General features: G+C 48.3%; 120 protein-coding genes, 1 tRNA gene, 1 pseudogene and 1 other annotated feature. Of the genes and pseudogenes, 18 read left to right on the top strand and 104 right to left on the bottom strand.

All coding sequences use genetic code 11. The features are described 5' to 3' along the window. From uppS to GSO_RS01225, 7 genes are all read right to left on the bottom strand, one after another. Positions 1 to 487 (bottom strand): polyprenyl diphosphate synthase (gene uppS / locus GSO_RS01255; RefSeq protein WP_010488082.1); only part of this gene is annotated, 487 nt, incomplete at its 3' end. A gap of 456 nt (positions 488 to 943) precedes the next feature. Beyond that, positions 944 to 1501, bottom strand: a complete 558-nt coding sequence (frr, locus tag GSO_RS01250; protein WP_010488081.1) for a ribosome recycling factor — start codon at positions 1499 to 1501, stop codon at positions 944 to 946. Next, entirely contained in the window at positions 1501 to 2220 is a 720-nt protein-coding gene (gene pyrH / locus GSO_RS01245; RefSeq protein ID WP_010488080.1) for a UMP kinase, read from the bottom strand. The genes frr and pyrH overlap by 1 nt, the downstream gene beginning before the upstream one ends. A gap of 232 nt (positions 2221 to 2452) precedes the next feature. Continuing rightward, positions 2453 to 3334: a translation elongation factor Ts gene (gene tsf / locus GSO_RS01240; protein ID WP_010488079.1), complete on the bottom strand. Its 882-nt coding sequence runs from the start codon at positions 3332 to 3334 to the stop codon at positions 2453 to 2455. Between the two features lie 84 nt (positions 3335 to 3418). Beyond that, the gene (rpsB, locus tag GSO_RS01235) at positions 3419 to 4207 is read right to left on the bottom strand and encodes a 30S ribosomal protein S2 (RefSeq protein ID WP_010488078.1); all 789 of its coding nucleotides are present in this window, start codon (positions 4205 to 4207) and stop codon (positions 3419 to 3421) included. Positions 4208 to 4344: 137 nt separating this feature from the next. Then, positions 4345 to 4629, bottom strand: a complete 285-nt coding sequence (locus GSO_RS01230) for a GIY-YIG nuclease family protein (protein WP_010488075.1) — start codon at positions 4627 to 4629, stop codon at positions 4345 to 4347. Further along, positions 4619 to 5353 (bottom strand): tRNA1(Val) (adenine(37)-N6)-methyltransferase, encoded by a 735-nt coding sequence (locus tag GSO_RS01225; protein ID WP_029345491.1) that lies wholly within the window; start codon positions 5351 to 5353, stop codon positions 4619 to 4621. The genes GSO_RS01230 and GSO_RS01225 overlap by 11 nt, the downstream gene beginning before the upstream one ends. 82 nt (positions 5354 to 5435) lie before the next feature. Here GSO_RS01225 and GSO_RS01220 point away from each other — a divergent pair, with 82 nt between their 5' ends. From GSO_RS01220 to GSO_RS01210, 3 genes are all read left to right on the top strand, one after another. Beyond that, complete coding sequence (locus GSO_RS01220) at positions 5436 to 6086, top strand: lysophospholipid acyltransferase family protein (RefSeq protein ID WP_010488071.1); 651 nt, start codon at positions 5436 to 5438, stop codon at positions 6084 to 6086. A 139-nt stretch (positions 6087 to 6225) separates the two neighbouring features. After that, a complete protein-coding gene (locus tag GSO_RS01215; protein WP_010488069.1) occupies positions 6226 to 7620 on the top strand; it encodes an amino acid permease in 1395 nt (464 codons plus the stop codon). Between the two features lie 38 nt (positions 7621 to 7658). Beyond that, on the top strand, positions 7659 to 8441 hold the full coding sequence (locus tag GSO_RS01210) for a DUF1003 domain-containing protein (RefSeq protein WP_010488067.1): 783 nt from the start codon (positions 7659 to 7661) through the stop codon (positions 8439 to 8441). An 83-nt stretch (positions 8442 to 8524) separates the two neighbouring features. Here GSO_RS01210 and GSO_RS01205 read toward each other — a convergent pair whose 3' ends face one another. The 12 genes from GSO_RS01205 to GSO_RS01145 all read right to left on the bottom strand — a co-directional run bounded on the left by GSO_RS01205 (position 8525) and on the right by GSO_RS01145 (position 17659). Then, positions 8525 to 10333 carry an ABC transporter ATP-binding protein gene (locus GSO_RS01205; RefSeq protein ID WP_010488065.1) on the bottom strand — a complete coding sequence of 603 codons (1809 nt, stop codon included), beginning with the start codon at positions 10331 to 10333 and terminating at the stop codon, positions 8525 to 8527. Further along, the gene (locus GSO_RS01200; RefSeq protein ID WP_010488063.1) at positions 10323 to 12080 is read right to left on the bottom strand and encodes an ABC transporter ATP-binding protein; all 1758 of its coding nucleotides are present in this window, start codon (positions 12078 to 12080) and stop codon (positions 10323 to 10325) included. The genes GSO_RS01205 and GSO_RS01200 overlap by 11 nt, the downstream gene beginning before the upstream one ends. 190 nt (positions 12081 to 12270) lie before the next feature. Then, positions 12271 to 12492, bottom strand: coding sequence for a YneF family protein (locus GSO_RS01195; RefSeq protein WP_010488061.1), 222 nt, complete (start codon positions 12490 to 12492; stop codon positions 12271 to 12273). A 60-nt stretch (positions 12493 to 12552) separates the two neighbouring features. Further along, a complete protein-coding gene (locus GSO_RS01190) occupies positions 12553 to 12798 on the bottom strand; it encodes a DUF896 domain-containing protein (RefSeq protein WP_010488059.1) in 246 nt (81 codons plus the stop codon). A gap of 31 nt (positions 12799 to 12829) precedes the next feature. Further along, positions 12830 to 13006: a hypothetical protein gene (locus GSO_RS18040; RefSeq protein ID WP_010488057.1), complete on the bottom strand. Its 177-nt coding sequence runs from the start codon at positions 13004 to 13006 to the stop codon at positions 12830 to 12832. A 311-nt stretch (positions 13007 to 13317) separates the two neighbouring features. Next, a complete protein-coding gene (gene rplS / locus GSO_RS01175; RefSeq protein WP_010488055.1) occupies positions 13318 to 13665 on the bottom strand; it encodes a 50S ribosomal protein L19 in 348 nt (115 codons plus the stop codon). A gap of 199 nt (positions 13666 to 13864) precedes the next feature. Continuing rightward, on the bottom strand, positions 13865 to 14653 hold the full coding sequence (trmD, locus tag GSO_RS15380) for a tRNA (guanosine(37)-N1)-methyltransferase TrmD (RefSeq protein WP_010488050.1): 789 nt from the start codon (positions 14651 to 14653) through the stop codon (positions 13865 to 13867). Continuing rightward, the gene (gene rimM, locus GSO_RS01165; RefSeq protein ID WP_010488049.1) at positions 14643 to 15161 is read right to left on the bottom strand and encodes a ribosome maturation factor RimM; all 519 of its coding nucleotides are present in this window, start codon (positions 15159 to 15161) and stop codon (positions 14643 to 14645) included. Before rimM ends, trmD begins: the two co-directional genes overlap by 11 nt. Positions 15162 to 15230: 69 nt before the next feature. Continuing rightward, positions 15231 to 15485, bottom strand: coding sequence for a KH domain-containing protein (locus GSO_RS01160; RefSeq protein WP_010488048.1), 255 nt, complete (start codon positions 15483 to 15485; stop codon positions 15231 to 15233). A gap of 12 nt (positions 15486 to 15497) precedes the next feature. Next, complete coding sequence (gene rpsP, locus GSO_RS01155; protein ID WP_010488047.1) at positions 15498 to 15773, bottom strand: 30S ribosomal protein S16; 276 nt, start codon at positions 15771 to 15773, stop codon at positions 15498 to 15500. A 95-nt stretch (positions 15774 to 15868) separates the two neighbouring features. Further along, positions 15869 to 17305 carry a signal recognition particle protein gene (ffh, locus tag GSO_RS01150; RefSeq protein ID WP_010488046.1) on the bottom strand — a complete coding sequence of 479 codons (1437 nt, stop codon included), beginning with the start codon at positions 17303 to 17305 and terminating at the stop codon, positions 15869 to 15871. A 12-nt stretch (positions 17306 to 17317) separates the two neighbouring features. Next, positions 17318 to 17659: a putative DNA-binding protein gene (locus GSO_RS01145; protein ID WP_010488044.1), complete on the bottom strand. Its 342-nt coding sequence runs from the start codon at positions 17657 to 17659 to the stop codon at positions 17318 to 17320. A 241-nt stretch (positions 17660 to 17900) separates the two neighbouring features. On the opposite strand from GSO_RS01145, the gene GSO_RS01140 reads away from it, so the two are divergent. Together GSO_RS01140 and GSO_RS01135 are read left to right on the top strand one after the other, a co-directional pair. Further along, the gene (locus tag GSO_RS01140; protein WP_010488043.1) at positions 17901 to 18092 is read left to right on the top strand and encodes a hypothetical protein; all 192 of its coding nucleotides are present in this window, start codon (positions 17901 to 17903) and stop codon (positions 18090 to 18092) included. Between the two features lie 124 nt (positions 18093 to 18216). Then, positions 18217 to 18531, top strand: coding sequence for a hypothetical protein (locus tag GSO_RS01135; protein WP_010488042.1), 315 nt, complete (start codon positions 18217 to 18219; stop codon positions 18529 to 18531). 218 nt (positions 18532 to 18749) lie between these two features. Here the strand turns inward: GSO_RS01135 and ftsY are convergent, their stop codons facing one another. The 26 genes and pseudogenes from ftsY to GSO_RS01000 form a co-directional block, all read right to left on the bottom strand. Continuing rightward, on the bottom strand, positions 18750 to 19745 hold the full coding sequence (gene ftsY, locus GSO_RS01125; protein ID WP_010488041.1) for a signal recognition particle-docking protein FtsY: 996 nt from the start codon (positions 19743 to 19745) through the stop codon (positions 18750 to 18752). Further along, entirely contained in the window at positions 19745 to 23299 is a 3555-nt protein-coding gene (gene smc, locus GSO_RS01120; RefSeq protein ID WP_010488040.1) for a chromosome segregation protein SMC, read from the bottom strand. The genes ftsY and smc overlap by 1 nt, the downstream gene beginning before the upstream one ends. A gap of 19 nt (positions 23300 to 23318) precedes the next feature. Further along, entirely contained in the window at positions 23319 to 24014 is a 696-nt protein-coding gene (gene rnc, locus GSO_RS01115; RefSeq protein WP_010488038.1) for a ribonuclease III, read from the bottom strand. A 97-nt stretch (positions 24015 to 24111) separates the two neighbouring features. Continuing rightward, a complete protein-coding gene (locus tag GSO_RS01110; protein ID WP_010488036.1) occupies positions 24112 to 25905 on the bottom strand; it encodes an oligopeptide ABC transporter substrate-binding protein in 1794 nt (597 codons plus the stop codon). 190 nt (positions 25906 to 26095) lie between these two features. Further along, a complete protein-coding gene (locus GSO_RS01105) occupies positions 26096 to 27007 on the bottom strand; it encodes an ABC transporter permease (RefSeq protein ID WP_010488035.1) in 912 nt (303 codons plus the stop codon). Between the two features lie 16 nt (positions 27008 to 27023). Then, positions 27024 to 27986 carry an oligopeptide ABC transporter permease gene (opp4B, locus tag GSO_RS01100; protein ID WP_010488033.1) on the bottom strand — a complete coding sequence of 321 codons (963 nt, stop codon included), beginning with the start codon at positions 27984 to 27986 and terminating at the stop codon, positions 27024 to 27026. Further along, positions 27986 to 28939 carry an ABC transporter ATP-binding protein gene (locus GSO_RS01095; RefSeq protein WP_010488031.1) on the bottom strand — a complete coding sequence of 318 codons (954 nt, stop codon included), beginning with the start codon at positions 28937 to 28939 and terminating at the stop codon, positions 27986 to 27988. Before GSO_RS01095 ends, opp4B begins: the two co-directional genes overlap by 1 nt. A 2-nt stretch (positions 28940 to 28941) precedes the next feature. Next, complete coding sequence (locus GSO_RS01090) at positions 28942 to 29964, bottom strand: ABC transporter ATP-binding protein (protein WP_010488029.1); 1023 nt, start codon at positions 29962 to 29964, stop codon at positions 28942 to 28944. A 474-nt stretch (positions 29965 to 30438) separates the two neighbouring features. Next, positions 30439 to 30675, bottom strand: a complete 237-nt coding sequence (acpP, locus tag GSO_RS01085; protein ID WP_010488027.1) for an acyl carrier protein — start codon at positions 30673 to 30675, stop codon at positions 30439 to 30441. Positions 30676 to 30705: 30 nt separating this feature from the next. Continuing rightward, a complete protein-coding gene (plsX, locus tag GSO_RS01080) occupies positions 30706 to 31755 on the bottom strand; it encodes a phosphate acyltransferase PlsX (protein ID WP_010488025.1) in 1050 nt (349 codons plus the stop codon). A gap of 23 nt (positions 31756 to 31778) precedes the next feature. Then, positions 31779 to 33818: an ATP-dependent DNA helicase RecG gene (recG, locus tag GSO_RS01075; RefSeq protein ID WP_010488021.1), complete on the bottom strand. Its 2040-nt coding sequence runs from the start codon at positions 33816 to 33818 to the stop codon at positions 31779 to 31781. Between the two features lie 109 nt (positions 33819 to 33927). After that, positions 33928 to 35604: a DAK2 domain-containing protein gene (locus GSO_RS01070; RefSeq protein WP_010488020.1), complete on the bottom strand. Its 1677-nt coding sequence runs from the start codon at positions 35602 to 35604 to the stop codon at positions 33928 to 33930. Between the two features lie 59 nt (positions 35605 to 35663). Continuing rightward, the gene (locus tag GSO_RS01065) at positions 35664 to 36026 is read right to left on the bottom strand and encodes an Asp23/Gls24 family envelope stress response protein (protein ID WP_010488017.1); all 363 of its coding nucleotides are present in this window, start codon (positions 36024 to 36026) and stop codon (positions 35664 to 35666) included. Positions 36027 to 36248: 222 nt separating this feature from the next. Continuing rightward, on the bottom strand, positions 36249 to 36434 hold the full coding sequence (gene rpmB, locus GSO_RS01060) for a 50S ribosomal protein L28 (protein ID WP_010488015.1): 186 nt from the start codon (positions 36432 to 36434) through the stop codon (positions 36249 to 36251). 155 nt (positions 36435 to 36589) lie between these two features. Further along, positions 36590 to 37258, bottom strand: a complete 669-nt coding sequence (locus GSO_RS01055; protein ID WP_010488014.1) for a thiamine diphosphokinase — start codon at positions 37256 to 37258, stop codon at positions 36590 to 36592. Beyond that, entirely contained in the window at positions 37255 to 37905 is a 651-nt protein-coding gene (gene rpe / locus GSO_RS01050; protein ID WP_010488013.1) for a ribulose-phosphate 3-epimerase, read from the bottom strand. Before rpe ends, GSO_RS01055 begins: the two co-directional genes overlap by 4 nt. Positions 37906 to 37965: 60 nt before the next feature. Further along, on the bottom strand, positions 37966 to 38871 hold the full coding sequence (rsgA, locus tag GSO_RS01045; RefSeq protein ID WP_010488012.1) for a ribosome small subunit-dependent GTPase A: 906 nt from the start codon (positions 38869 to 38871) through the stop codon (positions 37966 to 37968). Beyond that, positions 38868 to 40859, bottom strand: coding sequence for a Stk1 family PASTA domain-containing Ser/Thr kinase (pknB, locus tag GSO_RS01040; protein WP_010488011.1), 1992 nt, complete (start codon positions 40857 to 40859; stop codon positions 38868 to 38870). The genes rsgA and pknB overlap by 4 nt, the downstream gene beginning before the upstream one ends. Next, positions 40856 to 41599, bottom strand: a complete 744-nt coding sequence (locus GSO_RS01035; protein ID WP_010488010.1) for a Stp1/IreP family PP2C-type Ser/Thr phosphatase — start codon at positions 41597 to 41599, stop codon at positions 40856 to 40858. The genes pknB and GSO_RS01035 overlap by 4 nt, the downstream gene beginning before the upstream one ends. Before the next feature lie 9 nt (positions 41600 to 41608). After that, on the bottom strand, positions 41609 to 42949 hold the full coding sequence (rsmB, locus tag GSO_RS01030; protein WP_010488008.1) for a 16S rRNA (cytosine(967)-C(5))-methyltransferase RsmB: 1341 nt from the start codon (positions 42947 to 42949) through the stop codon (positions 41609 to 41611). Next, the gene (fmt, locus tag GSO_RS01025; RefSeq protein WP_010488007.1) at positions 42936 to 43892 is read right to left on the bottom strand and encodes a methionyl-tRNA formyltransferase; all 957 of its coding nucleotides are present in this window, start codon (positions 43890 to 43892) and stop codon (positions 42936 to 42938) included. The genes rsmB and fmt overlap by 14 nt, the downstream gene beginning before the upstream one ends. A 58-nt stretch (positions 43893 to 43950) precedes the next feature. Next, positions 43951 to 46368 (bottom strand): primosomal protein N', encoded by a 2418-nt coding sequence (gene priA, locus GSO_RS01020; RefSeq protein ID WP_010488006.1) that lies wholly within the window; start codon positions 46366 to 46368, stop codon positions 43951 to 43953. A 4-nt stretch (positions 46369 to 46372) separates the two neighbouring features. Continuing rightward, positions 46373 to 47573 (bottom strand): annotated as a pseudogene (gene coaBC, locus GSO_RS15375) (bifunctional phosphopantothenoylcysteine decarboxylase/phosphopantothenate--cysteine ligase CoaBC). 325 nt (positions 47574 to 47898) lie between these two features. Further along, positions 47899 to 48147, bottom strand: a complete 249-nt coding sequence (gene rpoZ, locus GSO_RS01010; RefSeq protein WP_010488005.1) for a DNA-directed RNA polymerase subunit omega — start codon at positions 48145 to 48147, stop codon at positions 47899 to 47901. A gap of 58 nt (positions 48148 to 48205) precedes the next feature. Further along, on the bottom strand, positions 48206 to 48832 hold the full coding sequence (gene gmk, locus GSO_RS01005; RefSeq protein WP_010488004.1) for a guanylate kinase: 627 nt from the start codon (positions 48830 to 48832) through the stop codon (positions 48206 to 48208). A 66-nt stretch (positions 48833 to 48898) separates the two neighbouring features. Beyond that, a complete protein-coding gene (locus GSO_RS01000) occupies positions 48899 to 49606 on the bottom strand; it encodes a patatin-like phospholipase family protein (protein ID WP_044112414.1) in 708 nt (235 codons plus the stop codon). A 99-nt stretch (positions 49607 to 49705) separates the two neighbouring features. On the opposite strand from GSO_RS01000, the gene GSO_RS00995 reads away from it, so the two are divergent. Continuing rightward, positions 49706 to 50008, top strand: a complete 303-nt coding sequence (locus GSO_RS00995; protein WP_010488002.1) for a hypothetical protein — start codon at positions 49706 to 49708, stop codon at positions 50006 to 50008. A gap of 227 nt (positions 50009 to 50235) precedes the next feature. Here the strand turns inward: GSO_RS00995 and recN are convergent, their stop codons facing one another. The 16 genes from recN to GSO_RS18495 form a co-directional block, all read right to left on the bottom strand. After that, positions 50236 to 51933, bottom strand: coding sequence for a DNA repair protein RecN (recN, locus tag GSO_RS00990; RefSeq protein ID WP_010488000.1), 1698 nt, complete (start codon positions 51931 to 51933; stop codon positions 50236 to 50238). 4 nt (positions 51934 to 51937) lie between these two features. Then, positions 51938 to 52390, bottom strand: coding sequence for an arginine repressor (locus GSO_RS00985; protein ID WP_010487998.1), 453 nt, complete (start codon positions 52388 to 52390; stop codon positions 51938 to 51940). A 102-nt stretch (positions 52391 to 52492) separates the two neighbouring features. Next, positions 52493 to 53323, bottom strand: coding sequence for a TlyA family RNA methyltransferase (locus tag GSO_RS00980; RefSeq protein ID WP_010487996.1), 831 nt, complete (start codon positions 53321 to 53323; stop codon positions 52493 to 52495). Then, positions 53323 to 54171: a polyprenyl synthetase family protein gene (locus tag GSO_RS00975; RefSeq protein ID WP_010487994.1), complete on the bottom strand. Its 849-nt coding sequence runs from the start codon at positions 54169 to 54171 to the stop codon at positions 53323 to 53325. The genes GSO_RS00980 and GSO_RS00975 overlap by 1 nt, the downstream gene beginning before the upstream one ends. Beyond that, entirely contained in the window at positions 54168 to 54395 is a 228-nt protein-coding gene (locus GSO_RS00970; RefSeq protein WP_010487989.1) for an exodeoxyribonuclease VII small subunit, read from the bottom strand. Before GSO_RS00970 ends, GSO_RS00975 begins: the two co-directional genes overlap by 4 nt. Next, entirely contained in the window at positions 54388 to 55737 is a 1350-nt protein-coding gene (xseA, locus tag GSO_RS00965) for an exodeoxyribonuclease VII large subunit (protein ID WP_010487987.1), read from the bottom strand. Before xseA ends, GSO_RS00970 begins: the two co-directional genes overlap by 8 nt. Continuing rightward, positions 55730 to 56581, bottom strand: a complete 852-nt coding sequence (folD, locus tag GSO_RS00960) for a bifunctional methylenetetrahydrofolate dehydrogenase/methenyltetrahydrofolate cyclohydrolase FolD (RefSeq protein WP_010487982.1) — start codon at positions 56579 to 56581, stop codon at positions 55730 to 55732. Before folD ends, xseA begins: the two co-directional genes overlap by 8 nt. Before the next feature lie 122 nt (positions 56582 to 56703). Beyond that, positions 56704 to 57111, bottom strand: a complete 408-nt coding sequence (gene nusB, locus GSO_RS00955; protein ID WP_010487981.1) for a transcription antitermination factor NusB — start codon at positions 57109 to 57111, stop codon at positions 56704 to 56706. A 1-nt stretch (position 57112) separates the two neighbouring features. Continuing rightward, positions 57113 to 57568 (bottom strand): Asp23/Gls24 family envelope stress response protein, encoded by a 456-nt coding sequence (locus tag GSO_RS00950; protein ID WP_010487980.1) that lies wholly within the window; start codon positions 57566 to 57568, stop codon positions 57113 to 57115. Between the two features lie 20 nt (positions 57569 to 57588). Further along, entirely contained in the window at positions 57589 to 58152 is a 564-nt protein-coding gene (gene efp / locus GSO_RS00945; RefSeq protein WP_010487979.1) for an elongation factor P, read from the bottom strand. A gap of 87 nt (positions 58153 to 58239) precedes the next feature. Next, a complete protein-coding gene (locus tag GSO_RS00940; protein WP_010487978.1) occupies positions 58240 to 59307 on the bottom strand; it encodes a M24 family metallopeptidase in 1068 nt (355 codons plus the stop codon). Between the two features lie 75 nt (positions 59308 to 59382). Next, positions 59383 to 59673, bottom strand: coding sequence for a 50S ribosomal protein L27 (rpmA, locus tag GSO_RS00935; protein WP_003564659.1), 291 nt, complete (start codon positions 59671 to 59673; stop codon positions 59383 to 59385). An 18-nt stretch (positions 59674 to 59691) separates the two neighbouring features. Then, positions 59692 to 60042, bottom strand: a complete 351-nt coding sequence (locus GSO_RS00930; RefSeq protein ID WP_010487974.1) for a ribosomal-processing cysteine protease Prp — start codon at positions 60040 to 60042, stop codon at positions 59692 to 59694. Positions 60043 to 60053: 11 nt separating this feature from the next. After that, a complete protein-coding gene (gene rplU, locus GSO_RS00925; RefSeq protein ID WP_005684402.1) occupies positions 60054 to 60365 on the bottom strand; it encodes a 50S ribosomal protein L21 in 312 nt (103 codons plus the stop codon). Between the two features lie 30 nt (positions 60366 to 60395). Beyond that, positions 60396 to 60464, bottom strand: a sequence feature (ribosomal protein L21 leader region). A 179-nt stretch (positions 60465 to 60643) separates the two neighbouring features. Next, complete coding sequence (locus tag GSO_RS00920) at positions 60644 to 60838, bottom strand: hypothetical protein (RefSeq protein ID WP_029345490.1); 195 nt, start codon at positions 60836 to 60838, stop codon at positions 60644 to 60646. 256 nt (positions 60839 to 61094) lie between these two features. Beyond that, complete coding sequence (locus tag GSO_RS18495) at positions 61095 to 61217, bottom strand: hypothetical protein (RefSeq protein WP_010487969.1); 123 nt, start codon at positions 61215 to 61217, stop codon at positions 61095 to 61097. Positions 61218 to 61572: 355 nt separating this feature from the next. Here GSO_RS18495 and GSO_RS00910 point away from each other — a divergent pair. Continuing rightward, positions 61573 to 61646: transfer RNA gene (locus GSO_RS00910), tRNA-Arg, on the top strand. Positions 61647 to 61724: 78 nt separating this feature from the next. Here the strand turns inward: GSO_RS00910 and GSO_RS00905 are convergent. The 4 genes from GSO_RS00905 to GSO_RS00890 form a co-directional block, all read right to left on the bottom strand. Beyond that, the gene (locus GSO_RS00905; RefSeq protein WP_010487968.1) at positions 61725 to 63386 is read right to left on the bottom strand and encodes an ATP-binding cassette domain-containing protein; all 1662 of its coding nucleotides are present in this window, start codon (positions 63384 to 63386) and stop codon (positions 61725 to 61727) included. A gap of 70 nt (positions 63387 to 63456) precedes the next feature. Further along, positions 63457 to 65850 carry a Xaa-Pro dipeptidyl-peptidase gene (locus GSO_RS00900; RefSeq protein ID WP_010487967.1) on the bottom strand — a complete coding sequence of 798 codons (2394 nt, stop codon included), beginning with the start codon at positions 65848 to 65850 and terminating at the stop codon, positions 63457 to 63459. A gap of 241 nt (positions 65851 to 66091) precedes the next feature. Continuing rightward, positions 66092 to 67432 carry a type I glutamate--ammonia ligase gene (glnA, locus tag GSO_RS00895; protein ID WP_010487966.1) on the bottom strand — a complete coding sequence of 447 codons (1341 nt, stop codon included), beginning with the start codon at positions 67430 to 67432 and terminating at the stop codon, positions 66092 to 66094. A gap of 18 nt (positions 67433 to 67450) precedes the next feature. Beyond that, on the bottom strand, positions 67451 to 67813 hold the full coding sequence (locus GSO_RS00890; RefSeq protein ID WP_010487965.1) for a MerR family transcriptional regulator: 363 nt from the start codon (positions 67811 to 67813) through the stop codon (positions 67451 to 67453). A gap of 303 nt (positions 67814 to 68116) precedes the next feature. Here GSO_RS00890 and GSO_RS00885 point away from each other — a divergent pair, with 303 nt between their 5' ends. Then, entirely contained in the window at positions 68117 to 70207 is a 2091-nt protein-coding gene (locus tag GSO_RS00885; protein ID WP_010487964.1) for an Orn/Lys/Arg family decarboxylase, read from the top strand. 99 nt (positions 70208 to 70306) lie between these two features. On the opposite strand, the gene GSO_RS00880 is transcribed toward GSO_RS00885, so the two are convergent. Continuing rightward, positions 70307 to 71569 (bottom strand): methionine gamma-lyase family protein, encoded by a 1263-nt coding sequence (locus tag GSO_RS00880; RefSeq protein ID WP_010487963.1) that lies wholly within the window; start codon positions 71567 to 71569, stop codon positions 70307 to 70309. After that, on the bottom strand, positions 71553 to 72512 hold the full coding sequence (miaA, locus tag GSO_RS00875; RefSeq protein WP_010487961.1) for a tRNA (adenosine(37)-N6)-dimethylallyltransferase MiaA: 960 nt from the start codon (positions 72510 to 72512) through the stop codon (positions 71553 to 71555). The genes GSO_RS00880 and miaA overlap by 17 nt, the downstream gene beginning before the upstream one ends. 68 nt (positions 72513 to 72580) lie before the next feature. Between miaA and GSO_RS00870 the strand changes: the two genes are divergently transcribed. Next, complete coding sequence (locus tag GSO_RS00870) at positions 72581 to 72760, top strand: DUF3042 family protein (protein WP_010487958.1); 180 nt, start codon at positions 72581 to 72583, stop codon at positions 72758 to 72760. Between the two features lie 70 nt (positions 72761 to 72830). Here GSO_RS00870 and GSO_RS00865 read toward each other — a convergent pair whose 3' ends face one another. The 5 genes from GSO_RS00865 to GSO_RS00845 all read right to left on the bottom strand — a co-directional run bounded on the left by GSO_RS00865 (position 72831) and on the right by GSO_RS00845 (position 77466). Further along, the gene (locus tag GSO_RS00865) at positions 72831 to 73238 is read right to left on the bottom strand and encodes a rhodanese-like domain-containing protein (protein WP_010487956.1); all 408 of its coding nucleotides are present in this window, start codon (positions 73236 to 73238) and stop codon (positions 72831 to 72833) included. A 22-nt stretch (positions 73239 to 73260) separates the two neighbouring features. Beyond that, a complete protein-coding gene (locus tag GSO_RS00860) occupies positions 73261 to 74223 on the bottom strand; it encodes an ROK family glucokinase (protein ID WP_010487954.1) in 963 nt (320 codons plus the stop codon). Next, positions 74216 to 74470, bottom strand: coding sequence for a YqgQ family protein (locus tag GSO_RS00855; RefSeq protein ID WP_010487952.1), 255 nt, complete (start codon positions 74468 to 74470; stop codon positions 74216 to 74218). Before GSO_RS00855 ends, GSO_RS00860 begins: the two co-directional genes overlap by 8 nt. After that, complete coding sequence (locus GSO_RS00850; protein WP_010487950.1) at positions 74467 to 75156, bottom strand: rhomboid family intramembrane serine protease; 690 nt, start codon at positions 75154 to 75156, stop codon at positions 74467 to 74469. Before GSO_RS00850 ends, GSO_RS00855 begins: the two co-directional genes overlap by 4 nt. Positions 75157 to 75339: 183 nt before the next feature. Continuing rightward, positions 75340 to 77466, bottom strand: a complete 2127-nt coding sequence (locus GSO_RS00845; RefSeq protein WP_010487949.1) for a peptidoglycan D,D-transpeptidase FtsI family protein — start codon at positions 77464 to 77466, stop codon at positions 75340 to 75342. Between the two features lie 145 nt (positions 77467 to 77611). Here GSO_RS00845 and GSO_RS00840 point away from each other — a divergent pair, with 145 nt between their 5' ends. Further along, complete coding sequence (locus GSO_RS00840; RefSeq protein ID WP_010487947.1) at positions 77612 to 80188, top strand: YfhO family protein; 2577 nt, start codon at positions 77612 to 77614, stop codon at positions 80186 to 80188. Positions 80189 to 80288: 100 nt separating this feature from the next. Here GSO_RS00840 and GSO_RS00835 read toward each other — a convergent pair whose 3' ends face one another. From GSO_RS00835 to GSO_RS00780, 12 genes are all read right to left on the bottom strand, one after another. Continuing rightward, a complete protein-coding gene (locus tag GSO_RS00835) occupies positions 80289 to 80588 on the bottom strand; it encodes a HesB/YadR/YfhF family protein (protein ID WP_010487945.1) in 300 nt (99 codons plus the stop codon). Next, positions 80569 to 81234, bottom strand: coding sequence for a response regulator (locus GSO_RS00830; RefSeq protein ID WP_010487944.1), 666 nt, complete (start codon positions 81232 to 81234; stop codon positions 80569 to 80571). Before GSO_RS00830 ends, GSO_RS00835 begins: the two co-directional genes overlap by 20 nt. Beyond that, entirely contained in the window at positions 81227 to 82291 is a 1065-nt protein-coding gene (locus tag GSO_RS00825) for a sensor histidine kinase (protein ID WP_010487942.1), read from the bottom strand. The genes GSO_RS00830 and GSO_RS00825 overlap by 8 nt, the downstream gene beginning before the upstream one ends. Continuing rightward, complete coding sequence (liaF, locus tag GSO_RS00820; RefSeq protein ID WP_010487940.1) at positions 82288 to 82992, bottom strand: cell wall-active antibiotics response protein LiaF; 705 nt, start codon at positions 82990 to 82992, stop codon at positions 82288 to 82290. The genes GSO_RS00825 and liaF overlap by 4 nt, the downstream gene beginning before the upstream one ends. A 228-nt stretch (positions 82993 to 83220) precedes the next feature. Then, the gene (gene greA, locus GSO_RS00815) at positions 83221 to 83691 is read right to left on the bottom strand and encodes a transcription elongation factor GreA (RefSeq protein WP_010487938.1); all 471 of its coding nucleotides are present in this window, start codon (positions 83689 to 83691) and stop codon (positions 83221 to 83223) included. A 66-nt stretch (positions 83692 to 83757) separates the two neighbouring features. Continuing rightward, positions 83758 to 84396: a uridine kinase gene (udk, locus tag GSO_RS00810; protein WP_010487936.1), complete on the bottom strand. Its 639-nt coding sequence runs from the start codon at positions 84394 to 84396 to the stop codon at positions 83758 to 83760. Between the two features lie 231 nt (positions 84397 to 84627). Further along, on the bottom strand, positions 84628 to 85779 hold the full coding sequence (gene mltG / locus GSO_RS00805; RefSeq protein ID WP_010487934.1) for an endolytic transglycosylase MltG: 1152 nt from the start codon (positions 85777 to 85779) through the stop codon (positions 84628 to 84630). Between the two features lie 178 nt (positions 85780 to 85957). Beyond that, positions 85958 to 88369 (bottom strand): phenylalanine--tRNA ligase subunit beta, encoded by a 2412-nt coding sequence (pheT, locus tag GSO_RS00800; protein WP_010487932.1) that lies wholly within the window; start codon positions 88367 to 88369, stop codon positions 85958 to 85960. Between the two features lies 1 nt (position 88370). After that, the gene (gene pheS, locus GSO_RS00795) at positions 88371 to 89417 is read right to left on the bottom strand and encodes a phenylalanine--tRNA ligase subunit alpha (RefSeq protein ID WP_010487930.1); all 1047 of its coding nucleotides are present in this window, start codon (positions 89415 to 89417) and stop codon (positions 88371 to 88373) included. A 381-nt stretch (positions 89418 to 89798) separates the two neighbouring features. Continuing rightward, on the bottom strand, positions 89799 to 90185 hold the full coding sequence (locus tag GSO_RS00790) for a winged helix-turn-helix transcriptional regulator (protein ID WP_010487928.1): 387 nt from the start codon (positions 90183 to 90185) through the stop codon (positions 89799 to 89801). A 228-nt stretch (positions 90186 to 90413) separates the two neighbouring features. Continuing rightward, on the bottom strand, positions 90414 to 90917 hold the full coding sequence (locus GSO_RS00785) for an HD domain-containing protein (protein ID WP_005684434.1): 504 nt from the start codon (positions 90915 to 90917) through the stop codon (positions 90414 to 90416). 83 nt (positions 90918 to 91000) lie between these two features. Then, a complete protein-coding gene (locus tag GSO_RS00780) occupies positions 91001 to 91762 on the bottom strand; it encodes a TrmH family RNA methyltransferase (protein WP_010487925.1) in 762 nt (253 codons plus the stop codon). Between the two features lie 244 nt (positions 91763 to 92006). On the opposite strand from GSO_RS00780, the gene GSO_RS00775 reads away from it, so the two are divergent. Both GSO_RS00775 and yidC read left to right on the top strand, forming a co-directional pair. Beyond that, positions 92007 to 92288: an acylphosphatase gene (locus tag GSO_RS00775; protein ID WP_010487923.1), complete on the top strand. Its 282-nt coding sequence runs from the start codon at positions 92007 to 92009 to the stop codon at positions 92286 to 92288. A 58-nt stretch (positions 92289 to 92346) separates the two neighbouring features. Continuing rightward, the gene (gene yidC, locus GSO_RS00770; RefSeq protein WP_010487921.1) at positions 92347 to 93336 is read left to right on the top strand and encodes a membrane protein insertase YidC; all 990 of its coding nucleotides are present in this window, start codon (positions 92347 to 92349) and stop codon (positions 93334 to 93336) included. 608 nt (positions 93337 to 93944) lie between these two features. Here the strand turns inward: yidC and GSO_RS00765 are convergent. From GSO_RS00765 to GSO_RS00700, 14 genes are all read right to left on the bottom strand, one after another. Beyond that, positions 93945 to 95531 carry a HAMP domain-containing sensor histidine kinase gene (locus GSO_RS00765; protein WP_010487919.1) on the bottom strand — a complete coding sequence of 529 codons (1587 nt, stop codon included), beginning with the start codon at positions 95529 to 95531 and terminating at the stop codon, positions 93945 to 93947. Beyond that, positions 95531 to 96217, bottom strand: coding sequence for a response regulator transcription factor (locus tag GSO_RS00760; RefSeq protein WP_003565833.1), 687 nt, complete (start codon positions 96215 to 96217; stop codon positions 95531 to 95533). Before GSO_RS00760 ends, GSO_RS00765 begins: the two co-directional genes overlap by 1 nt. Positions 96218 to 96604: 387 nt before the next feature. Beyond that, the gene (gene gnd / locus GSO_RS00755; RefSeq protein WP_010487912.1) at positions 96605 to 98023 is read right to left on the bottom strand and encodes an NADP-dependent phosphogluconate dehydrogenase; all 1419 of its coding nucleotides are present in this window, start codon (positions 98021 to 98023) and stop codon (positions 96605 to 96607) included. Between the two features lie 220 nt (positions 98024 to 98243). After that, a complete protein-coding gene (locus GSO_RS00750) occupies positions 98244 to 98564 on the bottom strand; it encodes a type II toxin-antitoxin system RelE family toxin (protein ID WP_010487910.1) in 321 nt (106 codons plus the stop codon). Next, positions 98565 to 98873, bottom strand: coding sequence for a type II toxin-antitoxin system Phd/YefM family antitoxin (locus GSO_RS00745; RefSeq protein ID WP_010487908.1), 309 nt, complete (start codon positions 98871 to 98873; stop codon positions 98565 to 98567). It abuts the gene before it with no gap. A 237-nt stretch (positions 98874 to 99110) separates the two neighbouring features. Next, a complete protein-coding gene (locus GSO_RS00740; RefSeq protein WP_010487907.1) occupies positions 99111 to 99659 on the bottom strand; it encodes a YceD family protein in 549 nt (182 codons plus the stop codon). Between the two features lie 67 nt (positions 99660 to 99726). Continuing rightward, positions 99727 to 100863 (bottom strand): nucleotidyltransferase, encoded by a 1137-nt coding sequence (locus GSO_RS00735; protein ID WP_010487905.1) that lies wholly within the window; start codon positions 100861 to 100863, stop codon positions 99727 to 99729. Positions 100864 to 100912: 49 nt separating this feature from the next. Then, entirely contained in the window at positions 100913 to 101650 is a 738-nt protein-coding gene (locus GSO_RS00730) for a class I SAM-dependent DNA methyltransferase (protein ID WP_010487903.1), read from the bottom strand. Further along, complete coding sequence (rsfS, locus tag GSO_RS00725) at positions 101647 to 102006, bottom strand: ribosome silencing factor (RefSeq protein ID WP_010487900.1); 360 nt, start codon at positions 102004 to 102006, stop codon at positions 101647 to 101649. Before rsfS ends, GSO_RS00730 begins: the two co-directional genes overlap by 4 nt. Positions 102007 to 102009: 3 nt before the next feature. Further along, entirely contained in the window at positions 102010 to 102609 is a 600-nt protein-coding gene (gene yqeK / locus GSO_RS00720) for a bis(5'-nucleosyl)-tetraphosphatase (symmetrical) YqeK (RefSeq protein ID WP_010487899.1), read from the bottom strand. Then, positions 102602 to 103252: a nicotinate-nucleotide adenylyltransferase gene (locus GSO_RS00715; protein WP_010487897.1), complete on the bottom strand. Its 651-nt coding sequence runs from the start codon at positions 103250 to 103252 to the stop codon at positions 102602 to 102604. Before GSO_RS00715 ends, yqeK begins: the two co-directional genes overlap by 8 nt. Before the next feature lie 8 nt (positions 103253 to 103260). Then, complete coding sequence (locus GSO_RS00710) at positions 103261 to 103572, bottom strand: YhbY family RNA-binding protein (RefSeq protein WP_010487895.1); 312 nt, start codon at positions 103570 to 103572, stop codon at positions 103261 to 103263. Positions 103573 to 103656: 84 nt separating this feature from the next. Next, the gene (yqeH, locus tag GSO_RS00705) at positions 103657 to 104781 is read right to left on the bottom strand and encodes a ribosome biogenesis GTPase YqeH (protein ID WP_010487893.1); all 1125 of its coding nucleotides are present in this window, start codon (positions 104779 to 104781) and stop codon (positions 103657 to 103659) included. Continuing rightward, positions 104762 to 105298 carry a YqeG family HAD IIIA-type phosphatase gene (locus GSO_RS00700; RefSeq protein WP_010487891.1) on the bottom strand — a complete coding sequence of 179 codons (537 nt, stop codon included), beginning with the start codon at positions 105296 to 105298 and terminating at the stop codon, positions 104762 to 104764. The genes yqeH and GSO_RS00700 overlap by 20 nt, the downstream gene beginning before the upstream one ends. A gap of 242 nt (positions 105299 to 105540) precedes the next feature. On the opposite strand from GSO_RS00700, the gene GSO_RS00695 reads away from it, so the two are divergent. From GSO_RS00695 to GSO_RS00675, 5 genes are all read left to right on the top strand, one after another. Next, entirely contained in the window at positions 105541 to 106440 is a 900-nt protein-coding gene (locus tag GSO_RS00695) for a VOC family protein (protein WP_010487889.1), read from the top strand. Continuing rightward, entirely contained in the window at positions 106433 to 107401 is a 969-nt protein-coding gene (locus GSO_RS00690; protein ID WP_010487887.1) for a ring-cleaving dioxygenase, read from the top strand. Before GSO_RS00695 ends, GSO_RS00690 begins: the two co-directional genes overlap by 8 nt. 15 nt (positions 107402 to 107416) lie before the next feature. After that, complete coding sequence (locus GSO_RS00685; RefSeq protein ID WP_010487885.1) at positions 107417 to 108058, top strand: alpha/beta hydrolase; 642 nt, start codon at positions 107417 to 107419, stop codon at positions 108056 to 108058. 5 nt (positions 108059 to 108063) lie between these two features. Then, the gene (locus tag GSO_RS00680) at positions 108064 to 109032 is read left to right on the top strand and encodes an NADP-dependent oxidoreductase (protein ID WP_010487883.1); all 969 of its coding nucleotides are present in this window, start codon (positions 108064 to 108066) and stop codon (positions 109030 to 109032) included. 73 nt (positions 109033 to 109105) lie between these two features. Continuing rightward, a complete protein-coding gene (locus GSO_RS00675) occupies positions 109106 to 109669 on the top strand; it encodes an LOG family protein (protein ID WP_010487882.1) in 564 nt (187 codons plus the stop codon). Between the two features lie 133 nt (positions 109670 to 109802). Here GSO_RS00675 and rplT read toward each other — a convergent pair whose 3' ends face one another. The 5 genes from rplT to GSO_RS00650 form a co-directional block, all read right to left on the bottom strand. Further along, positions 109803 to 110159 carry a 50S ribosomal protein L20 gene (rplT, locus tag GSO_RS00670; RefSeq protein WP_010487880.1) on the bottom strand — a complete coding sequence of 119 codons (357 nt, stop codon included), beginning with the start codon at positions 110157 to 110159 and terminating at the stop codon, positions 109803 to 109805. A 34-nt stretch (positions 110160 to 110193) separates the two neighbouring features. Then, positions 110194 to 110394, bottom strand: coding sequence for a 50S ribosomal protein L35 (gene rpmI / locus GSO_RS00665; RefSeq protein ID WP_003565872.1), 201 nt, complete (start codon positions 110392 to 110394; stop codon positions 110194 to 110196). Positions 110395 to 110471: 77 nt separating this feature from the next. Beyond that, a complete protein-coding gene (infC, locus tag GSO_RS00660; protein ID WP_171024638.1) occupies positions 110472 to 110987 on the bottom strand; it encodes a translation initiation factor IF-3 in 516 nt (171 codons plus the stop codon). A 197-nt stretch (positions 110988 to 111184) separates the two neighbouring features. Then, positions 111185 to 111880: an enhanced serine sensitivity protein SseB C-terminal domain-containing protein gene (locus GSO_RS00655; protein WP_010487876.1), complete on the bottom strand. Its 696-nt coding sequence runs from the start codon at positions 111878 to 111880 to the stop codon at positions 111185 to 111187. Beyond that, positions 111870 to 112262, bottom strand: a complete 393-nt coding sequence (locus GSO_RS00650; RefSeq protein WP_010487875.1) for a hypothetical protein — start codon at positions 112260 to 112262, stop codon at positions 111870 to 111872. Before GSO_RS00650 ends, GSO_RS00655 begins: the two co-directional genes overlap by 11 nt. Positions 112263 to 112407: 145 nt before the next feature. On the opposite strand from GSO_RS00650, the gene GSO_RS00645 reads away from it, so the two are divergent. After that, positions 112408 to 112977: a histidine phosphatase family protein gene (locus tag GSO_RS00645; protein ID WP_010487874.1), complete on the top strand. Its 570-nt coding sequence runs from the start codon at positions 112408 to 112410 to the stop codon at positions 112975 to 112977. Positions 112978 to 113079: 102 nt separating this feature from the next. Here GSO_RS00645 and thrS read toward each other — a convergent pair whose 3' ends face one another. Next, positions 113080 to 115056, bottom strand: coding sequence for a threonine--tRNA ligase (gene thrS / locus GSO_RS00640; RefSeq protein WP_010487873.1), 1977 nt, complete (start codon positions 115054 to 115056; stop codon positions 113080 to 113082). Between the last annotated feature and the right edge of the window lie 253 nt (positions 115057 to 115309).

Genomic DNA, 115309 nt, shown 5'->3' with positions numbered 1-115309 from the left:
CCTGAACCTGTTTGGCTAATTTTTGGGCGGCATGCACCAATTCATCTCGACCGCCATAGTTTAAAGCAAAGTTGAGGATCATTCCGGTATTATTAGCCGTATCCGCCATTGCTTTTTCACTCGCTTGGCGTGTCGGTTCAGGCAAGTCGGTCAATTCACCCATAACTTCAACTTTAACATTTTCCTTAATTAAATCTGGCATGAAGTCATTAAAGAAATCGACTGGCAAACGCATTAAGTAATTGACCTCAGAACCAGGCCGCTTCCAATTTTCGGTCGAAAAAGCATACAAAGTCAAAACCTTAACGCCAAGGCGACTCGCCGCTTTGGTAATGGTTTTAACATTTTGCATGCCCTGCTTATGCCCGGCAACCCGCGGCAAAAACCGCCGCTTCGCCCACCGGCCATTACCGTCCATAATAATCGCAATATGCGCAGGAATACGTGAAAGATCAAGCTTTACTTTAGAACCTTTGGCTGTGGCCAAACTGGCGCCTCCTCACAACGTCCATGGTACCCTCAAGCACCAAATGTCTTAAACGATTGTAGCAGAAAAAAGACAAGAGCGCGAGCCGGCGCGGTTAGAAGCCGGAGTGTAAGTGGCCTCTAGCTCAAATGGCTGGGCTTTGGGCATTTGAGCTAGAGGTCCTTACATGTAGGCTTCTGCGCCGGGGAGCGCGTTTCCGTGCAGTATCGGCGAACAGTGCTTCACTCAATACCGGCAGTTGAAAGTGAAAAGCCTTGAACCATTGCAACCAAGGTCCTTACACGCAGACTTCTGCGCCAGTGAGCGCGTTTCCATGCAGCATCGGCCAATAGTCCACCACTCAACCCCGGTAGTCCAAAGCTTTGCGCCATTGCGATCAAGGTCCTTACAACACAAAAAAACAAAAACCTCAGATTCCCTCTGAGGTTTGCCCACAACCATTAAGCTTCAGTGATCTCAAACTTCGGTAATTTCTTTTTCCTTAGCTGCGGCAATATCATCAATGCGCTTGGTTGCTTCATCCGTGACTTTTTGCATGTCCTTTTCAAGCCGATGCAATTCATCTTCGGTGATATCCCCGTCTTTTTCCTGACGCTTCAGCTTGTCAAGTCCTTCACGACGGATATTACGCACTGCAATTTTGGCATTTTCGGAAAATTTACCGACTTCTTTAGCAATTTCCTTCCGGCGCTCGCCTGTGAGTTGCGGAATCACCAGACGAATCACGTCGCCATCGTTAGCCGGATTAATGCCCAGATCACTGGCATTAATGGCCGTCTCAATGTTTTTCAGCGCAGATTTGTCATAAGGACTGATTTGTAAAACTCGCGCTTCGGGAACAGTGATGGCTGCCATCTGGTTCAGCGGCGTCGGCGCACCATAATATTCCACCGTAATCTGATTAAGTAAACTGGCGTTGGCGCGACCCGCGCGAATATTGCCCAGTTCGCGTTGCAGTGATTCTTCGGTTTTGCCCATATTGGTTTTTGCTTGTTCGATAATTTGATTTGCCATTAGCTTCTCCCTTCGATTGTGGTGCCGATCTTTTGGCCTTCCACAACCCGTTTGATATTACCGGGCTCGTTTAAGTTAAAGACAACTAAGTCGATGTCATTATCCATTGACAACGTGCTGGCCGTTGAGTCCATGACCTTTAGATCCTTATTGATGATGTCCATGTGCGTGAGACTTTCGTACTTCACGGCATGGGTATCTTTATTAGGATCAGCGGAGTAAACCCCATCGACATTGTTCTTCGCCATTAAAATGACATCAGCACCAATTTCGGCAGCACGTAACGCTGCTGTTGTGTCTGTGCTGAAGTACGGGTTGCCGGTACCGCCAGCGAAGATCACCACACGGCCCTTTTCCAAGTGGCGAATAGCCTTGCGTCGAATGTAAGGCTCCGCGATCTGGCGCATCTCGATAGACGTTTGTACCCGAGTCGGGACACCTTGGCTTTCCAGATTATCCTGCAAAGCCAGTGCATTCATGACGGTGGCTAACATGCCCATGTAATCGGCTTGCGCGCGTTCCATGCCCATTTCGGCACCGGTTTCGCCGCGCCAGATATTACCGCCGCCACAAACAATGGCGATTTGCACACCCAGTTCATGCACCTGCTTGATTTGTTCAGCGATCGTTGCAATGACGGGTGGCTTAATCCCAAAACCAGCCTCTCCTGCCAGCGCTTCCCCGCTGATTTTTAAAACGATCCGATTATATTTGACCATGTATCTTATCCCTCCGTTGGTTGCTGGCACTATTTTACCATAGTCGCGGCATTTCTGCGGCAAGAAGCTGCAGACAACCGCCTTGTTTTACCAGCTATTCAACTGGATGGCCGAAAATTCATGACGCCCGCTGACAATCAATTTTTCCTTGCCCAAAACGTGACGCCTTCATTTTGCCATAGAAAAGGGGCCCTGCCTCGTCGACAGTCCCCTTTTGTTGGGTCATTGGTCATTAACCCTTGATTTGGTCCATGACCTCATCAGCAAAGTTTTCTTGTTTCTTTTCAATACCTTCGCCGACTTCATAACGAACGTAACCCTTGACGGTGCCACCCTTATCAGCAACGTACTTGGCAACGGTTTGGTCCGGATCCTTAACAAATTCCTGGTCAACCAATGAAATCTCGCTCAACCACTTGTTAACCCGGCCTTCAACGATACGAGGGACAATCTTTTCTGGCTTGCCTTCGTTCTTGGTCTCTTCAGTGAAAATATCTGTCTGATGCTTCAATTCATCAGCTGGCACCTTGCTGCGGTCCAGATATTCAGGATTGATCGCAGCAACATGCATTGCGACATCTTTGGCAGTGTCGTCATCGGCACCATCCAGAACCGTCAAAGCAGCAATTTGGCCACCGTTATGCAAGTAGGCACCAAAATGTTCATTGTCTGTCTTGGTAACGATCTGGAAACGCCGCAAACTGATCTTTTCGCCAATAACCGCGGTCAAGGCAATAGCACCTTCATCGATTGTCTGACCATCACTCATCTTAGTCGCCTTGGCAGCGTCAAGATCAGCCGGCTTGTTAGCAGCAATCGCCGCTGCTACCTTGTTGACATAGTCCTTAAACTGATCATTCGAAGCCACAAAATCGGTTTCCGAGTTCACTTCAACAATCGCAGCGGTGTTACCGTTAATGGCAATTTCTGCCAAACCTTCAGCTGCAATGTTGCCGCTCTTCTTAGCCGCTTTTGCCAACCCTTTTTCACGCAAGACATCAATTGCCTTATCCATATCGCCGTCAGCTGCGACCAATGCCTTCTTGGCATCCATCATCCCAACCTGGGTGCGGTCACGTAATTCTTTAACTTGTGCAGCAGTAATTTGAGCCATGGATCTGATCCTCCTTGATTGTAAAAAAGCTGCCTGCAGATCTTGCAGTATGCGAAACCCTCAGACAGCTTAATGTTTAATTAATTAGTTAGCGCTTTTGTTGTCGCCTTCAACGGCTTCCACGATATCTTCCATGGAGTCAGCCTTCTTATCGGCAGCTGGTTGCTGATCCTGGTCGTCGCCTTGGTCTTCACCCTGGTTGCCTTCAATGATCGCATCAGCCATCTTGGAAGTAATCAGACGAACGGCACGAATCGCGTCATCGTTAGAAGGAATGATGACATCAATATCGTCAGGATCGGTGTTTGTATCAACCATCGCAACGATCGGAATGTTCAGCTTTTGTGCTTCCTGAACCGCAATCTTTTCCTTGCGTGGGTCAACAATGAACAAGACATCCGGAATCCGCGGCATGTCTTCGATACCGCCAAGGAATTTTTCAAGCTTTTCTTGTTGCTTCTTCAGAAGTGAAACTTCTTTCTTAGGAAGGACATCAAAAGTGCCATCCGTAGCCATCTTCTTGATGTCTTTAAGCCGCTTGATCCGGGTTTGAATCGTGTTCCAGTTGGTCAGCGTACCACCGAGCCAACGGTGATTGACGTAGTATTGACCAGCGCGGGTTGCTTCTTCAGCAATGGCATCTTGTGCCTGCTTCTTTGTTCCAACGAACAAGAAGACACCGCCGTTTTGTGCTTCTTCCTTAACGAAATTATAAGCATCGTCAATCATCTTAACGGTCTTTTGCAGATCGATGATGTAGATGCCGTTTCTTTCCGTAAAGATATACGGCTTCATCTTAGGATTCCAACGACGGGTTTGATGCCCGAAATGTACACCAGCTTCAAGAAGCTGTTTCATGCTTAATACTGCCATGTGTTTGTTCCTCCATTATGGTTTTATTCCTCTTGACAACGTCAGCTCGCAGGTGGACTTCAAAGGAAGCACCCCACTCACGATCAGTCAGTCAATGTGGTTTGTGCATACCGCACTCGATAAAGTATACAGACTTTTCACGACTTTGACAAGCCCTGCCACTTGACATGATGCGTGGTTAAAAATTGCTCTTTTTTGTGGCGACTTTGATGTTTAAAATGCCATTCTGCCGACAGTGCTTCGTGCTTTTCGGGAAATGCTTCCTGGTACAACAACCGAACCGGTCGCCGTGATGCCGTATACTTCGCACCCTTACCGGCATTGTGCGTGGCTAATCGCGCTTCAACATCATCAGTAAAGCCGCCATAGAAGGTTCCATCGGCGCATAAGAGTACATAAAAGTAATAATACTTACTCACCATGCAACAACCTCCTGACGACTGGCGTATAGCTACCATCTGCCTCATGCACAATCAGTGGCGGCATGATTCGCAAGCCATCCGGTCGTCCGGCTTTGATGGCGGCAATCAAAGCCATGTTCGCCTCCCGATCCTCGCGCGGATGAATAAATTGCAACTGCTTAGGCGCCAAACCGGCCGCAGTCAAAGTTGCTAACAATTCTGCCAAGCGTTCAGGGCGGTGAACAAAGTAGGCTTTGCCTTGATACTTTAACAAATCAGCGCTGACTTTTGCCACGGTAGCAAAGTCAGTGGTCAATTCATGCCGCGCCAAAGCAAGGTGATCATTCGGGTTGGTGATACTTTGGTCATTCACTTTAAAATAGGGAGGATTGCATGTCACAACATCAACAGAATCCTTTGCGACCACCTGCGTTGTCTGTGCTAAATCACCCACGTGCACATCAACATTTTTTAAATGATTCAATTCGACACTGCGACGCGCCATATCTGCCAACCGCGGTTGCAACTCAACCATGGTCACCTGGCCATCTGTTTCGCGCGCCAAAAAAAGTCCGACCGCACCATTGCCAGCTGCTAAATCGACTACTCGGCTGTGCCGCTTGATTTGCGCAAAATCGGCCAGTAAAACCGCATCTAATGAAAACGAGAAAACTGCGGCACTTTGTATGATTTTAATGTTGCGACTGGCCAGCACGTCGACCCGTTCACCTGGCAATAATGCCATCTCCAACACCTTTTTCCTCCGAAAGCTGGTTTACAATGGTATAATTTACCACAAAAGTTTAACCATGAAGGAAGAATAAGCCATGTTTTATAGTTTTCTGCGTTATGTCGTAGCCGGTTTACTCTGGCTCATTAATGGACACGTAAAGGCTCAGGATAAGCAACAATTGCCTGACGGGCCATTTGTTCTGGTTGCGCCTCACCGCTCCTGGCTCGACCCGGTTTTCCTCGCACTTGCCGCTTGGCCGCACCATTTTTCATTTATGGCAAAAAGCGAATTATTTAAAAATCCCCTGTTGCGCTGGTTACTTGTTAAAGTTGGGGCTTTCCCGGTTGACCGCGCGCATCCCGGTCCCAGTGCCATCAAGGTTCCGGTTCGTGCTTTAAAGCAGGAAAATAAGGCGCTAATGATTTTTCCTACCGGCTCGCGTTACTCTGCGGATATGAAAGGTGGTGCGATTCTGATTGCCAAGTTGGCAAAAGCACCGATTGTACCGGCTGTCTATCAAGGCCCGGGAACTTTTTGGTCATTGTTTAAACGTAAACCTGCAATAATTCGTTTCGGATCACCGGTTGAGCCTCCAAAAGGCCGGCTGACTGACGAAGCGCTTGCAATGTTTAGCGATCAGTTGCAAGAAAAGTTTGCGGCGTTAGATCACGCGATCAATCCGGATTATAAGTACATTCCTGATAAGAAGAAATACCTGGAAGAAAAAGAACATGGTGACGTTTGAGGTTCGCTTGTCGAACCTTTTTCGTTGGATGGGCTTGTGTTAAATGGCTTCTCGTTTTGTACTCTTGATGCAGAAGACGGTGAACGTTCATACACCATAACGCGATAACGCGCTCTCATGCGCAGAAAGTGAGCTTTTCATGAATCTTTGGAAAAGAATGACCCGCAAGCCGGATTTGGCGGCTGCACTTAAAGCTGATGATTTACTGACACGGAGTTTGACGACACGGGATTTGATTGCATTGGGCATTGGTGCCGTTATCGGTACTGGGATTTTTATTTTGCCTGGTACCGTTGCCGCGACAACTAGCGGCCCGGCAATCACGATTGCGTTCATTTTGGCGGCGGTTGTGTGTTCATTGGCTGCCATGTGTTATGCGGAATTTGCCTCGGCCTTGCCGGTGGCGGGTTCGGCTTATGCGTATGGCAATATTGTTTTCGGTCAGGTTTTTGGTTGGATCATTGGTTGGGCTTTGATTCTTGAATACATGTTGGCGGTTGCCGCGGTTTCGACTAGTTTTTCTGCCTACTTTGCCAGTTTGCTGACCGGTTTTCATATCCATCTGCCCGCAGCGATTGCCGGACCGTTCTCACCTAGCCACGGTACTTATGTCAATCTGATCGCCGTTCTTGTCGTTTTGTTAATCGGCATTATGCTTTCGCGTGGCATGCAGTCTTCGATGGCGATCAATCGACTCATGGTTTTAGTTAAATTGCTTATCATTCTTATTTTTGTGATCGTCGGTTTCTTTTACGTTCAGCCGGCGAATTGGCATCCTTACCTGCCATTTGGTGCCAAAGGTGTTCTCGCCGGGGCCGCCATGGTTTTCTTTGCCTACCTTGGCTTTGACGCAGTGTCGGCCTCAGCTCCTGAAGTAAAGCAGCCTCAACGCACCTTGCCTCGGGGGATTATCGGTACCTTGATCATCGCCACGATCTTATATGTTTTAGTCGCCATTGTCTTGACAGGGATGGTGCCATTTACCAAACTGGACGTAGCTGATCCGGTTGCGTTTGCGCTCGGTGCGGTTCATTTACGCGGTCTCGGTGGTTTCATTTCGGTGGGTGCACTGGCAGGTATGTTCACCATGATGGTCACGATGATTTACAGCTCATCCCGATTGATTTATGCTATTGGCCGTGATGGCTTGCTTCCCCGTTGGTTCGGTCATATTAGCGGACATCTACCGGAAAATGCCCTCTGGACAGTGGTCGCGATTATCGCGATCATGGGCGGGCTGGTGCCGCTAAACCAGCTGGTCAACCTTGTTAACATCGGCACGCTGATTGCATTCGCGTTTGTGTCCATCGGCATCATCCCGTTACGGCGACATAAAGCCATCACTAACGACGGCTTTCACGTCCCTGGTTACCCAGTGACGCCAATCGTGTCGTTTCTCTTTTGCCTGTTGCTCATGACCCAATTAAGTGTTGAAACCTGGCTTATGAGTCTCGCGTGGTTTGCGTTTGGCTTGGTCATTTATTTCAGCTATGGCATCAGACACGGGCACGTTTCCGAAGCAAAAATCAGGTAACAATCAACATCATATTTACTTAAGAGAGGAAAATAATATTGGTCAATAAACAAACAGCAACCTGCCTTGTTGATGGTCAAGTGTATGCCATCAGTGATGGGCTTTTCTTAAGTGATCTGGAAACCAAACTTGTCAATATCATCAAAAATGATTATCCCAAGGCCACTAAGAACAGTTTTATCTGCAATTCGCATTTATTAAATTATCGGCTTGAACGGATGCGACGCCAACAACGCCAAGATGAACGGGCACATGAAAAGATCAACCGCAAAATGTCGCAAGCGTTGGTCAAAGACGATTTCCAACTGACCGATGTTTACGACAAAATGGAGTCGACGATCACAGTCGGCGAACGAATTGCGGATGCCGTTGCCAAGTATGCCGGCTCATGGCCGTTTATCATCATCTTCTCCGGTTTCATGATCGTGTGGATGATTCTCAACACCGTGGGCATCTTTGGTCACAAGTTTGATCCGTTCCCGTTCATTTTATTAAACCTCTTTTTGAGTATGGTAGCAGCGTTGCAAGCGCCATTAATCATGATGAGCCAGAACCGCGCGGCTGAGTATGATCGACTTGAAGCCAAGAATGACTATCATGTTAACCTTAAGTCGGAAGAAGAGATTCGCTTACTTCATTCCAAATTGGATCACATCATTGCCGATGATAACCCGAACTTATTTGAAAGTCAGCGCCTGACAGTTGAGGTTATGGGCGAAATGGTCAACCAGTTGACGGAAACCCGGCAACAGCTTGAACTACTTAAAGCCAGTCAGGATGAAACCGACAAGGCTGTGCACGCGGAAAAATCAAAAAAATAAAACATCCCCTGTTTGGCGTGGCATGTGATGCCCACTCACCAAGCAGCGGATGTTCTTTTTTACACCAAATTTTCGGATAACCATCATTTATCAGTGGATTCAGCTCCACTGTCACCGACTTGCAGATGATACATTTCATAATAGCGACCATGTTTAGCCAATAAGGATTCATGCGTCCCACGTTCGACAATTCGCCCGGCATTCAGCACCAAAATAAGGTTGGCATCCTGAATAGTCGAAAGGCGATGGGCAATGGCGATCGTTGTCCGTCCCTGCCGAATACGCCGCAAGCCCTCCTGAATCACTGACTCGGTCTCCGTGTCGATATTCGCAGTTGCCTCATCCAAAACGAGAATCTTGGGATTCGTCACAACCGTGCGGGCGAATGAAATGAGCTGCCGTTCGCCGCTAGAAAACTCGCTCCCGCCTTCAATAACCTTGGCATGATAACGATCCGGTAATTTGTTGATGAAGCGATCCGCCTGAACGAATTCTGCCGCTTGCTGAACCTGCTGATCCGTAATCTGATCATTGAACAAGCGAATATTGCTACTGATATCCCCATAAAACATGAAGGAATCCTGCAGTACCAAACCTAACTTCTTCCGCAATTCTTCCATCGGGTAATCACGAATGTCGACATCATCAATCAAAATCTGCCCTTTGCCAAACTCGTAAAAGCGCATCATGACATTGATAATCGAACTTTTACCCGATCCGGTATGCCCGACTAATGCCACCGTCTCACCGGGGTTGGCGACAAAACTGATATCATGCAGAATATCGTGCTTACCATCATAAGCAAAACTAACGTGACGGAATTCGATTTTCCCTTGCTGAATCACCGCATGGGCATTAGGGTGCTGTGCAGGCGCGTATTCTTTGCTGTCCAAAATCCGGAAAATTCGGCTGCCGGCAACCACCCCGTCTTGTAGAAACGAGAGATTATCCATCATGTTCACCATCGGATTGAAGAAATTGGCAGTATACGTGGTGAATGCGTATACCAAACCTGCTTCGACGTAACTATGCATGGAAATCAGCCCGAACGTCCACAAAACCGCAATCAATGCGAATGAATATAACAAGTTGATCACAGACGACAGCAGCAAGGAGTTCACTCGAATCATGGCCTTACGAGCATCCAGGTATTCCTGATTAGTTGCCTCAAACTCACGGCTGATCCGATTCTCCTGCCGAAATTGCTGAATAATGCTGATGCCTTCAATCGACTCATTTAGCTGGGTATTCAACTCGGAAAGCTTTTCGCGCATGTGCCGATAAACTTTGGAACTGTATGTGCTGTAATACCAGACGACCACTAGCAAAATAGGTAAGAACGCCGCCACCAACAAGGCAATTTTAGGATTAGCCGCAAACATGACAGCAAAGCTACTGATGACCGAGAACAAACCGACAATGACCGCCAAAATAACGTTCCAGAAATCAGAAAAGGTCATGGTATCATTCGTGACCCGCGAGACAATCGAGCCAGCCGGTGTCTGATCAAAATACCGCATGCCAAGTGTGTGCAGTTTGGCAAACAACTGCCGCCGTGCATCTTCAAGTCCGCGTTCAGCGCCCATGTTGAATAAAAAGGTCTGGAAGAACTGAAAGACGGCTTTGACCAAGGTGCCAAATGCATATAAAACCGCAAACAACAGCAAGATCTTGACGGTTGCACTTTGATTCGCCAAATACCGATCCATAAAAATCTGCAGAATCTTAGGCAGCAAGACGTTCATGCCTGCCAATAACGCCGCAGCAACAATCGCACCGATGAATTGGCGCTTATACGGTCGGGTAAACCCCATGAGCCGACGCATAATTTTAATCTGTTGCCGCACCGGGATACTTTTAGACCATGCACTTTCATAACCCTTACTTGCCACGTACGTCACCTTCTTCCGCAGCTTCCATTTCCTGCTTTGCCCACATTTCGGCATACCAACCATGCTTAGCCAATAATTGTGCATGGGTGCCACGCTCAATGACCTGACCGTTTTCGAGCACAATGATTTCGTCGGCGTGCATCACCGAACTCAAACGGTGAGCGGCAATGATCGTTGTTTTATGGGCGCGATCACGTTTCATGTTGGTCAGAATTTCTTCTTCGGTTTTCGCATCCACTGCTGACAAGGCATCATCCAGGATCAACAATTCAGGCGCATTGATCACTGCCCGGGCGATGGCCAAGCGTTGTTTCTGTCCGCCAGATAAGCTGACGCCTTTTTCGCCGACTAACGTTTCATAACCCGCCGTGAATTTTCTGATATCATCATGCACCGCACTTTCCCTGGCAGCATTTTCCACGTCCTGCTGGCCCTTTTCAAAGGCAGAGAAGCGAATGTTGTCCGTGACCGTGGTTGAAAACAGAAAATTATCCTGCGGGACATAGCCGATCGAATCAAGCAAGGCATCCAGCGAATAATCTTTGATGTTATGACCGCCGAATTCAATGAACCCATCGTAATTATCGAATTCACGCAACAGAAGTTTGAAAATCGTACTCTTGCCGGCGCCGACCTTCCCGACAATCCCGAGCGTGTTGCCTTCCAACAAAGTAAAATGGACCCGACTCAAGGCCACCTGCTGATCGTTGGGATAACTAAACTTGTTGATCTGATACCGGATATTACCATGCGCTGGCGTGGTAATCGCGTCTTTGGCTTCGAGAATTGTCGAGCGTTCCTGAAGCAGTTCGTTGACCCGATCATAGCTGGCATTCCCACGTTCAAGAATGTTAAACAGGCGGCCAATCGCAAACATAGGCCAGACTAACGCCGAAACATAGGTCACAAATGAAACTAACTGGCCAATTGAAATTTGCCCGTGCACCACTTGCCAGCCGCCGTAAATGATCGTAATGACATAAGTAAGCCCCATAATCAGACTAGTCGTCGGATCAAATAATGCATCAATAAAATTAACCCGGCGATTAATCTGCACGGTTCGATCGACAATCCGGTTAAAGTCGGCGGTATCCTCTGCTTCCTGGCCAAATGTCTTGATCACTTTGATGCCGCTAACACTTTCCTGCGTTTTATCATTCAACCGCGAAAATGCCGCCTGCGACTCGGAAAACGCCGCATGCAGTCTGGTGCCTAACTTACGCGCCATCACCGCAAGCAGAGGCATCGGCAAAATCGCCACAATCGTCAGGCGCCAATCAACGACCAAAATCATCGCGATAATGGTCGTGCCTCCGGTAATGAACGAATCAAATAAGGTCAAAATTCCGGCACCAGCCACGTTTTGCACCGCGTTTAAATCATTGGTAGCATGTGCCATCAAATCCCCAGTGCGATGTTTTTGATAAAAAGTCGCGTCCATTTTCATAAAATGCCAAAATAAACGGGTCCGCAACGTGCGCTCCAACTTGGCGGCACCGCCCCAGATTGCATTACGCCACCCATAACGGAAGAGATATTGCGCAATCCCGGAGAACAGCAGCAGCCCCAGCATAAGGGCAAGATAATTGCCTGTCAGCCGTGATTTACTCATCGCGTCAACCAGATCGCCGATGACCTTTGGCGGAATTAAATTAACCAACGCGACTAATAGTAAAAAAGTCACACCTAACAGGTAACGCCGCCACTCCTGTTTGAAATACCACCCTAATTTTCTAAAAATTCCCACAACCATGCTCCTTAAATTGCCAGCCTGATTCGCGCGTTCAGAAACAGGCTTTTTGCTTTATGAAATAAATGACTTATGTTTTCTCATAAGCGCCGTTAGTTATGAATATTCTCTCATGATAGCACAAACATCGTTAGGACGCGAAAACGCGATGACAGAAAAGATCTCTGTCACCGCGTTTTCTTAGCAATTACTTAGCATTACGTTGGGCTTGTTTCATTTGCGCCATCATTTGGTTCAGTTTCTTAGCAGATGGCTTTTGCCCCATTTGCATCATCATGGTGCGCAGCATGTCTTCGTTCACAGGCGGATTGTCTTGAAAATACTTTTTCATATATGCCCGTGCGCCGAAGAACCCGCCTGCTAAGCCGACCAGTAACGCAATGATCCCCACAAGTATTGTGATTAGCAATGTGCGGCCTCCTTCAAGTTTCATTTCTCATTGTACTAAAGCGCTTTGTTGTTGAAAAGACTAATCTTTTCGCCAACCATGTTCGCGCTGAATTTTTTGGACTTTCTTGCTGGTTATTTCATGTCCTTTTTTATCAAAAACCTGCGTGTGCTCGATTTGATCGCGTAAACCGGCACGAAAATCTTTTAAATAAGCTTCACGTAGCTGTTGACGTTCGATTTTTTCCTCAGGTGTCAACCCTACGCTGCGATCTTTCTTGGCTAATTCATTGATCCGATCCAGTCGTTCTTGTGGTTGTTGTGCCATCATGTTGCCCCCTAAGTTTTACTAGCATCACTTAATTTAGTTGAACCGCGTGGTAGTGATAATTTGCGGCTTCATGATCAGGATACGGCGCATTTTGTAACATCGCAACATATTCTGCGGCACGGCGCCGAGAAGAGAAGGCTTTGAGCAACTCGATAGGTGCCAAGCGGTCCGCGTAGTAGACAACATAAATCAACTGATCGTTCATGAGCCTTCACCTCGAGTCTGTCGTGGCGCGGTGGTGGCGTGAGCTAGAATCCCCGTTAACTCCCATAGCGCGTTCACTGGCGCAGAAGTCTGCGTGTAAGGACCTCTAGCCCAAAATGGCCAAAGCCCAGCCATTTTGGGAATCCCCGTCAACTTCCATAACGCGCTCGCCAGCCCAGAAACCTGCATGTAAGGACCTTGGTCGCAATGGCCAAAGCCCAGCCATCACGACCAAGGCCACTTACACTCCGGTTTCTAACCGGGCTGGCTCGCGCTCAAACAAAAAAAGACCGTTTCCGGCCTTTTCCAAGATTAACGACGCTTTTCGCGGATACGTGCTGCTTTGCCGCGGAGTGCGCGTAGGTAGTAGAGTTTTGCCCGACGAACTTGGCCGTGACGGGTGACTTCAATCTTTTCGACCCGTGGGGAGTGTAATGGGAATGTCCGTTCCACACCGACACCGTTTGAGATTTTACGAACAGTGTAGGTAGCGGAAATGCCAACACCGCGGCGTTTGATTACAACGCCTTCAAAGAGCTGAATACGTTCGCGTTCGCCTTCAACGATCTTGGCGTGGACGCGGACGTTATCACCTGCACGGAAGTCAGGAATATCGTCGCGTAACTGTTTCTTGGTAATTTCTTGAATCAATGGGTTCATTGGTCTTTCTCCTTTGCCGACATTCATAATCATCCCGAACAGCGGAATGCCGTTGATATGTGACGTATCACAATCAATAAGTTTAGCATGTCCGGTGATGCGTGTAAAGATAAAATTCTTTACAAGATTGGCAGCCACTATGCACCGACACAACAATACAGATTCCGCCAAAAACGTCCTATCATTTCGCGCTTTATGCTTAATCGGTATCCTCTTTGTTCTGTTCGAAAGCGTTCAATCGTCTTTCTGCTGCTTTTGTGGCCTCTTCTGTTTTAACCTCGCGTAACAGTTTTTTGGCAGCATCATCAAGTTCGACCCGCTCAAGCAAATCCGGCCGCCGCAGATAGGTTCGGCGCAGACTTTCCTTTAACCGCCAACGGGCAATCAGCTGATGGTTGCCATTTTGAAGCACTTCTGGCACCTGCATACCGCGATATTCAGGCGGGCGGGTGTATTGCGGGTACTCGAGGAGGCCATTTTCAAAGCTGTCAGTGTGGGCACTTTCGTCATTACCCAAAACGCCAGGCAAAAGCCGGACAATCGCATCAATCATGACCATTGCCGGCAGTTCGCCACCGGTTAGGACATAGTCGCCAAGGGAATATTCATCGGTGACCAGTGTCCGAATCCGCTCGTCATAGCCTTCGTAATGCCCACAAATGAAGACCAGGTGGCGTTCTTGCGAGAGTTCCCGCGCGGCTTGTTGGTCGAACTTTTTGCCTGCCGGATCCATCAAAATAACCCGTTTTGGCCCCGGATGGCGTTGATTGACCCCATCCATAGCCTCAAACAGCGGTTCCGGCTTGAGCAACATACCAGCACCGCCACCATAAGGCGTGTCATCAACGTGATGGTGTTTGTCATGGCTATAACTGCGATAATCAACCACATCAAAGTTAAGCAAGTGGCGTTCAAGCGCCTTCCCGATCATGCTTTCGCGCAATGGCTCAAACATATTTGGAAACAAGCTTAAAACATCAATCTGCATCGTCAATCAACCCTTCCGGCACGATGACGTGCGCTTCCTTGCGTTCCAGATCAATCGACTGTACCACAGACTTTAAAAACGGCAACAAAATCTCACTTTTACCGGCGCGGGGAATTACCCAGACATCATTAGGACCGGGGCTGAGAATCTCACTGACTTTGCCGAGTGTCTGACCATGCTCATCAATCACCGTCAAGCCGATAATATCTTTATAATAATAGCTACCGGCTTCAAGCGGCTGTAAGGCAGCATCCGTGACCTGCAGTTTTTTCCCTTTGAACGGTAAAACCTGGTTAATATCCGTATAGCCTTTAAACGTCAGCATTGTGAGGCCTTTATGTTCGCGAACCGATTGAATCGTCAGCGCCGTTTTGGGCGAAGTCGCAACATAGACCGTCTTCCCCACCTGAAACCGCTGTTCCGGAAAATCTGTCGTCACAAGTACGCGAACTTCACCGCGGATGCCATGGGTATTCACAATCGTGCCAATATCATAATACTCGGGCATACATTTCCTCCTTATGTCTCCACCAGTCATGTCAAAATAAAAAGACCGACGCGGTATGCGCCAGCCTTTTTATTTTGTATGCGGCGCATCCAAAATATTGAGCCGCACCCGCTTATAGTACGGGCTTTTAACACTGTATACAATGGTTCGGATTGCCTGGGCAACCCGGCCCTGTTTGCCGATCACGCGGCCGACATCTTCAGGCGCAACAGCCAGATCAAAGGCCATATACTCGCCTGTTTCATGCGCCGTCACCTTTACGGCTTCTGGCTTGGTAACCAGCGGGGTAACAATGGCTTTGATCAAACTACCGATATCCACCATTTAAGACCGCCTTTATTTCTTAGCAAAGCGCGCTTCATGATACTTCTGCATGATGCCCTTGCTGCCAAGCAAGTTACGTACAGTATCTGAAGGTTGTGCGCCTTTTTGAAGCCAATGCAAAATATCTTCTTCATTTAACTTTAAATCGACTGGATTAGTCAACGGGTTGTAATAGCCCACGGCTTCGATGAAACGACCGTCACGCGGCGAGCGTGAGTCTGCTACAACGATCCGGTAGAAAGGCTTACGCTTTGAACCCATCCGCTTTAAACGAATTTTAACTGCCACTAAGTCCACCTCCTGCTCATTTATCAACCTTGATAGCATAGCAAAAAAAATTTAAGCTGTAAAGCCTTTTTTCTTTACACGAAAAATTGTTCGGCTTATGAATGGAATCGCTTGGCCTTTTTAAGCCGCTTCTTCTTATTGCGCTTTTGCTTACGAACCATGGAGTTCATCGCCATTTTTCCTAGCTTGCCGGAAACACCGCCACCCATGAGCCCGTCAAGGCCTTTCATATTGCCTTTGCTCATCTGGTTCATCATTTGTTTACTTTGGTTGAACTGTTTAATCATGCGATTGACTTCAACAACCGGCCGTCCGGAACCACCGGCGATCCGCCGCCGCCGACTCGGATTCAACAAATCCGGATTTTCCCGTTCTTGCGGGGTCATCGAATAAACAATGGCCTTCATGTGGGCAATGTCCTTAGGGTCCATTTTGACATTTGCCAACGCCTTATTATTCGCCATCCCGGGAATCATCTTCATGATGTCCTCAAGCGGCCCCATTTTGCTAATTTGGTCCATCTGATCGAGAAAATCGTTAAAATCAAACGAATTCTCACGGATCTTTTCAGCGACTTCCTGAGCTTGCTTTTCATCATAGTTCTTTTGGGCTTTGTCAATCAGCGTCAGCATGTCACCCATGCCAAGAATCCGATTGGCCATCCGGTCCGGATAAAAGACATCCAAGGCGTCCATCTTTTCGCCTTGACCGATGAACTTGATCGGCTTGCCGGTGACCGCCCGAATCGAAAGCGCTGCCCCACCACGGGTATCGCCATCCAACTTCGTCAAAACAACGCCGGTAATATCCAGCTGTTCGTTGAAGCCTTTGGCAACATCAACTGCCGCTTGACCGGTCATGGCATCCACGACCAGTAAAATATCATTCGGATGCGCCAGTGCTTTGATATTCTTAAGCTCGTTCATGAGCTTTTCATCAATCTGCAAGCGGCCAGCCGTATCAATGAGGACGTAATCGTTCTTGTTTTCTTTGGCGGTGGCCAAGCCTTGCCGCACAATTTCAACCGGATCGGTATCGGTGCCCATCTCAAATACCGGCACATTCAGCTGCTTGCCGATGGTTTGCAGCTGATCAATCGCTGCCGGTCGATAAACGTCGGCCGCGATCAGCAAAGGCCGCGCCTTCTCGTTGTCCATCAAATACTTGGCCAGCTTACCGACCGTTGTAGTTTTCCCGGCCCCTTGCAACCCGGCCATCATAATGACAGTTGGAATATGCGGCGCCTTGTTCAGCGGCACCGCTGCCTCGCCCATGGTTTTGACTAACTCGTCATTGACAATCTTAATGATTTGTTGGGCGGGGGTCAGGCTTTCGAGTACTTCTGTGCCGACTGCTTTAGTGCGAACGTTTTTGATGAAGGTCTTAACCACATCAAAATTGACATCGGCTTCCAGCAGCGCCAGCCGAATCTCTCGCATGGCTTCGCGAACGTCGCTTTCACTGACCTTACCTTTACGCCGTAATCCGCTAAAGGCTTTTTGTAACCGTTCCGATAATCCTTCAAATGCCATAGTATCCCCCTGCTATTTCGCGGTTTGATCCGCGACTCGTTCTAATAATGTGCTCAAAGCCTTGTCGTCCGGGTAATGGGTGCGGACATACCCCACAAGTGCATCCACTGCCTCATTTTGCGCTTGGTAGTTGGCAAAAAGATGCAGCTTCTTTTCATATTCTTCCAAGCTAGCTTCGGTTCGCCGAATATTGTCGTAAACCGCCTGGCGCGACACGTTAAATTCAGTCGCAATTTCACCCAGCGAATAATCATCACCGTAATACAAAGCCAAATACGCATGTTGTTTATCCGTTAATAACGGGCCATAAAACTCAAACAATGAGTTCATGCGATAATTTTTTTCGATTTCCATCATGTCATTCCCTTAATCCCATGATTGCCGGTACATCAGTTCTCCGGCCGCTTGAACATGGTCCTTGTATAAGGATACCGGTATCGTTAGAAATGGTCAATTGTCACCGGAAAATAGTCAGCGCATCTCACGGTCCATCACGTTTATAAAAAACGGCAAGCTAGACGAGCGTTCATTAAGCATTTAAAATGTAATCGGTTACAACCGCCTTATCGTCATTTAGGAAAGGACAAGATTTCACATGCCAAAAACGGACCTAAAAATGACAGCAGCTGGTTTTAAAACTACTGATGATTTAGTTGACGCTACTATCCATCTGCTTGATGAGAACGACTATCACTTTCTGGCGATCGCACTAGCGCAAGAGCTGGTGTATCATCGTAGCGACCAAGATAAAGTGACGTTGATTAAAGAATATGTCCAACTTGTGTAGATATAGAGCTACATTCGCACATTGTCTGTTCTCTAACAGGACGGATCGACGAAAGCGGATTCACATTTCCGGTTTTGCCTCATTTCGTGGTACACTGAACATGTGAAAAATTGGAGGGAAGAATATGGTCGCAACCTTTATTTACTGGGCCGTGTTTGCTGTCCTTGCTGCTTGGGGATTGTGGAGTTTGGTTTTCTCATGTGTTTACCTGAGCAACCATGAAAACGGCAATTTATGGTTCTTTGCTATTATCAACACCATCTTCGGTCTTTTAGGCTGGCTATTTGCGTGGATCATGAGTAATACCGCATGGCAACAATACTGGTTTGCAAGTAAAGTCCAACCATCCGCATGGTTCACTTACCTGCTAATCGGCTACCTTGTCTTGGTTATCTTACAAGTCATTTTTGGCCGGGAAAAGAAAGTCCAGACAGCCTAAATCATCAACGCGCCGGATTGACGCACCTTGACGCGTTCGCCGGAGCAGGAGTCTGCGTGTAAGGACCTCGGTCGCAATGGCAAAGTTCGCCATCACGCCCAAGGCCACTTACACTCCGACTCCTAAGCGCGCCGGCTCACGCTCATATAAAAAAGCGTTGCACTTGAACGAACAGGTGCAGCGCTTTTTTCTGTTCTTTTGATTGCCTTGACTTAGACTTAGGCTTTGACTTCAATCAAGCCCTTAAACAAGCCGGTCACAAACTTCGTCGGATCAAATGCCTGCAAGTCATCCATTTTTTCGCCCAGCCCCACTAACTTGACCGGTACATGCAGCTCATTGCGGATTGCCAAGACAATGCCGCCTTTGCCAGAACCGTCCAGCTTGGTTAGCACAATGCCGGTAATTTGGGTCGTCTGGTTAAACTCTTTCGCCTGATTCAGCGCATTCTGGCCGGTCGTGGCATCCAGCACTAACAAGACTTCTTGCGGCGCATCCGGCAATTCGCGGACGATCACGCGTTTAATCTTGTTCAACTCGTTCATCAGGTTGACTTTATTTTGCAAGCGGCCAGCGGTGTCGACCAACACTACATCGTAGCCTTCTTCTTTTGCACGCTTAACGCCATCAAAAACAACGGCTGCGGGGTCGCCGCCTTCTTTCGTGGCCACCACTGGTACATCAACGCGGCGGCCCCATTCTTGCAATTGCTGAATAGCGCCGGCACGGAAGGTATCAGCTGCCACTAACAAGACACGCTTGCCTTCTTCTTTGAGCTGATGCGCCAGCTTGCCGACTGTGGTCGTTTTACCGGCGCCGTTAACACCCACAAACAGAAAGACAGTTGGCCCTTCTTCGGCAAAGTGGAGTTGATTATCCTCACCCTTGCCGGCCTCACCATACATATCTACCAGCTTCTCAACGATAACCCGCGAAACGGCCTTGGGATCCTTCGCATTTTTAAGCTTAACCTCTTCGCGCAATTCATCGCTCAACCGAACCGCTGTTTCAAAACCAACATCGGATTCGATAAGCATCTCTTCAAGATCATCGAAAAAGTCTTCATCCACCGTCCGAAAATTGGCAAATAACGCATTAAGCTTTTCGCCAAAACTGCTGCGGCTTTTCTCAAGACCTTCGTCATATTTATTTTCTTCAGGCGTTTCCGGCTCTTCGCCGGTGAACGCCTTTTTAATCGCATCAAAAAGTCCCATTAACTTGTCGCCTCTTTCTGTGATTGATCCAGACTGACTGCCATAATCCGACTCACACCGGATTCCTGCATGGTCACCCCGTACAAGACATTGGCTGCAACCATCGTGCCGTGGCGGTGCGTGATCACAATAAATTGCGTCGCACTGGCATAATGGCGTAAGAACTCGCCAAACCGGTTAACGTTGACATCATCCAGTGACGCCTCAACTTCATCCAAAATCGAAAATGGCACCGGACGGACTTTTAGAATCGCGAAAAGCAGAACAATCGCGGTTAACGCCCGTTCGCCACCTGACAGCAATGACAGTCGCGTCAACTTCTTGCCAGGCGGTTGTGCGGAAATCTCGATCCCGGTTGCCAACAGATCATCTGGATCAGTCAAGCTGAGATGGGCATGCCCACCGCCAAACATTTGCGGGAAAATCGCCTCAAACGCACTATTCGTCTGGTCAAACATATTTCTGAATCGTGTTTTAACGGTTTCATCCAATTCGTGCATTGTCTCTTCAAGCTGCTGTTTAGCGGCCAAAAGATCGTCTTGCTGCTTGGTGAGAAACTCGTAGCGCTGATTGACTTCTTTGAACTGCTCGATCGCATTCAGATTAACCGGTCCTAGTTCATCGATCCCGCGTTTCAAGAGCTTTAACTTGCTCTTTAATTCGGGAATCGGCGCGTGATCCGGCGCCACGGCAGCTTTGGCCGCTTCGTAAGTGAGCTGATAATCCTCGGCTAACGTGTTCAGACGAGCATCCAGGCCCAACTTCACCCGGTTAAGGGCCACCGCCTGTTGTTCGGAGGTCGCCATCGCCTGATGCTGTTGTTCATAGGTCGTTGTAATTCTGGCAGAAATCTCGCTTAACTTGCCACGATTGGCCGCCTTGGTTTGAGTCACTTTGGTTTGCTCGGCCTTCAGCTGCTTCAGTTCCTCTTGTAACTTGGCAATCGTAGCTGTACGACTGGCTTTTTCAGCCGCCGTTTCCTTAGCCGTGGCCGTAATGTGCTCAATGCGTTGCTGGAGTTCAGTAATTTGTTCATTTGCATCCCTGGCCTGCGTTTGCCATTGCTGATGCTGATCATGCAGCGTCTGCAAGTCATTGGTCACCACGGCCAGCTTCGTCTTCAACGCATTTTCGGCTGCTGCTTGCTTCGACCGGGAATCGGCCGCAGCGGCAGCGGCAGCTTTCAGTTGTTCAATTTCTGACTGAGCGTCTTCGATGTCCCGAGCGATTTTTTTACCCGCTTGATGAAGCTCGGTCATTTTGGTACTTAAATCAGCCTGAGCCGTGTTGGCTTGTTGTGCGGCCGCCAACTGTCGCTGCGCCTGTCGCAACGTCTCTGCCTGCGCAGTGTGTTGACTGGTAATGGCCGTTAGATCAGCCGCTAACGCCTGAGACTGCGCCTGAGCGTCCTGCCAGGCGGTTTGAGCGGCATTCTCCTGCGTAGTCAGTTCGGTCAAGGCGGTTTGCTTCTTTTTCAGATCTTCGACTAGTCCCTGCAGTTGGGTTTTGAGGTGGCGGGCTTCCTGGTTGCGGGCCAGTGGTGAGGCTTGCCGACCTTGCTTGACCTGGCCGCCTGTCAGTGAACCACCTGGATTTAAAATATCCCCAGCCGTGGTCACAATGCGATATCGGTGATGGGTGGTGTTGGCAATGGTAATCGCGTGCGGTAGGGTATCAACAATCAAGACACTGCCTAGCAGATTAGCCATCACGGACTTTAGATCAGCCGGATATTGGGCAAGCTGCAGACCCGTGCCTAAAAAGCCATCTGCGCCTTTGACAAGTTGCAAAACCGCACTCGGCAGCTCACGTGGCCGCATCACAGCAGCCGGTAGAAAAGTCGCCCGCCCAGCCCGCTGTTGCTTTAACAGGCTGATGGCACGTTGGGCTGCTGCTTCATCGCGGGTGACAATGGCCTGTAGATTGCTACCTAACGCCAAATCAAACGCCTGCTGGTAAGCAGTCGGTACTTCCAACAATTCAGCCACCGCACCAATCACACCCGGCAAGGTTGCTTTATGCTTCAGCACAACCCGAACGCCGTTATAAAAGCCCGCATAGTCTTCATTCAATTCAGAAAGCGTCTCATACCGTGCGCGTGCGCGTTGATAAGTCGCCATTTCGTCTTGATAAGTTTGTTGTTGGGCAGTGCGGTTTTGTTGCAGCTGATTCAACTTGGTTTTAGCTTCTTCAACGGCAGTTTGTTGCGTTTCGGCTTTGGCCTGTAACTTTTGCTGCTGACTTAGCAGCGTATTGACCTTGGCCTCCTGATCCTGCGCCTGCTTGCTCAGTTCATAGATGCGCCGATCATGAGCCGCGTTTTGACTCGCCGCGAGTTGCTGGTCTTTTTGTAAGGCTGCCTGGGCATTTTTATTGTCAGCTTGGGCTTTCAACAGATCAATGTAGTGATTCTGGACGGACTCCAACTGGCGATTCAAAGCAGCCGGATCTTGGCTGGCTTGTTTTTGTTGGGCCAACTGTTCCTTGAGGTCTTGCTGCTTTTTCTGGGAGGCATCAAGCTGCTTGGTTAAGTCGGCCAGTCGCTGGTTTGCCTCTGCTAGCGCCTGCTGAGCGTGGGTCAACCGATCTTTTAAATCAGCCAGTGTTGTCGCCGCATTAGCCGAGCGTTCGCTAGAGAGGTTCGCTTCACCGCTAAGACTTTCCAGCTTCATCGAACGACTCAAGACTTGGTCATTGAGCTGATTCAATCGTTCCTCATGCTGATGATCAATTGCGCTCAACTGCTCGGACTGATTTTCCAGATCCTTAACCTTTGCCGTCAGCGCCGCAATGGTCGCCTTGGTCACTTTGGCTTCGCCTTGGGTCTTCTCCTGCTCCGCCGCCAGTTGTTCGATTTCCAGCGCCAAAAGTGTTTGGTGAATCTTTTGATAGTCCGCGGTTTGCTGCTGATAATCCTTGGCCAGTGAAGCTTGCTCTCGCAGTGGTTCAACCTGATGCTTCAACTCGACAATAATGTCGTTAATCCGCGCCAGATTATCGTCATTGTTAGCCAACTCGCGCTCAGCTTTGGTTTTCTGTTGCTTATATTTATAAACGCCAGCGGCTTCTTCGATGATGCCCCGGCGTTCCTCTGGTTTGCTATTAAAAATCGCTTCAACCCGGCCTTGCGAGATAAACGAAAAGCTCTCACGTCCCAAGCCGGAATCCATGAACAGATCAACAATATCCTTTAACCGAACATCTTGATTATTGAGCAGAAACTCGGAGGTGCCATCGCGATACAATCGGCGCGTCACCGAAACTTCGGCTGGCTGATTTTTGAGATACCCGTCGCTGTTATCGAAGGTCATGGTAACCGCCGCGCGATTCAAAGCAGGCCGGCTGTCCGTACCTGCAAAGATAACATCACCCATTCGCTCGCCGCGCAAGCTTTTGGCACTTTGCTCGCCCAATGCCCAGCGAATCGCCTCGGTGATGTTACTTTTCCCACTACCATTTGGTCCAACAATCCCAGTCAGACCAGACACAAAATCAATTTCGGTTTTATCTGCAAATGATTTGAAGCCATTAATGATCAAACGCTTTAATTCCATGATGACCCCATTCTAGTTCTTACTTTTTCAAGCGGGCTAAAGCCGCCTTGGCTGCAGCTTGCTCGGCCGCTTTTTTATTCTTACCGAATCCGGTCCCTAATACTCGGCCTTCAACTTCAACATCAACGTGAAATTGGCGTTCATGAGCAGGGCCCTTTTCATCCAGGAGGTGATACACAATCGCCACATCACCATTTTGCTGCAAGGTTTCCTGCAAGGCAGTTTTATGATCCTGGTTAGCCGAAAACTCACCGGCATCAATCTTAGGAAAAATGATCTGTTCGGCAAATTTGATATTGGCTTTACGGCCTTGATCCAAGTACAAGGCACCGTTAAATGCTTCAAACAAGTCTTCCAGCAACGTCAATCGCTTGCGGGCACCGGCTTTTTCTTCACCTTTTCCCAGCTTAATATAGCGATCAAAATGCGCCTCTTTTGAAAACGCCGAAAAGGCTGCAGTTTGAACCGCGGCAGCACGGATACGGGTCAAATCACCTTCCGGCTTATCCGGAAACTTACGATACAGATAGTCAGAAACGGTCAGTTCAAGCACCGCGTCACCAAGAAATTCAAGTCGCTCGTTATCTTTTAACCCTAATTCTTTGTGTTCATTAACATACGAGGAATGCGTGAAGGCTTCATCCAATAGACTGAGATCGTGAAATTCAATCCCATAACGCTGACGCAATTCACTCACAAACTCTGAGGCAACCATGAAGAGCCCTCCTTTTTATCACCTTCTAATTATACAAGAGCGCACCAAAAAAGACACCTGCGATTGCAGATGCCTTTTAGGGGTAATTGAGTTTCGACTACTTCTTGGCGGTGCTGTTGCTTGTAACAGCTAGCTTGTACCAGTTCAAGTTATTAGCCGAAGCATAATCAACACTAGCGTTCTTCACACGTTTATTAACCGGGAAAATTTCTTGACGATAAAGTGTTGGAATAGCAAAGGCTTCATCGTTAGCATATTTCTGCCATGCCTTCAATGCTTTAGCACGGTATGTCGGATTCATTGCTTTCTGACCATCAATGTCATTCAACAGCTTGGTATTCTCAGCAGAGACAAACCGTGTATAGTTAAACGGCGCTTTAGCTGAGAACAGATCCATTGGTGAAGGATCGGACGAAAGACTCCAAGCGGCCGCATAAACATCGACACTCTTATCATCCTTTTGAATCTTGTCGTAGAAGGAGTTGAATTCGATTGGACGACCGGTGGTTAACTTAACACGCAAACCAATCTTCTTCCACTGCTGAATGTAATCCTGTGCCAATGGTTGTGCTGTTGAACCACCAGCCATAGTAGCAAAGTTAATCGTCAGTTTCTTGCCATTAGGATCGGTTCGATAGCCGTCTTTGCCCTTCTTATAACCCGCTTTATCAAGCAAGCTGTTTGCTTTCTTGATATTCAAGTCATAGCCATTGATATCGGCATGCACATCTTTACCAAAGACAGGTGGAATCAAAGTTGTCGCACGCGTCCGCGTCCCATTGTAAAACTTAGAAGCCACTTCATCATTGTTCAGTGCATAACCCATAGCCTGACGAAGACTCTTATTCGCCATCTTTGCCTTTGGATTATAAACATTTTCGTTCTTGCTATCATCCCACTTACCTAACTTAAAGCCAAGATAGTTATAAGCAAGTGACTGATGGCCGAGGTTCTCATAACCCGAAATGTTTTTCCAGTCATTGTATGTGTCTGCAGGCATGCTATAAACTAAGTCATACTTATGATTCTTTAGGGCCGAAGTAATAGAAGCAGACGAAACATTTTCAAAGGTGATTTTATCTAGCTTTGGTGTGCCCCTCCAGTAATACTTGTTCGGCGTATACTGGACGCTTTGACCAGCAACAACTTTACTAATCTTATATGGGCCAAAGAACAGTGGCTGTTTACGAACTTTATCGCTGGATTCAAGTTTATCAAAGGCAATATCATGCAGATAATGATATGGAGCCGCACTTTCAAGGAAATACCCATTCCCTGAAGTGTTGAACGAAGGTTTCATTTGCTTGAAATGAATAACCATCGTATCCCCATTGTCACCCTTCGGCATCGTCAACCCTGAAATAGAATCAGCTTTGCCATCATGATACTCAGTTAGGCCTTCAATGTTTTGAAGGGACTCTGTGTACCGTTGACTCTTTGTACCCTTGTTCGCCATGATTTCATAGGCATAAACCAGATCACGTGCAACAACTGGCTGACCATCCGACCATTTGACGTTTGGTTTAATGGTAACCGTAATTGTCTTAGCGTTGTTATCCTGTTTCAAAGTCGCAGCACCACTATTATTAAACTTAAATTTGCTATTGTAAGCAAATAATGATTCAGCTGCGGGACTCATATAATAGTTGTCAAAAGCATCGGTATAAAGTTCTTCGTTGAAGACCCCCTTAAATGGTGAATCATCAACCACCGCTACATTGACATTGCCGCCTTTAACTGCCTTTGCAGTATTGTTGTAAGAAATCGGGAACTTCACACTCTTATTGGAAGTACTTGAGCTGGAGTTCGAACTCTTACTGCCACAAGCTACCAAGGTGATGGATAAAGCGGTAGCGAGCGTGATCATTCCGAGCACAGAACGCTTTTTCATACTTTTTCCCCCTTCCGCGCCGTCATCGCAATATGTAAGCGAAGCAACGCTTCATGTGAGTTAAATGATAGCATAATTAGAGCGGAATGACCAATATTTCGCCACAAATTTTTCTTTTTTTCGTCAAAAATAAAGAGGCACCCAGATTAGTCTGAGTGTCTCTTTATGAATTTTCAGAAAAACCGTAACTTTAACCTCGACGTTGCCGTGAATCAGCCGCACGCCGCAGAGCCTGGCCAACAAAGTTAATTGAGAGTGACAGTGTCAACAAGACTAAAACAGCAGGAAACCATACCCACCAGCGATTAAAAATCAAGTCTGGGTTTGAGGCGTAGCCAATCAGCGTCCCTAAACTTGGTGTCTCCATCGGTAGCCCAAAACCTAAGAAGGAAAGGGCGGTTTCGATCCCGATAGAACTTGCAATCGTCAGCGTCAGATCCGTAATGATCAATGAGCTGATATTAGGCAAGACCCCGGTGAACATTATCTTAAAATTAGAGGTCCCTGAAGTCTTTGAAGCCATAACGTACTCACTGCGCGCTTCCGACAGCACTAACGATCGCATCAGCCGCGTGGTGGTCATCCAGTAGAAAGCCGCCATGATAAGAATGATGGAGATCACATTATATTGCGGCACAATCGTAACTAGAACGATAATCACTAGCAAAGATGGGATGATCATCCAAAAATCAACGAGTCGCATAATCACGGAATCAATCCAGCCACCGAAGTATCCAGAAATTGTTCCAAGGACAACCCCGACAAACTCAATGATTAGCGCCACCGAAATCCCGATAGTAATTGAGTTACGGGCAGCAAAGAACAAATATTTGAACATATCCCGGCCGCCTTCATCAGTCCCAAGAATATACCCGTTGACACCCGGTGATGTGTAGCGATCCATGATATTAACCTGCGTTGCACCGCCAACGTTGAACAACATTGAGCCAATAAACGCAGCAAGGATAATCGCAACCGCTAAGAATAGTGAGACCACAGCAACCTTGTCTTTGCGGAATTCGTTCAGAATCACCTTGAAGTTAGAAGGTGATTGTTCAATTTTTGTGGTGTTAGCCGCCACTTCATTTGCATTGTTTTGCATAAACTTTCCCCACCTTCTACTCGATCCGGATCCGCGGATCCACGATACTCATGATGATATCTGACAGTAAGTTACCAAGCAACGTCAGGAAGCCGAACAAAAGCACCAGCGAGATAACCACCGGATAATCACGGCTGGTCATCGACGAAACAAAGAGTTGACCCATTCCAGGATAACTGAAGACGGTTTCCAAGATGACGGAGCCGCCCAGCAGGCTGGTAATTTGATTACCCATGAACGCTGCAATCGGCAATAAGGAATTACGCAAAATATGTTTATCAAAAATAACGCGGGCCGGCACACCCTTAGAACGAGCGGTCCGAACAAAGTCCTGGTGAGTATTATCGATGACCCCGGTACGCAGATACTGAATCGTACTTGGCGTCGTGATAATCCCCGCCACTAACGCCGGTAGAATCATATGATAGATCCGATCCCAGACATAGCCCAGTGTTCCCGGATTATACGTTGACGACACACTCCCGCCGGTTGGGAACCATTGTAAGAAGAAGCCGAAGAAAATGAGCCCTAACAGATAGAAAACAAATGGTGGTACGGCCATCAAAATGAAGGATGCAACCGAAATTGCAGAATCTCGTTTACTACCTTCATATCGGCCAGCAATAACACCTGCTGGAATGGCGATAACATAGAGAATCACCGTTGACATCAACGCCAGCCAGAATGTGTTCACTGCCCGTTCACCGATCAGACCGGTTACTGACCGTTTGTAAACGAAGCTCTGACCCAAATCACCGTGGAACATGTTGCCAACCCATTTGAAATATTGAATATACCATGGATCATTCAAGCCATACTGCTGACGTAAGGCCGCCATCTGTGCTGCGCTTTGCCCTTGTTGAAAATTACCGGATAACGGATCCCCGGGCATCATTTTTGACAGGACGAAAACCAAGACGCTCAGCAAAATCAATTGCGGGATCATGATTAAGATCCGGCGTAGAATTGTTTTCCACATTAATCATGCACTCCCTTCATTGTTGAATCTGGCAGCGCAACGTAATGTGTATCGGAAATCTTCTGGAGATCCAAAACGCGGCCTTCCTTGGAATAATATTTAGATTCTTCTTCTTTAAAAACGCGTTCGACTTCGCGCCGATGTTCTTTGTTCTCCTCGCGATCATCGGGGTTAACATCAGGAATCGCGGATAAAAGCCGTTGCGTGTAAATATGTTGCGGATGATTATAAATATCTTCACGCGTTCCGATTTCAACGAAACGGCCACGATGCATGATCGCCATCTTTTTACACATGTGTTTCACAACGCCCAGATCATGTGAGATGAACAGATAAGAAATGTTGTATTCTTCCTGAATGCGTTTCATAAAGTTCAACACTTGCGCTTGAACGGACAAATCCAGTGCCGATACGGGTTCGTCGGCGATAATCAACTTAGGATTCGTCGCCATGGCTCGGGCAACCCCGATCCGCTGACGCTGGCCGCCGGAAAATTCGTGTGGATACTTGTACAAAGCATCACTTGGCATCCCCACGATATCCAGTAGTTCCTGAACGCGATGACGCTCTTCGTCTTTGGTCAGGTTCTGAAAATTACGAATTGGCTCTGCAATAATATCCTCAATGCGCTTACGCGGATTCAAGCTAGATAGCGAATCCTGGAAAATCATCTGCACATCCTTGTTGTACTGCATGTGCTTGCGAACGCTGCGCTTGGTGATGTCCTGACCCTTGTACATGATCGAGCCGGACGTCACTGGCTCCAGTCCAACGATCGCTTTACCGGTTGTCGATTTGCCTGAACCGGACTCGCCAATCAGGCCATATGTTTCGCCTTGTTCAATATCAAAATCGATCCCATCAACTGCCAGCACGTGATCCGTCACCCGGTTAAAGAAGCCGGAACGAATGGGATAATGTATTTTTAGATTTCTAACTTCAATCATTGCCATAATTACTCACCTTTTTCAGCCGCTTGGTCGTCATCCGGGAAATAGAAGTCTTTGTAGCACGTGCACTGAACAAAATGATCAGGTGCGACTTCATGCATGGTCGGATGCTCTTCGTGAGCAGATGCCGGAATCCATGGAATTCGGGGAGCAAATCGGCAGCCTTCCATCTGCATATTCTTCAATGACGGCACTACGCCTTGGATAACGTGTAGCTCGTCATCATCGGAGTCGGCTTGCGGCATCGAGCGCAACAGACTGCGCGTATACGGGTGAGTCGGATGCTTGAAGACATCCATCACCGAGCCGCTTTCAACAATCTGTCCCGCATACATCACCGCCACGCGATCAGCGGTTTCGGCCACAACGCCAAGGTCATGGGTAATTAAAATAATGCCGGAATGCATTTCCCGCTGAATGTCTTCCAACAGATCCAGAATTTGTGCCTGAATCGTGACATCCAACGCGGTAGTTGGTTCGTCGGCAATGATAATCGGTGGTTTGCAGGCAATCGCAATCGCAATGACAATCCGCTGCCGCATCCCGCCAGATAGTTCATGTGGGTAAGAACGTGCCGTCCGTTCGGGATTGGGAATACCGACTTGATTCAGCAGTTCCAGCACCCGTTTATCGCGTTCTTCCTTGTTCATCTTGGTATGGTAAACCAGCGTCTCTTCAATTTGCTCGCCAATCCGCATCAACGGATTCAACGCAGCTAACGGATCCTGGAAAATCATCCCGATATCCTTACCACGAATCCGATCAAACAGGGTTTCATTTAACCCGACCAGATTCAGGTTGTTATACAAGATATCACCGGTCACTTTTGTATTACGCGGATCATGAAGACCGATAATACTGGTTGCCAAAGTACTCTTGCCGGAGCCTGATTCACCTACAATCGCCAGAATCTCATCTTTTCGTAACGTGATGCTGACATCATCGACAGCATCATAAAAAGCATCTCCAAGTCTGAATCCGGTGTGCAGATGTTGCACATCTAGCAGCAAATCTTCAGGTTTATCCAAACGAACTCCTCCTTTGCGTCCTTGACGCAAGATTAAAACAAGATGAGATTTTTGAAATAATTGTCTCTAAGTATAAAGAAATTATAGTGGTTATGCAAGCCAAAAATGCGTCCCAACGCCATTGAAGCGCGAAATTAAACAAAAAATCCAACAACTAGTCATGCACAAAGGCGGGGAACTTTGAGGAAAAACCGATCATCTTCAACATGATGTTGCAAGGTGATCATATCAAAAATTGTGGATGTTTTGAAGAAAACGTCCTTTATCTGCGTGCGGCTCGTAAAAACGAAAGTGACTCGCGCTCACCATAACGCACTCCCCGGCGCAGGAGCCTGCATGTAAGGATCTTGGTCGCAATGGCCTAAGCCCGGGCCATCACGTCCAAGACCACTTACACTCCGGCTCCTAACCGCGCCGGCTCGCGCTCACAAATAAAAAAGCCGCCATCACTGGCAGCTCACGCATTCACTATTTTTAATGTGCTTTGATGTAATCAACCGCATCTTGAACTGTTTGGATCTTTTCCGCATCGTCATCTGGAATTTCCGCGCCGAATGCATCTTCGAGTTCCAAAACAAATTCGACAATGTCAATCGAATCTGCATCAAGGTCTTGCTTGAAATTCAAGCTTGGACTGATTTTGTCAGGACTTAACTGAAAATGGTCCTGAATCAAGCCTGCGATCTTTTGATAAATTTCGTCTTCACTCATGCCGCTCCTCCATTCATCTGCCAATTTAGTTTACTTGTTTCCGCCGTCGTTGTCTACGGCTTTATCAGTGGTTTTCGCTTCGGCAATTTCCGGGTGAGCGTCAAAATAATCCACCACTTTGGCTACCGTGCCATTTTTAACCATTTTGGCTGTCTGCAACAAGGTGTAATAAACCGTGTCAGCATCAGCCGCGCCGTGAGCTTTGACCAACGGCGCTTTAAGCCCAAGCAAGACCGCGCCACCGTATGAAGAAATATCGAAGGTTTGTGCCATCGACTTGAGATTGTTTTTCAAAAACAGACCACCTAATTTCCCGGAAACACCGCCATCGTAAATGGCACCCTTTAACATGTGCATAACAGTGCGGACAGTACCCTCAATTGCCTTTAACGTTGCGTTGCCGGTAAATCCGTCAGTGACGACCACATCGGCAGGTCCATTGAGAATATCACTGGACTCGACGTTTCCCACGAAGTTAATCCCAGGAGCAGCCGCCAAAAGATCATGCGCTTCTTGATGCAACTTGTCGCCTTTGTTTGCTTCTGTGCCGTTGTTAAGCAAGCCCACGCGTGGATTGTCAACGCCGCGAACGTCTTTAGCATAGTAGCTACCCATGATTGCGTATTGTAACAAATGATACGGACGGTTTTCCGCATTGGCACCGACATCTAACATCACAAAACCCTTACTGTCAACAGTCGGCAACGTTGGCAACAAACCCGGCCGTTCAATGGCCTTAATCCGGCCGATAATGAATAAGCCAGCTGCCAATAACGCCCCGGTGGAGCCTAGTGAAACCATTGCGGCCGCGTCGCCTTGTTTAACTGCCTGCGCCGCCAATACCATCGAAGCTTGTTTCTTACGCCGAATCGCCCGAACCGGTTCATCGTCACTGTTAATCTTTTCGGCCGTGTGCACGATCGTCAGCCGATCCTGATTATGAATCAAAGGTTTGATTTTGGCTTCATCCCCATAGAGGATAAATTCCAAATCTGCGTCATGGTCGCGCGCCTTTTCCGTTCCGGCAATCACAACTTCCGGAGCGTGGTCACCGCCCATTGCATCAATTGCAATTTTCATAAAATCCTTCGTTCCTTTCGCATTTAATCCAAACTGCCATTCATCTGCCGACTAGCAGCCAGATAAGCGGCTAGCGGTTGATGCTCAGGTTCCAGCAAGTGCGGATCAGTTTTAAAAATCCGGGCCACAATCTGTTGGGCAGCTTCCAGAGTTGGAAAATCCCCGACAGGATCGGCCACTTTAAACTCTGGCAGTCCTGACTGCTTATCTCCAAAAATATCACCCGAACCGCGCATTTCCAAATCTTTTTGGGCTAACAAGAAGCCGTCATTGGTTTTGGTCATGATTTGCATGCGGGCGATGCCTTGCTCATTTTTAGGGTCAGCAATTAACAAACACTGCGCTGCTTTGCTGCCACGACCCACGCGGCCACGGAGCTGATGAAGTTGCGATAGGCCGAAGCGATCGGCATCGAAAATGGCCATCACCGTCGCATTGGGGACGTCCACCCCAACTTCAACGACCGTCGTCGACACCAGCACTGCAATGTCACCCTGACTAAACGCCCGCATGATTCGATCTTTTTCATCTGGCTTCATTTTGCCGTGCAGTAACGCAACCTGTCCAAGATTGCCAACTGCTTTCTGCATATCTGCAAAAAGCTGCTCGGCGTTTTGCAAGTCGATCTTTTCCGATTCCGCAATCAGCGGGGTAATGGCAAACACCTGGCTTCCTGCCTGCACCTGACTGCGAATCAGCCGATAAACCTGACCGACTTGGTTCTTACGCAGCCATGTAGTCGTGATCGGCTTGCGTCCTGCCGGTAATTCATCAATGGTGGAGACGTCCATTTCACCGTATGCCGTAATCGCTAGAGTTCTAGGAATCGGCGTCGCGGTCATAGACAGCAAATCGGGCTTCTGGCCTTTTTCCTGAAGGACCTTGCGTTGATTGACCCCAAAGCGATGCTGCTCATCGATAACCACCAACCCCAAGGCTTTAAAATCGACGCCTTTTTGAATCAGCGCATGGGTACCGATGATCAAATTAAGTGTGCCCATTCGCAGGTCGGTCAGCAGTTCACGCCGTCTCTTTGCGGTTGTCGATCCCGTCAAGAGCCCCAGCTTAACCGGGAAATTAGCGAACAGTTTCTGCAACTTGGCAGAATGTTGCTCCGCTAGTACTTCAGTCGGCACCATCAAGGCAGCCTGATAGCCGGCTGTAACCGCCGCATACAAGACAATCGCTGCAACAATCGTTTTCCCGCTGCCCACGTCCCCTTGCAACAGGCGATTCATATGATTGGGCCGGCGCATGTCCGCACAGATCTCATTCACAACCCGTTTTTGCGCATTGGTCAATGAAAACGGCAGCGTCGCAATCAGTGCCCGCAACGCCTGGTTGTCATACGGAATGGCAAGACCGTTGCTACTGTTGGTATTAAGCTGTTTCAGCGCTTGTATTTGCAGTTGAAACAGGAAAAACTCGCGAAAAACACCGGTTCGGCGCGCTGCCTTGGCTTCTTGCGGCGTGTCGGGAAAATGCATACCATGGACCAGCTGTTCATCCGTCATTAACCGATAATGCTCACGAATGCTAGCAGGAATCAGGTCATGGATATGCTGATGATCACGCGCCCACGCCGCCTTAATCAGATCAAGTAACGTACCCATCCGGATGTTTTTATTCACGGTATAAATCGCCGCCATGGACGGCTGATCCTGTGACTGGGTGGCCAGAATTTTCATCCCGGTCAGACTGCGGCGCTGGGCATCCCACTTGCCAAAAATTGCTGCTTCATCACCCATCTGAAAGCGATCTTTTAGCCAAGGCTGATTGAAGAAAGTGACCAGAATGACACTGCGTTCGACCTGCAGCTTGACATTCACCCGGCTGCGGTGCGGACCAAAACGGCTAATGACAGGATCAGCAACCACGACGCCTTTGATCGTCAGCTTTTCTTGATCGGCTGCTTCAGCAAGATCTTTAACTTTAAGGTCATCATAGCGATATGGAAAATAAAACAGGACATCGCCGACCGTATGAATCCCTAGACTGGCTAATCCCTCTTCACGCTTAGGACCAACTCCGGGTAAAACGCTAACCGGGTCCGTGAGCGCCATCATCATCCCTCCCTTCGCAATAAGCTGGTAAACGACAAACCGTGCTTAGCCTTTCATGTCGCAAAAAAGTGCCCCGCACGCGGGACACCTTGGCAGTAAAGCAACTTGTTTACTCGACCGAGACAAGATAAGGATAAACCGGCTGATCGCCTTGGTGAATTTCAAATTCCAGATCCGGATGGGCTTTGCCGACCGCATCCTCAATTTTCTTAGCTTCGTCTTGATTAGCATCGGCGCCCACAATGATCGTGACAATTTCACTGTCGTCATTGATCATCTTGTTTACCATTGCAATCGCTGCTTGCTGCCGATCCTGATCAGTGACGCTAATCGTGCCATCAATGATCCCCATCCAGTCGTGATTCTTGATGGCGAGCCCATTAATCGTGGTATCACGAATGGCTTGCGTAATAGAACCGCTAATCACATTCGGTAGTTGGGCGGTCATTTCGCTTTGGTTGGTAGCCAAATCGGCGTCTGGATTATACCCAAGCATAGCGGTCATGCCTTGATTGATGGTCTTACTTTTCACGACAGCGACTTCTACATCCGTTGCAGCCTTGGCAGCAGCTTCTGCCGCCATGAAAATATTGCCGTTATTTGGTAAGACGATCACATGCTTGGCGTGAGCAGCCTTCACCGCATCCAAAATATCATTAGTACTTGGATTCATGGTTTGCCCGCCGTTTAGCACATAAGTCACGCCCAGACTCTTGAATAACTCGCCGAGTCCCTCACCGGCAGCGATGGCAACAACCCCCATTTCAGCTAGTGGTTGGTCATTGGCATGAGCATCTAGAGAGCCTTCCCGTTCGATGATGCTTTCCTGTTGTAAGCGCATGTTATCGACTTTGATTTTCATAAGCTCACCGAACTGCTGGCCGTAACGAAAAACTGTACCAGGATGTTCAGTATGAACGTGGACTTTAACCACTTCTTCATCAGCAACCACCAATGTCGAGTCGCCGAGGGTATTCAAATAATTACGAAACGGTTCATAATCAAAGTGCTTAAAATGATCGCCGGTCTCCAGCTCAACCATCATCTCGGTACAATAACCATAAACGATGTCGGCCGGATCCAGTTGGGTCTGGGCGCTTTGGTGGTGGACGGCATTAATCATTTCGGTCATTTCTTCATCCGTGACATCATGAACATCCGAACTGACTTCACCGGATAAGCCTTCACGAAATCCTTCATAAATAAAGACCAGTCCTTGACCACCGGAATCGACAACACCGACTTCTTTCAAAACAGCGAGCAGATCCGGCGTCTTGGCCAATGCACGCTTGGCACCTTTAACAACGGCCGTCATAACGACCAAAGCGTCATCTGAGCCATTAGCCGCTTTTAAGCCGGCTTTGGCGGCTTCACGGGCAACAGTCAGGATCGTGCCTTCAACCGGCTTCATTACCGCTTTATACGCCGTCTCGACGCCATGAGCAAACGCGTCAGCCAAATCCTGAGCGGTCAGACTCTTCTTACCTTCTACGCTTTTGGCGAAACCACGAAAAAGCTGGGAACTGATCACACCCGAATTACCGCGGGCGCCCATCAACAGGCCTTTGCCTAAGTGCTTGGCGAGATCGCCAACGCCAGCGTCGTTAGATTCCAACACTGCCTTGGCACCGGTTTGAAACGTCAGATTCATATTGGTTCCGGTATCGCCATCAGGCACCGGAAAAACATTTAATGAATTCACAAAATCAGCATTTTTATTGATGCGATGTGCGGCTACCCGGATCATGTCCTGGAATTTAGTCGCCGTTATTTCGGTTACTGCCACGAAACATCCTCCTCGAAGAACTTAATATCGTTACACCGTCAGCTGACAGTGCCTTAATGTCAGTCGCCTAATACCTTGACGCCTTGGACGATGACGGTCACTTCGTCGGTTGTGACCCCCAACATCGTTTCGAGGTTGTATTTTACTTTGTCTTGGACATTTCGGCAAACTTCGGATATTTTGGTACCATAACTGACAATGATGTTGACTTCAATCTTGACGCCATTGTCAGTTTGGCGTACCACAACACCGCGCGCATAATTTTCACGCTTCAAAATGTCATTGAGATTATCCCGAATCTGGTTACGGCTTGCCATCCCGACAATCCCGTAAATCGATGTCGCGGCACCACCAACCACTGTTGCAATGACATTGTTGGAAATGTCGATAATCCCATACTTGGTTTTGATTTTGACCGCCATGCTGAATCCTCCTAGCCATTCACGATGCGCTTTCACACCGCGTACAATTCTACCAGTTAGTGTAGCATAGGCACGAAAGCATTAAAAGCGCCACCGCTTGTGGATTCCTGCCTAGGCCATCGTACTGACGGATGCCTCGACGCCCGCGCTGAAGAAGCAAAAAGATCCTGACAATGATGGATGCATCACATTCATTGTCAGGATCTTTTTGTATTTATGGGATCAAACCCGGGTCAGTTTACCTGATTTAAGGGCACGTGCAGAAACCCATACCCGCTTTGGTTTACCATCAACAAGGATACGAACCTTGTGCAGGTTGGCTTTCCATGTGCGCCGGCTTGAATTCAAAGCGTGTGAACGCTTGTTGCCAAACGTGGTATGACGACCTGTAATAACATCTTTAGCCACAATATGACCTCCTTTTTTTCAAGGTCACCCTCGAATTTTTCACTCAACTAACTTATCATAGGCCCGCGGGGAATGCAAGAAGTTTTGCAAAGTAAAATTACTTGACAGTCTCGATTGGCCGCGACAATGATCACGCGCTGACTGTCATTTGGTAGCTAGTTATCAACTTTTTGACCGATACGATCGCGACTGTAAATGATCGCAACTTGGCCTGTTGTCCAACTGACCGTAAATGGTTCGTTTCCAATGAATTCGTTTGACGCCCACGCATACGGATATGCGGCGCTCCAAGGTTTTAGCGGATACTTGGCCCCAACAATGGCCAGATCGGTCACGGGTGTTAAATTAATAACCGCCACGTAGCGATAACCCGGTAACGGCTGAATTTCGTGTGTTCCCGGACCGTAATAATCGACGTGATTTTGCTCGTCCAGAAGATGGATCCGTTCAATGTCATCAAGAAAACGCGGCTGAAGCGGCAAAAACAGGTTGGACAAAAAATGATCCAGTCGACCGCCAGTTGCCCCGACCAGCGTCACTTTGTCCGCAGAAAAGTCCGTTAAGGCCGCCTTCACCGCCAGTTCGGTATCCGTATCGTCTTTTGCCGACGGAACCTGTTCAATCTTTTGAACGTGCTCACGAACTAATTGAAATTCGCTCGCTGTTAATGAGTCAAAATCGCCGACTGCCAATATTGGCTTAATACCTGCCTTGACTAATCGCAGGGTGCCTCGATCAACCCCGATCCATTCGCCGGCTAATTGTTGCCAATCATCTGAGAGGTTCTCATGCGGTCCGCCAGTCATGATATTGACGTCTGTCATTTGACCGCCTCACGTAATGCCGTGATCGCGTCCCCGACATTTGGCGCACCGAACACATAGGAACCTGCCACAAAGATATCGGTGCCGGCTGCTGCGGCCACCTTCACAGTCTCGTCGTTAATCCCGCCATCAACTTCGATGTCAAAATGCAAATCGCGTTCCTGCCGAATTTTGTGCAGTCGCGCAACCTTATCAACCATTGGCGTCAGAAATTTCTGCCCACCGAATCCGGGATTGACCGTCATCACCAAAACCTGGTCGACAAGGGGCAACACTTCATCCAGACTGCTCAGTGACGTACCGGGATTCACCACCACTCCGGCACGAACCCCGGCAGCGTGAATATGTTGCAAAACGCCATACAGATGGCTGGTTGCTTCTTCGTGTACCAAAATCGTATCGGCACCGGCTTCGGCAAATTCCGGCGCCCAGACACCCGGATCGCTCACCATAAGATGCACTTCCAGCGGCAGATTCGTCACCGGACGCAACGCCTGAACAACCAGCGGGCCAAACGTCAAATTACCGACAAAATGGCCATCCATAACATCAACATGCAACAAATCCGCTCCTGCTTTCTCGACTCTTTCAACATCGCGAGCTAAATGAGCAAAATCAGCACTTAAAATTGATGGGGCAATTTTCATAGGAATCCCTCCGTGTGAGCGTGAGCTGGCGCGGTTAAAAGCCGGTCCTCGCATGATCGATTACTTTTTCTTATAAACCGGGCGCTTGCCGCTTAATTCTTCGCGAAATTGCAAATAATTTTCATAGCGACTCGCCATGATCTTGCCAGCGGCCAAAGCTGCCTTGACTGCACAGTGGGGCTCGCTGACATGTTGACACCCGCGAAACTTACAGTTAGGTGCCAAGGCAACAAATTCAGGGAATCGGTCGCGTAAATCATCTAGTGTTACATCAAGCAAGCCAAGCGACGAAAACCCCGGGGTGTCGGCCACTAGCCCGCCATGGATCGGATACAAATCTGTTGTCCGCGTCGTATGTCGCCCGCGGTTCAACGCACGACTGATAGACGCAGTCGCCAAATCCAGTCCCGGCACCAAGTGATTGATCAAAGTCGATTTTCCTGACCCCGTTTGGCCAGTGAAAATCGTCAATTTATCCGCAAAGCTAGCCTGAACCTGCTTTAAAACCGCCTGATCAAAAACATGCTCCGGCGCAAAAACAGCGTAGCCGATCGCTTGGTAGCCTGTCAATGATGTTCGAATCTTTTCCAGTAATTTGGCAGGTGCCAAATCGGTTTTGGTCAAATAAATCTCGGCATGAATCGCGTGACCTTCGAGATAAACCAGAAAGCGATCCAATAAATTCAAGGAAAAGTCCGGTTCAACGGCGGAGGTAATCAGTAAGGCCTGATCCACATTAGCGACTGGCGGACGGGCCAGCGCATTTTGGCGTGGCAGGATCCGTAAAAGATAACCTTCATCATCCCCGTGGCCGGGTTGAAAAGCCGCAAAGTCCCCAACCAGCGGCGTGATGTTATCATTGCGCAGACTTCCACGGCCACGGGTGCGATAAACTGTCTCACCGACCGCAATATCATAGTACCCACTAATTTGTTTAATGATTCTTCCGGTTAATTCATCACTCATTGGGTAATATTTGCCTCCTGCGCAATCACTGTGCCATCCCGCACAACGCGGTAGCTGCCGGGATACTTCTTGCTAACTTGCAACGTAATCGTGACTTGGTCATCTGCCGTGATATTGAATGTTTTATTGATGTCACTGATATTGTGTGTCTTATCACCAATAAAGACCTGAATGCCATTTGGTGTCACGCCACTGCTGCTTGCGCTGGCACTCGCGCTACCGGAAGCAGCAGATGGTGCCTGGTACGGAATCGAAATAGTTTTTGAAACGGTTTTGACTTCATCAGGGTCTGCACCTTGGGAAATGGTGACATTCACGGTGGCTCCGGATTGAACCTGTGTCCCTGCAGCCGGGTTCTGACTAATCACCATGCCAGTATCGACCGTGTCGGAATAAGCTTGACTGATGACAATCTTTAAACCGACCTCATTAGCATAGTCACGTAAACTCTTTTCTGTATATCCGGTAAGGTCACGCAACGCAAACGACGTGTTGACCTTCTTGACTTTAACCGGCTCGGCAACTTCAAACGTGATGGTTGTCTTGCTGGCAATCACTTTTTTCCCGGCTTTGATACTTTGAGACAGAATCTTGCCTGCAGACGCTTCGTTTGTTTTAATCAGCTTCTCTTTCACAGTCACGCCCCGTTTTTGCAGGTCAGACTTGGCATCGCTGTAATCTTGCCCGACATAATTATCCAGCGTGATCCGCGGTTGTCCGCGACTTAAAATCAGGTTGACGCTCGACGACTCTTTCACGCTGACTTGCCGTTTCGGATCAGAATCGATGACTAAATCCTTATCCACCTTGGTTGAGTAAGCATAGCGATACTTTCCGACCTTCAACCGCGCACTTTTTAGCGCTGTCTTGGCCTGGGCAGTTGTCATGCCGCGCAAATCAGGTACAGCTACATCTGCTTTTTGATTGGCCGTCACAACCCCGATCCCGATCAGTAGCAAAAGAACCACGGCTGCACTGATGGCAACAATAAGCCAGCGGCGGCGCTTCTTTTTAGGCCGGTTCTCAGGAGCAGCTTGACTAGCGGGCTGATCCGCCCCGCCATCAGAATTGTGCGGCGGAGTTGGGCCATTAGGAACGATCGGCACAACTCGCGTTTCATCCAAATCGTCCTTAGGAATCACGTACTTGGCTTCATGCGCTCGGGCAGGACTCAAGGCCGTGTTCAAATCACTTGCCATGGCCTCTGCACTGGTGTATCGATTGGCGGGATTCTTGGCAGTTGCCTTGAAGACAACATTTTCGAGGGCTTGCGGAATATGGGGATCAAATGCCCGAACGGAAGGAACCTCTTCTTGAAAATGTTTCAACGCAATCGAGACTGCCGAATCGCCTTCAAACGGAACCGAACCCGTCAACATTTCAAAAAGAATGATCCCGAGCGCATAAATGTCGCTTTGCCGCGTCGGCATACTCCCCCGAGCCTGCTCTGGAGAAAGATAATGAACCGATCCCAACAACGAATTGGTCATCGTCATGGAATTTTCCGATAGCGCGACCGCAATTCCGAAGTCAGTAATTTTGGCATGTCCGTTTGCATCAATCAAAATGTTCTGTGGTTTTAAATCGCGGTGAATAATATTGTGATCATGGGCCGTTTGAACGGCGGACAGAATTTCTTCCATCATATCGACAACGCGCTGATAAGGAATCGGAAAATGCTCAACGATATAATGTTTTAAATCAGAGCCTTTAACATACTCCATCACCAAAAACTGCTGGCCATGACTTTCCCCGACGTCGTAAATCGACACGATATTGGGATGTACTAGCTCGCTGGTCGCCATGGCTTCACGTTGGAATCGCCGAACCGTGTCGGGATCGTTTTGTAGATCAAGGCGCAAAACCTTGACCGCAACGTCACGATCGAGGATGAGATCGCGTGCTAAATAGACGTTGGCCATGCCGCCTTCGCCTAATGTTTTGATGAGCTTATAGCGTTCATTTAAAATCGTCCCCGGCTCGATCATGACGGTTCCCTCCGATCCTGATGAATGATCAAGGCGCTAATATTGTCAGGGCCACCAGCTGCGTTGGCTTGAAGAATCAATTCCTGGGCCTTGCTGCCAATTGGCATATCCTCGCGTAAAACCGCCGCAATGCTTTCGTTGTCAACCATGTTGGTCAGGCCATCTGAACAGAGCAGCAGATAGTCATCATATTCCATGTCGTAAATCGTCACGTTAGCGTCAACATCGCTGCTGACTCCTAAAGAACGGGTAATTACATTACGTTGAGGGAAACGTTTGGCCTCTTCAGGCGTCAGTTCGCCATGTTTCACCAACTCGTTGACCAAGCTATGATCCTCAGTAATCTGAATCAGGTGCCCGTTACGATAAAGGTACCCGCGCGAATCGCCGATATTGGCCACGACAAACCGTGAGCCGCTGATAATGACCGACACCACGGTTGTTCCCATGCCGGACAGATCAGTGTATTGCTTGGCTTTTTGTAAAATCATGTCATTTTCTTGTTGCAACTCAAAAATAAGCCAACGCACGATTGACTCGATTTCCGCCGTATCGGTCTTTTCAAACGCATAGCCAAGATGCGAGACCGCCATTTCACTGGCAACATCGCCGCCGCGGTGGCCACCCATCCCATCAGCCACTAAGGCAAACGTAGCGTCGGATTTATTCTTGAAAATGCCGACATAATCCTGATTATTTGGTCGCCGCCGACCGATGTCCGTGCGATAAGCAAACTCCATACATACCCCTCATTTACGGCGAATCATACTGGCAATGAAAAAGCCGTCGGTATCATAATCGTCTGGAAATAGTTGCAGTGCCGGTGCTCCATGCGCCTTGGTTAATGGCTTGAGCGACAAAACCGGCACCTGTTCAAATTCAGGATGATCAGCCAAAAATTGCGCGACAACATCCTGATTCTCCTCTTTCACCATTGTACATGTACTATACGTCAGGCGGCCACCGATTTTTAATGTGGGCGCCACGCTATTAAGAATCGCCAACTGAATCTGTTGTAAATGGCGCGGATCATCAGCCTGTTTGGTGTACTTGATTTCCGGTTTCCGGCGAATCAGTCCCAACCCGGAGCAAGGTGCATCGACTAAAATCTTGTCAAACGATTCAGGTGCAAAAGTGGCATCAACTTGACGGGCATCCAACATCCGCGCAGAAACCCGATCGACTAATCCGAGGCGGTTGGCATTTTGCTGAATCAGCCGAATTTTATTGGCATGAAGGTCCAGGGCTGTAACGTGCCCGCCTTGGTCAGGATCAAGATACTGGGCAATGTGGGTTGTTTTTCCACCGGGAGCCGCACATGCATCCAACACCGCATCCCCTGGCTGAATATCCAAACTCGGCGCCACCAACATCGAACTTTCATCCTGCATCGTATAATCCCCTGCAGCAAATTCGGGTGTGCCTGCTAAATGTCCCCCAGGCGCAATCAAGCCGATCGGGGTTAGCGGACTTTCTCGTAGTTCAGGAAAGCTTGGCTGTAAGATTTTCAGTAAAGCATCTGGCGTTGTTTTGGTGGTATTGACGCGAATTGAAGCATGCGCAGGCTGGTTGATTGCTGCCAGGATACTGGCGGTTTTGGTGGCACCCAACTGTTCCTGCAGCTTCTTGACAAGCCAAAGCGGCGTGCTGCTGGTGACTGCAAGTCGTTCGAGCGGATCGGGAATGGTCGCGGGATCCGGGAAGCCGGTGCGCTGTGCTTGGCGCAACACCCCGGTCACAAACTTGGCAATGCCTTGATGGCCCAGTTGTTTGGCGATTTCGGTGCTGTCAAAAAAAACTGCCCGCGCCGGCACTTTGTCTAAATACTGTAGTTGATAGACAGCAGTTTGCAGCAAACACCGAACCCAGGGATCCAGCTGGCGATTTTTGACGAACGGCTTCAACAAGTAGTCTAAGGTTAATTGATGCTGAATCACCCCATAGACAATGTTGGTCAACAAACCAGCGTCCCGACTATCAAGCCGATACTTAGTGATGATGTGGTCAAGGGTCAGATTGGAGTAACCGCCTTTGCCCACAACGCGGGTCAACGTCTGGACTGCCAGCAATCGCGGATTATTTGGCTTCATCGGTAATCACCTGCTGTCCGACTGTCAAATCACGGCCAGGACCATTTAGATAATCGGCAATATGTTGTTTACCTTTACCGGCCGGCTGCAATTCGTCAATTTGAAAAGTGGTCTGATCTCCAGCCGCCACCACCAATTGATGCTTGCTGCGTTCTACGACACTGCCAGCAGGCAAATCCGTTTTTTCGGCCAATGGCGTCACTGCCCACAGTTTCGTTCGCTGGCCATTCATGTAAACATAGCCGCCCACATCAGGCCGAAGCGCACGCACCCACTGATCCAAGGCCTGCGCCGGTAAGTGAATGTTGAGATGTTCCTGTTCTTTGGTAATCGTTGGCGCAAACGTCACTTTTTCCGGATCCTGCGGGGTGCGGGTTGCTGTGTTGTCAATAATCTTCGGCAGTGTTGCCAACAACAAATCGCGGCCCAACAACGACAGCTTAGCAAAAACGGTGCCGGTATCATCTTGGCGGGTTATCGGTAACTTAGCTTGGGCAAACATGTCGCCGGCATCCATTTTTTTCACCATTTCAATAATCGTCACGCCGGTTTCGGTATCACCGTTGATAATGCTGTATTGAATCGGCGCGCCGCCGCGATATTTTGGCAACAAGGAACCGTGAACATTGACTGCCGCGATTTGAGCCGCCTGCAAAAACTTGGTCGGCAAAAATTGCCCATAAGCTGCCGTCACGATTAAATCAGGCGCCAAAGCAATGGCCTTAGCTAATTCGGGACTGCCGCTAAGTTTTTCCGGTTGCAATACCGGGATGTCATGGGCGACGGCAGCCTGCTTAACCGGACTGGCGGCCACCTTCTGCTTACGGCCGACTTTTCGATCCGGCTGGGTCATGACCGCCACAACATTATAGTTTTGGTCAATCAGACCTTCTAGAATGGGTACCGCAAAATCGGGGGTGCCTAAGAAAATTACTGAAGTCATATTTTCCTCCAAACCTTAAGTTCGTTAACAAGATACTAACGAATCGGTTGTTGTTTTTTTACACAAATGAAAGTGGTTCGGGATCAATCGTCACCTGAAAGCCTTGACGACTGCTTTGTTGGGTTTCTTCAAGAATGTGTTGCAATGTTTCAGCCAACGTCGGCTCATGCTTGTATTTTAAAACGATCTGATAAATATAGCGATTTTTCAAACGGGCAATCGGTCCGGGCGTCGGACCCAGCATGATCACCGAATCGGATAACCGATCATGCAGCTCCTTTGCCAGCGAAAAAATGGCTTTAGCAGCTTGGGTTTCATCGACATGACTGACACCGATCTTAGTCGAAAAGAAGTACGGCGGATAATTGCCCTGATGACGAACCGCCATTTCCTGCCGAAAGAAGCCTTCGTAATCCTGACGCTTGGCATATTGAATGGCGTAATGATCCGGGTTAAAGGTCTGCACAAATACTTCACCGGGCTTATCAGCGCGCCCGGCACGGCCACTGACCTGCGTCAACAACTGAAAAGTCTTCTCACTTGCTCGAAAATCCGGCAAACCTAGCGCTGTGTCGGCATTAATCACGCCAACCAGTGTCACGTCGGGAAAATCCAATCCTTTGGCAATCATTTGGGTGCCTAACAAAATATCTGCCTGGTGGGCCCCAAAAGCATTCAAAATCCGCGCATGACCGCCTTTGCGCCGCGTGGTATCGACATCCATACGCAAAATCCGTGCATCTGGCAGCAATTTTTGCAATTGAGCTTCCACTTTTTGCGTACCGGTGCCGAAGTAACGGATTTTATCCGAACCACACTGCGGGCAGCGGTGCGGAATGGCTTCTTCATGGCCGCAATAATGACACTTCAACGTGTGTGTGTCCATGTGTAACGTGAGGCTGATGTCGCAGTTAGGGCACTTTGCGACATAACCGCAGTCCCGACACATCACAAAGCTTGAATAACCACGACGATTCAGCAACAAAACACTTTGCTCATGGCGCTGAAGTCGTAACTTCAAAGCGTCCAACAGCGGCGCGGAAAAGTCTTCTTGTCCACCTTGCGCAAAGCTTTCGCGCATATCCACAATGTGAACCGGTGGTAATGGTTGATCATTGATTCGGTGTGGCAACCGCAAAAGCGTATAGACGCCTTTCTCTGCCCGGGCGCGGGATTCCAATGACGGCGTCGCTGAGCCTAAAACCACCGGTGCATGATGAATCTGCGCCCGCTTTAACAAAACATCACGCGCATGGTAACGCGGCGCTGAGTCTTGCTTATAACTGGTTTCATGCTCCTCATCCATGATGAAGACACCAATATGCTTCAACGGCGCAAAAGCAGCAGAGCGGGCGCCGACGACCACCTGAGCTTCGCCGCGGGCAATTCGCCGCCATTCATCGTACTTTTCACCATCTGACAAGCCTGAGTGCATCACCGCTACATGCATGCCAAACCGGCCTTTGACGCGATCCACCATCTGTGGCGTGAGGGCAATTTCGGGCACCAGCATCAAGGCTGTCTGCCCAGCCGCTAGCACTTGGGCAATCACCTGAAGATACACTTCGGTTTTGCCGGAGCCGGTGACGCCTTCCAACAAGAATGTCTTAGGTTCTTTAGCTTTAACGGCCGCGTTAATGGTTTTGACCACTGCCTCCTGCTCGTCTATGAGCGGCAGTGGTTGCGTCAACGGTTGATGCTGAAGTTGCGGATAAGGATCACGGTAGGTTTCGTGCGCCTCTAGTTTCAGCCAGCCTTTTGCCACTGCCTGATTAATAACCGCCTTTGTCAGGTGATGGCGATGTTCCACTTCCGTTAACAAGGGGCGCTGATGTTCCGCAGACCAGGTTTTGATGAAGGAAAGCAGTTCCAGCTGTTTGATGGCGTTTTTGCGTACCTGATTTTTTTGCTCCTCAGCCTGCTCAGGTGACAATTGCGGCACAAGATAAAAGACCTTTTTGACGCGCGCACGATCTTTTTTGATGTAAGAAATCGCCACTTTGCCGGCTTGGGCCAACTTCATCAGCGCAATCTGTTGCTCGTCACTTAATGTATTCATGGCAACGCTATCTGCTTGACCGAAATACCGCGTGCGCTCATCAGCCGACAACCCAAGCGGCTCGGCTACCTTGACGGCATCGATTTTCAGCATCGTTGGCAGCATCGTTTGCATGCAGGCAATCCAAAATGAATAGGTGGTTTCCGCTAGCCATTTGGACAATCCTAGCATTTCATGATTAAGCACCGGCGTCGGATCAAGTACGTCTAAGAGTGGCTTAAGCTCACCATCATATTGACTTTGATTGGCAATGGCCACAACCATGCCGCTGACTTTGCGATCGCCTTTGCCAAATTGCACCCAAACGCGCATGCCTGCTTGAAGTGCGCCATCCAAACGTGGTGGCACTAGATAATCAAACGGCCGATCAGTTTGCATGGTCGGAACATCCACAATCACTTTGGCAATCGTTGCCAAGCGCTCACCCCTTTTGTTTCGGTAACATCGTTGCTAACTGTTTGATCAGTACGACGGCCACTTGTTGCTTGGGCATCTCCGGTAATGTCACTGGCGGCTGGTTAGGCCGCAATAAAGTCACAGCATCCGTATCGGCATTGAACCCGTGCGTTGCATCAACCGCATTGGCAACGATCATATCTACTTTTTTCTTAGTTAGTTTTACTTGAGCATTGGCCAATAAGTCATTGGTTTCGGCGGCAAATCCAATCACTAACTGATGGGTTTTCTTTTGGCCTAACGTCGCCAGAATATCCGGATTCTGAACCAAGGTCAATGTTAAGCCGCTATTGGCGTCAGCCTTTTTCAATTTATGGTCACTAATGGTCGGTGCCCGGTAATCCGCCACCGCTGCCGCCATCACCACAGCATCGGCCTCTTCAAACTCAATCATAATGGCATCTGCCATCGACTGAGCGCTTGTCACCGGTTTAACCGTCACGCCAGGAACAACTGGCAATTGCTTCGTTGTGACCAGCGTGACAGTAGCCCCGGCACCAGCCGCTGCATTGGCAATAGCGGTACCCATTTTGCCAGATGAATCATTGGTTAAAAAACGTACCGGATCCAACCGTTCCTTGGTGCCCCCGGCTGACACGATAATATGCCGACCTTTTAGCAGCGGTTCATCAAGACTTTCGATGTAAAGGGCAATCTGGTCTGGCTCTGGCATTCTGCCAACGCCGACATAGCCTTCTGCTAACTGACCGGTTGCCGGTGGCAGTAAAAGATACCCTTGCTGCTCGGTTAGCTTGGTTATATTGTGTTGTGTTTGCGGATTTTGCCACATTTGATCATTCATAGCCGGCACCATGAGCTTGGGAGCGGCCATCGCTAATAAGGTTGTCGTCACAACGTTATCGGCCATCCCTGCCGCCAGTTTTGCCAAGGTGTTGGCCGTGGCTGGCACAATAACGCCTAAGTCAGCCCAATGAGCCAAAGCTACGTGGGCAACATGTTCGGGATGGTCAAATTCCATGTCCATCCGTCAAAACGGCGTGCTTGCTAACAATCGCAAGCGTTTCCGGCGTGACAAACTTTTCAGCACTTGTTGTCATTGCAACGCGCACATCATGGCCTGCTTTTACTAACGCCCGGACCAGCAACGGCGTTTTGTAAGCAGCAATGCCGCCAGTGACAAACAGGGCTATCTGTTGCTTCTTCATGAGGCACCCCTTTTACTTCTGTATTCTTAGGTTCATTATAGCAAACAGTTATCGGAATGCCGGCATGGTTGGGAGAACCGAGCGTCAGGGTCTGGATGATAATCGTTAAAGATCAGCGCAGCATAACGCGCTCGCCTGTGCAGGAGTCGGCGTGTATGGGCCTCGGTCGCAATGGCAAAACCCGCCATCACGCCCAAGGCCACTTACACTCCGACTCCTAAACGCGCCGGCTCACGCTCACAAAAAGAGGCACGGACCTTTTTCGCAGCGTCCCTGCCTCCTTTTCCTATTAGCACAAACCCAAATGGATGAACATCATGGGTGCTTATGCTTGTTCCTTGTGATCCAGCTTTTCAGCATCGCGTTCGAGTAACTTGGACTTTGGATCGATGACCACGTCACCTGCGGCAATTTCTTCAAGTGCTTTGCCGACACTCTTGTCAGATTTATAATCAGACAACATTTTCAGATCCCCGGATTCGAGTTCATGAGCGCGTTTTGCGGCCAACACCGCTAGCGAATAGCGGGAAGGTACTTTTTCCAGCAACTTGTCAATAGAAGGATAAATAATCATAATGAAGCTCCTTTTTGTCATAATAGCCGCTCTGCCATGGCGAGCAGTCAGCCTGTCATTATCTGGCTAAGTCGGCACTTGCCAACATGCCTTTGTAACGATCAATCACGCGTGGCACCCGTAAATGTTCGCTTTCAATGATGCGTTCAATCCGTGTTACAGCCAAATCGACCTTGTCATTGACCACTGCATAATCGTAGTTCTCCATCATCGTGATTTCCGAAGCCGCCTTGCGAATGCGTTTATCAATCGTTTCATCGTCATCGGTACCACGGCCTTTTAGCCGATGGCGCAACTCACCTAAGTCTGGTGGCGTCAAGAAAATAAAAACGCCATTGGGACATTTCTTGCGCACTTGCATCGCACCATTGACTTCGATTTCAAGTAACACATCACGCCCGGAATCAAGCGTCTCATTCACATATTTCAGCGGCGTACCATAGTAGTTATCCACGTACTTCGCATATTCCAGCATACCACCTGTCGCAATTTCGTGCTCAAACTGCGCCTTGGTTCTGAAATAATAATCAACCCCGTCAACCTCACCGGGCCGCATTTGACGTGTCGTCATTGAAATTGAATATTGAAAATCCCGATAGTTGCCATTCAGCATAGCCTGCCGAACTGTTCCTTTGCCAACCCCACTTGGGCCAGACAAAACAATCAGCATCCCCCGTTCGTGCATGTGTGAACCTCTTTCGTTAAGTATTACCAAACATTTTGCACTTTTTCGACGCTGATTTCAACTGCTTCATTGATGTGGTAACAAAAACGTCATGCGGCGTAATGCATTTTCGGCATCCTGACGACCCATTTCCAACATGGCAGCGATTGCAGTTGGCCGAAAATCAAAGAGTTGCGGCAACCGGTGACTGGGTTTTAGATAGCAATCACCGTGATCATGACCGATGCGGCCAATCCCTTCACCACTAATTGCCACGACAAAATCGGCACCGATATCTCTGGCAAGATCAACCGGTAAATCATTGACCACGCCACCATCCACAAAATTAACACCTTGTCGTTTGATCGGCGTGAACACGCCCGGCATCGCACTTGACGCTAATAACCATTCTCTGGCATCCACGGCATCAAGCACGTCTAACCGCGTTACATGAGCCTTAAAATCCGGCAGCGAGGTCGTCACAACCAACACCGCTCGGTCATCGCGTTTAGGCATCTTCAGCATTTGATCAAGCAACGGAACAAAATTACGCCGTGCAAACACCGGTCCGGTCATTTTGCGTGCCGTAAAATATTGCCACCAGCGGGCTAATTGAAATGGCGTCATGCGGGCTGTTGCTGCTGCGTTAATGGCTCCGATTGAAGAACCGATCACAAAAGTCGGTGCCAGTTGCGGACCCAAAACAGTCCACACACCTGCCTGATATGCGCCATGCGCCGCGCCACCACCGAAAACAACTGCAAGGGTCAAACTAACGCACCTCCGTTTGCACATCATCTTGTGACTGAAGCGATCGTAAGTTAAAAAAGTAGTTGCAAGTTTGAACACATGTTCGTATAATGAAGTTACAAACAAATGTTCGGAGGCTTGATCATGGAAAACAAATCATCAGCACTGCAAAGCGTCACCCAGCATCTTGTGGCTTCTTATCGCGAAATCTTCGATCTGGCAGCGCCAACTGCCCGCATGCCAATGCATCAGGTAGATCTTTTCATTGATCAGGCCATGCAGCGTCATTATAAAGTGGCACTCTTCTTTAATCACGAATCGTCACCCTTTGTTGGTCACATTATTCGGACGCTCGGCAAGAACCGCTTTCTAGTCAAAGCATACCACAGCAACGTTTTCCGCGTCATGACCAGCACAAGCGTCAACTTTATCAAGCGTTTTGACTAACAGACACGTCCCACTTTTAGTCACGTTGAACATTAAATGTGGGTATCAAGACGTTTCACAGTCGCATGGTTAGATTAGTATCCGCGGGTTTATCGCCTAGAAATCAGTGATACAGTTGCATTAAAATCGCTCGCAAAGACAAAGATTATGTCTCGCGAGCGATTTTTTTGCTATTCAATTTTGCAAATGTACATCACTTAATGGCTAAGCCTGGACGCCAAACGAAATCATGTCCGACCGTGCTTAAACTCATCGGCCATTTTCAACAACTCTTCTGCGTGTTCAACCGTTAGTTTGGTGATTTTTTCGCCAGCCAGCATACGGGCAATTTCATCGACCCGTGCTTTAGCCGTTAATTTGTTAACTTGCGTGGTGGTACGCCCGTCATGGACGTTTTTACTGATCACATACTCGTGGTCCGCCATGGCAGCGACTTGCGGTAGGTGCGTGATGCAAAGGACCTGCGAAGATTTGGCAATGAGGCTAATTTTATTGGCAATCGCCTGCGCGACCCGTCCTGATACGCCGGTGTCTACTTCATCAAAGATAATAGCTGTCACACCTTCGGATCGGGCAAAAATCGTTTTCATCGCCAGCATCAAGCGCGACAGTTCGCCACCTGAGGCAATTTTAGCCAGCGGTTTTGCTTCTTCACCAGGGTTGGTTTGAATATAGAAAACCGCTTCGTCCAACCCGTCAGGACGAAAATCTTTGGCCTTCGTGAAATGAACCGAGAAGACTGTCTTATCCATGTATAGCGATGCTAGCTGTTCATGAATCGCTTTGGTCAGTTGTTTGGCCGCCGCATGCCGCCGCTTGGACAAGGCGGACCCCAGTTTTTGCAACTGCGCGCGAGATTCCTTCAAAGTGCTGTCCAGATCTTCGACCGAAGTTTCGGCTTGCTTCATCTGACTTAATTCTGCGGCCGCGCGTTTACCATAGGCAATCACTTCGTCAAGCGTTTCACCATATTTACGTTTGAGCTGATTAAATAAATCAAGGCGCTTTTCAACTTCATCAAGCCGACCCTCATCAAATTCCTGATCATCAAGCTCGTTAGATAAGTCATTTTGGACATCCTGCAAACTGTAATAGGCACTTTGCAGATTATCGGCGATGGCCGCAAAATCAGGATCCAAATCCGCAATGCTTTGCATACTCGACATGGCCTGGCCGATTTGGTCAAGCGCATTAACCTCTTCGTCGCTTAGCAATGCATAACTTTCCTGTAACGCTGAATTAATCTTTTGAAAATTTGCAAGGCGTTCCCGCTCGGTACTTAAATCCGTATCTTCATGCGGATGCAGATCTGCACTTTGAATTTCATTAACCTGGAATTTCAGCATATCCAGCCGTTGTGCCCATTCCTGTTCGTTTGCCTGTTTTTGCTTGACGGCCTGTAAGGTGTGTTGGTAATTGTGATAAACCTCGGCATACTGTTGCCGAATTTTCAGCAAATCATCCCCAGCAAAGGCATCCAACAAACCTAAGTGCGTTTCGGAATGCATTAACTGCTGATGTTCGTTTTGACCATGAATGTCGACTAGCGTCTCGCCGATAGCTTTTAACGTTGCAGTATTCACCAAATGTCCATTGACGCGGCAAACATTACGTCCACTGCGGAATAGTTCCCGCTGTAATAAGACCGTGTCTTTTTGATCCGGATCCATGACCCCGTATGCCTGCAATTTGGCTTCAGTAGCCGGATTTGCTTGCGCGTCAAACAAACCCTCCAAGCTGGCTTTGGCGGTGCCGGTCCGAATGAAGTCCACTGATCCGCGCCCACCGGCAAGCAGACCAACTGCATCAATAATGATTGACTTCCCGGCACCGGTTTCTCCTGTAAGCGCCGTCATCCCCGGCTGAAAACTCAATGCCAGGTTGTCAATGATGGCAAAATCATGAATTGCTAACTCTTGTAACATTACTTCACCCCACCATTGCCTCAAGTTCAGACAACACTGCTGACGCATATTGCGCCGACCGACAAATAATCAGAATCGATGCATCACCACTAATCGTTGCAAAAATCCGTTGATCATCTAACTGCTCAATTAACGTTTCAACTGCTGCCGCCGTCCCCGGTAACAAGGCTAAATGGACAAAGTTATCCATGGCTTCGCCCCACTTCATCGCCGTTACAAGCGTCCGCTTCAATTTGTCAGTTGCCGGAAGCTGCTTTTCAACTGGCATACTGTAGCGATAGTGGCCTTCCCCTGCTGGCACTTTAATCAACTGCATTTCTTTGATGTCGCGTGAAATAGTTGCTTGGGTTACCGGAATGTTCAGGTCGTTAAGACGCGCCACCAAGTCTTCTTGCCGCTCAATGGGCTCATCCCGAATTAACCGCTGAATGGTTGCTTGTCGTTCACGCTTGCGCATATGCTCACCTCTGTTAAAAATGGCATTCTAGTGGCTCAGAATGCTTTAGCTCTAGCATAGCGCATGCATCGCAGGGTTGCCACGGTTTTGCATAAATATACATTAAGGGCGTTTTAATTCGGCATAAGCAGCCTTCAATGTTGCCTCAATATCCACAGTGGGCGCGACCTTGCCCGGCGTTTGCTCGGCATTTTGCAAATGAATTAAAAATTCAATGTTGCCTTCTCCGCCTTTAATCGGACTATAGTCTAATCCCAAAACGTTGTAACCATTCGCACTGGCAAAATCGACAATCATCTTTAAAACATCGCGATGCACCTGAGGATCACGGACAATGCCATGCTTGCCGACATGAGCAGGTCCCGCTTCAAATTGCGGTTTAATTAACGCAACCGCGTGGCCATCGGGAATCAGAATCGCTTTTAGTGGCGGTAAAATCAATTTTAATGAAATAAAGCTAACATCCGTCATCGCAAATTCAACCGGGCCGTCAGTAAAATCTTCTGGCTTGCTGTAGCGAAAATTCACGCGTTCCATCACTTTGACCCGCGGATCTTCGCGTAATTTCCACGCCAACTGATTATAGCCGACATCCAAGGCATAGCTCATCTTGGCACCGTTTTGTAACGCAACGTCAGTGAAACCGCCCGTTGATGCACCGATATCCAAAACCGTTTTGCCGGTTAAATCAAGGTGGAACGATTTCAAGGCTTTTGCCAGTTTGAGCCCGCCGCGACTGACATACGGCATTTTTTTGCCTTTCACGTGCAAAATCGCGTCGCCTGGGATCTTGACACCGGGCTTGTCCAAGCGCTGATTGTTCTGATCATAGACCTCACCAGCCATGACTGAACGTTTGGCCTGTTCACGCGATTCGAACAGCCCTTGCTCAACCAGCAGGACATCGACCCGTTCTTTTTTGACTTTTTCCATTATTTCAACACCGCCAAAATCGATTGTAGCGTCGCCGCATCGACGGTTAAGCTCTTTAACGCTGCATCAGCTTGCTGAATTTGAGTTGCCAACGCCTGCTCGGCACCTTTTAGTCCAAGTAGCTCGGGGAAGGTGTTTTTATGTTCGGCAACGTCCTTATCTGCTGTTTTGCCTAACTCAGCAGTTGTTTTGGTGACATCGTTAATATCATCCTTGATCTGAAAACCGAGACCAAAAGCAGCCGCAAAATCTGCCAAGGCCGCCTGATCAGCTTCGGGGATCGTTACGAATACAGTGCCCATCGCCACTGCGGCTTGAATCAAGGCACCGGTTTTAGCCTGATGCATGTGCTTCAATGTCGCCAGATCATAGTGAACTCGCTCGCCGTCCATATCAAGCACCTGGCCTTCAACCATCCCGGAACTGCCAGCTGCCTCGGCAAGTATCTGAACCAGCGCAGCGCCTTTATCCGGATAATGTTGACTCAATAAGGCAAAGGCATCGGTTAAAAGTGCGTCACCGGCTAAGATCGCCAACGCCTCACCAAACTGCTTGTGATTCGTCGGTTTGCCGCGGCGCAGATCATCATTATCCATGGCAGGCAAATCGTCATGAATCAATGAATAAGTATGCACAAATTCCAGCGAGGCGGCAGCAGGCAGTGCCTCAGCAACCACACCATCATACATGGCAACCACGCTCAATAACAGTAACGGACGTAATCGCTTACCACCTGCGTTGACGGAATAAGCCATTGCGGCGCGCAAATGCGGGTTAGGTACCTGTGCCAGTGTTTCATCTAATGTGTGTTCAACGGCTGTCCGCCATTGACTTAAGATCGGATTCATTGTTGGCCTTCTTTAGGTTGAAAAGGTTGGGTGGTGCCATCGTCGCTTACCATTTCTGTCACCGTTTTTTCAGCAGACTTCAATGTTTTTTCGAGTTCCTGACTCAATTTCACGCCAGCTTTAAATTGATCCAAAGCTTTTTCAAGTGGTACATCGCCTTGCTCCAGTTGATTGACAATTGCTTCAAGTTGGGCAAGTTTTTCTTCAAACGTAGGTTCAGCCATGATTCTTCTCCTTTGTTGTCACATGAGCGCCAATTTGACCATCCGCAACATGAATGTGAATGTCGGCATCGACCGCATAGTCATCTGTCTTTTTAAGCATCTGCCCGGTGTCATCTGTCACGTAAGCAAATCCCCGGCCCAGTATCTTCAGCGGGCTCAAATGGTCCAACCCCAGCGCCGCATTGGCCACCGCTTGACGCTTAGCCTTTACAACACTGATGACTGCCCGATCTAGACGCTGTTGATCATCGAGCAGTTGCCGTTTGAGGTTCACGACTTTTATCAATAATTGCCGTCCATCAAGTTGCTGTGTCGCCATCGCCAGACGATGGTCATTTTCGCGCAATTGATTGACCATACTTTGATTAAGTCGCTGCCGCAATTGATCGACGCGTTGAACGTACTGGTCGTACAAACGATCAGGCTGGGTTAAGACGACACTTTCTGCAGAGCGCTGTAGTCGGCTGGCAGCATTTTTGAGTCGGTTGTGCATCGCATTGACCAGACGCACACGATCTTCCGAGATGCGATTAAGTGCGTCGACCAGCGTCACGGGCGTTACGATTTCCGCAGCAGCCGTTGGCGTCGCCGCTCGCCGATCAGCAATGAAATCCGTAATGGTTGTATCGGTTTCATGGCCGACCGAACTGACAATCGGAATCGGCATGTCGACTAAAGCCCGCGCCACTTTTTCTTCGTTAAACGGCCAAAGGTCTTCAATCGAACCGCCGCCGCGGCCGATAATGACGGCATCAAAGTCTGACATGGCCTTAATGCGGTTCAACTGTTTGACAATCGAATCCGCCGCCTGATCCCCTTGGACAACCGTCGGAAAAAGCGTCAGCTGTAGAATCGGATAACGGCGCGCCACAGTGGTCATGATATCCTGAATCACCGCACCGCTGGGACTGGTCACAACCGCAACACGTTTAGGAAACAACGGCAACGGACGTTTATTGCGATCAAACAGCCCCTCACCAGCAAGCTTTTTCTTTAACTGCTCAAAGGCTTGGTAGAGTGCGCCAACGCCGTCCGGTTCCAACCGTTCCACAATCAGCCGGTATTCACCACTTGGTTCATACAGACTAACGCGGCCAACTGCCAGAACCTTCATGCCTTCTTCAAGTTTGAATTGCAACTTGCTAAAAGCATTGCGGAACATCAACGCACCGATCTTAGCGTGATCATCTTTGAGTGAAAAATATTGATTCCCCACCCGTTTGCGATAATTAGAAATTTCACCGGTTAGATAAACCTTGGCCAGATAAGGATCCGCATCGAATTTACGTTTTAAATATTGGGTTAGTGCGGTGACACTTAAGTATTGGTCGGTATCAACCATGCAATCGCCTCTTCGCCAGTTCAACTGTTTGGGCCATGAGTGAAGCAATTGTCATCGGACCAACGCCACCCGGTACCGGTGTTAAAGCACCGGCAACAGGCTCAACCGCATCAGCATCGACATCGCCGTGCAGTTTCCCATCAGCTCCGCGCGAAATACCGACATCAATAACCGTTGCCCCTGGCTTAACCGCATCGGCGCCAATAAAATGCGGCACGCCAATCGCAACAACCAAAATATCCGCTTCACGGGTCAACGATTTAAGGTCGCGGGTTTTACTGTGGGCAATGGTCACCGTCGCATCATGGTTCACCATCAAACCAGCGAGCGGCCGACCCACAATGTTCGAGCGGCCAACAATGACCACCCGCTTACCGGTGACATCAATCTGATAGGCATCTAACAGCGCCATAATGCCATAAGGGGTCGAAGCCACAACAGTCGGTTCATTGGTCCACAAGCGGCCCACACTCACCGGGCTAAAGCCATCCACGTCTTTATCGGGATCGATCGCATTAATCACGACCCGTTCATCCAGTTGCTTGGGCAATGGCAGCTGGACCAGAATGCCATCCACATCGGGATCTTGATTCAATTCAGCTACCTTTGCCAATAAGGCTTTCTGAGAGGTTTCTTCTGGCAACTTAAACATTAAGGAACGAACCCCGATTTCCTCCGCACGCCGTTGTTTGTTACGCACATAAACCTGGCTGGCCGGATCCGATCCCACTAAAATGACTGCAAGTGTTGGCGTCACACCTTGTTGCGCCAAACCAGTCACTGTCTGTTGAAGTTCACTAAGAATGCGTTTTGAAACTACCTTGCCATCCAATCGCGTTGCCACAAAAACCACTCCCCATTTGATTAGCATTGTCTGATATAACAACCAATGTTCGGTTCCTCGATCGCGTCAAGTACCGGTATAAAGCAAAAACCGGCCAAAGTAATTGTCTTTGACCGGTTAACTTACGCTTTCGGCGATGCTTCAATAAAATTAGCCAAAATGCCATTGACAAACTTAGCAGATTGGTCATCGCTGTAACGTTTGGCCAAATTGATGGCTTCATTAATCGCCGCAGCTTCCGGCATCGCTTCTTCATAGCGAATTTCATACAAGCCCAAGCGCAGAATCATTAAATCCGGTTTGGTCAAACGACTCAGCGTCCACCCCTTTTTAAGCTGCGGGGTTAAGGCAGCATCCAACGCCTCCTGATGCGTCAAGACGCCTTCCACCAATTCACTTAAATAAGGCGGCACTTCAGTATCTTTAGGTAAAACTTCTGCGTATACGGCGCTTTTATCTGCTTCCGGATTCGTTGCCAACGCAAAAAGCGCTCGAAAGGCAGCTTCACGAATCGCGTGTCGTGATTCCATGTTAATCGTCATCCTTGCTGCTCGTTGTCGATGGTTCATCAGTGTCGTCATCTTTAAACAGATCATCCGGATTGACTTTTTCCGTCTTTTCAGGGATGACGCCAACGACATGCACATTCACTTCGCTTAACGTCAAATCCGTCATAAAGAGTAACTGTTCACGTAGCTGTTCTTGCATGGCCAAAGCCACTTTCGGAACGGAGACACCATAATCCAGATAAACGTAGACATCAGCCGTAATCTTATCATCGGCAACTGTCACACTAACGCCTTTACCGTGGTTGGCACGGCCAAACCAGGCGTTAATTGAAGACCCTAATGTACCGCGCATTTGATAGACACCGTCTACCTGACTCGCAGCAATGCCCAAAATGACTTCCAAAACTTCAGGAACAATTTCAATGGTCCCTTGGGCATCCGTCCGATTTGCTAATATGATATTGGTTTCTTCAGCCATCGCGAGAACCCTCCTAAGCCTTAATTATTGGCACGTGAAATGTAAGTACCATCATCCGTGTTAATCGTCAGTACATCGCCAGTGTTGATGAAAAACGGCACTTGAACGACTAGTCCGGTTTCCATGGTGGCTGGTTTTGAACCGCCGCTGCTGGTATTACCGCGAATGCCTGGCTCGGTTTCCTTAACCGTTAAGTCAACGGTTTTCGGCAACTCAATACCCAGGGTTTCATTGCCGTGCATGATAATTTTAACATTCATGTTTTCTTTTAAATAATTCAACTGGTCGCGAATCTCATCGCCAGGAAGTGTCAGTTGATCGTAAGTATCGGTGTCCATGAAGACGTAATTATCGCCATCGGCATAAAGGTACTGCATGTTTTTACTGTCGATCTGCGCTTTTTCAACCTTTTCAGTTGATCGGAACGTTTTTTCCTGTACCGCACCCGTGCGCAGGTTCTTCAAGGTTGAGCGAACAAATGCCGAACCCTTGCCTGGCTTAACGTGTTGAAATTCAACGATTCGCCATAGGTCACCGTCGACTTCAATCGTCAAACCATTCTTAAAATCATTAACAGATATCATGAACTTCCTCCATACATTCAGTTGTAAGCTAAATCTATTCTAGCAAGCGGTGAAGATGCTTGCAACAGCCATGCCACGTAGACAGCCTCACAGTACCAGTAATTCAGCTGGTGCCGGTTGACTAAGACTTTGATTGCCGTCTGCAGTCACGACCAAATCGTCTTCAATTCGGACACCGCCAAGATCCGGAACATAGATGCCGGGTTCATCGGTCACGACATTGCCTTTTGCGGCTGGCACATCGAGATAAGGACCCCAGGCGCCAGGGCCTTCATGAATCGACAGACCAATGCCATGTCCGGTTCCATGGCCAAAATATTGACCATAGCCGGCGTCATTGATTGTGTGATGCGCTAAGTCATTAATCGTTCGTCCCATCACACCAGGCTTCAAAGCTTGCTGGACTTTCTGATTCGTCGCATAAACAATTTGGTAAATCGTCTTAAGCTTGGCATCCGGTTCCCCGACTGCAAATGTCCGCGTCAAATCGGACATGTAGCCGTGATAGATGCATCCCCAATCGAGGGTCACAATATCCCCTTTGGCAATCTTCTTTTCCGTTGCGGAACCATGTGGCATTGCCGAACGCGTACTGGAAGCTACGATTGTTTCAAACGAGACATTGCTGGCACCAAGTTGCCGCATGAAAAAGTCCAAATCATTGGCGATATCAATTTCCAGCATGCCAGGTTTGATCGTATCAAGAACATGCTGATAACCTTTTTCGGCAATGGCAACCGCCTTTTTGATCAAGGCCAGTTCCTCATCGTCTTTGACTTCGCGCTGTGTTTCAACAAAGTCACGGGTTGGCACCAGTGTTCCTTGTGTTAAAAGATCAAAGGCTTCATAATCGGCATAATTCAGGTGAACGGCTTCAAAACCAATGCGGGTCAACTGCAATTGGTTGGCTAAATCACCAGCCGTTTTAAACAACCCATCCTGATGCAACACCAGCTTGGCATTATGTACCTGCTGCTTAAACTGCTCGGTAAACCGGGAATCCGTTATAAAATAAGCTTTCTCCGGCGTCACCAGCAAGGCGCTTTCTTCACCGGTAAAACCTGTCAAATAAGTAACGTTGGTGGCATCGGTAACAAAAAAGCCATCTAATTTCTTGTCCAGAATCCGCGCCTGCAATGCTGTCATTCGATCCATCCAAACCACTCCTTATTGACGTCATTTTAAAATTCTGAAAAAAAGACGCCCCGATTACCGGGACGTCATCAATATTTATTCAGCAGCTGCTGCCGGATAAACTGAAACCTTCTTCTTGTCACGGCCGAAGCGTTCAAACTTGACAACGCCATCAGCAGTCGCAAACAAGGTATCGTCGCCGCCGCGGCCAACGTTTTCACCAGGATGGATCTTGGTACCGCGCTGGCGATACAAGATGTTGCCTGCCTTAACGAACTGACCATCGGCACGCTTGCTACCCAAACGCCGGCCTGCAGAATTACGGCCGTTAGATGTTGAACCGCCACCTTTATGGTGAGAGAAGAATTGCAGATTCATCTTTAACATAACGTACACCTCCGAGAATTAATTTTGTTTTAATTGTTTTGTCGTAATCAAAATGCGATCAGGATATTGATCTTGGATGCTTTGTAGTTCAAGCAATAAATTTTCCAACAAAATCTGACTAATGTGCAGTTGTTCGCCAGTGATTGCCGACTTGAGCGTCATTTGCAGATGTCCGCCATGGACCTCATCCGCATCGACGTCGGGCTTAAATCCCGCCAACGCTTCGACGCCATTGACAGCACCGATACTCACGGCTGAAACCGCAGCACAGACGATATCCTTGCCGGTTTTACCGGCATCGGCATGGCCACTCAGTTCGAAACTGACGATATCGCCATGCTCATCGCGATGAAAAATTGCCTTGATCATAAACTGACCTCTTATGCGTTAATCGCGTCGATAACGACTTTCGTGTATGGTTGACGATGGCCCTTCTTTTGATGAGAGTGCTTCTTAGGCTTGTACTTGTAAGTAACAACCTTTTTCTCGCGCCCTTGTTTTTCGACCTTGCCAGTCACGGTTGCGCCGGCTACAGTTGGCGTGCCAATCTTGGCATCACCTTCACCAGCAACCATGATTACTTCGTCAAAAGTAACTTGCTTGCCTTCTTCGGCATCAAGTTTTTCAACATAGATGGCTTCACCGACTTCAGCTTTATACTGCTTGCCGCCTGTTTTGATAATTGCGTACACTGTGTGCACCTCCTGTTTTGCCTCTCGGCTTTTCCCCTGAAGACTCGCCAAGTTAGGTGCTTTCGCTTAAAACCTAACGATGTGCGGTTGCATAGGAGGGGTGCCAAATACAACGGATTAATATTACCAGACAGCAGGCCAAGTTGCAAGCACATCGCCGATAATAGCCGCTCTTTTTGGATGGTGCAAGTTCGGCCAACCATTTTTCAACTTGGATTGGCTGCAATTAAATAGTCATATCAGCGTCAAATTTAAGGCTGCCACTTCCAAAAATCGACTTATTGTGGCAAGTGCTGCTGACGGTAAAGCCAAACGCCAATGATGACCGCGGGCATATAAAGCGCATAAATCAAGGTAAAGAAAGTCAACCAGCCACCAAACGCTGCATTAATGAGTAATAAGGCTATGTATAAAATGCCGTCAACGATCCAATTGATCGGTTTTCTGAGTTGGGTGGTTACCGTTATCAGCAATGCGGCGGTAACCAGTAAAATGAAGATGTTCAGCAAAATGATGATAAGTGCCACCCCCTGGATGGAATTATAGCCAAGCCAACCAGTTTCAACAAGGAAACGTTTTAATCGGCGACTTCGAGCCAAAAAAGGCCCAGAAAAAATCTGAGCCTGCCCCTGCCAAGGAACCTAATATAGCATAAAAAGTCTCCATGGCACTAGTCCCTTGGCAAAAAAGAAAGCCGCCGGTATGAAGTCATACACCGGCAGCAAGACATTATTTCTTCAATTGTTGCAACGCTTTTTCAATTGTCTCGCCCTTACCAATGTGCTTAGCATTGTGCGGATCAATCGCGATAAATTCTTGCGTCTTCATGTTCAACTGGATTCGATATCCCATCAGAATCCCTCCATTCTTAAAAAATGTGAATGGCCTTCGGTAGCGATTGAGTGTATGTTACTCACTTATTGTTAGGAAGTCAAGAGCGTGAGCAGGAGCGCTTAGAAATCGGAGTGTAAGTGGCCTCAAGCCTAAATGGCTGGGCTTTGGCCATTTAGGCTTGAGGTCCTTACACGGAGATTTCTGCGACTGCGAACGCGTTTCAAAGCCGGATTGCCTAACTACGAGTGCTTTAAAGCTCCCAACGCGCAAACACCCACACCCTTAAACACCTTTTGCCAACCCTCACAAAGTTCAAGTTCCTCAACATTCCGTTGACGCCTACCCGCGCTTCTCGTATACTTAATAACGATTTGTACCAGTAGCTCAGCTGGATAGAGCAACGGTCTTCTAAACCGTTTGTCCCGGGTTCAAATCCCGGCTGGTACACTTAAAGCAAACATTTTGTCCTCAAAAAGCCCGATGTTTCGGGCTTTTTGTGTTACCAAGTTTACCTAAATCCTGTCCTTAAATAGCTTCTGTGCCAGTAGCAACTTCCCTGGAGGCCTCATTTTTTAATTGCAACCGGTGATCAACCATTTCGTAAATCTTTACGCCATATGCTTGCGCCAAGGCTTCCTTATAATGATGCGCGACTTCAATGACCGTTGCGGGTAACGTGTAGATGATGCGATGAATTTTATCAGCATTGACCTGATCAAGGCTTGAAGAAATCTCATCAAGCAAAAAGATAGGACTCTTGCGCAACAATCCACGCGCAATCGCAATGCGCTGCGCTTGTCCACCTGATAAGTTACTGCCGTTATCAACAATTTTGAAATCAAGCACATGCTCCCCTAATTCCTGATCAAGCCCTACCAGACGCAAAACCGCCAAAACCGCGACATCATCGTAGGCCTGATATAACGTGATATTATCCCGCAATGTACCATTAAACAACCAGACATTTTGCGACACCAAAACAAAATCACCAGCATGCAGCGGCTGACCGGCAAAACGAATCGCACCCTGAGATGCCACTTGACCGGTGATGGCTTTTAGAAGGGTTGTTTTACCTATTCCAGAAAGACCGGTCACAATGACTTTGCTACCCGGTTTAAGGCGGATATTGACGTCACTCAAAATTAAATGCTGATCGCGCACAACGGTTAGATCGCTGATGTCAAGCTCCCCTTTTAACGCTTCCGGCTTTGACTCGCTATCATCAACCTTAGGTAGTTCAAATTGACCAGCCACAGGCAGCACGCGCAGCTGACTTGTGCTAACAATTTGACTTTGCGATTTGCTCAAACTGCGAGCGCCGCCGACAACAGAATCTGCCGTCATTGTCAGTGTCAAAATGACGCTGGTCGTCACACCAAACAATCCTTTGGCCATCAAGAGGAGGCCGATAAAAAGTGGCAGCAAAAACGCCGCAATGGCAAATAGCCAAGACACATATTGGAATAAATATTGGAAGTTATTCATTCGCTCATAGTCGCGTTCTTCTTGGCTCAGGTGCTGCTTAAATCGGGTGAAAAAGACCGGCCAGGCTTTAAAGTTAAAAATTTCCATTCGGCCTTGAAAAATATCTTTCATACTCAAAACCAAACTGGCATTGGTATTAGCCCAAACGTCCGACTTTTTGGCCAGGATTTTTCTACCAAAGTGACTCGGAAGCAACGACAGTGCAGAAAATAACACGTAGACCAAACTTAACACGACATTGGTTTTTAGGATAAAAATCACTGAAATAATCAAGCCAATCACTTGTTGCAACATACCGATAAGCTCGACAAAATAGGCCTGTTCAATTTGTTTCGCCACGCCGGTCACGTCATTGATCGTGTCAGAAACCTCCGTGGCGTTAGTTCCTGCGTGCGCGACTGAGGCGGTGAAATACACTGATTTAAGTGCCTGATTCAACACCCGAACAGCGCGTTGTTGGGCGCGCAAAAACAGATAGAGTGATGTGTAGGTGACGAGGTAGGCAACTGCAGCTAACGACACAAAACGCACCACAGCGGCAAGATTGCTGAAGTCAATATTGACTAGCTGACCGAAAACCACCCCATTTAAAATCGGCTCTAAGGTGCTTGTCAGGCTCAGTAACAATAGCACGATCACCAAAGTTAACGGCAACTGTCGAATAACCCAACGTATATTGATCTGGCGTTCCTGATGATCCATCCACTTCACGTCCTTTTCCCGCAACGGCGCAAACTTATGACGATGTTGTCCTCAACCGTGGATGCTATTTTTAAAGTCGAAATGGCAATGTTAAGGTGCTCTTCGCCAAATCGACGTGATAATGCGTGGTTTTTGTCGGTCGGATCGTTTGCGCCATATCGGCACCATGGATGATCAAGGCAAGCTGCCGGCCGGTCGGTAAGTGATAGTGCGTCGGTTGCAGATCCAGACTCACGTGAAAAAACTGGCCCGGTGTGATTTGCTGCACTTCGTAGGCGTTTTTAGGATTTTGTAAATTAATATGACCTAACGTTATCAGTTTACTTGGGGTTGGCTTAGCGGCCGGCTTGAATTCGACAATATCGGTTGTTTTAAAATCAAAGCCTAACTGTAAATCATTGGCCGCAACAGTGGCTGCGGTTTCGCCAAAACGCTTGGCCTCGCCGAGATCCACGAGCCGAACACTAAGAATGCCGGTCGGTGCATCAACTGCCAACGTCAGCTCAAGATGTGGAATGCCTTCCAGGATTTGATCACGCTCAAGCACTGGCTGGGTCAACCACAACCGGCTGTTAGCGTAAGCACTATTAGGGGTAATGATGGCCTTTTCGAAACTGGCGCTGGTGTCATGTTGCGCCGCAAACGTTGCCGTGGCATGATCGGTAAACTGATCGGTAGCTGCTTCAAAGTCATTCTTCAGGTTGACCTCAGTTGTCACATGTTCCGCTTCCGGATTAGCAAAATCGGTATAGGCTGACCAGGTCTGCGGAGTCACGTTATCTTGCACAATAACATTCGGCAAAACATCTGCAACATCATTGGCTACCCCTAACAGCTCATGTGTCAACCACAAGTTCATCATGTCCAAAAAGTCCAACGAGCGAACATTGTGAACATAAACATGTTGTCCTTGATGTAAAATCAGTTTCTTTTGAATCGGCAAATCTGAGATTGCCTGCCAGAAGCGAATCGCGTTTTTAGGTTTCACATTCCAGTCATTGAGCCCGTGAATCAACACCACGTCGGCTTTGACGTTGGCAACATTTTTGCGGTAATTACGCGCATCCCACCACGCAGTATAGGCACCCGTCGTCCGATCCTGATCACGGGTAATCGCAGCAAGATGCCGCTCCCAAGCTGACTTGATGCGAATCATATCGCCGCTGGATTTCTGCCGGGAAAACGTATCAACTGCCAAAACATCAGCGTCTTCACCTTGAAAGCCGCCGGGCGCCACGACCAAACCATTTTCGCGGTAATAATCATACCAGCTAGAAATGCCGGCATCGGCAATGATGGTTTTCAACCCCTCAACGCCGGTCGTCGCCGCAGCAATGGCTAACGTAGCTAAGTAGGACTTACCGGTCATCGCAACTTTGCCGGTTGACCACCAAGCCTTAATGGCAACGCCAGCAGTACGGTTCGTGAACGCCCGGCGCTTACCGGTCAGCCATTCGACGACCGCCACCGCGCCAGCAGTCTCTTCCGGCCCGCCAATGGTCCGAAAGCCGTCTGAATACCGCGTTCCGACCCCTGCTGAGTAAACCACAGCAAACCCGCGCGCAAGAAAATAATCATTGAACGCATACATACTATTTTCTTCGGCATAGGCCTCTGCTTCTGTCGCCTCACCAGTAACGACCCGTTTCGGTAAGTCTTCGGTTTGAATCGGTGTAGTCGTTACTTCCGCCTTCGAGGCCCCATGTGACTTGACTGCCAAAACCGTTTCCGGAACATGCGTCGCAGCCGTCACATCATTGGTCCCATGAAAATAAGGATTGGCGGTAAATAGAACCGGAACCTTCAATCCTTGCTCGGTGGCTTTCGGTCGATAAATGGTTGCTTCTAAAAGATCGCGCTGCCCATCGTGGTCCGAATCGACATCAGACTCGATCCATACTACCTCGCGAATGGTTTGGCGGGCATCGAAAACCTGTTGCACTTTACCATTAAACAATAAAGGTTTCGGTTGGGTTGACGACGACTGAAAATCCTTGAAAAAGCCACGATTGGCTAAATCATCGAGAAAGTTGACTAAATGTTTGGTTCGCGTCGTCAGCAATAAATAGCTAGCCTTAAGCAGATCCCTAGTATCAAGCAGATCGTGATCAACACTTGGCAGCTCTGTAGCCGCCATAAAAGCCAACGGATCACTCAGGTCAAAGTCGGTAAAGGCTTCGAACCCCAGCAGTTGCAAAGCTACATTATAAAAGTCGCGCCGGGTCATCTGCGTGGGCCCCGATGCCAACCATTCAGCCAGATTCTGTCGCGAATTAACTGCAATCTGAGCAAATTTATCTTGTTTTGCAGCGAGCTGATATGCCTCTGGGAAAAAGGCCGCGTACATGGCCGCAGCCGTATCTGCAAAGTCACCTTTAGGATCTGCCGGCAAGCCGATGCGAGCAAGTTCCGTTAATTGTTGGCTAAATTCAGGGGTTAATCGAGCGAATTGGTTTAATTTCATGAGCAGTGCCGTCCTTTATGAGAGAAATGTGATAAATTCAGTGTAGCCATCTCATTTAGCGTTTTCAACTATTAACCCGCATAAACGCACCTACGATGGCGGTGAGTTTTTCGTAAGCACCGTTAACGCAAAAAGACTTCAGACGCCATCACGCCTGAAGTCTTTTTAAATTACTGAATGCTTGACTGTTTTTACCAGTTAGTCAAGGAAAAGGTTAACAACAGCTTTTGGGTGGCTGGAATTAATACAATTCCAGGTATTGTTGCCGTTCCCATTCGGAAACCTGCTGGCGGTATGCGGACCATTCGAGGTTCTTCGAATCCATAAAGCTTTGATACAAATGTTCACCCAGGGCAGCCTTGACCACGTCATCAGCCGCCAATGCCTTCAACGCATTGTGCAAGGTTGATGGGAGGTCTTGAATATGATTTGCTTTGCGTTCGTCGTCTTGCATCCGATAAATGTTACGATCTACCGCTTCTTCCGGCTTCAACTGGTTCTTGACGCCATCAAGGCCGGCCTGAAGGATTGCGGCAATGGCTAAGTAAGGATTGGCAGTCGGATCAACCGAGCGTAACTCCAAGCGGGTTGATAATCCCCGTGACTGCGGTACCCGAATCAGTGGTGAGCGGTTTTTGCCGGACCAAGCCACATAAACCGGGGCTTCAAATCCTGGCACCAGTCGTTTGTAGGAGTTGACGGTTGGGTTGTTAACCGCGGTCAGCGCATAAGCATGGCGCAAAACCCCGGCAAGGAAATGCATCGCCGTTTCACTCAACTGATCGTCGGTATTTGGATCATAGAAGGCATTGCCTTTGTCGTGGAAAAGGCTCATGTTGATGTGCATGCCGCTACCGTTGATGCCGTGAAGTGGTTTTGGCATAAAGGTCGCATACAGGCCGTGTTTGCGGGCAATGGTTTTGACCACAAGTTTAAAGGTTTGAATGTTATCGGCAGCATCAAGTGCATCGGCATATTTGAAGTCAATTTCGTGCTGGCCCGGTGCCACTTCATGGTGGGAAGCTTCGACTTCAAAGCCCATCTTTTCCAACTCAAGGACAATATCACGCCGGCAATTTTCGCCCATATCAAGCGGTGCAAAATCGAAGTAAGAACCATGATCATTCAGCTTCGTTGTCGGATTGCCATTTTCGTCCAGTTTAAACAAGAAGAATTCCGGTTCAGGGCCGATATTGAAAGCTGTGAAGCCGGCTTCTTTCATTTCATTCACGACACGGATCAGATTGTTACGCGGATCGCCGCCAAAAGGTGTGCCGTCTGGACGATGAACCGAGCAGATCAGCCGGGCAATCTTACCGTGATCATTCTCCCACGGGAACAATAGCCAAGTGTTAAGATCCGGATAGAGCAGCATATCGCTTTCTTCGATTCGAACAAAACCGTCAATCGACGAACCATCGAAGGTAATCTTATTATTCAGCACCTTTTCCAACTGGGAAATCGGCACCTCGACGTTCTTAATGATCCCGTTAATGTCGGTAAACATCAGGCGCAAGAATAAGACGTTCTCATCCTTAACTGTCTGGCGAATCTCATCAGCGGTAATTGCTTTTCTTGCCATATACGTGAACTCCTATCTTTAGTGTGATTGTCGGAAGCCGATGGTGGGACCCGGATCCGGGCTTTGATTGAGTCGACTCTGATTCAACAGTTCGTCGCGCAACACTTTGCGAACTTCGGCATCGCTATCCTCGCGATGACGTGGATGCTTCAACCGCTTGACATCAGCCAGCGTAAAACCATCTGCCATCTGACTGCGGATTTCCAGCAGTTCATCAACGTCATTAAGCGAATAAGTTCGGTGATTGCCGGCATTGCGCTCTGGCTTGACCAATCCCTGGGCTTCATAGTAACGAATCTGGCGAGCAGTCAAGTCTGTTAACAACATAACTGTACCAATCGGCAAAACCGATCGCGTTCTCAGATCAGCGATCTCAGCCATAGGCATCCTCCTTTACAACGATGTCAGCTTATCAAACCAGATAAACGGTGTCAACGCAACATGTAAGCTTTTCTGACATTTAACGTAAAAAATGAAAAAATTTTATTTTTACGGTCAACTTGTTATAGACCAATATGTTGAGCCAATTATTCAAAAAGAAGCGCTTTCTACTAAGTCAACTTGCCACGCTTGTCAGTATTATCCAAGCAATCCGAAATCTTACCGCGCCAAATTCTTTCTAGGTATTTTCAACTATGAAACGTATGATAACAGTAACTAGGTTTCTGAAAGGACGTTGTCGTCATGACCTTACATTTACACGTTGGGTACACCCCGACCATGAAATCTGTCAACTTACCTACCGATTGGCTGCCGTTTAATGATTACCCTTTGGCAGCGTTCAATGCAGTGGTGGTGCATGCGGCCGATCAAAATGTCTTTGGCCAACTTGTTGCCAGTGAACTGCCTTTGCCGGTCTTTGTCATTGGCCACCCCCAAAATGATTCAACCGGCCAGCTGGACGTGACTGAAGCACCGCGACTTGATGCTAATTTGCTCACTCAAATCACCGCGGCAGCGACACATTACGAAAAGACCATGATTCCCGCCTTTCTAAATGATCTACTGAATTTTGCACAGGCAAACCCGACAAGTTTTGCCACTCCCGGTCACCACAGCGGCCAGTATGATAGGTTGGCCCCCGCCGGTTATCTACTTTATCAAGCTTATGGGGACACTTTTTTTGCCAGCGATACCAGCGATGTGGTCACTTCACTGGGAGACATGTTGACACATGGCGGCGGCCCGCTGGCAGCTGAACAAGCCACGGCGCGGTTATACCACGCTGATGAAACTTATTTTGTCACCAATGGCACGACTGGCTCCAACAACATTGTAGCCAGTGCGTTGTTGACGCCAGGTGATCTGGTTTTATTTGACCGCAATAATCACAAATCATTTTATAATGCTGCGCTGGTACAAAATGGGGCACGCCCGGTTTACCTTGACACCCTCCGTACCCAACGCGGATTAATCGGTCCACTCGACCTTACTGATATCAGCGCTAACCGGCTACGCCAACTGGTTGCGGCCATTGATCCGCAAAAAGCCAAAGAGCGCCATCCGTTTAGACTGGCCATTCTTGAGCTGGAAACCTTCGACGGTATTGTTCCTAATGTCCGCCAGTTACTTGATCTTTTTGGCCCACTAACGGACTACATTGCCTTTGATGCCGCTTGGGGCGGATACGAGCCCTTCATTCCGGCCATGAAACCAACGGATCCTTTGCAAGTGCCATTGGGTCCGGATGATCCGGGCATCATCGTCACCCAAAGCGTTCACAAGCAACAATCCGGCTTCGGCCAAGCGTCTCAGATTCATAAAAAAGATGCGCACATCAAAGGACAGCCGCGCTATGTCACCCATGAGCAATTCAACCATGCGTACCTAAAACACGTCACCACTAGCTATTCTTACCCACTTTACGCATCGTTGGTCGCTAATACTGCGATCAATCAAGGCCGCCGCGGTCAAAAAATCTGGGCAGACGCTCTTCAGGCAGCGCTCGCTTTCCGTCGCTCGTTAAGTGATTCTCGCCTGTTTTCGGCCTATCAAAATCCGACGTTGACCGCAATTGCCCCGGAAAAGGCAACGACTTCTGCGGAAGCCTGGTCAATGACGCCTAACGCCAAGTGGCATCAGCTCCTGCACTTAAAGCCGAACCAAGCTTATCTTGATCCTGGCAAGGTCACGGTGCTGCTACCGGAAACGGCGACATTTGGCGTTAGCGGCTGGTTGGTCGATCGCTACTTGCTTGATCACGGGATTGTCCCGGAAAAAGCCGATTTGAACAGCTTGCTGTTTTTGGTGACGCCAGGATCTGCCACAACCGACTGGCAGCACCTTCGCCAAGTTTTGCAACAATTCGAAAAAGATTACTTTGCCAACAAAACCGTTACCGAAACATTACCAAAATTAGTGGCTGAAACCGGTGAAGCTTATCTGCATATGACCTTACGCGAACTGGGCCAGAACATGTCCGACTTTTTCCGCGAAGCTAAGTTAGTCCAGCAGCAACAATTACTTTTTACAAACACGAACAACATACCGACTGCCATAACGCCACAAGCAGCCGACCGCTGTTTTGTCCGTGGACAATTTGACACCGTGCCACTGCAGGCTGCGGAAGGCCGAATCGCCGTTGCCGGGGCATTGCCGTATCCTCCTGGCATTTTCGTCGTCGTGCCGGGCGAACGCTGGCGTGCGGTGGCCATTCACTATTTTGAAACGTTATTTGCCGGCATCCGTCGTTTTCCTGGATTCACGCCGGAGATTCAGGGCATTGTGACCGGCTCGGACGGTGAACCTTACGTGCAGGTTGTGGCGGACCATTAACATAGATTTGAAAATTCCGCAGTGGCAATACTAAATCAAAAAAGCGCCAGTGCACTGCCCGTTTGCAGTGACGCTGACGCTTTTTTGCATGCGAATTGTCTACTTAGCTTGATCAAAAAAAGTCGATTGTGCCGCCCCCATGGTTGCCAGTTTGATATGTGCGTAAGTCAAACCACCTTGCAAATAAAGTGTGTATGGCGGACGCAACGGACCATCCCCGGAAAATTCAACCGTTGATCCGGCCACAAATGTCCCGCCGGCCATGATGACCTCGTCTTCATAACCAGCCATTTTCTCCGGAATCGGGGTCACAAAGCTATCAACGGGCGAATTGGCTTGTATTGCCTTGGCAAACTTAACCATATCAGCTTGGTTGCCGAAATTAACCGTTTGAATCAGGTCTGTCCGCGGCGCGTCCCAGGTTGGTGATACATCTAAGCCTAACTTTGCAAATAAGGCCGCTTCAAAGATGGCGCCTTTAATCGCATTACCGGTTGTTTGTGGTGAAATGAAGAAACCTTGATACATATCAGCCAGCGCACCGACAGTCGCCCCCTCGGCACCACCAAGACCAGGCACTGTAAAGCGATAGCTGATGCGCTCAATTAAATCCTTCTTGCCGACAATATACCCACCGGTTTTGGCCATGCCGCCACCAGCATTTTTAAACAGCGATCCGGCCATGACGTCGGCGCCAACTTCAAGTGGTTCGGTTGTTTCGGAAAATTCGCCATAAGCGTTATCGACAAAAATCCAGACATTTGGCAGGACGCTGCGAACAACATTGATCATCGCGGCAATCTGATCAACCGTAAACGAATCGCGCGTTGCATATCCGCGCGAACGCTGAATCGCAACCACTTTGGTTTTAGCGGTCAGCCGTGCCTTAACCGCATCGTTGTCGACTGCCCCATTTGGCAAAAGATCAACATAATCGACGCCAATGCCATATTCTTTAGGACTACCAATGCCGTTGCCAGCAAGTCCCAACACCTCTTGCAACGTATCATACGGCTTTCCCGTAATGTACAAAATCTCATCCCCCGGGCGGACAAGTCCGAGCAACGCAACCCCGATGGCATGGGTGCCGGAGACAAATTGCGGCCGCACGAGCGCGTCTTCACCGCCTAAAACATCAGCATAGATGGCCTCAAGCACATCGCGGCCCTCATCGTTATGGCCATAACCGGTTGATCCGGTTAAATAGCTTTCGGCAACATGGTGTTTCTGAAAGCTCGTTAAAACTTTATCTTGGTTCTCCAAAATTCGTTCATCAATCGCAGCCAATTGTGGTGCGATTTGGGTATCGACTTCCCTGACCATTTTTAATAAGGCGGGATCAAATTTATCTGTCCAACTCATCTTTTTCTCCTTTAACCGGTTGCTCCAGCCATCGCCGCACTAACGCAACCACTGCCTGCTTTTCTTCCGGATGAGCAACCAAATCAAACCAATGTGTCGGCATTTGGTTGCGAAAATAGGTCAGCTGCCGTTTGGCAAAGTGACGTGAATGCTGCTTGATGAGCGCCACACAATCAGCCAAATCAGCCTGACCTTCAAAATATGGAACTAGTTCTTTATAGCCAATGGCCTGCATTGCCTGGGCATCAGGCGGAACGGTTTTTAACAAATTAGCGACTTCTGCTTTCAGTCCCGCAGCCATCATGGCGTCCACCCGGGCATTGATCCGCTCGTATAAAACCGCGCGATCCGTAGTCAAGCCGATAACCAGTGTTTCATAAAGCGGTTGGGGCTGGGGCTGTTCAGAAAACCGTTTGCCAGTCAATTCGATGACTTCCAGCGCGCGAATCACCCGCCGCGTATTGGCAGGTTCAATCTGTTTCGCGGCGATTGGGTCTTGCTGGGCTAATTGAGTCCATAACCACGGCGCACCGTGATCGGCTAATGCCTTTTGCCATCGCTGCCGGACACTTGTTGGAGGCGCTTTGCCACCCAGCGGCAGATTCAGGCGTAAACTATTCAAATAAAAACCGGTCCCGCCAACTAAAATCGGCAGATGATGCCGTTCACTGACCATTGTGATGGCATTTTCGGCGGCTTCTTTAAACTTAGCAACCGTGTAAGGCATCGTTGGCTCAACGATATCCAGTAAATGATGCGGGACGCCAGCCATTTCGTCTGGCATGACTTTGGCGGTACCGATATTCATATGACGATAAATTTGATACGCGTCACCATTGATGACTTCGCCTTGAAGCTGCTGGGCCAAGTAAATGCCAAGATCACTTTTACCCACAGCTGTTGGTCCCACAATTATGACGATACGTTTTGCCGGTTTATCCATTTCATTAAGCTCCATCAATATAGTATAATAAATTTAGTATCACAGATCACCAATCAGGGGGGATTCTCATGAAACATAAATTTGCACGCGGCTTTTTCGTTGGCACGTTGATGACGCTTGGCGCCATTGCCGGCAGTGTTTTCGCCTTCAAGAAAAATTATGTCGAACCTGTTGAAACCAAGGCCGATGAAATCAATGAAAATCGGCGCAAAGCTAATCGCAAACGCTTCTCAGCCCATCAAGGCTAAGCAAATAAGCATCGCTTAACAAAAAAGCAATCGACCAGTGCGATTGCTTTTTTTGCTGCCTATGTACGGCTCAATAATTAGTCGGGCTTTTTTTGATTTTGCCTGACCAGTTATCGTAACCGCCTTTTAACCAGCTGATCTTCTCAAAGCCATTCTTGCGCAAGCGCCGTGCTGCCCGCAACGAAAGGACGCCGGTTTTGTCATAGAGATAGACCGGCAAATCTTTACGCATCTCGCCTAACCGCTCACGCAGCTGCGTATACGGAAGGTCACGCGCACCAAGAATATGGCCTGCTTTGAATTCGTTGCGTTCCCGTAAGTCGATAATCTGGGCTTTGCGCATCGTGTGCTCAAATTCTTCAGGTGAAATTTCGCCACCGATGGCCTTGAATTTCGACTTTTGATAATAGCTCCACAACCAGCTGAAGCCCCAGTAAATTAAAAATAATCCAACAAAGATTAACAGATAAGTTAACACTTACACGACTCTCCTTTTTCCCTTACTTCAGCGCCAAGCTTGCGGCCCCAATGACGCCAGCTGTATTGCCCAGCGTTGCCAACCGCAATCGGGTGGTTTCACGAACATTCGGGAACGTATTTTCTTTGAAATACTTATCGACGCGTTTAAGCAAAAAGTCGCCCGCTGCCGACACACCGCCACCGATGACGATGAATTTCGGATTCAATAAATTACCAACGTTCGCTAAGGCCAAACCAAGATAGAAGCAAACCCGGTCCACAATCATCAAAGCCAGGCGATCGCCGTCCTTTGCCAAATCGAAAACGATTTTGCTAGAAATCTCGTCCCCATCGTCCAGCGTTTGCTTCAACTTTGAGTCGCCGGCAAATTCTTCTGCCATGTCACGAGCAACCCGCACCACGCCGGTCGCACTAGCTACTGTTTCGAGGCAGCCGCGCTTGCCACAGGTACATAGATACCCGTTAACCGGATCGACGGTGACATGTCCTAACTCACCGGCAGAACCGGCAACGCCATGTAACAGCTCGCCATCTGCAATAATGCCGCCACCAACGCCCGTACCAAGCGTCACGAAGGTTACATCCGGGTCATTTTCACCGGCACCTTTCCAGCGCTCGCCCAATGCCGCAACATTGGCGTCATTATCAATGTTGAAAGGAATCTTGGTGCCGGATTCGATCACTTTTTTGGCTTGCTGTAATGTTTTCCAGTTCAAATTGTATGCGCCAATAACGGTGCCAGCTTTGATATCAACAGAACCCGGAGACCCCATGCCGATCCCGGCAAAATCGGCTGGCGACATGTTGTAAAGTTTTAGGTGTTCGTTAATGGACGTCACAATATCCGGCAAAATATGGCTGCCTTCATCCAGAATGTTGGTGTCGATACTCCAACGCTGCTGAATATCGCCTGCTTGGGTTAAAATAGCAAATTTAATGGTTGTCCCGCCTAAGTCAACCCCGATTAATTTTTGATTATTCATTTTGATCATTCCTCCGTTGATCCGAATGCAAAGGTAAATCGTGATTCAAGGGATCTTGCTCTTCTTGTTCATGGGCATGCCGCAAAACAACTTTCGCATTCAGATAAACCTTATCGTCAATCAATTTTGCCTGATGCAAACGGTCTAATTCTAGTGCTGCCAGCTCAATATCCCACACCCGTTTACCGACATGGATAAAGGTGCCAAAGCTCTTTAATAATTGCAAAACATCATAATAAGTTTTCATACGATTCCGCGCTGAATTCCAAATAAAATCAAAGCAACCAGTCCAAAGATCAAGGTGACTGCCGAAGCGACGCGCCGGACAGTCCCCATACGACCAAGTGCCGGGGCTCCCAACATGCCGGCCGCTAAGAAACCGCCTAGCACACCGCCAATGTGTCCATAAATATCAACACCGCTAGAGAAAAGGTTAAATGCCAAGTTCAAGACAACCAACAACAAAAATTGACGCGACAATTGCCGAATGACGGGGTTATCGCGGTAGGTATCCCCCAACATCAAGCAAGCTCCCAACAACCCAAAAATCGCGGTGCTGGCTCCTGCTGCCAACGTGTTGGGACTGAAAGCAAAACTTGCCACGTTGCCGGCAAAACCGGAAATGAAATATAGCAGGAAGAACCGCCAATGACCAAATAAACGTTCTGTCATTTCGCCTAAAAAGTATAACGAAAAGCCATTCATCAAGATGTGCGTTAAGCCAATATGAACAAATACCGGGGTGATCAGGCGCCACCATTGTCCGTATAAAATAAGCGGATTAGCTCGGGCACCATAAGCAATCAGCACTTCAGTATTGGTGCTGCCACCGGAAAGTGTCTCTAGAATGAACACCAAAATCGTGACAGCCAGAATGCCGTTGGTCACATAGGCTGAATTTTGAAAACGTGAGCGCCAATTTGCGTAGTTCATTGAAATCCTTTCTAACTTGACTGTCCAAGCAGCAAGTGCGTGTATAACCGTCGCCAAGCGGCAATCTCGCTAAAAAACAACAGGTGACCCTGTTGTTTTCCCATTGCCACCAGTGCCAATCAATCACTTGACGGCCATGTTCTTGTAGTAGTTTAGCATTTTTTGCACACGCTGCCAACAACGTTAACCATTGATGGACTTTTGATGGATCGAATAGCCCTTATCTTCTTTGATGTCATTCATCTTATAGAAGTCGCTAAACATTTCTTTGGCAATTTGTAACTGATATGGCGTTGTCGTTTCAGCTTTTAAGTTAGGAATAATGACCGCAATCGCAATCTTGGGATTCTTTGCTGGAGCAAAGCCAACAAAACTTTCCGTGATGGTCTCGGTCAACGCCGATCCTTTTGACTCACGGGTAAAGCCTTGCGCCGTCCCGGTTTTCCCAGCGACCCCAGGATTCAAGGAATTCAGCGACGTTGCCGTTGTCCACCCATTCGTACCATGGACAACCTGCCACATCCCCTGCTTCACCAGATCGATTTGTGCTTGGGTATTCTCAATTTTAGACGTTACAGATGGCTGAGTTGTACTTAAAATCGGTCCCTTACTGCCATCGCTCAGTGTCTGACTGATACTGTTGACCAGGTAAGGACGCATGCGGTACCCATTATTGGCAATCGCACTGATGTACTGCAGCATTTGGATCAAGGTGTAGTTATCGTAGTTCCCGTATGCCAAGTCCAACGCCGACCCAACTAGTAAGTTGCCAGAACTGTCATGGGTACTACCTTCCAACCCGGCAATTTCACCAGGCAAATCGATGCCGGTCTTGATTCCTAAGCCGAACTGGTTGAAGTAGCCGCGCATCTTGCTGAAAATGTTGTTGTCTAGTTTTAGATAATTATTCGGCGAGTAAGCGTAATGGCCTTCCTTCATCGCCAGCCACATCATGTAAATGTTACTGGACACTTCCAGCGCTGAAGCAGCATCCAGCGAGCTGAACGTACCGACAGGGTAAACGGATTTTTTAACTGGTGTACCCGGCAAATAAATCGGCGTGTCTGCCTGGGTATTGTGGTCAACCGTAATAACTCCGTCTTGAAGTGCACCGAGAACCGTTGCCCCTTTGACCGCAGACCCGACAACAAAGGCACGATTGATAACCCCAAGCGCATCGTCTTCGACTTTATGGGTCTGCGTATCCTGATGTTGCCCGGCCATGGCCAGAATCCGCCCGGTATTTGGATCCATTGCCACAGCATATGCACCATCCGATAAACTGCCGGCACCGGCCGAGCGAACCGAACTAAAGGTGTCATCCAACGCCTTTTCGACTTTCTTTTGGTATTCCGAATCAATGGTCAGATTCAGATTGGCACCTTGCTGTCCTTTGAATTTAGAAACCGACTGGACAATTTGGTTATTATTGCCGATTTCAACCTGGGTCTGACTCTTTGATCCCTTTAAAACATTCTCGTACGCTTTTTCCAAGTAACTGGTGCCGACACGGTCATTGCGCGCATACCCATTCGCTAAGTATGCGTTCAATTCATCCGCAGGCAGCCCGCTTTTTTCGTTGGAAACGCGGCCGATGATCGAGGTCATCGACTCGCCATTAGGGTATGAACGTTCCCAATCAGTACCAAGGTTAACGCCTGGCATCTGTGTCAGCCGCTCACCGACAACCGCGACTTCGTGGGCAGTGACATTTTGATTTTTCAAATAAACCGTGGATAACTGCGTAGCGCCGTTCATTATTTTATAAAGCCCGGCCGCCTCTTTTTGAATAGGCGTCAACGTCGGCATATGTTGGCGAACATAGGCAACTTGATATTTGTACAATTTATCCGAATCCGCTGACGGCAAATCCTGAATCTTCTTAGGCAGTTTTTTGGTGATTCTTTTTGACACCTTGGTCTGGGCCAGGTAATAGTCAATATAATCACGTTTGGTCAGATTCTCAGCCGGCTTATCAATCAATCTTGCCAGCTGATTGGCAATGTCATACATCTGTTGGGATTTGGTCCCGACACTCTTGGTATAGGTAATCGCATTGTTGGCCTTGTTAGTGACAAGCGCGCGTCCCTTACTGTCATAAATCAATCCACGCGGTACATTGCCGGTGACCGTTGTTTTGTTCGTCCGATCGACTTCGGCAGCCAATCGGGGACCATTTAGAATCTGCAAATAAGCCAGCTGGGCAACCAGTGCCGCTAGCAAAAGAAACGCAATGAAAAACAATAAATTTAAGCGAAACGGAATGTGACTTTTATTTCGTTTCGGCTGCGGTGTACGAATGTACTTCACCCTAAATGCTCCTTTGAAATCTCTATCTTTTAAAGTGTAGCAAAGAACCCGGCAAAACGCTATGTATCTTATGATATGCTTGAAATAACGATGCCGGACGAAAATGAGCCGGAATTAATTTTAATTTAGAAGTTGGTGGGTGCCTGTGCGACGACGATGGTTAAAAAACAATCCGCTGATCCTTAGCTTTTTACTGCCAGGACTGTTAGTCGGTTTTTACTTTGCCATTCGCGGCGTTTTCCCGTTTGGTTCCAGCAGCGTGCTCACGGTTGATCTGGGCCAACAGTATATTGACTTTTTTGCCTATCTTCGCCAAACTCTGCTCGGCCACCCGGGGCAGCTTTTTTATGCCTTTAATAAAGGATTAGGCGGCGACATGTTTGGCGTCTTTGCATATTATTTACTGAGTCCGTTTAATTTGTTGGTAATTCTTTTCCCCGCTGACATGCTGGATGTTGCTGCTTTTTTGATCATGATTCTAAAAATCAGCACGGCCGGATTAACTATGGGATGGTATGCCAAACACCACGGAATTAACGGGCTGATGATTCCCGCTTTTGGATTGGCGTATGCGTTTAGTGGTTGGCTGCTGGCAAACAGTTTCAACTTGATGTGGCTAGATGCAGCGATTTTGCTGCCGCTGATCGTTCAAAGTGCGGAGGCGTTGTTCACCAAAGGCCGGAGCATTGCCTATATCGGCTGGCTGGCGGCTGCCCTTATCATCAACTTTTACACAGGCTATATGATTGCGTTGTTTCTGGTATTATACGCTGCTTATTGGCTCGGTGCCCATGCCAAGTCTTGGCGGCACGCCTGGCGTATCGGATTGCGTTTTACGGGTGCCAGCTTACTGGCCGGCATGTGCAGCGCCGTGGTCCTTCTTCCGACATGGTTTCAGCTTGCCCTGTCCAAAGCAACTTATACGGTCAAAACATTCCAGTGGCGCTTTGAATATGCCCCGGATCGCTTATTGAGCAAGATGGTCCCGGGAAGTTTCAATTTTGATCAAATGCCTTCAGGGTTTCCGAATATTTACATCGGCGCCCTAGGGTTTGTCCTAGCAGCGCTTTTCTTCTTATCCAAACAGCAGTCATGGCGGCAGAAAATTGCGGCTGCCTTGGTGACCGGCTTCTTGCTACTTTCCTGCATGTTCGAGCCGCTGGACTTATTGTGGCATGGTTTTCAATTCCCGGTTTGGTATCCGTACCGGTTTACTTTTGTTTTGTGCTTTTGGTTCTTGAGTTTAGGTATCAACAGCCTAGCAAAAATAGAAACGGGATTGTCGCTTCAAAAGCTCGTCATTTTGCTAATCATATTCGGGCTAATATATGGCGATGTGGCTCTTAACCTGAAACACTTCAGCTTTTTGACTTTCGGTAATCTCGTGTTTGGCATCGGTTCGCTGTTACTGGTGCTTGTGTGGCTCAGTCTCGATCAGCACCGGCCGTTATGGTTTGGCTTTGCCATCGTCTTGGTCGACATGAGCGGCAGCATGATTCTGACACTGAATCAGCTGGCTTACCTCGACCACCGTGATTACCACGATTATACCGCGGCGCTCGTCCAAGGTGCCAACGCCGTTAAGAAAGAAGATCACGGATTCTTTCGCATTGGCAAAACTACAATTCGGACGCGTAACGATCCGATGACTGGCAACTATCGCGGGGCCGACCAATTCAACTCGCTGCTCGAGCCAGCTTTACCGAAGTTCTTTGGGCAAATTGGCCAACCCGAAGACGATGGCTCGGTGGCATACACCAATGGCACGTTAATCACGGATAGTCTGTTGGGGATGAAATACTTTTTAACGCCGACTCATGCGCAGAACTCCCTACCCGATGCCGGACAACGGCCTGATTTAAAATGGTATCGGCAAGTAAACCAAGTTGGCCCCTGGAAAATCCTGCAGTCACCATTCGCTCAACAAATCGGCTTCGCAGCCAGCACCGATTTACTGAAACAGCAGCTTTATAGTGACACGCCTGTTGCCAATCAATCGTTTATTCTCCAGGCCGCCCTGGGAAAAGACACCGATCCTTATTTTAGCGCCTTGCCACTCCCCGAACCGACGCTTTCGGGCGTTCGCCGCACGACATCAAATGGCACGTCGACATTTACTAAGGTTGGCAAGGGCCGCCATACTGTGACCTATCGTTTTAAACCGCAAGCGGGAAAATGCTACGTTCTGACGCTTGGCAGCCATTTTGCCAATCATCTGGTGAACCTCAAACAAAATGGAAACGCTGTGACGCTCCCTGATAGCTTTAACGACACGATCACTGTAAATGTCACGCCTAAAAAGGGTCTCCAGGAGCAAACATTAACTTTTCAGCTCAATAAAAAAGAGGCGTGGTTTGACAATGTCAGCCTGTATCAAGCTGACGTCGGCACTATTCTACGCGATCTCAAACAATTACAAGCAAGCGGTTGGCGGGTTAAACGCGCTACTGACACCACCATTGCAGCTGATGTCACCATTCGTAAACCAAACCAAATGATGCAAACAACGATCCCAACGGCACCAGGCTGGCACGTCCGCGTTAATGGCCGTCCGGTTTCCGTCAAAACCAGTCTTGGCATTTTCATGGCCATTCCGCTTAAGCCCGGGCATTATCGCATCACCATGCGCTACACGCCGCCATTATTGGGCTGGGGCAGCCTGATAACGGTTATCGGCTTACTCCTGACGGCAGGCTGGTGGTATCGCCAAACTCGCAAATAATCGTGAAACGAGCAAAAAGAATCCTTGGGTAATAACAACTAACCCAAGGATTCTTTTTGTGCACAGGTTACTGACATGCTAAGTGTGACAGCAAACTAGTCTATTCTTCTTTAAATTCGTACTTAGGTTCATCCAGATGGGCGTCATAATCAACCGTCATCGCAAGGTTTTCAAAGAACCATGCATCGGTCGGATTGACGAAATAGGTCACGCCGTCTTTTTCGACTGACATAATTGGATGCTCTGGATGATCATCCCTTGTCATCCCCACGCTAAAACCATCATGAACCTGGGTCTTCCCATAAGCTTTGCCGAAGAAACGAATGCCGGCACCTTGATCCGGTAAATTTAATTCACGGTGAAACCATTGACTTGCTTTATCAGTGATCGCGAGTTGCAACCCCATCATCTCCTTGATCATTTTTGACCAGACCATGCTTGAGCGCATAAATCGCCGCCTGGGTCCGATCCTCGACATCCAACTTGGCTAATATGTTTGAGACGTGCGTTTTAACCGTTTTTAATGTAATGAATAGCGCCGAGGCAATTTCCTGATTCGACTTGCCTTGCGCAATCAACTGCAAAACTTCGCGTTCGCGGTTAGTCAGTTCGTCGTACTGCGGTTGCGGATGATTCATGCGATTCATCATTTTGGTGGTCACTTGCGGCTCAAGTACCCGTTCGCCCTTGGCAGTCTGGCGAATGGCTTTGGCAATTTCTTCCGCCGTTGCGGTTTTCAGAATATAGCTCGCCGCCCCTGCCTCCATGGCTGGATATACTTTGGCATCATCGATGAAACTGGTCAAAATGATAATCCGCGCTTGCGGCCAAGCTTTCAGAATCTCCTTAGTCGCCGTAATGCCGTCTTTTACCGGCATCACCAGATCCATCAAGATAATATCAGGCCGATCTTTCAATGCCATATCGACGCCTTCCTGGCCGTTCTCGGCTTGATCAACCACCTCTAAGTCAGGCTGAACGCCAATATACGTCGCCAGTCCCAATCGAACCATTTCGTGATCATCAACGATCAATACTTTAATCATGCGCAACATCCTTTGATAACGGTACTCTGACTTCAACACTGGTTCCTTGACCGACTACGCTCACGACCTTGGCTGTTCCACCCATGGCCGCCGCGCGTTCCTTGATATTGGCAAGACCATAGTTACCGTTGCCACTAGTTTCTTTTGGATCAAACCCAACACCATCATCCACCATACGCAAAATAACCATATCTTGCAACCGCTTCAGATAAACTTCAAGGCTATCGGCTTTAGCATGGCGTAATGTATTACTAAGCAGCTCTTGAACAATCCTGAAAAGATTATCCTCAGTCGCCGCATTTAACTTAATGTCATCCAATTGCCATGTGATTTTGATTGTAATCTTGGTTTGCAATTCTTTCAACAACTGGATAATCCCCTGCTTTAGCGATTTGCCTTCAAGATTAGTCGGACGTAGATGCAATAGCAACGCCCGCATTTCCGCCTGGGCTTCATTGATCACTTTCTGAATCGTATCCAACTGCTTCTGCAAAGCTTCCTGCTTAGGGTCGCGTTCCGCGACACTCCGCAGTGCGGACAACATCATCATCGCCGCAAACAACTGCTGAGAAACCGAATCATGCAGTTCTCGGGCTAACCGGTGCCGTTCACCGGTTATAATGGCCTCACGGGTTTCGCCGGAAAAGCGTACAGGCGTATTACTATAACGTTCAATCTCACGTTGTAAGCGTATCATTTTTTGCCGTAATGCTTCAAGCAAGTCAGCTGGCTGTTTGCCTAATGCGGCGACTGCTTGTTGGGAACGATTAAAGATCGGCGCTTGATATTGCCCGGCATTCAACTGCGCCAGACGACTATCCAGTTGATTACGCATCACCCGTTGCCGCCATAATACAATCACGGTGGCGCCAGAGCTGATCAGTAAGGCGCCAATAAAAAGGTAAACAAATAACGGCGCTGAAAGTACGTTCGCCAACAACAGTTGCAGGAAATCATGACGGGTCACTTTTGCCAGCATAAACACCAAACAGGCCTCGACCAAAATTGTCCAGACCAGCAGGATCATAAAAAAACCGACTAACATCCGTCTTCTCATACTGCCAGCACCTCCAAGTCGCCCACCACCACATTCGTGATAATGTGGATTCGGCGCGGTGCATCGTCGTAATCCTGCGAATAAGCGGTCACACTTTGGCTATGCAGCATCGAATCGGAATCTTCAAAATGCAACCGCCCATAAAACGTCGCATGTTCTACAGCAACGCCAACACCCACAGGAACCAGAATTCTGGTTTTCCCAAAGCCTTTGCGAATCATAATCACGCTGTCGCCTTTGGGTAAAAAAGTGTCACCCAGGTCAATGATGGTATCACCGGCTGGCACCACCATGTTGATGTCATCCCAATCGTAACTGGGTGCAATCGTTTGCCGCCCCGCCCAGGAACGAATGGTTCGCCGTCCGGCTTTTTTACCTGGAGCCTCAGTTACCGGCGCAACATACTGTTTATGATTCCAAACCGAAAAGCCTGCTTTTGGCTTAGTCAGAACCATCATCAAAAAGATCCCGGCCACCATCAATATGAGCCAAATCGCGGGATTAATAAAGATACCCAGCACCATTAATACACCGCCAAACGTGACACTAAAAGTCCGCAGCCGGTGCCAGTGCATGCCTAAGAAAAGAAACAGAAAGCCAATCAGGATCGTTGCCAACGCCATGGGATTCGTAATGATCTGGAATCCTAGCCAGAGTAAGAGCGCAAATTCAATCCCCAAAAACAGTTGCCAGCGGCGCATTTGCGATCCCTCCTTTTAATCAAACTCGTGAATTTGTCTAGCAGTGAGGCATCACCAAATTCGTACCCGACTACCATATCCTTAATTTATTATAACGAATCAAATGCTCGCTAGCTTAGGGCGTAAGGCTGATATTCACCGGCAAATGACATTCACTCATAATAAAAGCCGGCAACCACGTCCTCTTAATCAGGATGTAACTGCCGACTAGCTTTTTATGAATCAGGATTAACCTTCAACTTTTGTAATCGTCACGGTCATTTCGCCGCCTGGGGTGTTGATGGTAACTTTGTCGCCAACTTTACGACCAATAAGTCCTTGAGCAATTGGGCTTTCATTACTGATCTTGCCATTGAAAGCATCGGCTTCTGCTGCCCCGACAATTTCGTATGTTTCCTCATCGCCGTCTTCTTCAAAGGTCACTTTTTTGCCAATGGAGACTTCGTTTTTGGCAACAGCCTTGGCATCAATGATCTCGGCGTAACGCAACATTGTCTGAATCGTCACGATTCGATTTTCAAGTGTGGATTGCTCATCCTTGGCTGCTTCATATTCGGAGTTTTCGGACAAATCGCCGAACCCCCGGGCTACCTTGATGCGCTCAATTACTTCTGGGCGCTTCTTGGTTTTAAGCTCTTCAAGCTCGTTTTCAAGTTTCTTCTTACCTTCTGCTGTCATCGGATAGCTTTTGTCTGCCATAAAATACTTACCTCACTTCTTATTTTCCTTAGTCACTTTATTAATCCAGAAGCCATTTGTCAATGGCTACTCTTGTAAACCGCGTTCCGCTAGAATGGCTTTGATCTTGGTCACCAGTAAATCAATCGCAACCTGATTCTGACCGCCTTCCGGAACAATCAGATCCGCATAGCGTTTCGTTGGTTCAACAAATTGATGATACATCGGTTTTACGGTTTTTAAATATTGATTAATAATTGAATCTAGTGTCCGCCCGCGCGAAACCATGTCGCGTCGAATTCGGCGGATGACGCGAATATCGTCATCCGTATCGACAAACACTTTAATGTCCATCATGTTACGTAACGACTCATCATCAAGAATCAGAATCCCTTCAAGAATGATCACATCTTTAGGTTCAAGATGCACCGTTTTATCCGAGCGATTATGAATCGTGTAATCATAAACTGGCTGATCAACCGCGTGGCGATGAATCAACTCATCCAAGTGATGCTTCAGTAGCGGGGTGTCAAACGCCAGTGGATGATCATAATTGATTTTCTTCCGCTCCGAGAACGGTTTGTCACTTTTCTTATAATACGCATCCTGTGCCAGCAAGAGCAAGGAATGCCCGGAAAAGTGATCGAAAATCGCGCGACTGACACTGGTCTTGCCACTGGCAGAGCCACCGGTCACACCGATCACAATAGGTTTCTTTTGCTGCATCTGCTGGCCTTCTTTCATTGAGATCGTTGGCAAGAAAAACTGCGCACAACAGCCTTGGAAGTGATGTTCGCCATTCAAGCATCACTTCCAAGGCCGCTTACTTTAATTGCATCGCTCAGTTTCTGCCACTCATTTTAGCACGATGAAAATATCCTGACTTACTTGTTAAAATTATATACGGCAAAATGACATCTCAACAGTCACTCATGAAATGCACACCTGACAAGCACATCATTTATTGACTGATGAGTTATCGCTGGCAAACTTAGCCGTGTTCTCGTCGTGTTGTTCACGCGTGGTGGCATACAACACTTCGCCGGTCTTCAGGTTGGCAACAAAGTACAGATAATGCTTGCTGCGATCATTTGGACTCAACACCGCGGTGATACTTTGCTCACTTGGCGAATCAAATGGACCCGGCCCGTAACCGGTATGCACATACAGGTTATACGGCGAATCAACGCTGGTATCCTTATTGGTCAAGTGGGTTTTATGCGTGTTTAAAGCATACATAACCGAAATATCGGATTGCAATGGCATATCCGCATCAATTCGGTTCAAGAAGACACCGGCAATGGTCCGGCGATCTTCCTGGGTCACCCCTTCACGCTCAACCAGCGAAGCCAGGGTCATGACTTCCTGAACCGTATACCCTTGCTTCTTGATACTCTTGTAGTAACTTTGCATGACACTATCGGTTTTGGCTAACATGGCTTCAACCAGATCTTCTACCGTCTCGCCAGCACTCACACTATAAGTGGCTGGGAAAAGGTACCCTTCCAAGCGATAGCGGACGCCTTGGGCCGAAGCGGCAGAACTCAAAAGCTGCGGGTATTTCTTGGCCATTTTAGTAAAGAAGGTCTGATTCTTCATGAGCGCCATGAATTTCTTGCTCGTCAGATTGCGATTTGATTTGCCTAGCTTATTCACAGATGTTGCGATTTGCTCGATTGTCGCGCCTTCTTTAACGAGCAACTGTCCCGCCGCGGTGGCTGCTGTGCCGCCAGCCCGCAACTTTTGGATCACCTGATTCATCGAATCACGTTGTGTCAGCTGATAACTGCCAGCCTGAAAGTCAGCAATGTTGTGAAACTTGACATAATAATTGAACACCATGGCACTTTTGATCACGTGCTTGGCTTCCAATTTGGCGGCAATTTGTTTGGTGGATGAACCTGCAGGCACCGTCACATTGACGGAAGTCTGGCCATTTGGATTCACCGGCTGAAGTGCCGAGTGGACGTATCGATACCCCATCAGGCCAACAATCACCAGCACCGCAAACAAGATACCCAGAACCCACGCGACAATCTTGTGCGACGCCTTTTTTTCATCAGCGCGCAACCGCCGTTTGTTCTCTACATGTCGGGATCGCCTATCCAAAAAAGATGCCTCCTTTTTACGTACTATTGTTTATCGCGGATCAAACTAAATGTGCCTGTCATCCAAACTGGCAGCATACAGCCGCTTATGTAACAGAACCACCGCCGAACTATCTTCGGCAGCAGCTTAATAACCAGTGACCATCATACCTAATTGCGCGGTAAATTGCGACTGATGATTAGCGAATCTCAGCAGCCAAATCTGATGCTAACGCAGACTTAACACGATCGAACGCTTGCGTCACTTCGTCTTCAGTCAGCGTCTGGTCATCCCGCCGATAAGTCAGCGTGTATGCCAAGCTCTTTTGGCCTTCAGCAATGTGTTCACCTGCGTAAACATCGAAAAGTTTAACCTGCTTGAGATAAGCACCGCCATGTTGCCGGAAGACAGCCATCACTTGCGCATTTGTGACGGTCTCAGCCACCTGAAGCGCAATATCGCGCGTGACGGCCGGGAACTTCGGCGCCGGTTGGGCAATCTTTTCCTGTTTTGGTGCAACGAACAACGCATCGAGATCTAGCTGAAAGACAAACGTTTCTGGTAAATGGTTGTCATGCTCAAATGCGGGATGCAGGCGTCCCAAGAAGCCAATGCGTGTGTCGCCAACAAAAATATCGGCAGCTTGGCCCGGATGCAGTTCGGTAACTGCCTGCGTTGCCGCAAACCGTACCGGCTCTGTCAATGAATAATCTTCAAGCAAGTGGGTGACAATCCCTTTGACGTAAAAGAAATCAACGGGACGGGCATCCTGGTTCCAGGTCTTAGTCGTCACCTGACCAGTCAATGCACCACCTAGGTACTCGATTTCAGTCGGGCGAACCTGATCGCCGGTTTTGGTGAAAATGCGGCCCTGCTCATAAATCGCCACATTGGTTTCCTTACGAGCCTGATTGTATTTAATGACATCCAGTAACCCAGTCACCATGTTCATGCGCAACACGGCATGATCGGTTGTCATCGGTGAATCAACCTGGGTCGGTTTGCCTGGTTGCAGTTTGAATTGCTCGGCTGCTTTGGCAGTGGTTAAGCCATAAGTGATCGCTTGGGTTAAGCCCAGTCCTTCAAGAAGGTGCCGTGTCCGCCGAATGCGTTTCTGCTTCGGGGTATATTCCCCGATTGTCATGGTTGTCGTCGGCAAGGTACTTGGTAAATTGTCAAAGCCATAAATACGCGCAACTTCTTCAACCAGATCCGCTTTAATGTGAATATCCCAGCGGCGTGGCGGAACCGCAACCGCAAACAGACCATCCGCAACCGTGACGCCAAAACCTAACTGGCGAAAAATGCCAGTTACCTGGTCTTCTTGCAGATCAGTGCCTAAGACATGATTGATGTGGTCTAGTGAGATATCTACCACCACATCCTTGGCTTCAACAGCAGTCGGACTCAGCGTGCCTTTCGCTGATTGACCGCCACCCAGTTCAACCATCCAAGCGACCGCAGCATCCAACGCATGATTAATATCAGCCAGATTGATGCCTTTTTCGAAGCGGGAAGACGCCTCTGAGCGCAGATTATATTTCAACGCGGTTTTCCGCACATTGACCGGATTAAAGCTAGCCGCTTCAACGACAACGGTTGTGGTGGTTTCGGAAATTTCCGAATTCAAGCCGCCCATGACCCCGGCCAAAGCAACCGGCACCTGACCGTTCGTAATGACGATATCGCGATCATCCAGTTCATGTTCCCGACCATCCAAGGTAGTTAATGGCTCACCGTTTTTGGCCCGGCGGACTTCGATATGTTGGCTGCCAAGTTTGGCATAATCAAATGCGTGCAGCGGCTGACCGTATGCCAACATAATCAGATTCGTGATATCGACAATATTATTAATTGGTCGAACCCCGGCATTCCAGAGACGCCGCTGCAACCAGAGTGGGCTTTCTTTGACCGTGACATGATCAATAACCCGCAGCTGATAGCTCGGTGCATCGTTGGCATCTTTGACTTCCGCACTTAGATAGTCGGCAATCGGCTTCGTGCCCTCGGTTAACGGTTTTTCGACAAAATGCGGCTTTTCGGCATAAGTGGCACCGACCTCCCACGCAACACCGCGCATTCCTAAAGCATCCGCGCGGTTTGGCGTGATTTCAAAATCCAAAATGGCATCATGCATACCCAACGCGGCTAACGCATCACTGCCTGGCTTCAATGGTTCGTTGAAAACATAGATGCCGTTCAAATAGGACTTCGGTACCACATTTTCGTTAAAGCCAATTTCCTGAAGTGCACAAATCATCCCGAGGCTTTCTTCGCCGCGCATTTTGCCTTTTTTAATTTTGACATTGTCCGCAATCCGCGCGCCCGGCAGTGCCACAATGACCGTTTGTCCTGCAGCGACATTGGGAGCACCGCAAACAATCTGCCGCGGCTCCGCTTCGCCGACATCCACTTCACAAAGTTTGAGATGATCGGAATTCGGATGCGGCTTACTTGTCAGCACTTTCCCGACTACAATTTTTTTCAATCCGGCGTCAGGGTGCTTAACCCCATCAATTTCTATTCCGGTTCGGGAAACCTTGTCGGCCAGTTCTTCTGGTGAAACCGGGACATTGACGAGTTCTTTTAACCAATCATATGAAACGTTCATCTTATCCCTCCTGGCTGAACTGCGTTAGGAAGCGCAAGTCGTCTGTGTAAAAGCTGCGAATATCGTCAATGCCATATTTCAGCATGGCAAAGCGATCTGGACCGAGGCCGAAAGCAAAACCACCGTAAACATCGGCATCAATCTTGGCCGCCCGCAAAACATTCGGATGCACCATGCCGGCACCGAGGACTTCAATCCACCCCGTATACTTGCAAACCGGGCAGCCCTTGCCGCCGCACCGGAAACAGGAAACATCGACTTCAACAGACGGTTCTGTGAATGGGAAATAACTCGGGCGCAAGCGAATCGTGCGATCGGCGCCAAACACGTGCTGACACATGGCCAGTAAGGTACCTTTGAGATCAGCCATGGTAATGTGCTTATCAATGACTAACCCCTCCATTTGATGAAACTGATGGCTGTGCGTGGCATCGTCATCATCGCGACGATAAACCACACCCGGACTGATCATCTTCAACGGTCCCTTACTGAAATCATGCTTTTCCATGGTCCGCGCCTGCATCGGGCTCGTCTGTGACCGCATCAACAATTCATTGTTGATATAAAAAGTTTCCTGCATGTCACGCGCCGGATGGTCCTTGGGGATATTCATCATTTCAAAATTATAATGATCTTCCTCGACTTCCGGACCGCTTAGCACTTGATAGCCCATGCCCATAAAGAAACTTTCAAGATCGTCCATGATTTGGATAATGATGTGCGGCGTACCAGCAACAACCGGGTCACCCGGCAATGTCACGTCAATAGTTTCCGACGCCAATTTGGCATCAATAACCGCCTGTTCCAGTTGCGCTTTACGAGTTTCAATCGCGGCACTCAACTCATCACGAATTTTGTTGGCAAATGCACCGACTTTTGGCCGTTCATCAGCCGCAAGATCCTTCATCCCACGCAGGACGCTGGTGATCGGGCCTTTCTTCCCTAATAATTGCACGCGAATCTGATTCAAGTCATCCAACGAATCGACTTCTTTGATGCGCTCGTTGTTTTGTTGAAAAAGTTGTTCGAGCTTGGTTTGAAAATCCATATTTTCCTCCTCGATTACTGACTGCAAGCGGCATTTTTTATGCGTTTTGAAGGCATAAAAAAAGTCCCTCTTCAAAAGGGACGAAGCGTCGCGGTACCACCCTTGTTCATGGTCACACTGATCCATGCACTCAACAAGGTAACGGCCAGGCCGGAGCTTTCTAAGTGTTGCCACCTCAAAAGTCAACTCGGAAAGTGAAGACAAACATTTTGGTAAGAGACGTCTCGCAGTCTTATGAACGTCACTCCCTGTCTTACCAGCCTGTTTGGGCTTTCGTCATGGTTTTTATGTTTTTAGATAAAACAAGCTTAGCAAATTGAGCGCTGACGTCAAGAGCTGATTTTTCAACTGGCGCCCGTTAATAAAGAAAAAACGCGTGAATTACGCGTTTTTTTGAGTCTCATTGGCGTGGCACTCTTCATCTGTAACCCAGGCATCGCCCCAAGCGTGTGCCGCTGCCATCACCGAATTCAAAGCCCGACCTTTATCTGTCAGTGCATATTCGATTAACGCCGAATCCTTATGGGTCAAACGATTGATCAAGCCTTCGCCCTCAAGTTCTTTCAGACGCTCAACCAAAACCCGGTCCGAACAACGCGGAATCAGTTTCGCAATATCCTTGAACCGCGAATTGCCATTGTTTAATAGCACTTCCAGGATCAAACCGTTCCACTTCTTGCCTAGAATTTCAAACGTATGTTGAAATTTAGGACAAAGAGCGACTTGCTGACTTTGACAATCGGTTGTACTGGTTACTGTTGCATCCACTCTACTCACCTCATTATTCCCACTTACTTACATTTAGATAGTGCTAGCATACCACACCTGCAAAATATTACAACCCGATGTATAAGAAAGTCCAGACAAACTTGGTAAATTAGCTAATAAAGTAACTCACTAGGTTCGAATGGGACGGTCTTCCCTAAAAAAGAACCGCAGATAAATATCCGCGGTTCCCGTGTGGACAGTGGCAACTACCACTGTCATATCACGATCCTAATTTAAAGCTTTTAAGTGGGTGTGGATCGGATGCCGGAGCTTGTGCATCCATGGTACGACGACCTCATCCATCGCAGCATAATCATCAACTAGAGATACAACAAAACTTTCCTTGTATTTAGGTAAGCCAACTGTTGCGCCCCACATGTGCTTGATGATAATGTCTTTTTCCATCGGTGACAATTCGGTCAGCTTCTCAGCGTTCCGTAAAGCAATCCGGGGATGGATAAAGGCATGCGTCCCCAAGTCAAACTTGGTTTTGCGCCAATCATAGTAAAACAGATCGTGCAACAAGCCTGCTCGGGCGATCGCACGAACATTCAGATGCAGCCGTTTCCCGATCAGATAGCTCTGATAGGAAACACTGATCGAGTGCTCCAATCGGTTAGAATAATGATGTTGCGGGTGTTCTGCCAGTCGCTGAACCTCAGGCTTGGCCAATAAATCAGCCACATACCCTACATACTCAGCATCCGATTGCCAATCGCGTTTTTTGCTCAAGACATCTGCTCCTTTTGTGGTTTGATGAACACACTTATAGTATAACAGCTTCCACACCTAAAAGGCACCTTCATAATAGATTCTTAATCCCCAACTAGATGGAACATCATGATCGCCGCGGCGACCGCAACATTCAACGATTCCGCTTGGCCGCGAATAGGAATATATAAATTTGTATCGGTTTGCTTTAAAAGAACAGGATCCATACCGTTACCTTCGTTGCCGACGATCAACCCGAATTGCGCACTTGGCTGAATCTTGCGATAACTTTTAGCCTCCTCATTGAGTTCTGACCCATAAACCGGAATGCCGGCCCGTTGCAGTGCCTTGATAATCGGCATTAACTTGGCGGAAACGATGCGGACGTGGAACTGGCTTCCCTGCATGGCTCGCAAAACTTTAGGGCCAAAAGCATCTGCCGTTCCCTGCCCGAAAATTACCGTCTTAATACCGGCAGCATCTGCCGTACGCACCAAAGTTCCGACATTGCCGGGATCCTGAATCGCGTCTAACAACAAAAACTGCCCACTCAAAGGATCAGGCAATTGTTCAGCCTGCCGCGGCATAACCGCAAAAATGCCTTGCGGTGTTTCGGTGTCACTGAGATGTTCCGCGACCGATTCCGAAATCTGGGTGATCTTGTCATAAAACGGCTTGAGCGCCCGGTCATCCAAATATTTTTCGGTTGCATAAATATCGTAAGGCGTCTGACCACTTGCCAGCGCTTCCTGAACTAAATGACGCCCTTCCAATAAGTAACGCCCGGCATCTTTTTGGTGTTTTTTAACAGTTAACTTTTTAGCCGTCTTGATTCTGTCATTCTTAGGTGATGAAATATACTCCATAAAATTCTCCTTCTGGCGCCAATGTTCGGCGATGTTTACAGTTGCCGACGCGTTCATTTTTAAAAATCAAACTTTAGTCCATTGTCGCCTCATTCATAAGCCTTATGCTACACTAGTATGGACTGTGGAGAAAGCGCAGAGGAAGACTTTAGTACTTTTTCACAGACAGTTTTCTCACGAAACGAGCGCCTCCAGAAGCTTTCCGGTATTAAGGGCGCGTGATAGGAAGAAAGGAAGTGTCTTTTTGGTCAAACTTGCTAAACAAATCGTCGTCCGTGGCCGGGTGCAGGGCGTCGGTTTCCGCTGGGCCACGAAGATGATTGCGGATAATCTGAACATTAGCGGCACCATCGAAAACCGCTCTGACGGCTCTGTTTTTATTCAGGCAGCCGGCGAACCGCTTAATCTGGCAAAATTTATTGCCCAGGTTAAAGCCGGCCCTAATCCTTATGCCAACGTTTCGACTTACGAAGAAAAACCATTGGAAAACATTCCTGACTTCCATGGTTTTCGCGTCACCGGTTGAATCCGTTCAGCCCATACAGTATAGTTAAACCCGATGACATTTTGAAGGGAAATTATTCATGCACAAGTCGAAAAAAGTATTTACACTAGGGATTGTGGGCTTATTGCCCTTACTATTAGCCGCGTGTGCCCCAACCACGAAACAAGGGGTCACGCTTAAACCGCCAACGGATCCATTCTTTGGCACTTTTTATAAAGTCATTGGACTGCCACTACAGCACTTAATGGAGTGGATTGCCGGGTTTGTCGGCACGACCAGCAGTTACGGGATTGCGATTATCGTCATCACCCTACTGGTCCGCTTGATCGTGTTACCGCTCATGTTACGGCAACAACGGACCATGACGGCTTATCAGGAAAAGCAAAAAATCCTCCAGCCACAACTGAAAATTGTCCAAGAAGCGACCAAAAAAGCCAAAACCCCGGAGCAACAATTAGCTGCCAATAACTACATGCGGAAAATTTATTCCGCCAACGGGACGAGTATGATTCCGTCCATGGGTTGTTTGCCGATGCTCATTCAGTTGCCGATTTTCTCAGGTCTTTACCAAGCCATTGCGTACTCACCGGAAATCTCGCGGGCAACCTTTTTTGGTATTCAACTAGGCCACTCCAATTTCATCGTCACAATTTTAGCCACCTTGCCGTATATTGTGGTCAGCTTGATCATGTTGCAGGGCGTGCCGCCGGAACAGCGAAAAGCAATGCAGACAACGGCCTTTTTGAACCCGATCATGACGTTTATTTTTTGTATGATGTACAATGCCGGCTTAGGTCTCTATTTTGGTGCTGGCGGCATTATCCTCATCGTTCAACAAGCCATTGTGACGTACATTGTAACGCCTAACATTCGCAAGCGGCTCGATGAGGAAATGGAAGAAAATCCACCAGTCATCGTCGTTAACGAACATACCTTTGATGACTGGGGTAAAGTCACTGCGACTGCTGGTGCGACAGGCAGCAGTCACCAGCCGGCAGATCCTGATGCCATCGACCATAACAAATTACGTAAGCGCAATGCCGGTAAGCAGCAGCGACCACGCAAATAAACCTGTCAAATTCTTAGTCGTCCGTTTTCGCGGGCGGCTTTTTTGATACTGGAGGCGATTACGATATCCGCTTTCATTACGTGTTAACGGAACCCAGACGTGGAAGGTGCTGTCTATCACTAGGGCACCGAAGGCTACTTAAACTTTTTGACAGTAAGACAATAAAAGAGAATGAGCCATAATTCATAGCCACGCTAAAAAAGATGAACGTACTCTTGTCGTTATCGAGAGTATGTTCATCCTTTGTTTCTATGGGGTAATTCGGTGAGACTATTTAAGATATGAGTGCCAAGGCGGAGCAATCGTAGGCCAGAGGGGGCTCAGCTGTGAAAAATTGATGTTGGTGGGGCGCTTTTTGCCCCGCCTACATCAAGGCCGAGCTTAGAGACTCTGCCGGTTTTGCAGAGGCTCTAAGTCGTGCCCTCCGCTCTAGCTTCGCGTCGCAAGCCCCAGCTGGCCGGAGATTGCGGAGTTTGGCGCGGCCTGGAACCAATTGCTAAACCTTTTCTGTATCGTTCGGAATTTCTTAAACTGTTAATGATCTTACGGAATTATGGCTCAGCATCCTTTGCGTGAGAAACGCTAACAGCTTTCAGTCAACTTGGAAGTCACAAATTACTTTTAATCGTGGTATCGCTCTTTGGCGCAGCCGCTTGTTTGGCTTCTTCCTGAGCCTTAAGCGCCTTCGCTTTTGCTTCGGTAATGGTCGGCAAGTCGATTCGGAAAATAGAGCCGTGCCCGAGGGCTGAATCGACTTCAATTTGTCCATGGTAGCTTTCGATTAACTGTTGGGCGATCGACAAACCGAGCCCATTGCCGCCTTTTTCCCGACTACGGGCCTTGTCAACGCGGTAGAAGCGATTGAATACGCGGCGCCGATCCTTTTCGGCAATGCCTTCGCCAAAGTCCTGCACGGCCAAAGCAACACCATTGCCACTGCTTTGCGCCATTGATACATGAATCTCTTTCCGGTTAGTCGAATATTTGACCGCATTATCCATCAAAATAATCATTACCTGCTCCAAATGATTACGATACATGCGAACAAACGTCGTCTTCTCAAGATCATCATCCAAAGTAAATGTGAAGTCGGGATGGATCATCCGAAAATCAGCGACAACCTGCTGAACGGTTTTATGCACATCGACCACGGCATTGGGAAACTGAACATCCACCTGATCAGCCCGGGTCAAATCCAACATTTCCTGAATCAGGCTCTTCATACGGGTGATTTCCTGCAACGATGCCTTCAAGGACTCATCTAAGACCTCAGGATCATCCTTGCCCCACCGGTTCAACAGTTGCAGGTGACCTTCCAAAATGGCCACCGGTGTCCGCAGCTCATGCGAGACATCCTGCACAAATTCGCTTTGCTGATCAATATAACGCTGAATGCGATCTAACATGCCGTTAAATTCAAGCACTAGATCACCAAGTTCATCATTGCGTTTGAGCGCCGGAATTCGGACGGTGCTTTCCGGTTCCTCATTCACCACATCAATGGCATTCGTGATTAATTTAATTGGTTTTAAGAAGCGCGTTGCCAAAATATAACCCATCAGAATCGAAATCAAGACCGCTGCCAGGCTTAGGCCAACGATTAGTAACGTGATTTCGTGCATCGTTGCATGGAACGCCGTTAGTTTATTTGTTACCTGCACATACCCGATCAGGTCAGAAGTCGTGGCTGAATAAATCGGCGCAGTGCCTACCAGACCATTAAAATCGCCAATATGGCTCTCCTGCACTTCGGTACCATGAACCTTGCCTAACGTGATGGGTGTATCCCGCGACTGAAAAAAATTCGTACGATCGCGTGAGAAAACCGACACACTCACATCAGCTTGCGCTAACTTTTGAATCACCGAATCGGAAAAAATCCGCTCACGTGATTCACTCGGTGCCGGTAACGAAGCTTGGTCAGACGCCGCTGTACCTTCCAACCGCGGAACAACCTGGGCAATGGTCAAATCGCCACTGACTGGGGAAAGTCGTTGGACGACAGTACTAAGCGTGTCCGTGACAGTTCGGCGCTCCTGATTCAACAGAATCTGTCGCATCGCGCCGTATAGGATCATCGAAAAAGTGACAAAAGTGACAAAAATCCCGACACCAACCGTTACGGCCCACTTGACCTTTAACGAGATGCGGGGACTTTTCTTCTTTTGCTCGGTACTTGTCTGTTTAATCGCCATTACGAACGCATGACATAGCCGGTTCCCCGAACCGTCTGAATATAACTTGGTTCACCCGGCCGATCGATTTTATTACGAATATAGCGGACGTATACATCGACAACATTCGTTTCAACATCGGAGTTGTAACCCCAGACCTTAGAAAGTAAGACGTCACGAGCCAAGACCACGTTGACGTTCTCCATCAAAGTCAGAAGCAATTCATACTCACGCTTGGTCAGTTCGATAATGTCATCACCGCGGCGAACAACCCGGTTTTCCTTCTCGATCACAAGGTCGCGATATTTGATCGTGGTTTGTTTAGCGGTGTTGTTTTCGCCTTCGATACTAATTCGGCGTAACAACGCACGTAACCGGGCCAACAATTCTTCGATGGCAAATGGCTTGACAATGTAATCATCGGCGCCGTGATCCAAGCCACTAACGCGATCAATCACAGAATCACGGGCCGTCATCATGATAATCGGCGTATTCTTAACCTGTCGTACCCGCCGGCAGACTTCAAGGCCATTCAACTCTGGCAACATCAAGTCGAGCAGGATAGCATCCCAATCTTCAGCCAACGCCGCCTCAAGTCCCGTGCGGCCATTGAAATGGACTTCCGTTTCGTAGCCTTCGTGTTTTAATTCCAGCTCGACAAACCGAGCAAGATTTTTTTCATCTTCAATAATCAATATTTTACTCATCAGGGTCTCCTTATGCTTTCTTAGTGGCACCACACACGCAACGCAACTTTATTCGTGATTTCTCATTAAAAAACGATGCTAAGCTAGTTTAGCACAGTTTTCTCATTTTGGCTATAAGCCGCGCAATGATGGGCACAATCGCCGTTGAAAAAAGTTCGTTCGGTGGTTTTCTCGTTTTTCAATCCGGATAGATTCTCATAAACAGGTCCACGCTCATACTTAACCGAGTTACCCAGTCGCTCAGCACTTCTCTAATTTTATTTTCATAAGTGGTCTATCGCCAATTACCATTAAGTCATCAACGTACATACTTAGCTCCGCCTTTAACCCAAAAAGAGCCAATCCGAAATGTTTGCGGATTGACTCAATTGATTGGTCATTAAAATTTTAAGCTTCGTGGTACCAACTATAGTGGAAAATCCCGTCGCGATCGGTTCGTTCGTAAGTGTGGGCACCGAAGTAATCGCGTTGCGCCTGGGTCAGGTTAGCTGGCAGCACTGGCGAACGATATGAGTCGTAGTAGCTGATCGCTGCGGAGAAACCAGGAACCGGCACACCGGCTTTAACGGCGAGACCAACCAGATCACGGACACTTTCCTGATAATTCTTGGCGATATTCAGGAAGTAATCGTCTAGCAATAAGTTTTGCAAGTCTGGCTTTTTGTTGTAAGCATCGGTGATGTTTTGCAAGAAGCGAGCACGGATGATGCAGCCGGCACGCCAGATCTTTGCCAGTTCGCCATATTGGAGATTCCAGTCGTATTTTTCTGAAGCAAAACGCATCTGTTCAAAGCCTTGGGCGTATGACATTAGTTTACTGAAATACAAGGCCTTGCGAATCATTTCGATGGCTTCTTTTTTGTCGACCGAAACGTTAGCAACCGGCTTTGGCAAAACTTTGCTTGCTGCCACCCGTTCCTGTTTCATAGCACTGATGTAACGCGCATAGACAGATTCGGTGATCACACTCTGAGGAACGCCTAATTCAAGCGCTGACTGAGATGACCACTTACCTGTGCCTTTATTGCCGGCACGATCCAGAATCACGTCAACAATTGGCTTGTCGCTGCCGAGATCATCCTTACGCGTCAAAATGTCGGCTGTAATGTCAATGAGATAGGAGTCCAGTTCGCCTTTATTCCAGTCACTGAAAATGTCGGCAATTTCTTTAACATCCAAGCCAAGCAGGTTACGCATCAAATTGTAACTTTCAGCGATAAGTTCCATATCGCCGTATTCGATGCCATTATGCACCATTTTGACATAATGGCCAGCACCATTTGGCCCAATGTAAGTGACACATGGTGCGCCATCGTCAGCTTTTGCGGAAATGGCTTCAAGAATTGGCGCGACCAGATCGTAGGCTTCTTTTTGACCGCCCGGCATAAGGGAAGGACCATGCAGCGCACCTAACTCGCCACCGGAAACGCCCATGCCGATGAAGTTAATGCCGGATTTGTCCAATTCGGCACTCCGGCGCATGGTGTCTTCAAAGAAAGTATTCCCGCCATCAATTAAAACATCGCCTTTATCAAGCAACGGTAACAATTCTTTAATGACCGCATCGGTTCCGGCGCCAGCCTTAACCATCATGATAATTCGGCGTGGCTTTTCGAGCGAAGCAACAAAGTCCTCGATCTTATAACTTGGTACCAACTTCTTATCTGGATGCTCGTCAACAACCGCCTTGGTTTTACTTCCGGTTCGATTGTAGATTGCAACGGTATTGCCGCGGCTTTCAATGTTCAAGGCAAGATTCTTACCCATCACAGCCATACCGACAACGCCGATTTGTGGTTTATCCATTACGGAAACCTCCTCATTAATTTCAACATTTACTCCATTCATGTTAGCAGAAACAGCCTTGATTTAACAGTCTTCAGAAGCCTTCGCAGGCAGGTAAAATGTATTATTTTCAAGTTAGTCAAGCTTCGACTAAGCAACCTGGCAAATAAGAAAAGCAGTGTATTGACGAAGGGCCAATTCACACTGCTTCACTTACGACTGAAAGTAAATATTATTGGATTTATATTTCTTCTTTTCGTTGTTGTACACGCTTCTCTGAATTGCGGTATACTTGTAGGTCTTCACGATAACCAACTGCAACAATATCAATGATTGTTATTCCTTCCAGCGACTGGCCAAAAACTATCCGCAATCCCGTTTTCTTATTTTTCAGCTTTCGAAACCCAGTCAGTTTTCCGTGTAAAGCTTGGCCGGCATTCATTCCAAATGTGCGCAATCGAATAAGCGCTTTATCAACGAAGATACGCTGTGAACCGTCAAGCTTGTCATATTCAGCTTGTGCTTCGGGGTAAAAATTTAAATGATAATTATTTACAGTCATCTATTCCCAACCATCATCAGTATCAACGGTATCGCCAATAGGGTGACCAATGACTTTCTCTGCAGGAATACGTTTACCCGTATCATTTTTAATACGTTCAATCGCTTGCTTTTCCATTTCCAAGTCAAGCAGCTTTTCTTGATCAGCCACCAATAAAGCGTATTGTTCTGGTGTTAGAGTCACGCTAATTGCCTTTCCTCGATTGAGGACATAGACACCGGTATGCATATCTGCTGCCATCTTGGCAACTTTAGCAGGATCTTTTTTCAATTCGGTTGTGCTTACAGTTGGAACGTCAAGGATCTTCATGCTCTCATCCCTCCTCAAATAAATAATACATGTCAGTTGTTTAAAAGTCTACTAAAAGATTTTTAATAGCCTTAAATTAATCTTTGAAATATTTGAGGACTTCTAAAAAAGAGATGACACCGTGTCACCAATGCTAAAACACCACGATTATCGGAAGGTACATAGCACTAGCACTCCGATAATCGTGGCATTTTCTCATCCTTGTTTACTACTGAATTTTAACCAAAATCAAGTCACTCACGATTCATCCCGATCCGGGAACATCCCCTTCAGTTTTGCAAAGGGATTATCTGCCTTCTTTTTCTCTTCTGTCCGCTTCTTGTATTCATCTTCGGCGAGCACTTCCCATTCATCTCCGGTAGGCATATCACCGGTGGCTGCTTCTTCCGGTGTGAGCACCTGCATTGGGATGCTGAGCAACAGGTGATCTTCGACTGCTGGCAAAAGATTCAGTTCGGATTCTTCGAGTGGCATCAGGATTTCGCCGTCTTCATACTGATCCGCATGGCCTTCATCGGTTAAATAGATTTCGCTGAAGGTAAAATTCTGCGGCATTGTCACTGGCTTCAAACTGCGGGTGGAAGGTACCACGAGCGTCCCGGTCAGATTGACGCTGACCAGAAAATCGCCGCGATCATACAACACATCCCCGCTCACCTGAATGGGACTCACATCCAGAATCTCCGGATCACGATCCTGCAGATCAGCCTTGACATCTAACGTGGTACTAAAGTGTAGCGGTTGCTCATCATGTTTCATTAATTCCTGAATGGTCCATTTCAACATGGCAGTCTCCTCCTTAAAAATACATGCGAAAGCCTAGGACCTTCGGATAAAAATCGATTCATACGCCTCACATGAGTGGCGGTCGACCATAATTCTGTTCGACGCCGCCAATGGCTGTGATTAATCGATCGGCACGGTGGGTCATGGCTAAGACCCCATCCGGTGCAAGCATATCAGCACTGACACGTGTGAGCAAGGGGTAAGCTAGGTGGTGTTTGACAGTGCGCAGATATTGCCGGCCAGTCGGTGTAAACCCAAGGACATGCAGTTGTGGCAAGTGTCGAGCTTTCGTGACAGCAGCGGTCGTCATATTCAGCGTGATGGCTAAGGCGAGCCGGCGTAATCGAGCATAGGTATAACGTTTTGACTTAACCCGGTGTAAAAATTCGGTCATATCATGGGCACCATCAATTTGCTGGGTGAATCGGTATTCCAACCCCTCTGCCATCGTCGCCACTTGCCGCAATTCAGCTAAATCAGCCGTTTGCAGGCGATATTTTAACCACGGGAAAAATTGCGACCAGCCATATTGCGGTTGCTCAGCATAAACCGAAATCAAATCTGCTGGCACAATACATGTGACAGGCTCACCTTCCCGCAAGTGTTGTCGCACCGCCGACGCACTGGCAAGATTGGCTTTGATCTTCTGGTCATCATGCCCAACACCCTGTCGGCCGAAAGGGTAAAGCTGCATCGGCACCTGTAATGCCAAAACCGCCTTGGCATAGCTCAAGCCCAACATAAAGTTTGGGTCCGTCTGCGTAATCCCCGCCACCTTCGCATAGGCAGCATTCAGCTGGGTCGCGTAAGTCTGCGTATAATCGGCAAAACCCGGGTCCGTGATATCAGTCGACGCCAATTGCCGGGCAAGATCTAAATAATCTAACTCAGGGTGTTCGGTACCAAATGCCAGTGCCGGTACATGCAATGCTGCTAAGGCTGACACACCGGCTTGCGCGAATTGATCGGCCGCTTGAACGGCACCGGTCACCGGTAATTCAAGCACGATATCGGCGCCATGAGTCAGTGCCGCCTCTGCACGTACCCACTTATCAAAAATCGCCGGTTCCCCACGTTGCACATAATTGCCTGACATGACCACCACGACGACATCTGCGTGCGTTAAATTTCGCGCTTTAGCCAATGCAAAAGCATGGCCTGAGTGAAACGGATTAAATTCCGCAATCATGCCAACAGCTTGCATACGCACCTCCAGAATCGCCTTCGTCAGTCAAATCAGAATTCGTTTTTGCCTACCGCTTCTTGGCGTGAAAGAACCAGCGGGTACTCTTGGCCGAAACCGGTTGCGTCCCAAAATCAGCCGTGACTTCAACCTTTTCAAAACCGGTTGCCTGCAGCGCCGCCAGATAATCTTCCAGCGGATAAGTGCGCTCCTTGTGGGTTTCGGTCAACGGCTTGTAGGCATCTAAGTCCTCATCATAAATGAAAAACGTCAGATCATGTTCGATACTATGCGGTTGTTCACCGACAAAACTGTTCCATAAAAAAGCAAAGTCATCGCTGTGATAATTGTACATATAGCCTGGGAAAACCTGATCCATCTGGTACAGCGAATGGGCATCAAAAAGAAAATCCCCGCCTGAAGGCAGCAGTGCCGCCACCTGGGCGAAGACTTGCTTAACTGCATCAAGATCGGGCATATAGCAAATGGAATCATCAAAACAGGTGACTACGGGGAACTTCGGCAAGTCATGTAAATCCTGCATGTCGCCTTGGATCAGCGTTAAATCAACATCGGCAGCAAGTGCTTTTTCTTCGGCCAACGTCAACATGTCATTTGACAGATCGAGATCGGTGACTTGATAGCCTGACTGTGCCAACAACACGGCGAGAAAACCCGAACCGCCAGCAAGCTCCAGCAAAGGTTGATTGGCTGGCGCTACTCGTTTTTTAACGTAATCACGCCACCGTAAATACAGTGACTGATCCATCAATTTGTCATAAACTTCGGCAAAAGTGGTGTAGATCATGCCTCGACCCACTGATCCACGTTGACAAGCGGGGCGCTCTGCCACAATTTCTCAAGGTTATAGAATTGCCGCTCTTCCGGCATAAAGACATGGACGACCACATCATTTAAGTCGATGAGCATCCACTTCGAACCTTTTTGGCCTTCGATTCGGCGAATATCGACACCGGCAGCTTCTTCTTTTTCTTCGATTTCATCCACAATCGCCTGTACCTGACGATCCGAAGTGCCGCTCATAATAACAAAATAATCCGCCAATAAGCTCACGCCGCGCATATCCAAAGCGACAATATCCTCGGCCCGCTTTGAATCACCGGCTTTAACAGCAATTTCCAACATTGTTTTTGCGTCGACCATAAACTACTCCTTTGATAAAAATGCGTTATATGTTAACAGTGTTTTAGGAAAGACCAACTTGCGCGCGCCGATCAGATACATCAACGTATTTTCCAGTTCGATACGGCTGGCCTCTTCCAGATTCGTTTCAGCAGCCTTGCGCGCCTTGGCTTCAACAGGCAAAGCCCGTTGCGGCTCAATAAAATCGCCGACAAAGATACATTCATCTAATGGCGTCATTTCTGGATCTCCGGTTGTATGCCGAGCTATCGCGGTCAAGACCTGCTTATCCGTAATGCCGACTTCGGTTTGGATAAAATGAACGCCGACGACCCCGTGCCAGACGCCTCGGCCATATTGCAATAAACTGGGATCAAAGCCATCTTCGATAATCACCCGTTTGTAGGTTTCAACCGGGATTTCTTTGCCATAATCATGCAATAAGCCAGCCAAACCGGCGCGATCAACGTCTTGATCAAACCGCTTGGCTAGTTCAATAGCCGTTTGTTCCACGCGCAGGCAATGCTCATAACGCGGTTCGTCCAGGCGATTGCGTAAGCGGTTTAAGATTTCTTGGCGGCTTAAGCCGTGTGTCAAGCTGTCAGGGTACTGATGTTCATTCACGATATAATCCCTCTTTTTGAATATAGTCAATAACTGGGTCTGGTACCAAATAACGCAAACTGCGGCCATTTTGCACCCGTTCACGCACCGCGGTCGAACTGATATCGATTAGCGGGGCATCGACCCATAAAATCGGATAGCGACTGGCCGGTGTATAACCGCGGCGCTTAACGCCCACGAAAGTCACAAGTTTGACCAGTTCATCAATATGAGCCCATTTGGGTAAATAATCGACCATGTCAGCGCCGATGATGAAGTAATAGTCGGTATCCGGATGCAGGCGGCGTAATTCCTGCATGGTTTGATAGGTATAACTAATACCGCCTCGGCGAATTTCAATGCCTTCCAATCCAAAAAGCGGATTGTCGGCAATGGCCAATTGTACCATGTTCACCCGGTGCCGGGCCGAGATAGCTGTCTTCGTATCGACGTGCGGCGGCTGATTATCCGGCATGAAATAAACTTTTTCCAAGCCAAGTTCGGTACCCGCTGCCTCCGCCATAATTAAATGACCATTGTGAATTGGATTAAAGGTTCCGCCAAACAGGCCCACCTGCTTGCGACGATGCACACCTAGAATCTGTTCGCGCATCGCCACTGAGATGACTGGCTGAGTTAAGGTGACACTCTGCGTCTTTTCCATCGCAATCCCTACCGTGCGTTCACTTCAAGACTAATTCGGCGATGCTCGGTTTTGGTTGCTTCTTTGTAGACAATCACCGTGCGGCCGATAATCTGGGCCACTTCCAAGCCGGTAATCGCGGCCTGTAAAGTGTCGGCAACTTCCCGCGGGGTATCATCGGCGGTTGGCAGCAAACTGATTTTTACCAATTCGCGTGTTTCCAACGCATCTTTGACGCCAGCGACAAACGCATCACCAAGGCCATTTTTACCAACTTGAATCAATGGTTTGGTCGTCATCGCCAGGCTCCGTAAATAGCGTTTCTGTTTACCAGTTAACATATTTTTAAAACAACTCCTCTGATGACACTTTTGTCAACTTTGACTCAACTGCGGCCAGTCACATCGTTGCGATCGCCATCAAACTTAAATAAATGCTTTTCGCAATAGAACATCCACACCTTTAGGCGCATAGCCGGCGATCGTGACACCGGCCGGTACGGTAATCCAGCCAAGTCCGGCAAAAACAAGATCCGACTTTTCCTTTGGGGTGAACTCAAACCGTACCAGCGGCGGAAACTGGGCCACTTCATCGGCTTGCGGTGGTGCAAGCAGACCACCAACATGTTTATGATAAAAATCATCAGCGTTGATCAGCTTGGTGCGGTGCAACGGCAATTGATTATCCGTGTAGATCACGAACGACTGACGGCCGCCGCGAAGATAGTCAAATCGCGCCAATCCGCCAAGAAAAATCGTCTGTCCTTCATTTAACTGATAGGTGGCCGGCTTGATAACCGATGTCGGGGATACCAGTTTTAAATCCTTAGGCCCCACAAAATGTGCCATCTGATGCCGATGAATAATCCCTGGTGTATCAATCAGCGACTGGCCGTCATCTAGCGGAATCATAATCCGATCCAGCGTTGTGCCTGGAAAACGCGAAGTGGTGATCAGGTTCTCGACACCCGTTAATTCCTTAATAATTCGGTTAATTAGCGTCGATTTACCGGTGTTCGTGACCCCGACAACGTAGACATCGCGATGTTCCCGATATTTTTCAATGGCTGACAAAAGTTCATCAACGCCAAATCCTTTTTTTGCACTAGCTAGCATCGTCGCAACCGGGCGCAACCCCTGTGCTTTGGCTTGTTGCTGTAACCAATTTTTTAACCTGTTCGGATTCAGTGATTTGGGCAGGACATCGGCTTTATTGCCCACCAAAATGACCGGATTATCGCCGACAAATCGATGTAATCCGGGAATCACACTACCATTAAAATCGAAAATATCAATCACATTCACAATTAGCGCGTTACTCTCACCAATTGCGTTCAACAAACGTAAAAAGTCGTCATCCGTCAACGTGACTGGCGCAATTTCGTTATAATGCCGCAACCGAAAACACCGTTGACAATAAATATCGTCTTCAGTGTCAGCTTTAGCTAAAGTAGCGGCAGGCAAGTATCCGGGTTGTTTTGGATCCGTTGTCTGTAAAATAGCGCCACAGCCTATGCAGCGGCGCTCTTCATCATTTTTGATGGTGTCCATGAATGTCCTCCTGATAATTCAGCTGCCGTTTTTTCGCAAGTGCTTTAAAAACGAAGCCTTCAAAAAATCGATTGATCCGCGTGTTCCACGCATCGCTTTCGACCAGTGGCTGCGTGAGGATCGTGCGCACGCCGGCAAGGTTGCCAGCCCAGATATCAGTCAGGAGCTGATCCCCGACCATCACCACTTCCGAACGTTTCAAGTCTAATTCCTTACGTGCTTTGGTAATCCCCAGCGGCAACGGCTTCAATGCCCGCGCCACATACGCGACCTGAAGCTTGGCCATTGCCTTGTGGATACGATTAGCGTTGTTATTTGAGACGACCACCACTTGAATGCCGCCTTTTTTCAGATCTGAAAGCCAGCGAGTCAGTTTAGCCGTACCTTCCGGATGATCCCAAGCCATCAACGTATTATCAAGATCCGTCAACACGGCTTTAATGCCTTGCTGTTTCAGACTGGCAGGCGTCAGACTGAAGATATTCGTTACCAGCCAAGTCGGCTCAAAAACTGCCACAAATCTTGTCCCCTCTCCGGTTGTTCATATCCTTATATTATAGCGGAAAAGATGCCTAAGCGCGAGGGCGTTTGCCTAATACCTGCGACGCGCCCGTCATGAAAACGCTATTTTAAAAAGACGAAATAATCGCCTCATTGTTGCAAACAAGGTACGATGAATTTGAAATCAAACACTCGCATTCCGTTATTAAGCCTGTTATACTTATTTTTAGTAAGTGTTCCAAAATAGGAGGCAACACCATGACCCGTTTGCATCATGTCTCGCTTTTAACTGGCGACGCAACCGCGACCATTCACTTTTATACAAATGTTTTAGGACTGCGGTTGGTCAAAAATACGGTTAATCAGGAAAATATTCATGTCCGGCATCTGTTTTTCGGTGATTATCAAGGCACGCCTGGCAGCGTCGTGACTTTTTTCGTCATTGACCGGCTTGGCCACCGTTATGACGGACGCAATCAATTAGGCGGGATCGATTTGGCGATTCCCGGCGATTCTTTGCCTTTTTGGTTTGAACGGCTGCAGCAAGCCGGCTGTGTGATTTCGGAAGCGGCGGACCGCCTGACGTTGGTTGATCCTTCTGATACGCCGGTTCGGCTGATTGCCTTCCAGAAGACTTTGCCAGATCATTTAACGGTTCCTAACGACATCCCCGGCAATCGGCAGATCACCGGCCTCATCAATGTTGACATCCCCGTTGCTGACCACGAAGCCGAGAAAGCCTTCTTCGAAGCGATGCTAGGCCAAGCTGCCGAACACGAGCAGTTTAAGCTGGCAGCGGGCAACACTTTGACACTAAAACCGAGCCTGACTGACGATGTTAAACGGTTTGGCCGTGGCAGCATGGATCATTTTGCTTTGACCGTCGATCATGAAGAAGCGTTGCCGCGACTGGGGACCATTGCCGCACAACATGGTTATGAAGTTGAAGAATTTGCTGATCGCGGCTGGTTTAAAAGTCTTTACGTTCGTGACCCAGCGGACAACCGCATTGAATTCGCCACCCAGGCACCCGGCTTTACGTTAGACGAGCCGCTTGAGCATTTAGGTGAGAAACTGGGCCTGCCGCCGAAGTTTGAGGCGCGGCGGGCGACCATTGAAAGTTATTTTAAAACCAAAGGAGTGGATTTCCATGATTGAACATCCGTTACTCGGCATGAACCACGTCACCGCCATGGCAAGTGATCCTCAAGCCATTTTCGATTTCATGAGCAAAACTTTAGGGCTGCATCTAATCAAGAAAACGGTGAATCAGGATGCTTTAGACACCTATCACTTCTATTTCACCGATGACCAAGGCACTGCCGGAACTGACATGACCTTCTTCACGTTTCCCAATCAGGAAAAAGGCAAAAAAGGCACGAATATGATTTCGCGGGCCAGCTTCCGGGTACCAAGTGATGCTGCCTTAGATTACTGGCTCAAACGGTTTGCCGAAAAAGGCGTTGTAAACGACGGCATCAGCACCCAGTTTGATGCCAAAATCATTAATTTTCACGATCAGGATGATCAGCAGTTTCAGCTTATCTCCGATGAACACAATCATGGGGTCGCAGGCGGCACCCCTTGGAAGCATAATGACGTGCCGGAAGAATTTGCCATCACCGGTCTTGGGCCGGTCACGGTCACCATTTTCAATCTCGGCCATATGCAGTACGTGCTAACAGAGATTATGGGTTATACCAAGATCGCCGAAGATGGCAACTGGTCCCTTTACGAAGTTGGCGAAGGCGGCCATGGTGCGCAGGTCATTTTGGAACACCGCGAAGATCTGCCGATTGCGGTTGAAGGCTTTGGTAACATTCATCACGCCGCCTTTTCCACTGACACCCGCGAAACGTTAGGCACGTGGATTGACCGCATCAAGCAATATCGCCTGCCGCAATCCGGCTACGTAGACCGCTTCTACTTTAAGTCCGAGTATTTCCGGGCCGCACCGCAAATTCTTTTCGAAATCGCCACAACCGGACCAGGCTTCTTACAAGACGAAACTTATGATGAAGCCGGCATCCACCTTGAGTTACCGCCATTCTTGGAAAGCAAACGTGATGACATCGAAAAGCAGCTAACACCAGTCAAAACCGATTGGCGCGGTCGTTAATTTGTGGAGGTAGTTATGACTGAAGAAAACGTCAATTATACTTTTGTAAAAGGCGATCCCACCGTCTCCCCTTTGTTATTGCTACACGGGCAAGGCGGCAATGAAAATGATTTGCTGCCGATTGGCAAGTATCTTTCCCCCAACAGTCCCATGCTGTCAATTCGTGGACGCATTCAGGAACAAGGGATGAATCGTTATTTTCGGCATTCGGAAAATGGCGGCTTTGATTTGGCCAATCTTGAGCAGGAAACCACTTGGCTTTTTTCCGTTTTAAATGAGCTTTGCCAGAAATTCAACATTGACTATAACCGCTTTGTGGTCGTTGGCTATTCAAACGGCGCCAATGTTGCCGCACGCGCATTGTTGACACGGCGCGATACTTTTCATACCGGCATCTTTTTCCACCCCATGGCGCTTTCGACGGTTGATTCCGAACAAGACCTAAGTGATGTGAAAGTCTGGATGTCCCATGGTGATCAGGATCCGATCGTGCCAGCCCAGAACTTTAAGGTGTTGACCACTTACCTCAAAGAGCAAGGGGCAGACGTGACGATTTTCCGACACGGGCAAAGTCACAATTTAAATGAAGCTGAATTAGCAAATGCCAAATCCTGGTTGGTAAAAAGTGGTCGCTTGCAGGATTGGCAACGGAGGTGAATCCTATGCAACGTTTCGGGTTTGAAGAATATGGTAAACCAAGTGTTTTTAAAAGTATTGAAGCACCGGTTCCGGAGCCAAAAGCCGGGCAGGTGCAGTTGCAGGTTCTGGGTTTTGGCTTGAATCCTTATGATGCTTCCCTGCGCCGCGGTGAACAGGCGGCATTTCGGAAAGTTAAGTTCCCCGTGGTACCGGGAACGGATGTGGTTGGCCGCATTACCAAGCTAGGTGAAGGCGTCACCGACTTTGCGGTAGGCGATGTCGTTTTGAATTATCGTCCAATCGGCGGCTACAGTGAATTTGTGACGGCCTCAACCTCTAAAATTTACAAAAAGCCGACTGCGCTAAGCTTTTTGGATGCCGCGGCGTTACCGCAAGTCGGCTTGGCAGCGTTTAACATTCTTCACTATATGTTGAATCTTAAACCCGGAGAAACACTGGGCGTTGTCGGGGCCAGCGGTGGCGTTGGTGCCATCTTGGTGCAAATTGCCAAGTTTGAAAAGTTGCACGTCATCGCCGTGGCTGGTGAGCAGCATCGCGAGTATTTGCGACAGTTGGGTGCCGATGAAATCTTCAGCTACACCGACGACTTGCCAGAAGATGCGGCTGATGTTGTCGTCAATGCCGTGTTTGGTGCTGCCGATCATGGCGCTGCATTAAAACTTGTTAAGCCAAACGGTCAATATGTCACAACCGCCTATGCTGATGTTGATCTCAGCAGCAAACCAGATGTGACCCATTTGCAATTAAATCCGTCGAAGGACTACTCCGTGCATGATGGCTTTGCCTATCTCACAGATGTCGCCCAGAAGTGGGGATTACAGGTGCGTGTTGCTCAGGCTTTCCCGTTTAATGTTGACGGTGTGATTGCCGGTCATGAAATGTTAGAAACCCATCACGCGCCCGGCAAGTTAGTCGTTATGCAAGATCGACATGTCATCCACCCGATTCGCAAAGAGGTTAATCACCTGTAACACCATGGAAAATAGCTTGCGACCCGCCTTTTCCCGCCGTATGATAACAACATGCACGGAAAGGCGGAAAGATATGAAAATTGCAGTCTATTGCGGTGCCAATCATGGCGTTAATGATGCATTTCTTCAGGCAGCTACCCGGGTCGGTGCCTGGATTGCCGAACGTGGTGATACCTTGGTCTACGGTGGCGGCAAGCTAGGCTTAATGGGTGCGGTTGCCGGCAGTACGCTTCGACATGGTGGCAAAGTCATCGGCGTCATGCCTCAGGTGTTAGCAGATCGCGGCCTGGCAATGCCCGATCTGACGGATTTGGAAGTTGTCGCGGATATGGGCACCCGTAAAGCCCGAATGATCGAACTAGCCGATGTCGATATCGCCTTACCCGGCGGCCCGGGAACGTTAGAAGAAATTACGGAAGCCATTTCTTTTTCCCGGATCGGATTAAACGCCAGTCCTACTGTTTTGTTCAATCAAGACGGTTATTACAAGCCGCTGCATCAGATGTACCAAACAGCGGTAAATCAAGGATTCTTCGACCAGGATGCATTTGACAACCTGTTGTTTTCATCCGATCTGCAGGAAATCAGCACGTTCATCGCTAATTACCAACCGCTTGGGGTGCGCCAGTATCATTAACCGTCAAGCTGGTAGATGACTCATAAAAAAGACACGCCGTTTCATTCAAAGCGAATGGAATGACGTGTCTTTTTATATGTAAGCGTAAACTGACGCAACTGGAACCTACGCCAGTAAACTGGTTACATGCTGATTAAGCCAAAGCCTTTTTAGCGGTATCCGCCAAAGCCTTGAAGCCGTCTGGGTCGCTGACAGCAAGATCAGCGAGCATCTTACGGTTCATGTCGACATTAGCGAGTTTCAGGCCGTGCATCAACTTGCTGTATGAAATGTCATTCATACGTGCAGCTGCGTTAATCCGGGCAATCCAAAGACGCCGGAAATTGCGCTTCTTGGCGCGGCGATCGCGGAATGCATAGCGATACGAAACCATGACCTGGGCACTTGCTGCCTTAAACAGTAAATGCTTGGCACCACGATAACCCTTAGCGAGCTTCAGTACCTTCTTACGACGCTTACGAGTAACTGTTCCACCTTTAACACGTGGCATTAGAATTCCTCCTCAAATCAAATCCGATAGCTTATTATTTCATCTGGCTGAGCATCTGGCGGATCCGCTTCATATCTGAGTGGGATACCAATGCTGACTTACGCAATTGACGACGCTGCTTCTTCGTCTTGCCGTGGAAACGGTGTGACGTGTACGCGTGACCGCGCTTAAGGGCACCTGATGCGGTTTTCTTAAAACGCTTTGCGGAAGCGCGGTGGGTCTTGAATTTTGGCATGTCTTTTTCCTCCTCTAAACATCAATGCGCGCACGGCTACTTAAAGCCGTGCACGCCTTTGTAACATTAGCCGATGATTATTTATCGGCTCGCGGTGCAAGCATTAAGAACATGCTGCGACCATCCATCTTTGGATGAGTTTCAACAGTAGCAATTTCCTTAACGGCATCCGCCATCTGCTCAAGAACCTTACGACCAAGATCCTTGTGCGTAATTGCTCGACCACGGAATCGAACGCTCACTTTGACCTTGTCCCCTTTTTTCAGGAACTTCGTCGCGTTCTTAAGCCGGGTATTGAAATCTGCTTCACCAATGGTCGGGCTCAAGCGGATTTCCTTAATGGTGACAGTCTTTTGTTTCTTCCGAGCATCGCGCTCTTTCTTCTGCAGCTCGAATCGGAATTTCCCGTAGTCCATGATGCGGGCAACCGGTGGCTTGGCATTAGGCGATACTAAGACAACATCTAAGTTTGCATCCTCGGCAATGGCCAAGGCGTCACGGGTACTCTTAACGCCGAGCTGTTCACCGGTCTGGGAGATCAATCGAACTTCACGTGCGCGAATACTGTCATTGACTATCAGATCTCTTGCTATGGTTGTTCACCTCCGTGTGAATTTCAGAGAAAAAACAAAAACAGCGTGGCCGCAAAGACCCCCGCTGTTCATTAAATACCGAACTAATGAGCCTAGAGGTCTAAAGACGTGGGCGAGAAGCGGGAACTTCTGCTTTTTCTCAACATCAACTACTATACAGGAGCAACCTGCCTGCGTCAAGAGGGACGCTATCGATGTTATCGTTGGTAAAAGGGCGAAAACTCACCGCTGACATATCGGCCGAGTTCATTATCGGTTGGACTGACATGAAACTGCTGGGTTTCCGGTAAATAAGCTTCCGCAAAACCAACCAGTGCGTGTAAATCAGCGTCTTTGTCAGCATCGACAACCAGTAGCAAACTCTGTGCGTCATCTGCACGTATCATGGTAACCAGATAAGCGGCGTGCACGGTTGGCATTTTTGGCAGGTATTCCCGCAGCTGCTCAACAAGATCAGCCGTTTCGCGAGGTGGCTCGCTAATTCGAACCGCCTCGCCATGTTTAGCCTGATCCGGTTTGGCCACATAAAATAAATTGGCCCGAGACAATACCATGTTTTCGTCATACGGGTTGATAACCACGCCGAAAATGTCGCGATCCTCGTATAGGAAATTGGCACAATCAGCAATCGTCGCAACCGCAAAATGATCGTGATCCGGACTTTTGGCAAAGTTTGCCTGATCCGTAAAAATCGGTAAATAGTCATGCCCATTGTCATCGGTGAGCATCACCACGGTGGGGTCACCTGTGCGTGCCGTTCCGACTGGTAACATAAACTTGGCACTTTTCAAGCCAGCATAAAAAGCCGCTTGCGTTTCATCATTTTGATCCGTTCTTAAAAGCCGCATCAAATGAATTAGCTGGGGATTTTGGACTTGTGGCTCATTGGTCATTGTCGTCTTCTCCTTTATTTTGCTGCTGGTTGAGGTTCATTTTATTGCGGAAATTTCGTAATTTTTTAGGTAAGCCGATCAGCCATGACAATAAAACGATGCCGACACTGCCGAAAACCGCAACGCCTTGAGGTTGAAATTCAATTTTGCCGAACCACCAATTGGCAATGCCATACGCGGCCAGTGCCGTTAAAAGCATCACGATCCCCATCAGCACCAGCAAACCGCGACCACGATGGGCAATGAGCCGACGGCCGCGCTGACTGGGGGTCCGCCACGGCAACTTCAAGTAAACCAGTAGAACAACAAAATACAAGCTGGCTGCCAAAACTTTTGTGACGAAAAATAAGACGAGCCATGAAGCCCATAACGAAATAACCACCTAGTCACCCTTTCTTTGCTGTCTGTCGTAAATGTGTCCAGTGTATCATACATAAGTGAAACCAGTCAGATTCTGTGATAAGTTGAAAGCAAATCTCAAATTGACCGCGTTAACTTGAAGATTGCCAATGATTAAGGGGATATCTATGACAATAATTGATCTGATCAGACATGCTGAATCTGACACGACAGTCCATGATGATTTTTCTCGACCGCTTACACAAAAGGGATATCGTCAAAGTCAGCAACTCGCTTACAATCTACGGCAGATACCTTACAGCACAATTTTTTCGAGTCCGTTTAAACGTGCAGTCGATACAGTTGTCCCCATCGCGCGCGATCATGGTTTACCTATTCAAACTGATGACAGACTTGTCGAGCGAAAAATGCCTTCGTGGGTATCCGACTTTTCTGAATATGTTGCTCACCAATGGCGTGACCTGACATTCTTTAAAAGCCCTGGTGAGTCCATTCTTCAGGTTCAAAAACGTTATCTTTCTTTTCTGTTCAGTCTGCCAGCTACTTCATTCGTTGCAATAGGCAGCCATGGAACAGCAATAAGCAGTGTCATTGAGTCTGCAATGCCTGGTAAGGGTGCTGATTTTTTCAAAAGCTTATCCTATGCAGCCGTAACTCGGCTTGAAGTCTCTGATCATCAAATCGTCCGTCTCGCTTCTTGGTCGGAAAATTTCAAAACATTTATTTCGATAAAATAGTTTTCGACTTCAATTCAATCTTACGCACCTGACCAATACGCTATTTGTGCAAAACAAAAGGGAGCCTCATCCAAGGGTTCCCTCTTTGTTCACTTCAACAAGCTATTTATCGCCTAAGACCTTCTTTGCCTCGGTGGGCTTGGTTTTGCCATCGCGACTGTAGTTCTTGACTTCAGCGACCATCGCATCAATGAACATGTTACCGGCTTCTTCTTCGGTATGCTCATCGCCGTAACGCCGAACCGAAACGGCAGCATCGTTGAGTTCTTTGTCACCGACAACAACCGTATATGGAATCTTTTTGGTCTGGGCTTCGCGAATCTTGTAGCCCATCTTTTCATTCCGATCATCGACTTTGACTCGCAAGCCGGCTGCCAGCATCTGGCGCTTGATGCGGTTGACATAGTCTAAGTGCAGATCATTGTTAACCGGGATCAAAACAGCCTGCGTCGGGGCTAACCAGGTCGGGAAGGCACCCTTGTAGATTTCGGTCAGATACGCGATGAAGCGTTCCATCGTGCCGACAATCCCGCGGTGAATCATGACTGGCCGATGTTCTTCACCATCTTTGCCGACATAGGTCAGGTTGAAGCGTTCTGGCAACATGAAGTCCAACTGGATGGTCGACATCGTTTCGTCATTACCCAAGGCCGTCTTGGTCTGGATATCCAGCTTTGGCCCATAAAAGGCAGCTTCGCCTTCAGCTTCGTAGTAATCAAGATGCAGATCATCCATCGCACCTTTAAGCATGCTCTGGCTGCGGGTCCACATTTCATCGTCATCAAAATACTTTTCGGTATTCTTGGGATCACGGTATGAAAGCCGGAAGCTGTAATCGGTAATGTTGAAGTCTTCGTAAACGTCCATGATCAAGCGCAGAATCTTTTTGAATTCTTCTTGAACCTGATCCAAGGCAACAAAAGTGTGACCGTCATTTAACGTCATTTCCCGAACACGCTGCAAGCCGGACAGTGCGCCGGACTTTTCATAACGGTGCATCATGCCTAATTCAGCAATACGCAGCGGCAATTCGCGATAAGAGCGAATATGGTGGTTGTAAATCTGAATGTGGCTCGGGCAGTTCATTGGCCGCAATTCAAGCATTTCACCATCGCCCATGTCCATTGGCGGGAACATGTCTTCGCGGTAGTGATCCCAGTGACCGGATGTCTTGTATAAGTCGAGGTTGGCAAGCACCGGCGTATAAACGTGTTCATAGCCGTCTGCGATTTCCTTGTCGATAATATACCGTTCGATCACCCGCCGGATTGTTGCCCCATTTGGCATCCAATAAGGTAAGCCGGCACCGACTTTAGGATCGACGAAGAAAAGATCCAAGTCGCGGCCGATAACCCGGTGATCATGCTCAGCTGCTTCCTGACGGCGTTTAGCATCATCTTCGAGACCTTTTTCACTCCAATAAGCCGTCCCGTAAATCCGTTGCAGCATCGGATTGCTGCTCTTGCCTTGCCAGTAAGCGCCGGCAACTGACAGCAGTTTGAAATGCTTCAGATCTTTGAGACTTGGTAGCAGGACCTTTTCTTCAAAATCAACAAAGTCGCCGAGCTTGTAACCCTTAATTGGATCACCAGCAGCTTCGACCAATTGCTTCTTGAAAGGATCGTCTTTGAAGCGGGCAAAAGCATCAGCACGACTGAGAACAACTGGTTCCAAAGCAGCGTTGGCCTTAATGATTTCTTCCATTTTCTTTTGAACCGTTGGCAAATCATCGACACTCACCTGGCCATCTGCCCGATCAGTGTCGTAATAGAAGCCATCCTCGGTTGCCTGCCCCTGCCCAAAATGAATATCAGGATACAAAGCTTTGAGTGCTGCAGCCAAAACAAACGCTGCCGTTTGCCGGAGAACCGTCAGCCCCTCAGCATCGTCTTTAGTCATAATCTGCAGTTTGCCAGAATGGGCAATCGGTTCGTCATAGGCGATCAATTCGCCATCCAACTTGCCGGCAACCGCCTTCTTGGCCAAACTATTACTGATACCTTCTGTAATAGCTTTCACCGTTGTACCATCTGGAAATTGTTTAACATTGCCATCTGGAAACGTAATATCTAATGCCATAAGTAAGCTCTCCCTTGTTGTTTTTTCGAAGAAACCATCCGTTCACCGATGCAGAGACCGGTGCGTAAGGATCTTGGTCGCAATGGCCAAAGACCGGTCATCACGGTCAAGGAACTGCAGCTTCCGCTCGCGATAACGCGTTCGCAGTCGCAGAAATCTCCGTGTAAGGACCTCAAGCGTAAATGGCCAAAGCCCAGCCATTTATGCTTGAGGCCACTTACACTCCGATTTCTAAGCGCTCCTGCTCACGCTC

It is taken from the genome of Lacticaseibacillus zeae DSM 20178 = KCTC 3804, from assembly GCF_000260435.1.
GTDB lineage: Bacteria > Bacillota > Bacilli > Lactobacillales > Lactobacillaceae > Lacticaseibacillus > Lacticaseibacillus zeae.
This window is presented reverse-complemented; position numbering and strand designations above follow the sequence as displayed.

Bases quoted from the DNA above. Each gene is read 5' to 3' on its own strand.
- frr (WP_010488081.1), bottom strand. From the start codon at position 1,501: ATGGCAAATCAAATTATCGAACAAGCAAAAACCAATATGGGCAAAACC.
- pyrH (WP_010488080.1), bottom strand. From the start codon at position 2,220: ATGGTCAAATATAATCGGATCGTTTTAAAAATCAGCGGGGAAGCGCTG.
- tsf (WP_010488079.1), bottom strand. From the start codon at position 3,334: ATGGCTCAAATTACTGCTGCACAAGTTAAAGAATTACGTGACCGCACC.
- rpsB (WP_010488078.1), bottom strand. From the start codon at position 4,207: ATGGCAGTATTAAGCATGAAACAGCTTCTTGAAGCTGGTGTACATTTC.
- GSO_RS01230 (WP_010488075.1), bottom strand. From the start codon at position 4,629: ATGGTGAGTAAGTATTATTACTTTTATGTACTCTTATGCGCCGATGGA.
- GSO_RS01225 (WP_029345491.1), bottom strand. From the start codon at position 5,353: ATGGCATTATTGCCAGGTGAACGGGTCGACGTGCTGGCCAGTCGCAAC.
- GSO_RS01220 (WP_010488071.1), top strand. From the start codon at position 5,436: ATGTTTTATAGTTTTCTGCGTTATGTCGTAGCCGGTTTACTCTGGCTC.
- GSO_RS01215 (WP_010488069.1), top strand. From the start codon at position 6,226: ATGAATCTTTGGAAAAGAATGACCCGCAAGCCGGATTTGGCGGCTGCA.
- GSO_RS01190 (WP_010488059.1), bottom strand. From the start codon at position 12,798: ATGGCACAACAACCACAAGAACGACTGGATCGGATCAATGAATTAGCC.
- GSO_RS18040 (WP_010488057.1), bottom strand. From the start codon at position 13,006: ATGAACGATCAGTTGATTTATGTTGTCTACTACGCGGACCGCTTGGCA.
- rplS (WP_010488055.1), bottom strand. From the start codon at position 13,665: ATGAACCCATTGATTCAAGAAATTACCAAGAAACAGTTACGCGACGAT.
- trmD (WP_010488050.1), bottom strand. From the start codon at position 14,653: ATGCAGATTGATGTTTTAAGCTTGTTTCCAAATATGTTTGAGCCATTG.
- rimM (WP_010488049.1), bottom strand. From the start codon at position 15,161: ATGCCCGAGTATTATGATATTGGCACGATTGTGAATACCCATGGCATC.
- GSO_RS01160 (WP_010488048.1), bottom strand. From the start codon at position 15,485: ATGGTGGATATCGGTAGTTTGATCAAAGCCATTGTTACCCCGCTGGTT.
- ffh (WP_010488046.1), bottom strand. From the start codon at position 17,305: ATGGCATTTGAAGGATTATCGGAACGGTTACAAAAAGCCTTTAGCGGA.
- GSO_RS01145 (WP_010488044.1), bottom strand. From the start codon at position 17,659: ATGGAAATCGAAAAAAATTATCGCATGAACTCATTGTTTGAGTTTTAT.
- GSO_RS01140 (WP_010488043.1), top strand. From the start codon at position 17,901: ATGCCAAAAACGGACCTAAAAATGACAGCAGCTGGTTTTAAAACTACT.
- GSO_RS01135 (WP_010488042.1), top strand. From the start codon at position 18,217: ATGGTCGCAACCTTTATTTACTGGGCCGTGTTTGCTGTCCTTGCTGCT.
- ftsY (WP_010488041.1), bottom strand. From the start codon at position 19,745: ATGGGACTTTTTGATGCGATTAAAAAGGCGTTCACCGGCGAAGAGCCG.
- smc (WP_010488040.1), bottom strand. From the start codon at position 23,299: ATGGAATTAAAGCGTTTGATCATTAATGGCTTCAAATCATTTGCAGAT.
- rnc (WP_010488038.1), bottom strand. From the start codon at position 24,014: ATGGTTGCCTCAGAGTTTGTGAGTGAATTGCGTCAGCGTTATGGGATT.
- GSO_RS01110 (WP_010488036.1), bottom strand. From the start codon at position 25,905: ATGAAAAAGCGTTCTGTGCTCGGAATGATCACGCTCGCTACCGCTTTA.
- GSO_RS01105 (WP_010488035.1), bottom strand. From the start codon at position 27,007: ATGCAAAACAATGCAAATGAAGTGGCGGCTAACACCACAAAAATTGAA.
- opp4B (WP_010488033.1), bottom strand. From the start codon at position 27,986: ATGTGGAAAACAATTCTACGCCGGATCTTAATCATGATCCCGCAATTG.
- GSO_RS01095 (WP_010488031.1), bottom strand. From the start codon at position 28,939: ATGGCAATGATTGAAGTTAGAAATCTAAAAATACATTATCCCATTCGT.
- acpP (WP_010488027.1), bottom strand. From the start codon at position 30,675: ATGAGTGAAGACGAAATTTATCAAAAGATCGCAGGCTTGATTCAGGAC.
- plsX (WP_010488025.1), bottom strand. From the start codon at position 31,755: ATGAAAATTGCAATTGATGCAATGGGCGGTGACCACGCTCCGGAAGTT.
- recG (WP_010488021.1), bottom strand. From the start codon at position 33,818: ATGGCGCTCACGGACCCGGTTAGCGTTTTACCCGGAGTTGGTCCTAAG.
- GSO_RS01065 (WP_010488017.1), bottom strand. From the start codon at position 36,026: ATGGCGGTCAAAATCAAAACCAAGTATGGGATTATCGACATTTCCAAC.
- GSO_RS01055 (WP_010488014.1), bottom strand. From the start codon at position 37,258: ATGACAGACGTCAATATCATGACTGGCGGACCGCATGAGAACCTCTCA.
- rpe (WP_010488013.1), bottom strand. From the start codon at position 37,905: ATGAAAATTGCCCCATCAATTTTAAGTGCTGATTTTGCTCATTTAGCT.
- rsgA (WP_010488012.1), bottom strand. From the start codon at position 38,871: ATGAGTGATGAATTAACCGGAAGAATCATTAAACAAATTAGTGGGTAC.
- pknB (WP_010488011.1), bottom strand. From the start codon at position 40,859: ATGATCGAGCCGGGGACGATTTTAAATGAACGCTATAAGCTCATCAAA.
- GSO_RS01035 (WP_010488010.1), bottom strand. From the start codon at position 41,599: ATGGAGTTTGCTTATCGCACGGACATCGGTCGGCGGCGACCAAATAAT.
- rsmB (WP_010488008.1), bottom strand. From the start codon at position 42,949: ATGAAGCCAAATAATCCGCGATTGCTGGCAGTCCAGACGTTGACCCGC.
- fmt (WP_010488007.1), bottom strand. From the start codon at position 43,892: ATGACTTCAGTAATTTTCTTAGGCACCCCCGATTTTGCGGTACCCATT.
- rpoZ (WP_010488005.1), bottom strand. From the start codon at position 48,147: ATGATTATTTATCCTTCTATTGACAAGTTGCTGGAAAAAGTACCTTCC.
- gmk (WP_010488004.1), bottom strand. From the start codon at position 48,832: ATGCACGAACGGGGGATGCTGATTGTTTTGTCTGGCCCAAGTGGGGTT.
- GSO_RS01000 (WP_044112414.1), bottom strand. From the start codon at position 49,606: ATGTGCAAACGGAGGTGCGTTAGTTTGACCCTTGCAGTTGTTTTCGGT.
- GSO_RS00995 (WP_010488002.1), top strand. From the start codon at position 49,706: ATGGAAAACAAATCATCAGCACTGCAAAGCGTCACCCAGCATCTTGTG.
- recN (WP_010488000.1), bottom strand. From the start codon at position 51,933: ATGTTACAAGAGTTAGCAATTCATGATTTTGCCATCATTGACAACCTG.
- GSO_RS00985 (WP_010487998.1), bottom strand. From the start codon at position 52,390: ATGCGCAAGCGTGAACGACAAGCAACCATTCAGCGGTTAATTCGGGAT.
- GSO_RS00980 (WP_010487996.1), bottom strand. From the start codon at position 53,323: ATGGAAAAAGTCAAAAAAGAACGGGTCGATGTCCTGCTGGTTGAGCAA.
- GSO_RS00975 (WP_010487994.1), bottom strand. From the start codon at position 54,171: ATGAATCCGATCTTAAGTCAATGGCGGACAGCCGTTGAACACACATTA.
- GSO_RS00970 (WP_010487989.1), bottom strand. From the start codon at position 54,395: ATGGCTGAACCTACGTTTGAAGAAAAACTTGCCCAACTTGAAGCAATT.
- xseA (WP_010487987.1), bottom strand. From the start codon at position 55,737: ATGGTTGATACCGACCAATACTTAAGTGTCACCGCACTAACCCAATAT.
- nusB (WP_010487981.1), bottom strand. From the start codon at position 57,111: ATGGAATCACGACACGCGATTCGTGAAGCTGCCTTTCGAGCGCTTTTT.
- GSO_RS00950 (WP_010487980.1), bottom strand. From the start codon at position 57,568: ATGGCTGAAGAAACCAATATCATATTAGCAAATCGGACGGATGCCCAA.
- efp (WP_010487979.1), bottom strand. From the start codon at position 58,152: ATGATATCTGTTAATGATTTTAAGAATGGTTTGACGATTGAAGTCGAC.
- GSO_RS00940 (WP_010487978.1), bottom strand. From the start codon at position 59,307: ATGGATCGAATGACAGCATTGCAGGCGCGGATTCTGGACAAGAAATTA.
- rpmA (WP_003564659.1), bottom strand. From the start codon at position 59,673: ATGTTAAAGATGAATCTGCAATTCTTCTCTCACCATAAAGGTGGCGGT.
- GSO_RS00930 (WP_010487974.1), bottom strand. From the start codon at position 60,042: ATGATCAAGGCAATTTTTCATCGCGATGAGCATGGCGATATCGTCAGT.
- GSO_RS18495 (WP_010487969.1), bottom strand. From the start codon at position 61,217: ATGGGATATCGAATCCAGTTGAACATGAAGACGCAAGAATTTATCGCG.
- GSO_RS00905 (WP_010487968.1), bottom strand. From the start codon at position 63,386: ATGGATCATCAGGAACGCCAGATCAATATACGTTGGGTTATTCGACAG.
- GSO_RS00900 (WP_010487967.1), bottom strand. From the start codon at position 65,850: ATGAAATTAAACCAATTCGCTCGATTAACCCCTGAATTTAGCCAACAA.
- glnA (WP_010487966.1), bottom strand. From the start codon at position 67,432: ATGGCAAGAAAAGCAATTACCGCTGATGAGATTCGCCAGACAGTTAAG.
- GSO_RS00890 (WP_010487965.1), bottom strand. From the start codon at position 67,813: ATGGCTGAGATCGCTGATCTGAGAACGCGATCGGTTTTGCCGATTGGT.
- GSO_RS00885 (WP_010487964.1), top strand. From the start codon at position 68,117: ATGACCTTACATTTACACGTTGGGTACACCCCGACCATGAAATCTGTC.
- GSO_RS00880 (WP_010487963.1), bottom strand. From the start codon at position 71,569: ATGAGTTGGACAGATAAATTTGATCCCGCCTTATTAAAAATGGTCAGG.
- miaA (WP_010487961.1), bottom strand. From the start codon at position 72,512: ATGGATAAACCGGCAAAACGTATCGTCATAATTGTGGGACCAACAGCT.
- GSO_RS00870 (WP_010487958.1), top strand. From the start codon at position 72,581: ATGAAACATAAATTTGCACGCGGCTTTTTCGTTGGCACGTTGATGACG.
- GSO_RS00860 (WP_010487954.1), bottom strand. From the start codon at position 74,223: ATGAATAATCAAAAATTAATCGGGGTTGACTTAGGCGGGACAACCATT.
- GSO_RS00855 (WP_010487952.1), bottom strand. From the start codon at position 74,470: ATGAAAACTTATTATGATGTTTTGCAATTATTAAAGAGCTTTGGCACC.
- GSO_RS00850 (WP_010487950.1), bottom strand. From the start codon at position 75,156: ATGAACTACGCAAATTGGCGCTCACGTTTTCAAAATTCAGCCTATGTG.
- GSO_RS00830 (WP_010487944.1), bottom strand. From the start codon at position 81,234: ATGATTAAAGTATTGATCGTTGATGATCACGAAATGGTTCGATTGGGA.
- GSO_RS00825 (WP_010487942.1), bottom strand. From the start codon at position 82,291: ATGAGAAGACGGATGTTAGTCGGTTTTTTTATGATCCTGCTGGTCTGG.
- liaF (WP_010487940.1), bottom strand. From the start codon at position 82,992: ATGCGCCGCTGGCAACTGTTTTTGGGGATTGAATTTGCGCTCTTACTC.
- greA (WP_010487938.1), bottom strand. From the start codon at position 83,691: ATGGCAGACAAAAGCTATCCGATGACAGCAGAAGGTAAGAAGAAACTT.
- udk (WP_010487936.1), bottom strand. From the start codon at position 84,396: ATGCAGCAAAAGAAACCTATTGTGATCGGTGTGACCGGTGGCTCTGCC.
- pheT (WP_010487932.1), bottom strand. From the start codon at position 88,369: ATGAACGTTTCATATGATTGGTTAAAAGAACTCGTCAATGTCCCGGTT.
- pheS (WP_010487930.1), bottom strand. From the start codon at position 89,417: ATGGATTTTCAAACCAAGCTCGAACAACTTTTTCAACAAAACAACGAG.
- GSO_RS00780 (WP_010487925.1), bottom strand. From the start codon at position 91,762: ATGGAGTATATTTCATCACCTAAGAATGACAGAATCAAGACGGCTAAA.
- yidC (WP_010487921.1), top strand. From the start codon at position 92,347: ATGCACAAGTCGAAAAAAGTATTTACACTAGGGATTGTGGGCTTATTG.
- GSO_RS00765 (WP_010487919.1), bottom strand. From the start codon at position 95,531: ATGGCGATTAAACAGACAAGTACCGAGCAAAAGAAGAAAAGTCCCCGC.
- GSO_RS00760 (WP_003565833.1), bottom strand. From the start codon at position 96,217: ATGAGTAAAATATTGATTATTGAAGATGAAAAAAATCTTGCTCGGTTT.
- gnd (WP_010487912.1), bottom strand. From the start codon at position 98,023: ATGGATAAACCACAAATCGGCGTTGTCGGTATGGCTGTGATGGGTAAG.
- GSO_RS00750 (WP_010487910.1), bottom strand. From the start codon at position 98,564: ATGACTGTAAATAATTATCATTTAAATTTTTACCCCGAAGCACAAGCT.
- GSO_RS00745 (WP_010487908.1), bottom strand. From the start codon at position 98,873: ATGAAGATCCTTGACGTTCCAACTGTAAGCACAACCGAATTGAAAAAA.
- GSO_RS00740 (WP_010487907.1), bottom strand. From the start codon at position 99,659: ATGTTGAAATGGACCATTCAGGAATTAATGAAACATGATGAGCAACCG.
- GSO_RS00735 (WP_010487905.1), bottom strand. From the start codon at position 100,863: ATGCAAGCTGTTGGCATGATTGCGGAATTTAATCCGTTTCACTCAGGC.
- GSO_RS00730 (WP_010487903.1), bottom strand. From the start codon at position 101,650: ATGATCTACACCACTTTTGCCGAAGTTTATGACAAATTGATGGATCAG.
- rsfS (WP_010487900.1), bottom strand. From the start codon at position 102,006: ATGGTCGACGCAAAAACAATGTTGGAAATTGCTGTTAAAGCCGGTGAT.
- GSO_RS00715 (WP_010487897.1), bottom strand. From the start codon at position 103,252: ATGGAAAAGACGCAGAGTGTCACCTTAACTCAGCCAGTCATCTCAGTG.
- GSO_RS00710 (WP_010487895.1), bottom strand. From the start codon at position 103,572: ATGTTAACTGGTAAACAGAAACGCTATTTACGGAGCCTGGCGATGACG.
- yqeH (WP_010487893.1), bottom strand. From the start codon at position 104,781: ATGGACACCATCAAAAATGATGAAGAGCGCCGCTGCATAGGCTGTGGC.
- GSO_RS00695 (WP_010487889.1), top strand. From the start codon at position 105,541: ATGACCCGTTTGCATCATGTCTCGCTTTTAACTGGCGACGCAACCGCG.
- GSO_RS00690 (WP_010487887.1), top strand. From the start codon at position 106,433: ATGATTGAACATCCGTTACTCGGCATGAACCACGTCACCGCCATGGCA.
- GSO_RS00685 (WP_010487885.1), top strand. From the start codon at position 107,417: ATGACTGAAGAAAACGTCAATTATACTTTTGTAAAAGGCGATCCCACC.
- GSO_RS00680 (WP_010487883.1), top strand. From the start codon at position 108,064: ATGCAACGTTTCGGGTTTGAAGAATATGGTAAACCAAGTGTTTTTAAA.
- GSO_RS00675 (WP_010487882.1), top strand. From the start codon at position 109,106: ATGAAAATTGCAGTCTATTGCGGTGCCAATCATGGCGTTAATGATGCA.
- rplT (WP_010487880.1), bottom strand. From the start codon at position 110,159: ATGCCACGTGTTAAAGGTGGAACAGTTACTCGTAAGCGTCGTAAGAAG.
- rpmI (WP_003565872.1), bottom strand. From the start codon at position 110,394: ATGCCAAAATTCAAGACCCACCGCGCTTCCGCAAAGCGTTTTAAGAAA.
- GSO_RS00655 (WP_010487876.1), bottom strand. From the start codon at position 111,880: ATGACCAATGAGCCACAAGTCCAAAATCCCCAGCTAATTCATTTGATG.
- GSO_RS00645 (WP_010487874.1), top strand. From the start codon at position 112,408: ATGACAATAATTGATCTGATCAGACATGCTGAATCTGACACGACAGTC.
- thrS (WP_010487873.1), bottom strand. From the start codon at position 115,056: ATGGCATTAGATATTACGTTTCCAGATGGCAATGTTAAACAATTTCCA.